The sequence below is a fragment of the Xanthomonas sp. NCPPB 2864 genome (assembly GCF_056675615.1).
Genome location: NZ_JBWWVS010000005.1, coordinates 221524 through 318220 on the forward strand (window position 1 = coordinate 221524; position 96697 = coordinate 318220).

85 protein-coding genes, 1 tRNA gene and 1 other RNA gene (1 of these 87 cut by a window edge) are annotated in these 96697 nt (G+C 66.7%); 44 read left to right on the forward strand and 43 right to left on the reverse strand.

Annotation, left to right across the window (positions count from 1 at the left end; genetic code table 11):
- Both AC1KVE_RS13575 and AC1KVE_RS13580 read left to right on the forward strand, forming a co-directional pair.
- Positions 1–384, forward strand: partial view of an energy transducer TonB gene (locus tag AC1KVE_RS13575; protein WP_181140913.1) — the 3' portion only. 279 nt of this gene lie to the left of the window's left edge; 384 of the gene's 663 nt are visible here — the last part of the coding sequence; its start codon lies beyond the left edge, outside the window; the stop codon is at positions 382–384.
- A gap of 349 nt (positions 385–733) precedes the next feature.
- Positions 734–1201, forward strand: coding sequence for an energy transducer TonB (locus AC1KVE_RS13580; protein WP_065032393.1), 468 nt, complete (start codon positions 734–736; stop codon positions 1199–1201).
- Between the two features lie 172 nt (positions 1202–1373).
- Here the strand turns inward: AC1KVE_RS13580 and aroA are convergent, their stop codons facing one another.
- The 3 genes from aroA to serC form a co-directional block, all read right to left on the reverse strand.
- On the reverse strand, positions 1374–2687 hold the full coding sequence (aroA, locus tag AC1KVE_RS13585; RefSeq protein WP_104608081.1) for a 3-phosphoshikimate 1-carboxyvinyltransferase: 1314 nt from the start codon (positions 2685–2687) through the stop codon (positions 1374–1376).
- Between the two features lie 127 nt (positions 2688–2814).
- Positions 2815–4017: a prephenate dehydratase gene (gene pheA, locus AC1KVE_RS13590; protein ID WP_054592844.1), complete on the reverse strand. Its 1203-nt coding sequence runs from the start codon at positions 4015–4017 to the stop codon at positions 2815–2817.
- A 67-nt stretch (positions 4018–4084) separates the two neighbouring features.
- Complete coding sequence (gene serC / locus AC1KVE_RS13595; RefSeq protein WP_104575045.1) at positions 4085–5170, reverse strand: phosphoserine transaminase; 1086 nt, start codon at positions 5168–5170, stop codon at positions 4085–4087.
- A gap of 178 nt (positions 5171–5348) precedes the next feature.
- Between serC and msrP the strand changes: the two genes are divergently transcribed.
- Both msrP and msrQ read left to right on the forward strand, forming a co-directional pair.
- Positions 5349–6317, forward strand: a complete 969-nt coding sequence (gene msrP / locus AC1KVE_RS13600; RefSeq protein ID WP_024940184.1) for a protein-methionine-sulfoxide reductase catalytic subunit MsrP — start codon at positions 5349–5351, stop codon at positions 6315–6317.
- A gap of 130 nt (positions 6318–6447) precedes the next feature.
- Positions 6448–7104 (forward strand): protein-methionine-sulfoxide reductase heme-binding subunit MsrQ, encoded by a 657-nt coding sequence (gene msrQ, locus AC1KVE_RS13605; RefSeq protein ID WP_481092231.1) that lies wholly within the window; start codon positions 6448–6450, stop codon positions 7102–7104.
- On the opposite strand, the gene AC1KVE_RS13610 is transcribed toward msrQ, so the two are convergent.
- On the reverse strand, positions 7046–7855 hold the full coding sequence (locus AC1KVE_RS13610) for an FHA domain-containing protein (RefSeq protein ID WP_065032371.1): 810 nt from the start codon (positions 7853–7855) through the stop codon (positions 7046–7048). The genes msrQ and AC1KVE_RS13610 overlap by 59 nt on opposite strands.
- A 173-nt stretch (positions 7856–8028) precedes the next feature.
- On the opposite strand from AC1KVE_RS13610, the gene AC1KVE_RS13615 reads away from it, so the two are divergent.
- The 3 genes from AC1KVE_RS13615 to AC1KVE_RS13625 all read left to right on the forward strand — a co-directional run bounded on the left by AC1KVE_RS13615 (position 8029) and on the right by AC1KVE_RS13625 (position 10272).
- Complete coding sequence (locus AC1KVE_RS13615) at positions 8029–8304, forward strand: polyhydroxyalkanoic acid system family protein (RefSeq protein WP_054592843.1); 276 nt, start codon at positions 8029–8031, stop codon at positions 8302–8304.
- 182 nt (positions 8305–8486) lie between these two features.
- Positions 8487–9035, forward strand: a complete 549-nt coding sequence (locus AC1KVE_RS13620) for a phasin family protein (RefSeq protein ID WP_046342310.1) — start codon at positions 8487–8489, stop codon at positions 9033–9035.
- A gap of 232 nt (positions 9036–9267) precedes the next feature.
- Entirely contained in the window at positions 9268–10272 is a 1005-nt protein-coding gene (locus AC1KVE_RS13625) for a restriction endonuclease (protein WP_481092230.1), read from the forward strand.
- Between the two features lie 41 nt (positions 10273–10313).
- Here AC1KVE_RS13625 and hutC read toward each other — a convergent pair whose 3' ends face one another.
- The gene (gene hutC / locus AC1KVE_RS13630) at positions 10314–11051 is read right to left on the reverse strand and encodes a histidine utilization repressor (RefSeq protein ID WP_481093062.1); all 738 of its coding nucleotides are present in this window, start codon (positions 11049–11051) and stop codon (positions 10314–10316) included.
- A 40-nt stretch (positions 11052–11091) separates the two neighbouring features.
- Positions 11092–12462 (reverse strand): formimidoylglutamate deiminase, encoded by a 1371-nt coding sequence (locus tag AC1KVE_RS13635; RefSeq protein WP_481092228.1) that lies wholly within the window; start codon positions 12460–12462, stop codon positions 11092–11094.
- A 60-nt stretch (positions 12463–12522) separates the two neighbouring features.
- Here AC1KVE_RS13635 and hutI point away from each other — a divergent pair, with 60 nt between their 5' ends.
- The 4 genes from hutI to hutU all read left to right on the forward strand — a co-directional run bounded on the left by hutI (position 12523) and on the right by hutU (position 18045).
- Positions 12523–13728 carry an imidazolonepropionase gene (gene hutI / locus AC1KVE_RS13640; RefSeq protein WP_046342306.1) on the forward strand — a complete coding sequence of 402 codons (1206 nt, stop codon included), beginning with the start codon at positions 12523–12525 and terminating at the stop codon, positions 13726–13728.
- Between the two features lie 13 nt (positions 13729–13741).
- The gene (hutH, locus tag AC1KVE_RS13645) at positions 13742–15283 is read left to right on the forward strand and encodes a histidine ammonia-lyase (RefSeq protein WP_167762749.1); all 1542 of its coding nucleotides are present in this window, start codon (positions 13742–13744) and stop codon (positions 15281–15283) included.
- Between the two features lie 217 nt (positions 15284–15500).
- Positions 15501–16361 (forward strand): N-formylglutamate deformylase, encoded by an 861-nt coding sequence (gene hutG / locus AC1KVE_RS13650; protein WP_054592817.1) that lies wholly within the window; start codon positions 15501–15503, stop codon positions 16359–16361.
- A 16-nt stretch (positions 16362–16377) separates the two neighbouring features.
- Positions 16378–18045 (forward strand): urocanate hydratase, encoded by a 1668-nt coding sequence (gene hutU, locus AC1KVE_RS13655; protein ID WP_481092227.1) that lies wholly within the window; start codon positions 16378–16380, stop codon positions 18043–18045.
- A gap of 151 nt (positions 18046–18196) precedes the next feature.
- On the opposite strand, the gene AC1KVE_RS13660 is transcribed toward hutU, so the two are convergent.
- Entirely contained in the window at positions 18197–19285 is a 1089-nt protein-coding gene (locus AC1KVE_RS13660; RefSeq protein WP_481092226.1) for a hypothetical protein, read from the reverse strand.
- Between the two features lie 198 nt (positions 19286–19483).
- Between AC1KVE_RS13660 and AC1KVE_RS13665 the strand changes: the two genes are divergently transcribed.
- Positions 19484–20212, forward strand: coding sequence for a hypothetical protein (locus tag AC1KVE_RS13665; protein ID WP_039514302.1), 729 nt, complete (start codon positions 19484–19486; stop codon positions 20210–20212).
- Between the two features lie 236 nt (positions 20213–20448).
- On the opposite strand, the gene AC1KVE_RS13670 is transcribed toward AC1KVE_RS13665, so the two are convergent.
- From AC1KVE_RS13670 to mtnA, 3 genes are all read right to left on the reverse strand, one after another.
- The gene (locus AC1KVE_RS13670; protein ID WP_481092225.1) at positions 20449–22926 is read right to left on the reverse strand and encodes a membrane-bound PQQ-dependent dehydrogenase, glucose/quinate/shikimate family; all 2478 of its coding nucleotides are present in this window, start codon (positions 22924–22926) and stop codon (positions 20449–20451) included.
- A 194-nt stretch (positions 22927–23120) separates the two neighbouring features.
- Positions 23121–25832, reverse strand: coding sequence for a DNA gyrase subunit A (gyrA, locus tag AC1KVE_RS13675; RefSeq protein WP_184434185.1), 2712 nt, complete (start codon positions 25830–25832; stop codon positions 23121–23123).
- A 209-nt stretch (positions 25833–26041) separates the two neighbouring features.
- On the reverse strand, positions 26042–27106 hold the full coding sequence (mtnA, locus tag AC1KVE_RS13680) for an S-methyl-5-thioribose-1-phosphate isomerase (RefSeq protein ID WP_039812638.1): 1065 nt from the start codon (positions 27104–27106) through the stop codon (positions 26042–26044).
- A 34-nt stretch (positions 27107–27140) separates the two neighbouring features.
- On the opposite strand from mtnA, the gene AC1KVE_RS13685 reads away from it, so the two are divergent.
- Positions 27141–27464, forward strand: coding sequence for a hypothetical protein (locus AC1KVE_RS13685; protein ID WP_481092224.1), 324 nt, complete (start codon positions 27141–27143; stop codon positions 27462–27464).
- Positions 27465–27741: 277 nt separating this feature from the next.
- Here the strand turns inward: AC1KVE_RS13685 and AC1KVE_RS13690 are convergent, their stop codons facing one another.
- The 3 genes from AC1KVE_RS13690 to ligA form a co-directional block, all read right to left on the reverse strand.
- Positions 27742–28428 carry a DUF3011 domain-containing protein gene (locus AC1KVE_RS13690; RefSeq protein WP_024939845.1) on the reverse strand — a complete coding sequence of 229 codons (687 nt, stop codon included), beginning with the start codon at positions 28426–28428 and terminating at the stop codon, positions 27742–27744.
- A 156-nt stretch (positions 28429–28584) separates the two neighbouring features.
- Positions 28585–29547 carry an EF-P lysine aminoacylase EpmA gene (gene epmA / locus AC1KVE_RS13695; protein ID WP_481092223.1) on the reverse strand — a complete coding sequence of 321 codons (963 nt, stop codon included), beginning with the start codon at positions 29545–29547 and terminating at the stop codon, positions 28585–28587.
- On the reverse strand, positions 29544–32045 hold the full coding sequence (gene ligA, locus AC1KVE_RS13700; RefSeq protein WP_184455585.1) for an NAD-dependent DNA ligase LigA: 2502 nt from the start codon (positions 32043–32045) through the stop codon (positions 29544–29546). The genes epmA and ligA overlap by 4 nt, the downstream gene beginning before the upstream one ends.
- Before the next feature lie 176 nt (positions 32046–32221).
- Between ligA and AC1KVE_RS13705 the strand changes: the two genes are divergently transcribed.
- Complete coding sequence (locus AC1KVE_RS13705; RefSeq protein ID WP_184455583.1) at positions 32222–33346, forward strand: pyridoxal phosphate-dependent aminotransferase; 1125 nt, start codon at positions 32222–32224, stop codon at positions 33344–33346.
- 207 nt (positions 33347–33553) lie between these two features.
- On the opposite strand, the gene AC1KVE_RS13710 is transcribed toward AC1KVE_RS13705, so the two are convergent.
- The 7 genes from AC1KVE_RS13710 to AC1KVE_RS13740 all read right to left on the reverse strand — a co-directional run bounded on the left by AC1KVE_RS13710 (position 33554) and on the right by AC1KVE_RS13740 (position 40765).
- Entirely contained in the window at positions 33554–33958 is a 405-nt protein-coding gene (locus AC1KVE_RS13710; RefSeq protein WP_184455581.1) for a hypothetical protein, read from the reverse strand.
- Positions 33959–34146: 188 nt separating this feature from the next.
- Complete coding sequence (gene zipA, locus AC1KVE_RS13715; RefSeq protein ID WP_065032401.1) at positions 34147–34878, reverse strand: cell division protein ZipA; 732 nt, start codon at positions 34876–34878, stop codon at positions 34147–34149.
- A 56-nt stretch (positions 34879–34934) separates the two neighbouring features.
- Positions 34935–38438: a chromosome segregation protein SMC gene (gene smc, locus AC1KVE_RS13720; protein ID WP_054592266.1), complete on the reverse strand. Its 3504-nt coding sequence runs from the start codon at positions 38436–38438 to the stop codon at positions 34935–34937.
- A gap of 208 nt (positions 38439–38646) precedes the next feature.
- The gene (gene rplI / locus AC1KVE_RS13725; protein ID WP_016904199.1) at positions 38647–39096 is read right to left on the reverse strand and encodes a 50S ribosomal protein L9; all 450 of its coding nucleotides are present in this window, start codon (positions 39094–39096) and stop codon (positions 38647–38649) included.
- A 234-nt stretch (positions 39097–39330) separates the two neighbouring features.
- Positions 39331–39561, reverse strand: a complete 231-nt coding sequence (rpsR, locus tag AC1KVE_RS13730; protein ID WP_005991243.1) for a 30S ribosomal protein S18 — start codon at positions 39559–39561, stop codon at positions 39331–39333.
- 11 nt (positions 39562–39572) lie between these two features.
- Positions 39573–40007 (reverse strand): 30S ribosomal protein S6, encoded by a 435-nt coding sequence (gene rpsF, locus AC1KVE_RS13735; RefSeq protein ID WP_006451585.1) that lies wholly within the window; start codon positions 40005–40007, stop codon positions 39573–39575.
- A 419-nt stretch (positions 40008–40426) separates the two neighbouring features.
- A complete protein-coding gene (locus AC1KVE_RS13740; protein WP_016904198.1) occupies positions 40427–40765 on the reverse strand; it encodes a HesB/IscA family protein in 339 nt (112 codons plus the stop codon).
- Positions 40766–40971: 206 nt separating this feature from the next.
- Between AC1KVE_RS13740 and asnS the strand changes: the two genes are divergently transcribed.
- The 13 genes from asnS (at position 40972) to AC1KVE_RS13805 (ending at position 53324) form a co-directional block, all read left to right on the forward strand.
- Complete coding sequence (asnS, locus tag AC1KVE_RS13745; RefSeq protein ID WP_039511777.1) at positions 40972–42366, forward strand: asparagine--tRNA ligase; 1395 nt, start codon at positions 40972–40974, stop codon at positions 42364–42366.
- Position 42367: 1 nt separating this feature from the next.
- The gene (locus AC1KVE_RS13750) at positions 42368–42577 is read left to right on the forward strand and encodes a hypothetical protein (protein ID WP_184455579.1); all 210 of its coding nucleotides are present in this window, start codon (positions 42368–42370) and stop codon (positions 42575–42577) included.
- Complete coding sequence (locus AC1KVE_RS13755; protein ID WP_047125582.1) at positions 42574–42879, forward strand: hypothetical protein; 306 nt, start codon at positions 42574–42576, stop codon at positions 42877–42879. Before AC1KVE_RS13750 ends, AC1KVE_RS13755 begins: the two co-directional genes overlap by 4 nt.
- Positions 42876–43202, forward strand: coding sequence for a hypothetical protein (locus tag AC1KVE_RS13760; protein WP_184455577.1), 327 nt, complete (start codon positions 42876–42878; stop codon positions 43200–43202). The genes AC1KVE_RS13755 and AC1KVE_RS13760 overlap by 4 nt, the downstream gene beginning before the upstream one ends.
- 1 nt (position 43203) lies before the next feature.
- Positions 43204–43842, forward strand: coding sequence for an FMN-binding negative transcriptional regulator (locus AC1KVE_RS13765; protein ID WP_184455575.1), 639 nt, complete (start codon positions 43204–43206; stop codon positions 43840–43842).
- 90 nt (positions 43843–43932) lie between these two features.
- Positions 43933–44595 carry a carbonate dehydratase gene (gene can / locus AC1KVE_RS13770; protein ID WP_016902447.1) on the forward strand — a complete coding sequence of 221 codons (663 nt, stop codon included), beginning with the start codon at positions 43933–43935 and terminating at the stop codon, positions 44593–44595.
- A gap of 85 nt (positions 44596–44680) precedes the next feature.
- Entirely contained in the window at positions 44681–45211 is a 531-nt protein-coding gene (locus tag AC1KVE_RS13775) for a 3-hydroxyanthranilate 3,4-dioxygenase (protein WP_184455573.1), read from the forward strand.
- 199 nt (positions 45212–45410) lie between these two features.
- Positions 45411–47552 (forward strand): FUSC family protein, encoded by a 2142-nt coding sequence (locus AC1KVE_RS13780; RefSeq protein ID WP_481092222.1) that lies wholly within the window; start codon positions 45411–45413, stop codon positions 47550–47552.
- 34 nt (positions 47553–47586) lie between these two features.
- A complete protein-coding gene (kynU, locus tag AC1KVE_RS13785) occupies positions 47587–48858 on the forward strand; it encodes a kynureninase (protein WP_184455569.1) in 1272 nt (423 codons plus the stop codon).
- 172 nt (positions 48859–49030) lie between these two features.
- Positions 49031–50398 carry an FAD-dependent oxidoreductase gene (locus AC1KVE_RS13790; protein ID WP_184455567.1) on the forward strand — a complete coding sequence of 456 codons (1368 nt, stop codon included), beginning with the start codon at positions 49031–49033 and terminating at the stop codon, positions 50396–50398.
- Between the two features lie 106 nt (positions 50399–50504).
- Positions 50505–51950: an exodeoxyribonuclease I gene (gene sbcB, locus AC1KVE_RS13795; protein ID WP_184455566.1), complete on the forward strand. Its 1446-nt coding sequence runs from the start codon at positions 50505–50507 to the stop codon at positions 51948–51950.
- Positions 51947–52633, forward strand: coding sequence for a DUF2461 domain-containing protein (locus AC1KVE_RS13800; protein ID WP_024940671.1), 687 nt, complete (start codon positions 51947–51949; stop codon positions 52631–52633). The genes sbcB and AC1KVE_RS13800 overlap by 4 nt, the downstream gene beginning before the upstream one ends.
- Positions 52634–52757: 124 nt before the next feature.
- Complete coding sequence (locus tag AC1KVE_RS13805) at positions 52758–53324, forward strand: DUF2939 domain-containing protein (RefSeq protein WP_104559161.1); 567 nt, start codon at positions 52758–52760, stop codon at positions 53322–53324.
- Between the two features lie 67 nt (positions 53325–53391).
- Here the strand turns inward: AC1KVE_RS13805 and AC1KVE_RS13810 are convergent, their stop codons facing one another.
- The 9 genes from AC1KVE_RS13810 to AC1KVE_RS13850 form a co-directional block, all read right to left on the reverse strand.
- Entirely contained in the window at positions 53392–54135 is a 744-nt protein-coding gene (locus AC1KVE_RS13810; RefSeq protein WP_184455564.1) for a spermine/spermidine synthase domain-containing protein, read from the reverse strand.
- Entirely contained in the window at positions 54132–55097 is a 966-nt protein-coding gene (locus tag AC1KVE_RS13815) for a 5'-nucleotidase (RefSeq protein WP_024940674.1), read from the reverse strand. The genes AC1KVE_RS13810 and AC1KVE_RS13815 overlap by 4 nt, the downstream gene beginning before the upstream one ends.
- 175 nt (positions 55098–55272) lie before the next feature.
- Positions 55273–56049, reverse strand: coding sequence for an NAD kinase (locus AC1KVE_RS13820; RefSeq protein ID WP_016902458.1), 777 nt, complete (start codon positions 56047–56049; stop codon positions 55273–55275).
- Positions 56050–56266: 217 nt separating this feature from the next.
- Entirely contained in the window at positions 56267–58402 is a 2136-nt protein-coding gene (rlmKL, locus tag AC1KVE_RS13825) for a bifunctional 23S rRNA (guanine(2069)-N(7))-methyltransferase RlmK/23S rRNA (guanine(2445)-N(2))-methyltransferase RlmL (protein ID WP_024940675.1), read from the reverse strand.
- Complete coding sequence (locus AC1KVE_RS13830) at positions 58399–58590, reverse strand: hypothetical protein (RefSeq protein WP_184455562.1); 192 nt, start codon at positions 58588–58590, stop codon at positions 58399–58401. The genes rlmKL and AC1KVE_RS13830 overlap by 4 nt, the downstream gene beginning before the upstream one ends.
- Complete coding sequence (locus AC1KVE_RS13835; protein ID WP_184455560.1) at positions 58569–60182, reverse strand: ABC-F family ATP-binding cassette domain-containing protein; 1614 nt, start codon at positions 60180–60182, stop codon at positions 58569–58571. The genes AC1KVE_RS13830 and AC1KVE_RS13835 overlap by 22 nt, the downstream gene beginning before the upstream one ends.
- Positions 60183–60574: 392 nt before the next feature.
- Positions 60575–61081, reverse strand: coding sequence for a GNAT family N-acetyltransferase (locus AC1KVE_RS13840; protein WP_024940677.1), 507 nt, complete (start codon positions 61079–61081; stop codon positions 60575–60577).
- A 40-nt stretch (positions 61082–61121) separates the two neighbouring features.
- Entirely contained in the window at positions 61122–61649 is a 528-nt protein-coding gene (locus AC1KVE_RS13845) for an alpha/beta hydrolase (RefSeq protein WP_024940678.1), read from the reverse strand.
- The gene (locus tag AC1KVE_RS13850) at positions 61646–62137 is read right to left on the reverse strand and encodes an MOSC domain-containing protein (protein ID WP_184455558.1); all 492 of its coding nucleotides are present in this window, start codon (positions 62135–62137) and stop codon (positions 61646–61648) included. The genes AC1KVE_RS13845 and AC1KVE_RS13850 overlap by 4 nt, the downstream gene beginning before the upstream one ends.
- 23 nt (positions 62138–62160) lie before the next feature.
- On the opposite strand from AC1KVE_RS13850, the gene AC1KVE_RS13855 reads away from it, so the two are divergent.
- Positions 62161–62736 (forward strand): N-acetylmuramoyl-L-alanine amidase, encoded by a 576-nt coding sequence (locus AC1KVE_RS13855; protein WP_115043289.1) that lies wholly within the window; start codon positions 62161–62163, stop codon positions 62734–62736.
- Between the two features lie 48 nt (positions 62737–62784).
- Here the strand turns inward: AC1KVE_RS13855 and AC1KVE_RS13860 are convergent, their stop codons facing one another.
- The 4 genes from AC1KVE_RS13860 to AC1KVE_RS13875 all read right to left on the reverse strand — a co-directional run bounded on the left by AC1KVE_RS13860 (position 62785) and on the right by AC1KVE_RS13875 (position 66310).
- Positions 62785–63738, reverse strand: coding sequence for a DUF1684 domain-containing protein (locus tag AC1KVE_RS13860; RefSeq protein ID WP_184434147.1), 954 nt, complete (start codon positions 63736–63738; stop codon positions 62785–62787).
- Between the two features lie 88 nt (positions 63739–63826).
- Entirely contained in the window at positions 63827–64699 is an 873-nt protein-coding gene (locus AC1KVE_RS13865; RefSeq protein ID WP_184455556.1) for a sulfurtransferase, read from the reverse strand.
- A complete protein-coding gene (locus AC1KVE_RS13870; RefSeq protein WP_039528018.1) occupies positions 64696–65493 on the reverse strand; it encodes a CoA pyrophosphatase in 798 nt (265 codons plus the stop codon). The genes AC1KVE_RS13865 and AC1KVE_RS13870 overlap by 4 nt, the downstream gene beginning before the upstream one ends.
- A 118-nt stretch (positions 65494–65611) precedes the next feature.
- Positions 65612–66310, reverse strand: a complete 699-nt coding sequence (locus AC1KVE_RS13875; protein ID WP_016902469.1) for an FKBP-type peptidyl-prolyl cis-trans isomerase N-terminal domain-containing protein — start codon at positions 66308–66310, stop codon at positions 65612–65614.
- A gap of 163 nt (positions 66311–66473) precedes the next feature.
- On the opposite strand from AC1KVE_RS13875, the gene AC1KVE_RS13880 reads away from it, so the two are divergent.
- Genes AC1KVE_RS13880 through nth form a run of 3 tightly spaced genes read left to right on the forward strand, consistent with a single transcriptional unit; the run spans position 66474 to position 68354 of the window.
- Entirely contained in the window at positions 66474–67256 is a 783-nt protein-coding gene (locus AC1KVE_RS13880) for an enoyl-CoA hydratase-related protein (RefSeq protein ID WP_054592283.1), read from the forward strand.
- 10 nt (positions 67257–67266) lie between these two features.
- Positions 67267–67647, forward strand: coding sequence for a hypothetical protein (locus tag AC1KVE_RS13885; protein ID WP_054592284.1), 381 nt, complete (start codon positions 67267–67269; stop codon positions 67645–67647).
- Positions 67644–68354: an endonuclease III gene (gene nth, locus AC1KVE_RS13890; RefSeq protein WP_184455554.1), complete on the forward strand. Its 711-nt coding sequence runs from the start codon at positions 67644–67646 to the stop codon at positions 68352–68354. The genes AC1KVE_RS13885 and nth overlap by 4 nt, the downstream gene beginning before the upstream one ends.
- 217 nt (positions 68355–68571) lie before the next feature.
- Here the strand turns inward: nth and AC1KVE_RS13895 are convergent, their stop codons facing one another.
- The 3 genes from AC1KVE_RS13895 to AC1KVE_RS13905 form a co-directional block, all read right to left on the reverse strand.
- Positions 68572–70140 carry a SulP family inorganic anion transporter gene (locus AC1KVE_RS13895; protein WP_046342271.1) on the reverse strand — a complete coding sequence of 523 codons (1569 nt, stop codon included), beginning with the start codon at positions 70138–70140 and terminating at the stop codon, positions 68572–68574.
- A gap of 11 nt (positions 70141–70151) precedes the next feature.
- Complete coding sequence (locus AC1KVE_RS13900; protein WP_016902474.1) at positions 70152–70832, reverse strand: carbonic anhydrase; 681 nt, start codon at positions 70830–70832, stop codon at positions 70152–70154.
- A gap of 113 nt (positions 70833–70945) precedes the next feature.
- Positions 70946–71266, reverse strand: a complete 321-nt coding sequence (locus AC1KVE_RS13905) for a hypothetical protein (RefSeq protein WP_016902475.1) — start codon at positions 71264–71266, stop codon at positions 70946–70948.
- Positions 71267–71602: 336 nt separating this feature from the next.
- On the opposite strand from AC1KVE_RS13905, the gene AC1KVE_RS13910 reads away from it, so the two are divergent.
- From AC1KVE_RS13910 to rnt, 9 genes are all read left to right on the forward strand, one after another.
- A complete protein-coding gene (locus tag AC1KVE_RS13910; protein ID WP_024940436.1) occupies positions 71603–72853 on the forward strand; it encodes an OprO/OprP family phosphate-selective porin in 1251 nt (416 codons plus the stop codon).
- 197 nt (positions 72854–73050) lie between these two features.
- A complete protein-coding gene (gene pstS / locus AC1KVE_RS13915; RefSeq protein WP_039520551.1) occupies positions 73051–74070 on the forward strand; it encodes a phosphate ABC transporter substrate-binding protein PstS in 1020 nt (339 codons plus the stop codon).
- Positions 74071–74257: 187 nt separating this feature from the next.
- On the forward strand, positions 74258–75349 hold the full coding sequence (pstS, locus tag AC1KVE_RS13920; protein ID WP_481092221.1) for a phosphate ABC transporter substrate-binding protein PstS: 1092 nt from the start codon (positions 74258–74260) through the stop codon (positions 75347–75349).
- Positions 75350–75461: 112 nt separating this feature from the next.
- Positions 75462–76436, forward strand: coding sequence for a phosphate ABC transporter permease subunit PstC (gene pstC / locus AC1KVE_RS13925; RefSeq protein ID WP_006450306.1), 975 nt, complete (start codon positions 75462–75464; stop codon positions 76434–76436).
- The gene (pstA, locus tag AC1KVE_RS13930; protein ID WP_039511726.1) at positions 76436–77299 is read left to right on the forward strand and encodes a phosphate ABC transporter permease PstA; all 864 of its coding nucleotides are present in this window, start codon (positions 76436–76438) and stop codon (positions 77297–77299) included. The genes pstC and pstA overlap by 1 nt, the downstream gene beginning before the upstream one ends.
- 22 nt (positions 77300–77321) lie before the next feature.
- Positions 77322–78152 carry a phosphate ABC transporter ATP-binding protein PstB gene (gene pstB, locus AC1KVE_RS13935; protein ID WP_016902480.1) on the forward strand — a complete coding sequence of 277 codons (831 nt, stop codon included), beginning with the start codon at positions 77322–77324 and terminating at the stop codon, positions 78150–78152.
- A 128-nt stretch (positions 78153–78280) separates the two neighbouring features.
- The gene (phoU, locus tag AC1KVE_RS13940; RefSeq protein ID WP_005994733.1) at positions 78281–78991 is read left to right on the forward strand and encodes a phosphate signaling complex protein PhoU; all 711 of its coding nucleotides are present in this window, start codon (positions 78281–78283) and stop codon (positions 78989–78991) included.
- Positions 78992–79113: 122 nt separating this feature from the next.
- Positions 79114–79512 carry an RcnB family protein gene (locus tag AC1KVE_RS13945; protein ID WP_104554850.1) on the forward strand — a complete coding sequence of 133 codons (399 nt, stop codon included), beginning with the start codon at positions 79114–79116 and terminating at the stop codon, positions 79510–79512.
- Between the two features lie 137 nt (positions 79513–79649).
- Positions 79650–80291, forward strand: a complete 642-nt coding sequence (gene rnt / locus AC1KVE_RS13950) for a ribonuclease T (protein WP_102584351.1) — start codon at positions 79650–79652, stop codon at positions 80289–80291.
- A gap of 164 nt (positions 80292–80455) precedes the next feature.
- Here the strand turns inward: rnt and AC1KVE_RS13955 are convergent, their stop codons facing one another.
- The 5 genes from AC1KVE_RS13955 to rnr form a co-directional block, all read right to left on the reverse strand.
- Positions 80456–83488 (reverse strand): diguanylate cyclase domain-containing protein, encoded by a 3033-nt coding sequence (locus AC1KVE_RS13955; protein WP_481092220.1) that lies wholly within the window; start codon positions 83486–83488, stop codon positions 80456–80458.
- Positions 83489–83745: 257 nt separating this feature from the next.
- Positions 83746–83821, reverse strand: a non-coding RNA gene (locus tag AC1KVE_RS13960) — sX9 sRNA.
- 67 nt (positions 83822–83888) lie between these two features.
- Entirely contained in the window at positions 83889–84641 is a 753-nt protein-coding gene (rlmB, locus tag AC1KVE_RS13965) for a 23S rRNA (guanosine(2251)-2'-O)-methyltransferase RlmB (RefSeq protein ID WP_024940443.1), read from the reverse strand.
- A 249-nt stretch (positions 84642–84890) separates the two neighbouring features.
- A complete protein-coding gene (locus AC1KVE_RS13970) occupies positions 84891–85364 on the reverse strand; it encodes a GFA family protein (RefSeq protein ID WP_481092219.1) in 474 nt (157 codons plus the stop codon).
- A gap of 137 nt (positions 85365–85501) precedes the next feature.
- Positions 85502–88048, reverse strand: coding sequence for a ribonuclease R (gene rnr / locus AC1KVE_RS13975; RefSeq protein WP_481092218.1), 2547 nt, complete (start codon positions 88046–88048; stop codon positions 85502–85504).
- A 121-nt stretch (positions 88049–88169) separates the two neighbouring features.
- Between rnr and AC1KVE_RS13980 the strand changes: the two genes are divergently transcribed.
- Positions 88170–88256, forward strand: a tRNA-Leu gene (locus AC1KVE_RS13980).
- Between the two features lie 230 nt (positions 88257–88486).
- Here AC1KVE_RS13980 and AC1KVE_RS13985 read toward each other — a convergent pair.
- Complete coding sequence (locus tag AC1KVE_RS13985) at positions 88487–90010, reverse strand: platelet-activating factor acetylhydrolase IB subunit (RefSeq protein WP_481092217.1); 1524 nt, start codon at positions 90008–90010, stop codon at positions 88487–88489.
- A 329-nt stretch (positions 90011–90339) separates the two neighbouring features.
- Complete coding sequence (locus AC1KVE_RS13990) at positions 90340–91458, reverse strand: acyl-CoA dehydrogenase family protein (protein WP_481092318.1); 1119 nt, start codon at positions 91456–91458, stop codon at positions 90340–90342.
- A gap of 152 nt (positions 91459–91610) precedes the next feature.
- On the opposite strand from AC1KVE_RS13990, the gene AC1KVE_RS13995 reads away from it, so the two are divergent.
- The 3 genes from AC1KVE_RS13995 (at position 91611) to metH (ending at position 96650) form a co-directional block, all read left to right on the forward strand.
- Positions 91611–92606: an ArsR/SmtB family transcription factor gene (locus tag AC1KVE_RS13995; protein WP_016904295.1), complete on the forward strand. Its 996-nt coding sequence runs from the start codon at positions 91611–91613 to the stop codon at positions 92604–92606.
- Positions 92603–93742, forward strand: a complete 1140-nt coding sequence (locus AC1KVE_RS14000) for a homocysteine S-methyltransferase family protein (protein ID WP_167762773.1) — start codon at positions 92603–92605, stop codon at positions 93740–93742. Before AC1KVE_RS13995 ends, AC1KVE_RS14000 begins: the two co-directional genes overlap by 4 nt.
- A 154-nt stretch (positions 93743–93896) precedes the next feature.
- Positions 93897–96650, forward strand: a complete 2754-nt coding sequence (gene metH / locus AC1KVE_RS14005) for a methionine synthase (RefSeq protein WP_481092216.1) — start codon at positions 93897–93899, stop codon at positions 96648–96650.
- Positions 96651–96697: the final 47 nt, after the last annotated feature.

A 96697-nucleotide genomic window follows, 5' to 3' on the forward strand; every position in this document is an offset into this window, starting at 1 on the left:
GTGGAAACCGCACCGCCAGCCCCGCCCGCGCCGACGCCCTTGCCGGAGGACGCGGTTCCCGGCGCGCCGGGCGCAGCACAGGCAAACACCGCGGCGGCTGCAGGCGGAGATCGCCCGGTGCCGATGCAGGGCCAGATGCCGCCGCCGCGCTATCCCTCGGCTGCCCTGCGTCGCGGCGATGCCGGCGATGTGGTGGTGCGGGTGGACGTGGACGCGGCGGGCAATCCGGGCGGGGTGACGCTGGTGCAACGCAGCGGCTCGCGCGATCTGGACCGCGCCGCGATGGAAGCGGTGCGTCACTGGCGCTTCCATCCGGCGCAGCGCAACGGCCAGCCGATTGCCGGCAGTCTGGATATCCCGTTCGAGTTCAAGCCGGCGCAGTAAGCCCCGCCGATACGCCGCGTCGTGCGCACCGCACACGACGGCGGCCAGACTGCCGCAATCGACGAACACCACTGCGCGTTAACCGGACAAGGCGGGGCGAACCAGCTCCCGACTCGGCTTGACCAAGCTGAATGTCTACCGCCGTTTAAACCTTCCCGAGCGCCCTGCCTTAGCTGGCCCTCAGGCAAGGCCGACCAGACTGGCCACGTCATCCCAAAGATGCGCCAGGAGGCCGGCCATGTCCTTCATCTCCAATCCTTCGTCACACCCTACCCAGGCACTGCCGCAGCGCTCCGTGCATGCGGAAGACCGCGTGGGCGACGACACGGCCGACGGCGCCTTGCCATGGCTGTGGGCGACCCTGCTGGCGTTGCTGGTGGTGGTGCCGACCTGGTGGTGGGCCCGCCATAGCGATGAATCGTTTGCGACCGACACGCGCCCCGCGCCTGCGGCCAGTCGCCAGATCCTGCCGACCTCGGAGGGTCCGCGTGCGATGACCATGATCGCGCACCAACCCGCGCGCGCGGCGATCAGCACCCAAGAAGCGATTCCGCTGCCGGGCAATGCGGTGCCGAGCTACCCGTCGGACATCGCGCAGGCCGGGATCGCAGGCAGCCGCACCGCGCGACTGCAGCTGGACGTGCAAGGCCGGGTGAGCGATGTGAGCATCGTCGATCGCAGTGGCAGCAATGATCCGCGCCTGGATGCAGCGGTGATGGACAGCTTGCGTCAGTGGCGTTTCGAGCCAGCCACCCGCGATGGCCACGCCGTCGTCAGCAGCGTGCAGGTGCCGGTGGAGTTCACCGCCGAGCACTGAGCGGGATCATCAACCAAGTCGGATCGCAGTGGCGCCGTGCTGGCTGTAATGCGGTATCCAAGCGTCGACTGACAGGCGTTACGACGCCTTTGGTCGACCGCTCCTCATCCGAAGAGCAGTCCTCAACCAGCAAGAGAACTGCCCGCCTTTCCTACTGAAGCCGTTTCACTACTCAGGCCGTTTCAAGCCCGAAACCGGCGCCCCGCGCCAGGCTGTCGAAGCCCGGGAACGAGGTTGCGACATTGGCCACGTCATTGACCCGCACGCTGCCGGTGGACAGCTGCCCGGCAATGGCAAACGCCATCGCGATGCGGTGGTCGCCGTGGCTTTCGATCACGCCGCTGCCGATGCTGCCGCCGTGAATGGTGGCGCCATCCGGGGTTTCGTCCACACGCACGCCCAGCGCGCGCAGCCCGGTGGCCATGGCTGCAAGGCGGTCGGACTCCTTGACCCGCAGTTCGGCAGCGCCGGTGACCACCGTCTGCCCGGTTGCCGCAGCGGCGGCCACGAACAGCGCCGGGAATTCGTCGATCATGTCCGGCACCAGCGCTTCGGGAATCTGCACGCCCCGCAACGGTGCATAGCGCACGCGCAGATCGGCCACCGGCTCGCCGCCATGTTCGGCATGACGTTCTTCGGCGATATTCGCGCCCATCAGCCGGAGTGCCGCCAGCAACCCGGTGCGACGTGGATTCAGGCCTACCGCACGCAGCAGCACCTCCGAACCGGGAATGATGCTGGCTGCCACGATGAAGAACGCCGCCGACGAGAAATCGGCAGGCACGGCGATATCGGTGGCGCGCAGACGCTGACCACCGCGCAACCGCGCCTTGCCGGGCGAAAAATCGATCTCCACCCCAAACGCGGACAACATGCGCTCGGTGTAATCGCGGGTGGGATGCGGCTCGCTGACCGACGTCTCGCCCTGCGCATACAGGCCTGCCAGCAACACCGCGGATTTGACCTGCGCGCTGGCGACCGGCGAGACGAAGTCGATGCCATGCAAGGTCTGGCCGCCGTGCACACGCAGCGGCGGGGTGCCGTCGTCCTCGGTGTCGATGCGCGCGCCCATCTGTGCCAGCGGGCCGGTCACGCGCCGCATCGGGCGCTTGGACAGCGACGCATCGCCGACCAACTCGCTATCGAAACGCTGCGCGGCCAGCAGGCCGGCGAGCAGACGCATGCCGGTGCCGGCGTTGCCACAGTCCAGCGCCTGGCTGGGCGGCTGCAGGCCATCCACGCCGACGCCGTGCACGATGCGCTGCGACGCCGACGGCGTGTCGATGCGCACACCGAGCTGGGCGAAAATGGCCGCGGTGGAGCGCGTGTCTTCGCCTTCGAGAAAGCCGTCGATCTGCGAGACGCCATCGGCCAGCGCGGCGAACATCACTGCGCGGTGCGAGACCGACTTGTCGCCGGGAATGGCCAGGCTGCCCTGCAATGCGCTGCCCTGCCGGGCGATCCAGTGGTGCGTGCTGCTGCTCATGCGTGTGATCCGATTGCTGCGGCATCGCCCTGTGCGGCGATGCGCGTTGAAGAGTGTCGTGGCGCTACCGTCACCTCGGCCGGTGACGGCGCGCCCGTCAGGACTGCGCTGGCGCGACGCACGGTGCTCAGGGAATGGCGACCGGGTACGAGCCCAGCACCTTGATCTGCGCCGAGTGCGCTTCCAGTTCGGCCAGCGCCTGCTTCATCGCCTCGTCTTCCACGTGGCCGGCCAGGTCGATGAAGAAGCCGTATTCCCACTTGGCCTGATGCGAGGGACGCGACTCGATGCGGTTCATGCTGATGCCATGCCGCGCGAACGGGCTGAGCACGTCGAACAACGCACCCGGCTTGTCGTGGATGAACACCAGCACCGAGGTGCGGTCATGCCCGGAGGTGGGAAAGATCTGCCGGCCGATCACCAGAAAACGCGTGGTGTTGTCGTCGTCGTCTTCGATCGACTTCATGATGACTTTCTTCAAGCCATACACATGCGCGGCGCTCTCGCCGCCGATCGCCGCGGCATCCTCGGCATTGCGGGCGCGGCGTGCGCCTTCGGCATTGCTGGAGACGGCGATCTTCTCGACCTTGGGCAGGTGCGAACGCAGCCAACCGGCGGTCTGCGCAAACGACTGCGAATGCGCGTAGATGCGCTCGATGTCTTCCAGCCGGCCGTTGCGCGAGAGCAGGTACTGGTGCACGCGCAACTCGACTTCGCCGCAGATTTTCAGGTTGGAGGTCAGGAACATATCCAGGGTGACCTGGATGGTGCCCTGGCCGGAATTTTCCACCGGCACCACGCCGAAATCGGCATTGCCGGCTTCCACTTCCTGGAACACTTCCTCGATGGTCGCCATCGGCAGGCCGACTGCCGAACGGCCGAAGTGCTTGAGCACCGCCTGCTGGCTGAAGGTGCCTTCCGGGCCGAGATAGCCAATCTTCAACGGCTCCTGCTGGGCCAGGCACGCGGACATGATTTCGCGGTACACGTGCACCAGCACTTCATCGCTGAGCGGGCCTTCGTTGCGGTCCACCACCATGCGCAGTACCTGCGCCTCGCGCTCGGGCCGGTAGTAATCCACCGCTGCGGCGAGCTTGCCCTTGGCCTTGCCGACCTGATGGGCGAAGTTGGCGCGTTCGGCGATCAACGCCTGGATGGTGCGGTCGATCTCGTCGATCTTGGCGCGCACGTCGGCCAGCACCGGCGCAGCGGTGGCCGGCTTGGTCGCGCGCTTGTCTGAGGCGTTGGCCGCGGACTTGGCGGCGGACTTGCCTGCCGGCTTGGTCTTGCCGCCGGTGGCGGCACTGGGCTTGCTGGACTTGGGAGCCATCGCTCGGCATTCCTTGAAATTGCGGCGCATGCGCCTGCGCGGCATGCGCCGCGGTCGAATGAAAGACTCAGCCGTGACGCTGCTGGAAGTCGTGCATGAAGCTCGCCAGCGCCTGCGCGCCCGCCACCGGCATCGCGTTGTACAAGGACGCGCGAATGCCGCCGACCGCCTTGTGCCCCTTCAGCGCCAGCAGCCCGGCCGCCTTGGATTCGCTGACGAACAACGCATCCAGCTGCTCGTCGGCCAGGAAGAACGGGATGTTCATGCGCGAGCGCACTGCCGGCTTGACCAGGTTGCGATAGAACCCGCCGGAGCCGTCGATCGCGCCATACACCAGCGCGGCCTTTTCGGCGTTGCGGCGGGCGAACTCGTCCACCCCGCCCTGCTCCAGCATCCACTTCACGGTGAGTCCGAGCAGATACCAGTTCCAGGTCGGCGGCGTGTTGAGCATCGAATCGCGGGCGGCATGCGAGGCGTAGTTGAAGATGTCCGCACGCGGCTGGCCGGCGCGTTCGAGCAACTCGCGCCGCACGATCAGCACCGAGATGCCGACCGGGCCCAGATTCTTCTGCGCGCCGGCATAGATCAGCCCGTAGCGCGACACATCCAGCGGCTCGGAGGCGATCGACGAACTGAAATCGGCAAACAGCGGCAGGGTACCCACCGTCGGCGTGTCGCGGAACTCGACGCCGTGGATGGTTTCGTTGGCGGTGATGTGCACGTAGGCCGAGTGCGGCGACAAGGTCCAGCTGGCCACCGGCGGAATGTCGGTGAAGCCGCCCGCCTGGCCGTCTGCGGCAATGCGCGCATCCACATAGGTGGCCGCCTGCTTGATCGCGGTCTTGCCCCAGTGGCCGGTGATCACGTAGTCGGCGGCCTGGCCGGGTGCGGCGAAATTCAGCGGCAGCAGCGCCTGGATGGTGGTGGCGCCACCGGCAGTGAACAGCACCGCGTAATCGTCGGGAATCGACAACAGGGTGCGCAGATCGGCTTCGGCCGCGGCCGCCACGGCCATGAAATCGGCGCTGCGGTGGCTGATTTCCACGATCGAGGCGCCGACGCCGTTCCACTCGACCATCTCTTCCTGCGCCTGGCGCAGGACCGATTCCGGCAATGTCGCAGGGCCGGCACTGAAATTGAACGCGCGTGTCATGGCACACCTTGGCGAGCTAGCCTTCTAGTATGCCGCAGCGCACCGGCCTTGGCAGCGTTGCAGAAAAGTTGCATGTGCATCCTTCTCACCCATGGCGACGTATGGTTTGCGTAGGCCATCGGCAGCGTCATCACCATGGTCCGGTATTCTCATCAGCAGCCACTGTCAGGAGCGAGCCATGTCCCTTCGCGATGTCTTGAAGACGCCGTCCAGCGAGATCACCGATGAGGCCGTCTACCGCGACCGACGCCGGCTGCTACAGCTGTTTGCGCTGACCCCGGCGCTGGGCGTGGCCGGCTGCGCCGAGGCCGATCCGCCGCCTCCGCCCAAGACCGTGGTGACCCCGGCGCAGGCGCGCAGCGGCTTCCGTACCGCCGAGGAACTGACCCGGCTGGAAGACGTCACCAGCTACAACAACTTCTACGAGTTCGGCACCGACAAGACCGACCCGTCCAAGGCCGCCAAGACCCTGAAGCTGTCGCCGTGGTCGGTGAAGGTCAGCGGCGAATGCGAAAAGCCCGGCAGTCTGTCGCTGGACGAGTTGCTCAAGGGCATCAGCGCGGAGGAACGCATCTACCGGCTGCGCTGCGTGGAAGGCTGGTCGATGGTGATCCCGTGGACGGGCGTGCCGCTCGGCGAGGTGCTCAAGCGCTTCGCACCGACCTCCAAGGCCAAGTACGTGGCATTCACCACGCTGGCCGATCCGCAGCAGATGCCGGGCGTGCGCTACCGCTCGATCAACTGGCCGTACCGCGAGGGCCTGCGCATCGACGAAGCGATGCATCCACTGACCCTGCTGGCCACCGGCCTGTACGGCAAGCCGCTGCCGCAGCAGAACGGCGCGCCGCTGCGGCTGGTGGTGCCGTGGAAGTACGGCTTCAAGAGCATCAAGTCGATCGTGGAAATCCGCTTCGTCGAAAAGATGCCCGAGACCGCGTGGCACGATCTGCAGCCGTCCGAGTACGGCTTCTTTTCCAACGTCAATCCGGCGGTGGATCACCCACGCTGGAGCCAGAAGACCGAGCGCCGTATCGCCGGCACCGCGAGCAAGTTGTTCGCCGAGCGCATCGCGACCAAGCCGTTCAACGGCTATGCGGACCAGGTCGCCTCGCTGTACGCGGGGATGGACCTGAAGAAGTGGTTCTAGGCAGTGATGTCCCCCGCGTAGGAGCGCACCCGGGCGCGACGGGCGTTACCAGGAATGCCCGTCGCGCCCGGGTGCGCTCCTACGATGCATGTTGATGCCCGCGCGGCATCGCTCCCTTCTTCGAGATCGCATGGCCAAGACCTCCGCATCCCTGATCGCCGCCAAGACCCTGGTGCATGTCGCCGCGCTGACCCCGATCGCCTTGCTCGGCTGGCAGTTCTGGCAGGTATGGCAAACCGGCAGCGATGCGCTGGGCGCCGATCCGGTGGCCGAAATCGAGCACCGCACCGGGCTGTGGGCGCTGCGCTTCCTGTTGATCACCCTGGCGATCACGCCGCTGCGCCACCTCACCGGCCAGGCGACGCTGATCCGCTTCCGGCGCATGCTCGGGCTGTACGCATTCTTCTACGCCAGCGTGCATCTGGCGGCCTACCTGAGCCTGGATCTGCGCGGCTTCTGGACGCAGATCTTCGAGGAGATCCTCAAGCGCCCCTACATCACGGTCGGCTTTGCGGCATGGCTGCTGCTGGTGCCGCTGGCGATCACCTCCACCCAGGGCTGGATGCGGCGGCTCAAGCGCAATTGGGGCCGCCTGCACATGCTGATCTACCCGATCGGCTTGCTGGCGGTACTGCATTTCTGGTGGCTGGTGAAATCCGACATCCGCGAACCGGCGCTATATGCCGGCATTCTGGCGGTGCTGTTGGGCTGGCGGATCTGGAAGAAACTCAGCGCGCGCCGAACCACAGCAAGGCGCTCAACGCCGCCGCCAGCAACACCGCGCTGAGCAGCAGCCACGGCCAGCGCGCCACCTTGACCGGCGCACGCGCCGGTTCGCCGGGCGCGCGTGGTGGCGGCAACGGCTCCGACTCCGGAAGGTCCCAGGTGGTGCCGTGATGGGTGCGCGGCACCTCCACGACAAAGCGATGGCGGGCATCGAACACCACCTGGTCGCCGGCCTGCAGCCAGCCGTCGCGCACCTGCACGCCGTTGATCCAGCTGCCTTCTTCCGAACCCAGGTCGCGGATCAGCACGCGGTCGCCATGGCGTTCCAGGCGCGCGTGCTGCGCGGCGAAGGCCGGGTCGTCGATGACGATGTCCGCCGCCGGGTCGCTGCCGACCAGGCGTGAGCGGTCCAGGGTGAAGCTGCGCCCGTGATGGCGTCCGCCCAGCCCGCGTAACAACAGGCAGACCTCGCTCAGGCCGGCATCGTCGTCTGCAACGTCGTTGGCCGGCGCGCTCGACGGCGCACTGCGCAGCAGCATCTCCACGCCGTCGGCGTAGATCGCATCGCCGGGGCGCAACAGCGCCATGCGCCGCACCGGACGTCCGTTGACGTGGATGCCGCGGATCCCGTTGGCCACCTGCAGCCACAGCCCGCGCTGGTCCAGGCAGAACTGCGCCAACAGCAACGCTCCCTGCGCATCGGCAACCACCCGCACACTGCCGGAGGCATGGCGGACGATCCGGTGGACGCCGGGCTTGAGGGAATGATCCGGCTGCTGCCGGTGGGTGAAATGAACTTGCAGATCGCGCACCCGCCGCAGCCTAGCAGGTTTGCCCCGCGCCGCGGCCAACAATGTGACCTGCGTCCGGCCGACGCAGGTACGGCACCGAGGTGCGTCGCTGCTCGGCCACACGCGCGCCGCACTTGGAGCCTGGCCCGCGCATGCGCACAATGCACGCTTCTTTCGTCTTTCCCATGGAACCCATGTCCAGCATCGATATCCGCCATGACCATGCCTTGCCGCCGGCCCAGGCCCGCGCAGCGATCGACGCGGCGGCGCGCAAGTTGACCGATCGCTATGGCGTCGCCTCGCATTGGGAAGGCGATACCTTGCGCATCGCGCGGGCCGGCGTGGATGGGGCGATCACCCTGCTGCCGCAGCAGGTACATGTCACCGCCGAGCTCGGCTTCCTGTTGTCGGCGATGCAGCCGATGGTGGAATCGGAGATCCGTCGCCTGCTGGCCGAAAAACTCGTCTGAGCCGCAGTGTCGCTGGTCCGGGCCTGATCGCCCGGCCATGCCCTGACCGCACCGGTGCTTCAGCGACAAGTCACCCGCGCGGCCCATTGCAGGCGGATGCTCTGGACGTGTTTCACCTGCTCGATGCAGTGCCGGGACTAGGGTGAAGGCAACGTCACTTTGGCAACCCACAGGAGCATTCCATGACGACCGGATACGATCAGAACGGCAAGCGCGACGATGCCGCGCACGGCTTCCAGGCGCAGGCAGAACAGATTTCGCGCCGGCTCGGCGAATCGGCACAGACGGTGTGGCTAGCCGGGCTCGGTGCGCTGGGAAGGGTGCAGAGCGAGGGTGGCAAGTTGTTCGATTCGCTGGTGCGCGAAGGCGCAGCCTACGAGCGCAGCGGCCAGCGCAAGGCGGCCGAAAGCGTCGATGAGCTGCGCGAAGAGGTGGAAACCCAGTTCGAACAGGCACGCGACACTGCCGTGCGCGGCTGGGACAAGCTGGGCAAGGCCTTCGACGAACGCGTCAAGGGCGTGCTGCGCACGCTCAACATTCCCGAGCAGGACGAACTGGAAAACCTGCGCCGCGAGGTGGAATCGCTCAAGGCCCAGGTGCGCGCCAATACCGCCGCGACCAAGCGCGCCAACCGCACCGCCAATCAGGCCGCGCAGGCCGCCAGCAGCGACACCACCGGCTCGACCAGCGGCAACTCCAGTCCTGGCAGCGCTGCGTTCGATGGTGAATAAGCCGGCCCGACAATGTTGCAAAGCAGCATGATTTTTTAGACAATCGGGAAGGACCCGCCAGTCCTGTAATACGAAGTCCGTTTGCTCCCCTCCCCTCACGGCTTCGGACTGGCGGGTCTTTCGCTATCTGGATCACGGTGCGTGGTATCGCCGCTCGCGATCCATTGACGAATCTGCGGCGAAAGATTCTTCTAGGCGTACCGCTTCGTCATACGTTCCATACCTTCGCTTGATGCTCATGACTTCCTGGATTGTGGCGCTTGTGGCTTCCCTGCTGCTCTGGCTGGGAGTGTGTGCGTATGTGTGGCTGGTGCGCCGCCGTGCCAACGAAACCAGCGAGGGCGTGCGTGCGTTGGCGGCGATGCACTGGCGCGACTTTTCCGCCGTGGTGCAGCGCGTGCTGCAGGAGCAACGCGGCTGGCAACCCACGCAGGTGCCGCAGGACGGCCTGCCGACGGCCGACTTCATGATGCAGACCGAACACGGCACGCGCCTGGTGGCCTGCAAGCACGGGCGCGGCTACCGCATCGGCGTGGCAGCGGTGAACGAGCTGGGTGCGATGGCGCGGCTGGCCGGCGCGGGCGGCGGCGTGATGGTGACCGAGGGCCGCATGGAACGCGAAGGCCTGGCGGCCGCCGAGAAGCAGTCCATCGAAGTGCTGGATGGTGTGCGCCTGTGGCCCTTGCTCAAACCGTATTTGCCGGGCGATGTGGAAACCGGCGTGGTCGGCATGGCGCGCCGTCGCGCAATCCGTCACAGCCTTATTGCCGGTGCAGCGCTGGCGACCCTGGCGCTGGTTGCGGTGCTGGCCTTGCAACCGGTGGCGCCGTCTACGCCCACGCAGCAGGCAACGGTGGTGGCCGCCCCACGCGCTGCCGCAGCGGTCGCTGCAACACCTGCACCGCAGAGCGCGAGCTCGCCGCAGGCCGCGTCGCCATCAGCCGCACCGCCTGCATTGACGCCACTGGCAGGCGATGCCGAACCGGATGCGGCAACCATGCAGGGCTATCAGCGCGAGGTGTCCAAGGCGCTGGCACAGACGCCCGGCCTGGTGCGCGGCATCTGGATCACCCAGGCAACGCTGGCGGTGGATCGCTCGGTTGACGATGCGGCGGCGTGGCCGTTGATCTGCCGCGAACTGCAGCGCTACCCCTACCTGCGCACCGTGCGCGTGCAACTCAATCCGCGCCCCGGCGTGGACGAAGCGGTGCGCTGGCGGCAGTGCACGACGATCTGATTCACGCATCGCCCCATGCGCCTGCGCGCGAGGTTTGAGGCTCAGCGCATTCCCGGCGCGAACCGTGCCACCAGGTCGTAGGATCCGCCCAGGAACAACTGCCGCACGTAGGTGACCGGCTGGTCGCCGCGCCAGGTGTGGCGATCGATGACCAGACAGGCCGCGCCATCGTCCACCTGCAGGCGTTCGGCTTGCGCGGGGTCCGCACTGACGGCACTGATGCGGTGCTCGGCGCGCGTCCACGGCACGTTGCGCAACAACCAGCTGCCCGGCGCCACGTCGGTGAACGGCTGCAGCAATGCCTCGGGCACGGTGGTGATGTCGATCACCCGCTGCTCCAGCGCGAACGGGCGGCCGTCTGCCAGGTGCACGCTTTCCAGCGCCAGCACCTTGCCGCTGCTGCCCAGGGCACGCTCCTGGGGCACGCGCAGGCGCGGGCTGCGCAGTCGGCGTGACAGCAGCGCGAACCGGTAGAGGTGGCCGCGCGCGGTCATCTCCACTTCGATGTCGGGGATCGACAACGCGACCTGCTCCAGATGCGGATGCGGGCGCGCCACGAACGAGCCGGTGCGGCGCCGGCGTTCGATCATGCCGGCATCGGCAAGCAGGCCGAGTACCTTGTTCACGGTCATGCGCGAACAGCCGTATTGCGCCATCAGCTCGTGCTCGGGCGGCACCCGGTGACCGGGCGGCCAGTCGCCACTGTGGATGCGGCGTTCCAGATCCTGCCGGATGCGTTGATGCAGGGTGCCGGGCGCGGCGGTGGGGGTGGCGGTCAAAACAGGTCTCCGGTCAGACCCGCATTGTGCGCGCATCCGCTCATCTGCTCAGCAGCGATCGCAGAACCCCGGCAAAACGCGTAGCAATCCGCGTGCGATCCACATGGCGCCCGTCGCGCACCACCGGTTGCCCGGCGCGCCAGACGGTGCGCACCGCACCGCCGCGCGCGGCGAACAGCCAACTGTCCAGCAGCGCGTCGTCGTTGCGGGCCAGCAGCGCCGGATGGGTCGGGTCCAGTTCGAGCAGATCGGCCGATGCGCCGACCCGGATGCCGCTGCGCGCAATGCCCAGGGCCTGCGCCGCACCCTCGCCCGCCTGCTCGAACAACCAACGCCCGCTGGAGGCGCCCGCCTGCACCAGCACATTGCGCGCCTGCAGCTGCAGACGCTGGCCGTATTCGAGCAGGCGCAGTTCTTCGGCCGCGTCGATCAACACATTCGAATCCGAGCCCACCCCAAAGCGCCCACCCGCAGCGGCAAATGCCTGCATCGGGAACAGGCCGTCGCCCAGATTCGCCTCGGTGATCGGGCACAGCCCGACCACCGCGCCGTTGTCGACGATGCCCTGCAGCTCGCTCGCGTCCACATGCGTGGCATGCACCAGGCACCAGCGCGCATCCACCGGCGCGTTGGCCAGCAGCCACTGCAGCGGGCGCTGGCCGGACCAGGCCAGGCAGGCCTGGACCTCGCGCTGCTGCTCGGCGATATGGATATGGATCGGGCCATCGGTGAGCGGCACCAACGCCGCCAACTGTTCCGGCGTGACCGCGCGCAGGCTGTGTGGCGCCAGCCCGAGCACGGCATCCGGCAATGTTTTCAGGCTGCCCTTGCAGTCGTCCAGCAACCGCGCGAAGCCGTCGATGTCGTGGATCAAACGACGCTGCGCTGTGCTGGGCGCGATGCCACCGAAATCCGCATGCGCATAGAACACCGGCAACAGCGTCAGCCCGATGCCGGTGTTGGCGGCGGCAGCAGCGATGCGCCCGGACATTTCGCCGGCCTGCGCATACGCCGCGCCGCCGGGGCTGTGGTGCAGGTAATGGAATTCGCCGACGCGGGTGAAGCCGCTTTCGAGCATCTCCACATAGGCCTGTTCGGCGATCGCCTGCAGGCTGTCCGGATCGAGCCGGTCGACGAAGCGGTACATCAACTCGCGCCAGCTCCAGAAACTGTCGCCGCTGCGCCCGCCCACTTCGGTCAGCCCGGCCATACCGCGCTGGAATGCGTGGCTATGCAGGTTGCCCAGCCCGGGCAGCAGCCGCTCGACCCGGCTGTCGCCGGCAGCGGGTGCGGTGCCGGGCTGCACCGAGGCGATGCGCCCCTGGGCCAGCGTGATCCGCACGTCGCCCGCCCAGCCATCGGGCAGGAAAGCCCGCGCTGCCCACAACGCCTGCACCTGTTGGTCTGCCACTGGACACCCTTGATTGCCGGTTCTATTGTATATACATATCAGACACCACGAGCCTGCGCCATGCATTGCGACGTCCTCTGGCACAACGCACAGCTGATGACCCTGGACGCAGCCGATGGTGGCCTGGGCATCGTGGACGATGGCGTTCTGGCCTGCCAGGACGGCCGCATCACCTACGCCGGCCCGGCCGCGCAGGCCCCGGCGCTAAAAGCGGACGTTGCGCACGATTGCCGGCGCCGCTGGATCAGCCCCGGCCTGATCGATTGCCATACCCATCTGGTGTATGCAGGCAATCGCGCCAACGAATTCGAGCAACGCCTGCGCGGTGCCAGTTATGCCGAGATTGCCGCAGCCGGCGGCGGCATCGTGGCCACGGTGCGCGCCACCCGCGCCGCCGACGACGCAGCGCTGCTGGCCGCCAGCCTGCCGCGCCTGGACGCCATGCTCGCCGAAGGCGTGACCACGCTGGAAATCAAATCCGGCTACGGGCTGACGCTGGAGGACGAAACCAAGCAGCTGCGCGTGGCACGCCAGCTCGCGGCACTGCGCAAGGTCGAAGTGGTGCCGACCTTCCTCGGTGCGCATGCGGTGCCGCCGGGCGGCGATGCGCAGACCTATATCGACGCCGTCTGCACGCAGATGATTCCGGCGATCGCCGCGCAAGGGCTTGCCGAGGCGGTGGACGTGTTCTGCGAGCATCTGGCGTTCTCGCCCGCGCAGGCCGAACAGGTCTTCCGTGCCGCGCAGGCACATGGCCTGGACATCAAGATCCATGCCGAGCAACTGAGCAATCAGCATGGCGCGCAACTGGCCGCACGCCATGGCGCGTTGTCGGCCGATCACATCGAATACCTGGATGACGCCGGCATTGCGGCGATGGCCGGCGCCGGCACCGTCGCGGTGCTGTTGCCGGGCGCGTTCTATTTCACCCGCGACACCCAGCTGCCGCCGATCGCGGCGTTGCGCGCCGCCGGCGTGCCGCTGGCCTTGGCCACCGACTGCAACCCGGGCACCTCGCCGCTGACCAGCCCGCTGCTGGCGATGAACATGGCCGCCACGCTGTTCCGCATGACCGTGGACGAATGCATCGCCGGGTTCACCCGCGAAGCCGCACGCGCACTCGGGCGCGGCGAGCGACTGGGCCGGCTGCGCGCCGGCCTGCACTGCGACCTGGCGATCTGGGACATCGATGCGCCGGCCGACCTGGTCTACCGCATGGGCTTCAACCCTCTTCATGCCCGCGTCTGGCGCGGGCATTCCTGCTGAATCCGGAGTCATCATGAGTGCTTCTATTGTCTTGCAGCCCGGCCAGGTCACGCTGGCGCAGTGGCGTGCGCTGTATCGCGGCGCCGACGTCGTGCTGGGCGACGCCTGCGCGGCCGCGGTGCTGCGCAGCGCGCAGACGGTGGAGGCCATCGTGGCGCGCGGCGAGCCGGTGTATGGCGTCAATACCGGCTTCGGCAAGCTGGCCAGCGTGCGCATCGAGCGCGAGGACCTGCAGACCCTGCAGCGCAATATCGTGCTCTCGCACGCCGCCGGCGTCGGCGAGCCCACGCCGGTGCCGGTGGTGCGGCTGATGATGGCGCTCAAGCTCACCAGCCTGGCCCAGGGTGCTTCCGGGGTACAGCCGCAGACGCTGGCATTGCTGGACGCGATGCTGCGCCTGGGCATCACGCCGGTGGTGCCGTGCCAGGGCTCGGTCGGTGCCTCCGGCGATCTGGCACCGCTGTCGCACCTGGCTGCGGTGATGATCGGCGTCGGCGAAGCCTTCGTCGGCGGGCAACGCCTGCCTGCCGCCGACGCTCTGGCGCAAGCGCAGCTGCAGCCGCGCGTGCTGGGCGCCAAGGAAGGCCTGGCGCTGCTCAACGGCACCCAGTTCTCCACCGCCTGCGCCTTGGCCGGCCTGTTCGAGATCGAAACCGTGTTGCAGGCCGCGTTGGTCACCGGCGCGCTGTCGGTGGAAGCGGCCAAGGGCTCGGACACGCCGTTCGATGCGCGCATCCATGCCTTGCGTGGCCAGCCGGGGCAGATCGCCACCGCTGCCGCGCTGCGCGCGCTGATGGCCGATTCGAGCATCCGCGAATCGCACCGGCTCGGCGATGTGCGCGTGCAGGATCCGTACTGCCTGCGCTGCCAGCCGCAGGTGATGGGCGCGGCGCTGGACATCATGCGTCAGGCCGCACGCACGCTGGAGATCGAGGCCAATGGTGTCTCGGATAACCCGCTGGTGTTCAGCGATACCGGCGAGGCGTTGTCCGGCGGCAACTTCCACGCCGAGCCGGTGGCCTTCGCAGCCGACATGCTGGCGATGGCGGTCTGCGAAATCGGCTCGATCAGCGAACGCCGCACCGCGATGCTGGTCGACCCGGCCTTGTCGGGCCTGCCGGCGTTCCTCACCCCGCGCCCGGGCCTGAATTCCGGCTTCATGATTCCGCAGGTCACCGCTGCGGCCCTGGTGTCGGAAAACAAGCAGCGTGCGTATCCGGCCAGTGTCGATTCGATCCCGACCTCGGCCAATCAGGAAGATCATGTGTCGATGGCCGCGCATGGCGCGCGGCGTCTGCTGGCGATGGCCGAGAACGCCGCGCACGTGATCGGCATCGAATTGCTGGCGGCCGTGCAAGGCTGCGACTTCCATGCGCCGCTGCGCTCCAGCGCCGCGCTGGAAGCCGCGCGCGCCCTGCTGCGCGCGCAGGTACCGACCCTGCAGGACGACCGCTATTTCCATCCCGACATGCTGGCGGCCAGTGCGTTGGTGCGTTCGGGCGCGCTCGCGCAGGCGGTCGCCATCGCCTTGCCAGGCGTGGAGCAGCACGCATGACGCGCCACCTCGCAGCCGCTGGAATGAGCTCGGCAGCGTGGTGTCCGCGCGTGCAAGGTCTCGCATCACTGCCGAGCGCGCATCTGCGCGACCACCATGCACTGCGGCCGATACGCGCGCGCGGACTGCTTGCGCGTCAGGCCGTGGTGCGCGCCGGCCGGACGCAGGCGCGACATCGTCGCGCCTTGACGATCGCACCAGCACAAGGCGCACCGCGATGAGCGCCCTGCCCTGGCTCGAGATCCACCGCGGCGATGCGCCGCTGATCCTCAGCTTCCCGCATACCGGCACCGAGCTGCCCGAGGAGATGGTCGACCAGTTCGTCTCGCCCTGGCTGGCACGCCGCGATGCCGATTGGTGGGTGCATCAGCTGTACGACTTCGCGCAATCCCTCGGCGCCACCACCGTGCGCACCGCGATCTCGCGCTCGGTGATTGACGTCAACCGCGATCCCAGCGGAGCGTCCCTGTACCCGGGCCAGAACACCACCGGCCTGTGCCCGCTGACCACCTTCGACAACCAGCCGCTGTATGCCGACGGCGCCGAACCCGACCAAGCGCAGATCGCCTGGCGCCGCACGCAGTGGTTCGACCCCTATCACGCTGCGCTCGCTGCCGAGATCGCGCGCCTGCGCACGCAGCACGCCAGCATCGTGGTCTACGACGCGCATTCGATCCGCTCGCATATTCCGCATCTGTTCGATGGCGAGCTGCCGCAGTTCAACATCGGCAGCAACGACGACCGCAGTTGCGATCCGGCCCTGGCCGATGCCGTGGAGCAGCTGTGCCGCAGCAGCGGCTCGAGCACCGTGCGCAACGGGCGCTTCAAGGGCGGCTGGATCACCCGCCATTACGCGCAGCCCGGGCATGGCGTGCATACGCTGCAGATGGAGCTGGCGTGCCGCGGCTATATGCGCGAGCCGGACACCATCACCCCGCAGAACTGGCCCACGCCCTGGCTCCCCGCGCATGCGGTCGCACTACGCGCGGTGCTGCGCCACGTGCTGCTGGCCTGCCTGCAGTTTGCCAATACCACCGCTCACTCCTCCGCCACCACGCCGCCTGCGGCGCACCGTTGATTGCAAGGAAACCGGCATGACCCGTCACGATGCAACCCGCGTCATCCGCGCCGCCACCGGCACCACGCTCACCGCAAAAAGCTGGCTCACCGAAGCGCCGCTGCGCATGCTGATGAACAACCTGGACCCGGACGTGGCCGAGCGCCCGCAGGAACTGGTGGTCTATGGCGGGATCGGCCGCGCCGCGCGCGACTGGGAATCCTTCGATGCGATCGTCGCCGCGCTGACCCGCCTGGACGACGACCAGACCCTGCTGGTGCAGTCCGGCAAGCCGGTCGGGGTGTTCCGCACGCATGCCGATGCGCCGCGCGTGCTGATCGCCAACTCCAACCTGGTGCCGCGCTGGGCAAGCTGGGAGCATTTCAACAAACTCGATCGCAAGGGTCTGGCGATGTACGGCCAGATGACCGCCGGCAGCTGGATCTACATCGGCGCGCAGGGCATCGTGCAAGGCACCTACGAAACCTTCGTGGAAATGGGCCGCCAGCATTACGGCGGCAGCCTGGCCGGCAAGTGGCTGTTCACCGGTGGCCTGGGCGGCATGGGCGGCGCGCAGCCGCTGGCCGCGGTAATGGCCGGCGCCTCGTGCCTGGCGGTGGAGTGCCGCCGTTCCAGCATCGACATGCGCCTGCGCACCGGCTATCTGGACACCTGGACCGATGACCTGGACGAAGCGCTGCGCCTGATCGAGGAATCGTGCACGGCGAAGAAGCCGCTGTCGGTCGGCCTGCTCGGCAATGTCGCAGACGTGCTGGACGAACTGCTGCTACGTGGAGTCAAACCGGACCTGCTGACCGACCAGACCTCCGCGCACGACCCGATCAACGGCTACCTGCCGCAGGGCTGGACGGTGGAGGAATGGGACGCGAAACGCGTGAGCGCACCGAAGGAGGTGGAAGCGGCCGCGCGCGACTCGATGGCCAACCACATCCGCGCCATGCTCACCTTCCACGCACTCGGCGTGCCCACCGTCGATTACGGCAACAACCTGCGCCAGATGGCGCTGGAAGCAGGCGTCGACAACGCGTTCGACTTCCCCGGCTTCGTGCCCGCCTATATCCGGCCACTGTTCTGCCGCGGTATCGGCCCGTTCCGCTGGGTCGCGCTCAGTGGCGATCCGGATGACATCGCCAAGACCGATGCCAAGGTCAAGGAGCTCATTCCCGACGATGCGCATCTGCACCGCTGGCTGGACATGGCTGCCGAAAAGATCGCCTTCCAGGGCCTGCCTGCGCGGATCTGCTGGGTCGGCCTGGGCGACCGCCATCGGCTCGGTCTGGCCTTCAATGCGATGGTGCGCAGCGGTGAATTGAAGGCGCCGGTGGTGATCGGCCGCGATCATCTGGATTCGGGCAGCGTCGCCTCGCCCAACCGCGAAACCGAAGCCATGGCCGACGGCTCGGATGCGGTCTCCGACTGGCCGCTGCTCAACGCCTTGCTCAACACCGCGTCCGGCGCGACCTGGGTGTCGCTGCATCACGGCGGCGGCGTCGGCATGGGCTTCTCGCAGCACGCCGGCATGGTCATCGTCTGCGACGGCAGCGAGGCAGCCGACAGACGCCTGGAGCGCGTGCTCTGGAACGACCCGGCCACCGGCGTGATGCGCCACGCCGATGCCGGCTACGCCATCGCCACCGACTGCGCGAAGCAAAAAGGCCTGGATTTGCCGGGCATTCTCGGCTGAGGATTCTCGGCCCCGGCTGTTTCGCCGACCGCGTGCACGCCGTATGTGGTCGGCATGCAGCACGCGGAGATCACCGGTTGTGAGCGCACCATCCGCAGCAGGCGACGACGATCCGCTGCGTTCTTCCGGCGGCTTCCAGCTCCATTACGGTCTACTTGCAGGCCGATGCAGCAGCGGCCAGCAATGCGCTGTCATCGAGCACCGGTGCCGCCCCGCTTGCGGGATAGGCGGCTGCGATCGCCTTCGCCGCGCGATCGGCGTCCGCCTGGATATACCACTGCGACGACGGCGGCAGCGAACGCCCGCGCACCGCCTGCTCGAAGCGATACTGTCCCCAGTAGATCGCCAACGGCTCTTCCAGCGCGTTGAGCGGGTTACGCAAGGTGGCCGCACCCGGACACAGCCGCACGAAGTTGGCAGCGAGCATGCGTTTGCGCGCCGAGGGCTGCCCCGCAGACAGGTAGTGACTCAATTCATGCAACACGATCGGCGCCCAGTCCATCGAGGCGGTGCCGGTACGCGCATCATGCTGTGAATACAGCAGCATGGTGCGTCCGCGCACCTTGGCCTGGGTGGTGTCCGGCTCCGGCCACCAGACGAATCTTGCCTGGAACACCGCAGGCTCCGGCACCGCAAAGAACGCCCGCATCTGCGCTGCCAACCGCGAAACAGCGGGCTTGGACAGTTCCTCGCCCAGCTCGCGTGCCTGTTGCGCGAAACGCGGTGCAACGGCGACCACGCGCCTGGCACGCGGAACGAAGCGGGCAAAATACGCGCGCAACATCGCCTGATCGTCTACCGACTGCTCGGCAATGGCGGCGTCCGCTGAGGCCTCGAATCCCGCATTCCCGAGGAAATGCCGGGAAAAAGGATCCACCTCACGGGTGGCATCTGGCGCAAACACACGGTCGAGTACCTCCAGATCGTCGTCCTTTGCCAGCCCCGAGGTGCGCCGACGGAAATCTGCGTAGGCCACAAGCGCTGCACGATCGGCCGGGTCCAGCCCGCCATGGGTTTCGAAATAGCTGCGATAGACGGGCGCCGTATAGCTGGGCAACCAGTCCGACAGGTTATCCAACAGGTTGAACAGGTCCGTGGCCTCGCTGTAATCCACCTGCACGGGCGCCGATAACGGCATGGCCGGCGCGGCCTGCACGGTGGCACACATCACGACCCAGATCAGTCCGGCTGAGCGGACGCGCCGCAGCGTTGGCGGCCAGCGATCGATCCATCTGCGCATGCAAGGCTCCGGGCTGGCGGGTGCGCTGATTCGAGCATGCCGGGATACCGCCCGCCACGTGCCTTTGGTCAGGGGGCGCGAGAGCTTTCCTGCTTCGGGTTGCAAGCGAGGAAATCGTTGCCCATCACATTCTCGACGATTGCCCTCAAGTCCGCTGCGTGCGGGCCGACAAGGTATGCAACGTTTCGAGGGATCTCCATGGGCATCTTGATCTACCTGGTGCCTGCATTCGCGCTCTGGGCGCTGATTGCCACCGTGCTGGCGTTCGTGCGTGGCCGGCAGCTGCGCGCCGAATCCGGCCAGCTCGCCAGCACCCAGGACAGCCTTGCCCGCTACCAGGCCGCGCTCTCGCAGGCGAAGGCGCGTGCGGCCGCCAGCGTGCTGGAGCTGGAATCGCTGCAGCGCAGCTACACCGTCCTCAAGCAATCGCTGGAGCAGCAGGAACAGACGGCCGCCGAACAGGCGCCGGCTGCCGACAGCCAGGTGATTCCGATGGTGATGGTGCAGCGGCTGGATATCGCCAACGAGATCGGCACGTTGTTCGCGCACGTCGCACGGGTGGCACGCAGCCTGCGCCGCTACAGCGCCTACAGCCGCGGCCACACCGCGCCGGAACCGGCCACCGCCCGTTACGACCTGCATTGGCTGGCCGATTGCCTGCACAGCTTCGACCAGATCGGCTATGCCCTGTTGCGCGGCAACGTCGCGGCGCTGATCACCGCCTGCCAGGACCTGCTGTCAATGTACGACCACTATCTGAAGGACGGGTCCGGCTACAACAGCCGCGACACCTTCCAGCGGCTGAGCAGCGATGTGCCGCTGTCGGATGCCACCGATGCCATCCGCTCGATCATCGTCAAGGCGACGCTGGCGCAGGATGTGCGCGATGCGGTGATGGAGGATGCGGTTGCGGCTAATGTTGGGTGAGTGGGGAATCGGGAATCGGGAATCGGGAATCGGGAATCGTAAGAGCGTCGGTGCGGGGTTCTGTTGGGTCAACAGGTAGATGCATGCTGTTTGACCACTTCCCGATGCAGGTTGTTTGCCGACTGCCGTGATGCGATTGCCCATGAAAAAAGCGCACCGCTTGCGGTGCGCTTTTTCGTTTCAGGCCTCGGGAATGGCCGGCTTGCCTTGGTTGGCGGCCTTGGTCCCTGCCTGCGTCATGGTGCCTGCTGCGGCAGCGCGTAGGCCACCACGGCATCGCCTGCGGGCGTTTCCATGAAGTGGTGGCCGCCGGCCATGATCACCAGATACTCGCGGCCGTTGTAGGCGTAGACCATCGGGTTGGCCTGGCCGCCGGCCGGCAGCTTGGCATGCCACAGCTCCTTGCCGGTGGACAGATCGATGGCGCGGATCAGGTCGTCGGTGGCTGCGGCAATGAAGATCAAGCCACTGGCCGTCACCACCGAACCGCCATTGTTGGGCGTGCCGATCTCGATCGGCAGACCTGAGCGGATGCCGAACGGACCATTGCCGCGTGCGCTGCCGAACGGACGGTCCCAAAGGGTCTTGCCGCTGGCCAGATCGATCGCACGGATGCCGCCATACGGCGGCTGCTTGCACAGCAGCTTGGTGAACGGCAGGCGCCAGCCGGCGTTGACGTTGATCGCGTACGGCGTGCCGGCCTGTGGATCGCCCGCACCCTCCGCGCCACCAGCATCGCCGCGCACTTCATCGCGCGGTGCCCAGCCCAGTTTGTCGGCCTTGGCGCGCGGCACCAGCAGGTTGTAGTTGGGCATGTCGTTGTAGTTGGCCACGATCACGCCGCGCTGCGGATCCACCGACACGCTGCCCCAATCCGAACCGCCGTTGTAGCCGGGATATTCAATCGAATGACGGTCGGCTTCCGGCGGCGTGTAGATGCCCTTGTAGCTGGCCTTGCGGAACTGGATACGGCACACCAGCTGATCGATCGGCGTCATCCCCCACATGTCGCGCTCGGTCAGATCCGGCTTGCGCAGCGTGTGGTAGAGCGAAAATGGCTGCGTCTTGGCACGCATCTGCGGCTCCACGCCACCGCCCGGCACTGCGCGTTCTTCCACGCCCACCAGCGGCTTGCCGGTACGCCGATCCAGCACGTACAACTCGCCCTGCTTGCTCGGCAACAACACTGCCGGCACGTTGACGCCGCCCTTGGGGAAGTCGATCAGGCTCGGCTGCGAGCCCAGGTCGTAATCCCACGCATCGATATGCGTGGTCTGGAAATTCCACACCGGCTTGCCGGTGGTGACATCCAGCGCCACCAGCGAGGTCGCGTAGCGATTCTCCTGCGGCGTGCGCGAGCTGCTCCAGTAATCGGCGGTGGAGTTGCCCATCGGCAGATACACATAGCCCAGCTGTTCGTCGGCCGCGGCGGTGGTCCACATGTTCGGCGTGCCACGCGTCCAGGTCTGGCCCGGCGGCGGTGCGCCGTTCCAGTCCGGATGGGTCATGTCCCAGGCCCAGCGCAATTGGCCGGTCACCGCATCGAAGCCCTCGATCACACCGGACGGCTCGTAACGCTTCTGCCCGTCCAGCACCTGATGGCCGGTGACCACCACCCCGCGCACGATGGCGGGCGGCGAATTGATCGACACATAGCCCGGCGGCGTCTGCCCCATGCCGACGGTGATGTCGACCTGGCCGTTGTTGCCGAAATCCGTGCACGGCTTGCCGCTACGCGCATCCAGCGCGATCAGGCGGCCATCCAGCGTGCCTTCGATGATGCGCGTGCGGCACAGCGGCGCCCCCTCCGCTGCCACTGCTGCGGCGGCGTCGTTGGCTGCCACCGGCACCTGGTAGTACGACACACCGCGGCAGGCGGCCGTATACGGAATCGCCTCGTCCTTGACCTTGGGATCGTAACGCCAACGCTCCTTGCCACTGGCGGCATCCAGCGCGATCACCTGATTGCGCGCAGTACACAGATACAGGCTGTCGCCCACCTTCAGCGGCGTGGTTTCCGCACCCCAGCGCTTACTCGGCAGGTCGCCGGTGTGGAAGACCCAGGCCTGCTTCAATTGCGCAACGTTGTCGCGGTTGATCTGCTGCAACGGCGAATAGCGCTGCCCGGCCTGGCTGCGTCCATACGCGGCCCAGTCGTCGTCGGCAGGCGCATTGCCCGGCTGCCCGTCGGCGGCGGCCGGCGCTGCAGACGCGCTGCGCTTGACCAGGCCCGCGGCCATGCCGGCGGCGTGTGCCAGCGCGCCATCGGCCTCGGTCACCCCAAACGGCACGAAGGCGAGCGCGAAGGCCACCACGAACACCGCCGCCAGAACGCCGGCCACGCTGCGCGACACCGCACGCGACACCGGGCGCTCCAGCTTCGGCAGCAGCAGCGCCAGCACGAATGCCAAGCCGACGATCAAGCCCAGCCGCGGTACCCAACGCCAGTAGTCGCTGCCCGATTCCCACCACGTCCACGGCAACGTTGCCGCCACCACTGCGGCAAACCACCACGCGCCCGCATTGCGACCGCGAAACAGCAATACGCCGGCGATCAGCAAGGCCGCGCCCGCAGGCGCGTAATACCAGGAGCCGCCCAGCGCGGCCAGCCTCACGCCGCCTGCCAGCAGCACGGCGCCCAGCACTCCAATCACGCCTCCCAACGTCGCCAGCGCCCAGTGGCCGCGACGGGAAGGACGATGCAATGTCGTCATCAGTTGTTCCTCTTCGATCTGCGGCGACGCAACGCCGCCGCACCGCCCACAACCTTCGACCCGCCGCGGTGAAAAAACCGCGTTCTTTGCGAACGCCGTCGAAAAACACTGCGTTGCAGATGTCACCGCGTGCAATAAAAAACGCCGGCTGTGCGCCGGCGTTTTTCTTCAGCTGCGTTGCTCGCCAGGTGCGATCACGCTTCGGTCGGTGGCAGGTCGCCTGCACTTGCTGCCGGTGCAACCGCTGCATCGTCCAGCACGTCCTCGGCCTCATCCAGCGAGGCATCCAGGCGTTCGACCGCCTGCAGCTTTTCGCCCTTGGACAAGCGGATCAAGGTCACGCCCTGGGTATTGCGACCCACGCGCGAGATCTCCGAACCGCGGGTGCGCACCAGCGTACCGCCATCGGAAATCAGCAGCACTTCGTCGGTGGCGCCCAGCAGCACCGCACGCACCAGCTTGCCGTTGCGCTCGGTGGTCTGGATGCCGATCACGCCCTGCGTACCGCGGCCCTTGCGCGGGTACTCGGTCAGCGGGGTGCGCTTGCCGTAGCCGTTCTCGGTGGCGGTGAGGATGTAGGCCATGTCGTCGCTCTCGGCGACGTCGATCACTTCCGCCTCGACACCGTCCATGCTCTCCACCACGTCCTCGACACCCTCGTCCTCGACATCGCCTTCGATGCCGCCGGCACGCTCGGCCACGATCAGGCTGACCACCTCTTCGCCCTTGGTCAGACGGATGCCGCGCACGCCGGTGGCGGTACGGCCCATCGAACGCACGGTGGATTCGCCAAAGCGCACGGTCTTGCCGTTGGAGGCGAACAACAACACGTCGCGATCGCCATCGGTCAAGGCCACACCGACCAGCGCATCGCCCTCATCGAGGTTGATCGCGATCTTGCCGCGTGCCAGCCGGAACGCGAATTCGCTCAGCGGGGTCTTCTTGACCGTGCCGTTGCGCGTGGCAAAGAACACATAGCGATTGTCGGCGTATTCGCGCACCGGCAGCACCGCCTGCACACGCTCGCCGGGTTCCAGCGGAATCCAGTTGATGATCGGACGGCCACGCGCATTGGAGCCGGCCTCCGGCAACTGGTACACCGGCAGCCAGAACACCTTGCCGCTGCTGGTGAAGGTCAGCAGCGTGTCGTGCGTATTGACTAGCCACAGCTGGTCGATGAAATCCTCTTCCTTGGTCGCCGCCGCCGACCGGCCACGGCCACCACGGCGCTGCGCACGATACGCGCTCACCGGCTGGCGCTTGGCATAGCCGGCATGCGAGAGCGTCACCACCACGTCTTCCGGCGAAATCAGGTCCAGGATGTCCAGATCTTCTTCGCTGTGACGGATCTCGGTGCGGCGTTCGTCGCCGTACTCCTCGCGGATGTTGATCAGCTCGTCGCGGATCACCTGCAGCAGCACGTCCGGGTTTTCCAGGATGCGGATCAGGCCCTGGATGACCTCGAGCAACTGCTTGTACTCGTCGGTCAGCTTTTCCTGCTCCAACCCGGTCAGGCGATGCAGGCGCATTTCCAGGATCTGCGAGGCCTGCACTTCACTGAGCTGATAGAAGCCGTTGGCCAGGCCCACGCCCGGGGCCAGATCTTCCGGCTTGGAGGCTTCGGCACCGGCGGCGCCCAGCAGCGCACCGACCAGACCCGGTTCCCAGGTCTTGGCCAGCATGCGCTCGCGCGCTTCCTGCGGGTTGGCCGAGGTCTTGATCAGCTCGATCATCTCGTCGATGTTGGCCAACGCGACGGTCAGGCCTTCCAGCACGTGCGCACGCGCACGCGCCTTGCGCAGTTCAAAGATGGTGCGGCGGGTGACCACTTCGCGGCGGTGGCGGATGAACGCCTGCAGCATCTGCTTGAGGTTCATCAACTGCGGGCGGCCGTCGATCAGCGCGACCATGTTGATGCCGAACACCGACTCCATCTGGGTCTGCTGATACAGGTTGTTGAGCACAACCTCGGCCGACTCGCCGCGCTTGACCTCGATGTAGATGCGCATGCCGTCCTTGTCGGACTCGTCGCGCAGCTCGCTGATGCCTTCGAGCTTCTTTTCCTTGACCAGCTCGGCGATCTTCTCGATCAGCCGCGCCTTGTTCACCTGATACGGAATCTCGGTGACGATGATCGCTTCACGGCCGTTGTCGGCCACTTCCACATCGGCCTTGGCGCGCATGCGCACGCGGCCACGGCCGGTGCGGTAACCGGCAGCGATGCCGGCGGTGCCATTGATGATGCCGGCGGTGGGGAAATCCGGGCCGGGGATGTATTCCATCAGGCCTTCGACATCCAGCTCAGGCGTGTCGATCAAGGCGATGCAGGCGTTGATCGCCTCGGTCAGATTGTGCGGCGGGATATTGGTGGCCATGCCCACCGCGATACCGGCCGAGCCGTTGACCAGCAGGCTCGGGAACCGGGTCGGCATGACCGTCGGTTCCTGTTCCTTTTCGTCGTAATTGGGCTGGAAATCGACGGTTTCCTTGTCGATGTCGGCCATCAGCTCATGCGCCAGCCGCGACATGCGCGACTCGGTGTAACGCATCGCCGCGGCGGAGTCGCCATCGACCGAACCGAAGTTACCCTGGCCGTCCACCATCATGTAGCGCAGCGAGAACGGCTGCGCCATGCGCACCAGCGTGTCGTACACCGACTGGTCGCCGTGCGGGTGGTATTTACCGATGACGTCGCCGACGATACGCGCCGACTTGAAGTAGGCCTTGTTGCTGTGTGCGCCCAGCTCGTGCATGGCGTACAGGACGCGGCGGTGCACGGGTTTGAGGCCATCACGGGCATCGGGGAGTGCGCGGCCCACGATCACGCTCATCGCGTAATCGAGATAGCTCTTGCGCATCTCGTCTTCCAGATTGACCTGGATGATTTCCTTGGCGGTTTCTGCCATTCGGGTTCCGTAAGTGAGGTGGCGGGCGAGCCGGAAAGCCGCGTCGGGGGCGCCCTGACAACAGGCTGCCGACCCCACGCTCCCGCCGATCGATTCAAGCCCCGGATTGTATCACGAAGGGGCACCACGATGCCGCCGGTTTACCGGCCAGAAACAAGCACTTGCAGGATTTTGACGGGACGATGCGGCGATAGTGCGCCGCACTGGCCTCAGCCGCCGAACGCCGCCTGCATGCGCGCCAGGTCCGGCTGCGCGATCACCCCGCGTTCGGTGACGATCGCATCGATCAGGCTGCCGGGGGTGACATCGAACACCGGATTCCAGGCATTGATGCCATCGGCCACCGTGCGCACGCCGCCGACCCCGAACAATTCGCCCGGATCGCGCTGCTCGATCTCGATCTGATCGCCACTGGCGGTGTCCATGTCCACCGTGGACGACGGTGCCACCACCATGAACTTGACGCCGTGGTGGCGCGCGGCGATCGCCAGCTGATAGGTGCCGATTTTGTTGGCGGTATCGCCGTTGGCGCAGATGCGATCGGCGCCGACGATGACCCACTGCACCAGCCCGGACTTCATCAGATGCGCGGCGGCCGAATCGGCGATCAGGGTCGCGTCGATGCCGTCCTGCTGCAGCTCCCACACGGTCAGGCGCGCGCCCTGCAGCCACGGCCGGGTCTCGCCGGCAAACACCTTGGCGATGCGCTGCTGCGCCATGCCGGCACGGATCACGCCCAGCGCGGTACCGAAGCCGGCGGTGGCCAGCGAACCGGTATTGCAATGGGTCAACACGCCGCTGCCGGTCTCGATCAACGACGCACCGAGCGCGCCCATATGCCGGTTGGCCGCCAGGTCTTCGTCGGCGATGGCCTGCGCCTCGCGCGCGATCACCTCGCGCCAGTCGGCGCCGGCAGCGCCCAGCACGCGACGCATGCGCATCAGCGCCCAGGCCAGGTTGACCGCGGTCGGACGCGCGGCATTGAGCCGCAACAGCGCCGGTTCGAGCTTCTGCAGGGCCGCACTGCCGTCATCGGCAACGATGTCGCGCGCCGCCAGCACCACGCCCCACCCGGCCGCAATGCCGATCGCCGGCGCGCCGCGCACGGCCAGCGAATGGATCGCCTCGGCCACGGCATCGCTGGTGTCGCAACGTACATGCTCGACCACGAAGGGCAGCTTGCGCTGGTCGAGCAGTTCCAGGGCATCGCCCGTCCACAGCAGCGGGCGGATATGGTCGTAGCGGGCGTAATCGATATGGGCGCTGTCGTTCATCCGGACATTGTAAGGCGCGCGGGCAGCCCAGTCAGTGGCCGCATCGCTCGGCCCGCCGGCGATGCCGCAAACCGAACTGGTCGAGTGCGCGGTGCCCGCACCGCGCCAGAACGTTGGCCTGCCGCTTCTTGGAAGCCCGTTGCGCAGCCTGCGCGAGGCGGATGAGAAGTTGGCGGGTGGCGTGTTGAACGCCTTTCAGTTGCCGGGCTTGCAATGGCAAGGCAAAGAGAAGCTGGCCGACGCACAGTGCTCCAACCAGCGCACGTCATACCCAGCTTGCACCATGCACACCGACCATCCCGACAGGTCCTTGCCCGCCTACCGTCGCGGGATCTTACGCGGCATGGATGCCGCGTAAGAGCCTACAGGGACGTACTTGCGGCGTGTCCCGCGATGGTGGGCGGGCAAGGGCCCCGCGGCCAAGCCGCAGATCGCCCGCTCCACACCCGACGCATCCGCACCCCGTTCAATCACATCTCAAGACAACTGGGAGCTTGGGCTTCAGCGTGGTCTGGATGTTCCAAGCAGAGCTGGTCAAGGGCTAGACACCCTCACCAACCTGGTCGCGTGCTGACGGGGGCCACGGCGCTGGTTACGCCACCTATGCGATGGAGAGCAGCGGCTTCGTCAGTCCATCAGTCGACGATGAACTCGGCGCGGCAGCCGTCGTTGACCCACACGCCGTCGCGGCTCCAGCCCCAGGTCTGGCCTTCCACGCATTCCTTCTTGGAGATCTGCCGGCCTACCCGCACCTGGCGCTCCACCGAGATCCCGCAGGTGCGGCGTGCGCCCTTCTTCGATTCGCAGGTCACCATGCGTGGCATGGCCACGAACCCGGAACCGTCCTCGGCAGCGACCTCGAATTCGCCATCGCAGCCGCGCGAGACCCAGATTTCGTTACGGCGCGCACCCCAGCTGCGGCCTTCCTTGCACGGCCACACCGAGCGCTGGCGCAGCAGGCGCACCGGCGCACCACGCAGCACCACCGGGCATACCACCTTGCCGCCGTTGGAATCGCAGCGCACCACGCGGCGCATCTGCGGAGCGCTCAGCGCCCGTGCGGTCGCAAACTCCGCACGGCAGCCCTGTTCGACCCAGACGCCACCGCGTTCGATGTCCCACTCGCTGCCACGGATGCAACTGGTCTCGGACAGCTGGCGTACCAGCTGGACGCCGTGCTCGGTATCCATCGCACAATGCACGCGCGCCATGTCCTTGGACTCGCAGCGCACCACGCCGGCGGCGCGATCCGCTGCACGCGCATCGGCCAGCATCAGCAGCGGCAAGCACCACAAACCGCATAAGCTGATCAGCCACTTCATGCCGACAATCCTCACCCAAACACACTCTGCGCCGCGCCCCCGTGGACGCCACGATGAGAGCATCATCGATGTGAAGATAGCAATACGGTGGCGATGACAGCGGGATGGCAACGGGCGCGCGCCCGGTGCCGCGCAGACACTGGGTACCGCCGTGGGTCAGGCGCGGGCGAAGGCGAAGGCCAGCACATCGGCAATCTGCGTGGTGCCACGCATGGCCATCAACAGCCGGTCCACACCGACCGCCACCCCCGCGCAATCGGGCAGTTGCGACAACACCGCCAGCAGCCGCTCATCCACCGGCAGCTGCGGCAATCCGCGCGCCGCACGCACCGCGTTATCGCGCATGAAACGCGCCCGCTGCTCCTGCGCATCGTTGAGCTCGTGGTACCCGTTGGCGACCTCGTAGGCGCCCAGATACAGCTCGAAGCGCTCGGCCACCGGCGGCTCGTCGGGGCGGATGCGCGCCAATGCGCACTGGCTGGCGGGCCAGTCGTGCACCACGGTCAGCGTGTCGCTGGCAAAGCCCGGCTGGAGGCGATGGGTCATCAGCAGATCCAGCCAGTCGTCGCGGGTCAGGCCATCCGGATCGATGGCGATGTCGTGTAGCGGTGCGCGCAGCGTTTCGATCGAATCGCTTAGCGGGTCGATGCCCAGCGCCTGCACGAACAGCGTGCGATAACTCAGCACCTGCACCTGCGCCTGGCGCCCGACCAGCGCAAGCGCGCAGCGCACCAACTCAACGGTCTCCTGCGCCAGGGCGCGATCGTCCCAACCCACCCGGTACCACTCGAGCATGCTGAACTCGGGATTGTGGCGGCCGCCGGCCTCGCCATTGCGGAACACCCGCCCCAGTTCGTAGCAATCGCCCACCCCGGCCGCCAGCAGCCGCTTGAGCGGATATTCCGGCGAGGTGCGCAACCAGCGCACCGGCGCGCCGGCATCGACATGGCCGCTGAAGCGCGTGCTGAAGCTCTCGATATTCGGCTCGGTGTTGCCGGCCTCCGACAGCACCGGCGTCTCCACTTCCAGCACGTCGCGCTCGGCGAAGAAAGCGCGGATCAGCGCGTTGAGCCGCGCGCGCAACCGCAACGCGTCCAGATCGACCTGCATCGCGCTCATGGTTGCTGGCCGTGCTCGCCGAGGAAGGCCAGCAAGCGCGCCTCGTCCCAGATCTCCACGCCCAACGACTGCGCCTTGTCCAGCTTGGACCCGGCCTCTTCGCCGGCCACCAGAAACGCGGTTTTCTTGGAGACGCTGCCGGCGACCTTGGCACCCAGCGCTTCCAGCCGTTGCTTGGCCGCATCGCGGGTGAGCGCGGCCAGGGTCCCGGTGATCACCACGGTCTGGCCGTCGAGCGGGCCGGTTTGCAGCGCGTCGGCGTCGGGCAGACGCGACAGCACCGTTTCCATCGCCTGCTGCGCAGCGCTTGCCAAGGCCGCATTTTCCGGCCGCTCCAGCCATTGCAGCAGCGACGCCACCACCGGCGCGGGAACGCCGGCCTGCAACAAGGCATCGGACCCGGCGCTGCGCAGCGCATCGAAGGAGGCCACCGCGGCAGCCAGCTGCTGCGCACGCACCGGCGTCACCTTGGGGATATCCATGTCCTGCAGCACGCTGGCAAAGCTCAGCGCCTCGCGCAGTTTAGGTGATGGCGGATGCGCATCGCCGATGCGCACGCCACGTTGCAGCAGGTCGTCGATGGCCTGCTGATTGCCGGGCTGGTCGAAGAAGTGCCCGAGCGAGCGCGCCACCTCGCCACCGATGTCGGGCACGCGCTTGAACAGCGGCCACGGCAGATGGCGGATCAGCTCCAGATCGCCGAACCACGCCGACAAGGCCTTGGCGGTGCTCTCGCCGACATGCTCGATGCCGAGCGCAAACAGGAAACGCTCCAGCGTGGTATCGCGCGATTGCTCGATCGCCTCGATCAGGTTTTCCGCCCATTTGGTGGCGATCTTCTTGCGGTTCCAGTCGAACGCCGGCAGCCCGGCGCGCAACAGATCCGCCTGCCAGGTGTGCGGCGCCTCGCGCTCGCCGGCCAGGTCCACACCGATGCCGACCACGGTGTTTTCCAGCTGGCCGTACGCACCGCTGGCCAGATGCTCGCGCGCCTCGCGCAGGAACGCGTGCGGGCTTTCGGCAGTGCTGATCATGCGCAATTGCAGCAGCTGGTCCACGTTGAGCAGATACAGATCGGCCACGCCCTGCACCACGCCGCTGTCGACCAGCACCTCGATGAATTTTTCGCCCAGGCCATCGACATCCATCGCGCGGCGCGAGACGAAATGCCGGAACGCTTCCTTGCGCTGCGCCGGGCAGGTCAGCTCGCCGGAGCAGCGCCACACCGCCTCGCCTTCCTCGCGCACGATCTCCGACCCGCAGACCGGGCAGTGCGTGGGCATCTGCCATGGCTGGGTGCCGGGCGGCCGTTGATCGGCAACCACGCCGGCCACTTCGGGAATCACATCGCCGGCACGCCGCACGATCACCGTATCGCCCACGCGCACATCCAGCCGCGCGATCTGGTCGGCGTTGTGCAGCGTGGCGTTGGTGACGATGACCCCGGCCACATGCACCGGCTTGAGCCGCGCCACCGGCGTGGCCGCACCGGTACGGCCGATCTGGATCTCGATCGCCTCCACCGTGGTGGACTGCTCCTGCGCCGGGAACTTGTGCGCGATCGCCCAGCGCGGCGCGCGCGAGACAAAGCCCATCTCGCGCTGCCCGGCCAGATCGTCGAGTTTGTAGACCACGCCATCGATATCGAAGGGCAAGCCGTCGCGCGCCTCACCGATGCGTTGGTAGTACGCCAACAGGCCGTCGCTACCCTGCACCACCTCGACCAGGGCGCTGACCGGGAAACCCCACGCACGCAACTGCGCCAGGATCGCCGAATGCGTCTGCGGCAACGCACCTTCACTCACTTCGCCCACGCCATACGCAAAGAAACTCAACGGGCGCTGCGCAGTGATGCGCGCATCCAGCTGACGCAGCGAGCCTGCAGCGCCATTGCGCGGATTGGCCAGCACCTTGCCGCCCTGCAGGCGCATCTGCGCGTTGTAGGTCTCGAAGGCGGCGCGCGGCATGTACACCTCGCCGCGCACCTCCAGTACCTGCGGCCAGCCTTCACCACGCAGGCGCAGCGGAATCGCCTTGACGGTGCGCAGATTGGCGCTGACATCCTCACCGGTGGCGCCGTCGCCCCGCGTTGCGCCCTGCACGAACTCGCCGTTTTCGTAGCGCAGGCTGATCGCCAGGCCATCGAGCTTGGGCTCGGCCGAGAACAGCGGCTGCTTCACCTCCAGCCGCTCGCTGATACGCCGTACGAACTCGGTCACTTCCTCGTCGCTGAAGGCATTGCCCAACGACAGCATCGGCAGGGCATGCCGCACCTCGGCAAAGCGCGACGCGGCCAGGTGGCCGACGCGCTGGGTCGGCGAATCGGCGCTGGCCAGCTCCGGGTGCGCAGCCTCCAGGGCTTCCAGTTCACGCATCAGGCCGTCGTAGTCGACGTCGGCCATCTGCGGCTCGTCGAGCACGTGATAGCGGTAGTTGGCGTCCTCGATACGATGACGCAGGGCGTCGATGCGCTGAGCGGGATCCGGGCTGACAGTCATACGATCGCTGGGCTGGCTCTGGGCCGCCCATTCTAACGGGCCGTGCCGGTGTGCAAGTGCTGCCGGACCACCGACCAAATCGCGCGACAGCGAGCCCGGCAGCGATTTCCCGATAGGCAGACAGGCACAAACCCGCTAGCGTGGCGCCCTCTTTGCCTGCTCGCCTGGAGCTCACCGTGCCGTTGCCCGTTTCGCGCCGTTCGTTTCTCAGCCTTGCCAGCGTTGGCGTGGCGATCTCCGCACTGGGACTGGCACCGGCAGCCGAGGCAGCCCGCAAGCGTGCCGCTGCGCCAACCAAGCCAGGCGTGGCGCCGGCAGCGGGCGCGGTGTTTCTCAATCTCAACGAGCATCCGCTCGGCCCCTCGCCCGCCGCAGTGGACGCGGCAACGCGCTCGCTGGCACGTGCGGGCCGCTATCAGTTCGAGATGGAGCAGGACCTGCGCAACCTGATGACCGGCGAGCTGCAACTGCCCGGCGATCATCTGGCGTTCTTTCCCGGCTCCAGGGACGCGCTGCTTCGTGCCGGCAGCCTGTTCACCTCGGCACGTGCCGGGCTGGTGGTAGCCGACCCGAGCTTCGACCCGATCATCGACAGCGCCACCGCCCGCGGCGTGCCGGTACGCAAGGTGCCGCTGCGGGCCGATGGCGCGCACGACGTCAAGGCGATGGCCAAGGCCGACCCGTCCGCCGGCCTGATCTACCTGTGCAACCCCGGCAACGCCAGCGGCGCCATCACCCCGCGCGCCGACATCGAGTGGCTGCTGGCCAACAAGCCGGCCAGCGCAGTGCTGGTGGTCGACGAGGCGTATATCCACTACAGCAACGAGCCGTCCATGGCGGACCTGGTGCGCCAGCGCCAGGACCTGATCGTGCTGCGCAGCTTCTCCAAGCTCTACGGCATGGCTGGCCTGCGCCTGGGCGCCGCGCTGGCGCCGCCGGGGCTGCAGACCAAGCTCGCCAGCCTGGGCAGCAACCCGTTGTCGGTACCGGCAATGGCCGCCGGCATCGCCAGCCTGCGCGACCCGCAGCTGGTGCAGACCCGCCGCGCGGAGAACGCCCGCGTGCGCGACGACACCATCGCCTGGCTCAAGAGCAAGGGCTACACCTGCCTGCCCACGCAGGCCAATTGCCTCCTGCTCGACGTCAAGCGCGACGCTGGCGTGTTCGCCGATTCGATGCAGAAACAGGGCGTCATCGTCGGCCGCAGCTGGCCGATCTGGCCCAAGCGCGTGCGCGTGAGCGTCGGCACCGAGGCGGAGATGCTGCGCTTTCGCGAGGCGTTTACCAAGGCCAAGCGCTGATCGCCAAGCACAGAGTGGCCATCACTTCCCCTCTCGGGAGAAGGTGCCCCGAAAGGGCGGATGAGGGTGCGCCTAAGAGATCTACCATCACCTGTAATGACAAACGCGTCGCCACGCGCCATCAGACCTGAATCACCGACTGCTGCACTGCTTCGCCTCCGTACCCTCACCTCAACCCCTCTCCCGCCGGAGAGGGGCGTTGATTTCCTATCGCGTGGGAGTTGGAAACGGCGCGGCAGCATTCGGACGCAACATGCGCCGGATCCACACGTAGCTGAGCGCAAACGTCAGCGCCATCGACACCGCAATCCACACCAGGAGCTGGCGCAGCATCGGCGGGCCCTGAAAGATGCGCGCGTAGTAGCTGGCATCCAACAGCGCGATCGCATGCGGCAGGAAGACAGTGACGATGGGCGTTGGCACTGGCGCAACCAGCAGCGCCACTGCAGCGGCAAACCCGATCGACCTCCATTGCGCGCGATGTGGGCTTGTCGACGCGCCTTTGCGCAAACGCAGCGCAATCCGCGACGCCATCCATAGCAGCGGTGCGGCCAGGATGGCCCACACCGCCAGCAACATCAGCACCGCCAGCGCGCCCTGCAAGCTCCACATCGTTCACCTCTACGCTAGGACGCGTCCTGCGGCAGGTCGCGACTTAGACCGCGTATGGACGACTCACGGTCGGGATGACTCGCGGTCAATGGCTCGCAATCACTGACTCAGCGACGCTCGATCACCAGCGGTGCGCAATCACCACCCACGCACATCACCAGCAGCGCACACTTGAAAGCAATACGCACTCACCAGCGCGGCGACTTGGTCAGCGGCGGTGCCTGGTGCTGGCGATCGTAGGCGCGCAGTTCGTCGCGGATATGCGCCACGCGCTGGCGGCCCAGCGCATTGCGGCTGTCGTCCAGCACCACGCCGTCGAGCAGTTCAGCCATGCGCTGCACGGTCGGCAGCATCTTTTCCCAGGCATCCAGCGCGGTCATCGGCGCCGGCAAGGTGAGGAAGAACGCAATCGCCGGGGTCTGCATCTCGCGGATGTTGGCCATGTCGAAGCTGCCGGGCTTGAGGATGCTGGCCATGCTGAAGATAGGCCCGCGCTCCGGATGCCCCTCCACCAAACGGTGGAAGACATTCATGTGACCGAACACCAGCCCGGTCTTCTCCGCAGCGACCACCACATCTTCGCCGCGCAGCACCTGGCCGGCCTTGGCGGCCACGAACAGCGAGACGATCTTGTCGAAATCCTGGTTGGGCCGCTTGCCGACATCGTTGCCGCCGGCCGTATCGGCATCGTCCAGGTTCAGTTCGCTTTGCTCGGCGCCTTCATTGCGCTCGAACGGGTCGCCCTCCACGCCAGGCTCGCTGGAGATCACCGGCTCGCGGCGCTCGCGCGGTTGCCCGTCGTCCTTGTCGACCCGGCGCCCTTGTGGCGATTTTTTCGGGCGACCAAACAGGAAGATGGCCGCGACCAGCAGCAGTCCAGCGATCAGGATCCCGATCCGGATCATGGCCATGTCGGACATTCAGCGTGCCTCCGCATAAGAGTGACAGGTGTCGATATTCCGACAAGCATGGCACGTCATGCCGCACCCGCCAAACGTGCGGCCTCTTCCAGGTCCACGCTGACCAGGCGACTGACGCCCGGCTCACGCATGGTCACGCCGGAGAGCTGGCGCGCAGCCTCCATCGTGGCCTTGTTGTGGCTGACGAACAGGAACTGCACCTTCTCGCTCATTTCTCGCACCATGTTGGCCAGGCGGCCGACATTGGCTTCGTCCAGCGGCGCGTCCACCTCGTCGAGCAGGCAGAACGGCGCGGGATTGAGCTGGAAGATCGCAAACACCAGCGCCACCGCGGTCATCGCCTTCTCGCCACCGGACAGCAGCGAGATGCTGGACACGCGCTTGCCCGGCGGGCGCGCCATGATGGTCACGCCGGTGTCGAGCAGGTCTTCGCCGGTAAGCTCCAGATACGCGTGGCCACCGCCGAACAGGCGCGGATACAGCGCCTGGACGCCGGAATTGACCCGGTCGAAGGTGTCCTTGAAGCGGCCGCGGGTTTCGCGGTCGATCTTGCGGATCGCCTCTTCCAGCGTCTCCAGTGCGGTGTTGAGATCCAGATTCTGTGCGTCCAGATATTCCGAACGCTGCGCCGCTTCGCCGTACTCCTGGATCGCGGCCAGGTTGACCGGTTCCAGCCGCCGCATGCGGCCGTCGATCTGGCCGACCGCCGCCTCCCACTCGGCCACGTTCGCTGCTTCCGGCAATCCATTGACGACGTCCTCGAGCACGAAGCCGGCTTTCACCACGGCGGCCTCCAGTTGCTCTGCGCTGAGCACCAGCGCCTGCTGATCGAGCTTGCGCTGCGAGATGCGCTCGCGCTGGGCCAGCGCCTGTTCGTCGCGCTGCTGGCGGGTCTGCTCGTAGCTGCGCAGCTCGCCATCGATGCTTTCGAGCATGGTGCGCGCTTCGCTCAGCACGCGCTCGGTGCGTACACGCTCGCTCAACGCGGCCTGGTGCTCGTGCTCCAGCGTTTCCACCGGTGAGTCGCCGTCGCTGAGCTGGGCGACCAGGTCCTCAAGGCGCGTATCGAGCTGGCCGCGCTGGCTGTCCATGCGTTCCAGCGTCTGGCTCAGCGAGGTGATCTGGGTACGTTGCGATTCCAGCGTCAGTGCCAATGCATGCATCGCATCGCGCACGCCACGTGCAGCATCGCGGGCCTGATCGCGCGCATCGGTGAGCTGACGGCGTTCGTTCTCCAGCGCCTCGCGAGTGCCTTGCAGGTCGCCCATCAGGGTCACCGCGTCTTCGAGCTTGGCGCGTGCCTCGCGTGCCTGCTCGCGGCTGGTGTCCAGCGTTTCCAGCAGCTGCGACAATTCGTTTTCGATGCGTTCGATGCGCGTGCGCGCGGCATCGACCTTGCCCTGCTGGCTCTGCAGCTGGCCGGCCAGCTCGGACACGCTGCGGTGCGCCATGTACAACTGGCGCTGCGCATCTTCGCGTTGCTGCTCGGCCGCCAGCAGTTGCTCGCGGAAGCTACCCAGGCGCTGCTCGAGTTCGGCCTCGCGCTCCTGCAGCGTTTCGATCTGCGCACGCAGCTCCTGGATCTCGCGCTCGCGCAGCAAGGCGCCCTGCTTGGCGGCACCGGAGCGCGACACCCGCACCCAGCCCTCGCCCAGCCGCTCGCCGCTGCGGGTGATGACCGAATCGCCTTCGGGCAGGCTGCGCTGCAGCGTGCGCGCGGCCTCCAGATCCTCGGCCGCGTGCAGGCGCGCGAGCAGGCGACGGATCGCGATCGGCCCCTGCACCTTGGCCGCCAGCGAGGTCGGCGCGAAGCTCGCGTTGTCGCTGGCACCGGACACCAGCGCGATGCGGCCCTCGCCCAATTCGCCCAGCGCATCGACCAGTTGTTCCGGCGCATCCACCAGCACGCCTTCGATCAACTGCCCCAACGCGCCTTCCACCGCGTTTTCCCAGCCGCTTTCGACCGTGATGCGCTCGCCGACACGTGCGGCAGAATCCAGCCCGCGCGACTTCAGCCACGCCACTGCGGCGCCCTGCTCCTGGCCGAGTGCGGCCTGCTGCAGGGTTTCCAGCGACGACAGCCGACCACGCGCGGCCTGCGCCTGCTTGCGCACGTCGGCCAGTTCGCCCTGGCTGGCGCGCTGTTGTTCCTGCAGCCCGCCGAGCGCGTGCTTGCGCGCTTCGACCTGCTCGGTTAGCCCGTCCAGCGAGGTCTTCTGGGTTTCGTGGCGCAGCTCGATCTGCTCGAACGCCTCGGCCAGCGCATCCAGGTCCAGCCCGGCGCGCTCGTTGACCAGCGCTTCGCGGCGGCGCTCGGCCTCCAGCGACTGGCGATCGAGATAATCGACGCGCGTGCGCTCCACTTCGCCGGCACGCGAGGCTTCGCCGGTGTCGCGGTTATGGGTTTCCCAGCGCTGCTGCCAGTCGGCCAGGCGCGCCTCGGCCTCGCGTAGCGACTCCTGGCGGAATTCGTGGTCTTCGCGCAGCTGTTCCAGTTGCGGTTCGGCAGCGTCCACCGCCTCGCGCAATACCGCCAGCCTGGCCGAATCGCCGCTGATGTGCTGGGTCAGCTCCTGCAACTGGCTCTGCGCCTCGTCACGCGCCTTGTGCAGGCGATGCGAGAGTTCGCGCTGATGCTGGATCTGCTGCTCGATGCGCGCCAGTGCGCCACCGACCTGATAGACATCGGCCTGCGCCTTGGCCACCGCTTCGGCGGCTTCCTCGCGACGCGCGCGCCCGGTTTCGATCCGCGCCTCGGCATCGCGCTGTTCGGCGATCAATTGCTGCAGCCGGGTCTCTTCTTGATTCAGTTTTTCGCGCAGGCCCTGTAACCGGCCATCCAGGCCGCGGTATTCCAGCGCCTTCCACTCGGCGTCCTTGATCCGGCGCTCTTCCTGCAGGGCCTGATACTGCTCGGCCTGGCGCGCCTGGCGCTGCAGATGCGCCAGCTGCTTGGTGATCTCTTCGCGCAGGTCGCCCAGGCGATCGAGGTTCTCGCGGGTATGCCGGATGCGCGTTTCGGTTTCCTTGCGGCGCTCCTTGTACTTGGAAATGCCGGCGGCTTCTTCCAGGTACACGCGCAGGTCTTCCGGGCGCGCCTCGATGATCTGGCTGATCATGCCCTGCTCGATGATCGAGTAGCTGCGCGGCCCCAGGCCGGTGCCCAGGAACAGGTCGGTGATGTCGCGGCGCCGGCACTTGGTGCCGTTGAGGTAGTAGGCGCTGTTGCCGTCGCGGCTGACCAGGCGCTTGACCGAGATCTCGTTGAACGAGGCGAACTCGCCGCTGATGGTGTGATCGGAATTGTCGAAGATCAGCTCCACCGTCGCCTGCGACACCGGCTTGCGCGCCGAGGAGCCGGAGAAGATCACGTCGGTCAGCGAGTCGCCACGCAGGCGGCTGGCCGAACTTTCGCCCATCACCCAGCGCACCGCGTCGATGATGTTGGACTTGCCGCAGCCGTTGGGACCGACGATGCCGGTCATGTTGGTGGGCAGGTGCAACGTGGTCGGGTCGACGAACGACTTGAAACCGGACAGTTTGATCGTGGACAGGCGCATGGGACTGAAGGTTCCGGGCACCGCACGGGCGAGGCCGGCAGGCGCTTTTTCCTGTGAAGCCGCCCCCTAAGCCCTTGATCCACAAGATCTATGGGCCGTGGAACCGGCAATGGAGCATGAGTATAGCGGCCCTGGCATCGCTGGCGTGGCCGCAGAAAGACGAAGGGCGCCTAACCAGGCGCCCTTCGGGTACAGCATGCAGCGTGGATCAGGCGTCGGATTCGACGATGACCTTGACCGAGGTTTCCACATCAGCATGCAGGTGCAGCACAACGTCGTACTCGCCGACATTGCGGAATGCGCCTTCGCCCAGGATCACTTCGCTCTTTTCCAGCGGCAGGCCGGCGGCGGTGAACGCCTCGGCGATGTCGCGCGGGCCGACCGAGCCATACAGCTTGCCTTCGGTCGACGCATGCGCGCCGATGGTGACGCTGGCGCCTTCGAACTTGCCGGCGCGGCTCTGTGCGTCGGCCAGGATGGTGTTGGCCTTGGCTTCGTAATCGGCACGCTTGGCTTCAAACGCTTCAACGTTGGCAGCGGTGGCCGGAACGGCCTTGCCCTGCGGCACGAGGAAATTGCGGCCGTAACCCGGCTTGACGCTGACCTTGTCGCCCAGGCCGCCGAGGTTGGTCACTTTCTGCAGAAGAATCAGATCCATGGTGGTGCTCCGTTATTCGTTAGCGCCGGCACTTTGGCCGACGCAACGTTTGCTGTCCGAAAAGACGGGATTCGGGAATCGGGATTTGGGAATCGCAAGAGCACGATCAACACCGCATCTCGAATGACCGGCCTCTATATTTTTAATAACCCGCACATGGATGTGCGGGCTCTTGTGAGGGACTCACATACAACCGTGCGGGCTCTTGTGAGGAACTCACATCAACGACTCGGATTAAACGTCGTGATTGTCCGTGTACGGGATCAGCGCCAGGAAACGCGAGCGCTTGACGGCCGTGGCCAGCTGACGCTGGTACTTGGACTTGGTACCGGTCACGCGGCTCGGCACGATCTTGCCGTTCTCGGTGAGGTACTGACGCAGGGTGTTGAGATCCTTGTAATCGATCTCTTTCACGCCCTCGGCGGTGAACTTGCAGAACTTGCGACGACGGAAGAACTTGGACATGACAGCGCTCCTTAGGCGGCTTCGGCGTTGTCGCCGTCGGTATCGGTGGCGGCAGGTGCAGCATCGCCCTCATCGTCATCACGACGACGACGCTCGCTACGCTCGGGCTTGTCGCCCTTCTCGTCCTTGCTCTTCATGATCAGCGACTGCTCGGTGTCCGGGCCATCGCGCTTGACGACCAGGTGACGCAGCACCGCATCGTTGAAGCGGAAGCTTTCCACCAGCTCGCTCAGCACGGCCTGGTCGACTTCAATGTTGAGCAGCACGTAGTGCGCCTTCACCAGGTTCTGGATCGGGTAGGCCAGCTGACGGCGGCCCCAGTCTTCCAGACGGTGGATGGTGCCGTTACCGCCCTCGATCAGCGACTTGTAGCGCTCGATCATGGCCGGGACCTGCTCGCTCTGATCCGGGTGGACCAGGAACACGACTTCGTAATGACGACTCATGTTGTATTACCTTTCGGATGTGGCCACGTGGGCCGGACAGCTCCCCGGTGACCCGCGCAAGGCGGCCGGTGGAGCAAGGATTCCCACCCGGAACCGGGCAGGAAGCAGGAAAGTATGGCAGTTCAAGCGCTTAGCCGCAACTGGGCCGAGCCAGCGGCTGAGCCTAAGAACGTAACATCTACGTGGTGACTGCTTAAGCCCCTCTCCCGCCGGGGCGATAAGGCACCGCTTGCGCGCTACTGGCGCGCGTGCCTTGGAACGCCCGCGCCGCAAGCGCGGGCCGGGGCGCGGGGGTTGGGGTGAGGGTCCGCGGCGAAGCCACTGGTGACGTCTAACCGCGCGAGGCTTCGCCCCGTACCCTCATCCGCCCTTCGGGCGCCTTCGCCCGGTGGGAGAAGGAATAGCGCGCACCAGCGAGCTCAGCGATGCTCGGCTTCGGTCGTGAAACTTTCCCCGCAGCCGCACTCGGCAGTCGCGTTGGGATTGCGGAAGGTAAAGGTCTCGCTCAGGCCGTGCTTGCCGAAATCGATGCAGGTGCCATCGACCAGCGGCAGGCTGACCGGGTCGACGAAGATGCGCACGCCCTCCTGCTCGAACACCGCGTCGTCGTCGCGTTTCTCGCGCGCCAGGTCGGTGACATGGCCCCAGCCCGAGCAACCTGTCTTGGTCACGCCAAAGCGCAGACCCAGCGTCCCCGGGGTCTGCTGCACGAAACGCTGCACGCGCTCCAGCGCGGCGGGGGTGAGGCTGATGGCCATGGGGGTGCTCCGGAAACGATGGTGGCAAGTATAGCGAGGCTGCAATCACCGGGGCTGCAGCCGCTGCGACGACGTGTTCCCCAGATGGGGCCATGTCCGGCCTTGGACAAGCGCGAGCATCCACAAGCGGTTCAGATGCTCGCGCCAGCGCGCCCGCAGCCAGTAAACTCGCAGACCATTCAAAGTCGCTACGGCGAGGACAAGTCATGACGGTGGTCAGCGTTGAACATGCGCTTGCGGGAAAACTCCCGGAAGGCGGCGAAGTCACGGTACGGGGGTGGGTGCGCACGCTGCGCGGATCTGCCGGACTGGCCTTCATCAACGTGACCGATGGCTCCTGCTTCGCTCCGATCCAGGTGGTGGCCAACGACACCCTGCCCAACTTCGACGAGATCAAGCGCCTGACCAGCGGCTGCTCGCTGATCGCCAAGGGCGTGCTGGTGAAGTCGCAGGGCAAGGGCCAGTCGTTCGAGATCCAGGCCAGCGGCGTGGAGATCGTCGGCTGGGTCGAAGACCCGCTGACCTACCCGATCCAGCCCAAGCCGATGTCGCCGGAGTTCCTGCGCGAAGTGGCGCACCTGCGCCCGCGCACCAACCTATTCGGCGCGGTCACCCGCATCCGCAACTGCCTGGCGCAGGCGGTGCACCGCTTCTTCCACCAGAACGGCTTCAACTGGATCAGCACCCCGATCATCACCACCTCCGACGCCGAAGGCGCCGGGCAGATGTTCCGCGTCTCCACGCTGGACATGGTCAACCTGCCACGCGATGCCAGCGGCGCGGTGGATTTCAGCCGCGACTTCTTCGGCAAGGAAACCTTCCTGACCGTGTCCGGCCAGCTCAACGTGGAGGCCTACTGCCTGGCGCTGAGCAAGGTCTACACCTTCGGCCCGACCTTCCGCGCCGAGAACAGCCATACCACGCGCCATCTGGCCGAATTCTGGATGATCGAGCCGGAAATCGCCTTTGCCGATCTGGCCGAAGACGCGCGCCTGGCTGAGCAGTTCCTCAAGTACCTGTTCCGCGCGGTGCTCGATGAGCGTGGCGACGATCTGGCATTCCTGGCCGAGCGCGTGGACAAGAACGCGATCGCCAAACTGGAAGCCTTCATCAATGCCCCGTTCGAGCAGATCGACTACACCGAGGCGGTGAAGCTGCTGCAGAACTCGGGCAAGAAGTTCGACTTCCCGGTCGAATGGGGTCTGGACCTGCAGACCGAGCACGAGCGCTGGCTGACCGAGGAACATATCGGCCGCCCGGTGGTGGTGACCAACTACCCCGAGCACATCAAGGCCTTCTACATGCGCCTGAACGACGACGGCAAGACCGTCGCGGCGATGGACGTGCTGGCGCCGGGCATCGGCGAGATCATCGGCGGCAGCCAGCGCGAAGAGCGCCTGGATGTGCTGGATGCACGCATGGCGCAGTTCGGCCTGGACCAGGAGCACTACAGCTGGTACCGCGATTTCCGTCGCTACGGCTCGGTGCCGCATGCCGGCTTCGGCCTGGGCTTCGAGCGCCTGGTGGTTTACGTGTGCGGGTTGAGCAACATCCGCGACGCCATCCCCTACCCGCGCGCGCCGGGCAGCGCCGAGTTCTGATGTGAGCCTGCTGGCCGCCGCCACGCTGCAGTTGCTGGCCTTCGCGGCGGCGTTGCTGGCAGCCGCACATCCGGGTGCCAGCGCGTGGTGGCAGGGTGACACGGCACGCAGGGCGATCATCCGCGCCGTGCGTCCGTTATGGTGGACCATCACTGCGCTGGTGATCGGCGCAGCACTTCCCCAACTCGCACTGATGCTGGCGGGCACATGACCCTGTTCTTCGCACTGTGTTTTGTCGGTGTGGCCGTTGCCGGCCTCACCGCCTTGCTGATCTTCTGGCCGCTGACGCTGGTGCACCTGCGCGACCGACATCCCGAGGCGCTGGCCAGCTTCGGCGAGCCGGCCTTCATCAGTCCTGCGGCGCTGCGCTGGTTGCTGGCGCGGCGCTACCGCAGCCATCGCGACAGTGCGCTGTCCGGCCTGGCCACGCCGGCCTGGCTGTCGCTGCTGACCATCTTTTTCGGCCTGGGCATGGCAGCCCTGCTCGGCCTGCTTTCCAAGGTAATGCCATGAATACTCCGCAAGACACCGCAGATGACGACCACGATTCGTGGTGGCTGGCCACGATCGGCCGCACGCTGATCTGGGCGCGCCTGCGCGTCAAGCAGGCCGGTACCGCCGAAGTCCTGGACAGCGACGGCAAGATCCTGCCCTACGACAGCGAAGACAGCGCCCGCGCGGCCTTGTTCGATGCCGAATTCGTCGCGCTCGACGGGCTGGACGAAGAAGACGCGCTGATGCGTGGCTTCTCGCTCGATGAGGTCTCGCCGCCGCGTGGCGACGACGATGCGGACCTACGCGAACGCATGGTGCTGACCCTGGGCGGTCGCGCCTGACATGTACGCCCCACGCGCGTTCGCGCAGACCGATCTGGCCTTGCTGGACTGGCTGATCGCGCGCGACCCGTTCGTCACCCTGATCAGCCACGGCGAGGACGGACAGCCGGCGATCTCGCATCTGCCGGTGCTGTACCGACGCGATGCGCAATCCGTGGTCATCGAAGGCCACTGGGCGCGCCCCAATCCGCAGGCACGCAGCCCCGGCGACGCGGTACTGGTGGTGCAGGGCCCGCATGCCTATGTGTCGCCCAGCTGGTATCCGGACAAGGAAGCGGCCGCACGCGTGCCGACCTGGAACTACGCCGTGGCGCATCTGCATGGACGCTGCGAGCAGGTGAGCGATGAGGCGGCGCTGGGCGAGCTGATCGGCCGCATGAGCACCCACTTCGAACAACGCGTCGGCAGCGACTGGCTGTTCGAGATGCAGCGCGACAGCCACCGCCGCCAGTTACGCGGCCTGGTCGGCTTCCGCTTCGTTCCCAGCCGCATCGAGCTGACCTTCAAGCTCAGCCAGAACCATCCGGCCGCTAATGTGGCGGCCGTGAGCGATGCATTGCAGCAACAGGCATCGGCCGACTCCCGCGAGGTGGCGTCGCTGATGCGCGATGCCCTGCTTGCACGCGACCGCGCGGTCTGAGCGGCGCGGCACACCACCGATTTCTGCAACACCGCTTCTCGCTCATCTGTCGATCACACACTGCCCTCCTTCCTCTGGAATACTGCGCGCATGAACGAGCTCAACCATTTGCTTGAAAACAACCGTGCCTGGTCCGAGCGCATCCGCCGCGAGGACCCGGAATTCTTCTCCAAGCTGTCCACCCAGCAGACGCCCGAGTACCTGTGGATCGGCTGCTCGGACTCGCGCGTGCCGGCCAACCAGATCATCGACATGGCCCCGGGCGAGGTGTTCGTCCACCGCAACATCGCCAATGTGGTGGTGCATACCGACCTGAACTGCCTGTCGGTGATCCAGTTCGCCGTCGACGTGCTCAAGGTCAAGCACATCCTGGTGGTCGGCCATTACGGCTGCGGCGGCGTGTTCGCCAGCCTGACCCAGAAGCGCATGGGCCTGGTCGACAACTGGATCCGTCACGTCACCGATGTGGCCGACAAGCACGAGGCCTGCCTGCACGACGCGGGCGACCTGCCGGTGCAGCACGCGCGCCTGTGCGAGCTCAACGTGCTCGAGCAGGTGGTCAATGTGTGCCGCACCACCATCGTGCGCGACGCCTGGGACCGCGGCCAGGCACTGCAGGTGCATGGCTGGGTCTACAGCCTGCGCGACGGACGTGCGCACGACCTGGGCATGTCGATCGACCGCCCGGAACTGCTGCAGGAACGCTACGACGCCGCACTGGCGCGCATCCAGGCCGATCACGCCGAACGCTGAGCCGCACCCGCACGCCATCCAGCCGCGGCGCCCATCGGCGCCGTCGGTTGGCTATGCTGGACGTCTTCTTTGCCGAGGAACGTCGATGCTGGTCCCGCCGATCAACCTGCAAGCCTGGATCGAGCAACACCGCCACCTGCTCAAGCCGCCGGTGGGCAACAAATGCATCCAGCAGGACGGCTTCATCATCATGATCGTCGGTGGGCCGAACGCGCGCACCGACTATCACTACGACGAAGGCGCGGAGTGGTTCTTCCAGCTCGAAGGCGAGATGGTGCTGAAGGTGCAGGACGAAGGCGTGGCACGCGACATCCCGATCCGCGCCGGCGAGATCTTCCTGCTGCCGCCGAAGGTGCCACATTCGCCGCAACGCGCGGCCGGCTCGATCGGCCTGGTGATCGAACGCGAGCGCTTGCCCAACGAGCAGGACGGCCTGCAGTGGTATTGCCCGCAGTGCAATCACAAACTGTACGAGGCGATGTTTCCGCTGCAGGACATCGAAACCGATTTTCCGCCGGTGTTCGATCATTTCTACCGTTCGCTCGCGCTGCGCACCTGCAGCCAGTGCGGGCATCTGCACCCTGCGCCGGAGCGCTATGCCACTGTCGAGGCATGAGTGGGCGATGGCCGAGGCAATTCCAGGCACGCGTCGCACAGGTCTTCGAGCGCATTCGCTCGGCGGTGGCCATCGGCGCGCCGCCGCGCCCTCGCAATGCCGCGCAACGCAATGACGATGCAGCTGCGCGCAGCGCACCGTGTGTCGAGCGTGTGCACGCGCCGCAGCCGCGCCGTGCGTCCGCATTGAACCCCATGCCATGCTGCGCACGCTGATCGACCTCAAGCCGCGCGACGTGCCATTGCGCGTTGCGTTGCGTAACACCGCCGCGGTGGTGCTGCCGCTGGCGGTCGGCGTGGCCACCGGGCATGTCGCCGCCGGTCTGGCCGTGTGTACCGGCGCGCTCAACACCATGTTCACCGACCAGCCCGGCCCGTATCGCGCGCGCCTGCAACGCATGCTGATGGCCGCGCTGGCAGCGGGCCTGGCTGCGTTGCTCGGCATCTGGGTCGGCCACAACACCCCGGCATTGGTGATCGCCGGGTTGCTGCTCGGCCTTGGCGGCGGCTTGCTGGTGGCACTGGGCCCGGTGGCAGCGCGGGTGGGGCTGACCAGCATGATCCTGCTGGTGGTCAGCGCCGACATGCGCCTGCCGGTGCAGCAGGCCGCGGGCGTGGCGGCATTGATCTTCGCCGGCGGCCTGCTCCAGGTAGTGCTGGCACTGGCGGCCTGGCCATTGCAACGCTATCGCCCGGAGCGCTTCGCGCTGGCCGACCTGATGCGTCAACTGGCCGGCATCGCACGCCAGCGTCCGGAAGCCAGCGCCCCGCCACCGGCCACCCAGGAAGTGCTCGATGCGATGGTGATGCTGCATGGCGAGCATCGCTCGCGCGCGATCGCCGTGCAGAGCTTCCGCATCATCGCCGAGCTGTGCGAGCGCGTACGGCTCGAGCTGCTGTCGCTGGCCGATGTCGATACCCGCCTGACCGACTCGCAGGCGCGCCCGGCGATCGAGCGCGTGCTCGAACGCAGCGCCATCGTGCTGGAACAGCTCGCGCATGCGATGACGGTGGGCGAAGACCCGCTCGCCGCCAATGCCTCGATGACCGGCTTCGACGATCTGGTCGCCGCACTGGCGCAGTTCCAGCACGACAACGCCGATACCCGCGAGCGCCGGCTGGTGCGCGTGGCGGTGGCGCGCGCGCAAGGCCTGGGCGGCCAGCTGCGCGCCCTGATCCGCAACGCGCATTGGGCCAGCAGCCGTGGCGAGATCCAGGCGCAGCTGGCCGAAGCGCGCCTGCCGGCGGCGCTGCGGCCCGCAGCGACCTGGGCCACGCTGCGCGCGAACCTGGATCTGTCCTCGGTGGCGTTCCGGCATGCCTTGCGTTGCGGCGTGTGCCTGGCGCTGGCGATCGCCTTCCAGCGCTGGCAGCAGATCCCGCACGGCTTCTGGATTCCGATGACCACCGCCATCGTGCTCAAGCCGGATTTCGGCGGCACTTTCAGCTTCGGCGCCTTGCGCGTGGCCGGCACCTTCGTCGGCCTGCTGGTGGCGACCTTGCTGGCGCACCTGGCGATGGACGGCGCCAGCGTCCGCCTGGCGTTGCTGGCGCTGTTCTGCCTGGGCTTCCGCCTGCTGACGCAGGTGAACTACGGCATCGGCGTGGCGTTTCTGACCGGCATGCTGGTGCTGCTGCTGTCGTTCGAAGGCGTGGCACCGGGCGAGGCCATCGGTGCGCGTCTGCAGGCCACGGTCGCCGGCAGTGCCTGGGCGTTGATCGCCTACGCGGTGTGGCCCACGCGCGAGCGCCGGCATATCCGCGCGTCACTGGCACAGTTGCTGAGCGCCTATCGCGATCATCTGCGCAATCTGCTGCTCGGCAGGATGGACGATCTGGGCGACACCCGCGCTGCCGCACGCGTGGCGCGCACCAACGCGCAGGCCTCGATCGAACGCCTGCGCGGCGAGCCACGCAGCCGACGCAATCTGCACGAGCTCAAACTCGCCGAATCGTTGCTGGCCAACGGCAACCGGCTGATCCGCGCCACCCTGTCGCTGGAGGCGGTGCTGCGCGACGGCCATCCCCTGCCTGCGCTGGAAGCGCTGCCCGCCTTCGCGCAACAGGCCGACCAGGCATTGTCCGAGCTGATCGCCTGCCTGGTCGACGGCGGCATTCCCGCCGCGGCCACCTTGCGCAGCGCCGAGCGCCAGCTGTCCGATGCATTGGCCGCCCTGCCCGACGGCTCGCCCGCCACCGCCGCACTGGCCGACACCATCGACCGCATCACCGACAGTATCGGCACCTTGACGCATCTACTGCGCCCTGCCCGGCCAGCCTCGACCAGCGCTGCAGCCGAGCCAGCGGCCGCGCATGACGGCGCACACGGTGCCGGCGGGTAAACTGCGTCACTGACCTGCGTTGCGAGCCGTGATCATGACCGACCTGCTGTCCCGCGCCCATGCCGTTGCGGTGGACGCCGCCGACCCGCTGCGCCACCTGCGCGATGACTTCGTGTTCCCGCAGCATGCCGGCCAGGACCAGACCTATTTCGTCGGCAATTCGCTGGGCCTGCAGCCTCGCGGCGCGCGCGCGATGGTGGCCGAGGTGCTCGACCAGTGGGGCGCGCTCGCGGTGGAAGGCCACTTCACCGGTCCCACCCAGTGGCTGACCTATCACCAGCTGGTGCGCGATGGCCTGTCGCGCGTGGTCGGCGCACAGCCCGGCGAAGTGGTCGCGATGAACACGCTGAGCGTCAACCTGCATCTGATGATGGCCAGCTTCTACCGGCCCACACCCGAGCGGGGCGCCATCCTGATCGAAGCCGGCGCGTTTCCGTCCGACCGCCATGCGGTGGAATCGCAACTGCGCCTGCATGGGCTGGATCCGGCCACGCAGCTGATCGAAGTGGAAGCCGACCAACCCAATGGCACGGTATCGATGGCGGCGATCGCCGATGCCATCGCACGGCACGGTCCGCGGCTGGCGCTGGTGCTGTGGCCCGGCATCCAGTACCGCACCGGCCAGGCCTTCGAGCTGGGCGAAATCGCGCGGCTGGCACACGCGCAGGGCGCGATGGTGGGTTTCGACCTGGCGCATGCGGTCGGCAATATCGCGTTGACGCTGCACGACGACGGCGCGGATTTCGCGGTGTGGTGCCACTACAAATATCTCAACGCCGGCCCCGGCGCGGTGGGTGGCTGTTTCGTGCACGCACGCCATGCCAACAGCGACCTGCCGCGCATGGCCGGTTGGTGGGGACACGAGCAGCAGAGCCGCTTCCGCATGGAGCCGCAGTTCGTGCCCTCGCCTGGCGCCGAAGGCTGGCAGCTGAGCAATCCGCCGGTGCTGGCGCTGGCGCCACTGCGTGCGTCGCTGGAGCTGTTCGATCAGGCCGGCATGCCGGCGCTGCGCGCCAAGTCCGAACAACTCACCGGGCACCTGGAACAGCTGATCCACGCCCGCGTGCCGCAGGTGCTGCAGATCGTCACCCCGGCCGCGCCGGCGCAACGCGGCTGCCAGTTGTCGTTGCGGGTGGCCGGTGGCCGCGCGCAGGGGCGCTCGCTGTTCGAGTACCTGCAGTCGGTCGGCGTGCTCGGCGACTGGCGCGAGCCGGACGTGATCCGCATCGCACCGGTGCCGCTGTACAACCGCTTCAGCGATCTGCATCGGTTGGTCGAACAGGTGGAAACCTGGGCCAGCGCCTGAGCACACGCGGCACAGACTGTGCCATCGACCAGATCGGTGCGTGGGCCGGAACCGGCACACGCGCACGTACACTCCGAACCCGCACCTGGCTGATCGCGGCAGGTGCCGTTGCCAGCCATCCACGTTCTCCCCCTTCGCCGGCACTTGCGTCCGGCCGCTGCCGGATACCGCATTGAGCGCAGTCTCTCCCCGTTCCCTGACCTTGATCGGCGCTGGCCTGGCCGGTTGCCTGCTGGCCATCCTGTTGTCGCGTCGCGGCTGGCAGGTCACCGTCTACGAGCGCCGCGGCGATCCGCGCATCAAGGGCTACGAGTCCGGCCGCTCGATCAACCTGGCGCTGGCCGAGCGCGGCCGCCATGCGCTGCGTCAGGCCGGTGCCGAAGACGCAGTGATGGCCAAGGCGGTGATGATGCGCGGGCGCATGGTGCATCCGTTGATCGGCGAACCGCAGCTGCAACGCTATGGACGCGACGACAGCGAGGTGATCTGGTCGATCCACCGCGCCGCATTGAATGTCGCACTGCTCGATCTGGCCGAACAGGCTGGCGCGCGCGTGCATTTCTATCGCCGCCTGCACACGGTGGACTTCGATGCCGGCTATGCGCGCTTCATCGACGACCGCGACGACCAGCCGCACGAAATCCACTTCCAGAGCCTGATTGGCAGCGATGGTGCCGGCTCGGCGTTGCGCGCGGCGATGCAGCGCAAGTCGCCGCTGGGTGAGCGCACCGAATTCCTCGATCACTCCTACAAGGAGCTGGAAATTCCGCCATTGCCCGGTGGCGGTTTCCGCATCGAAGGCAATGCGCTGCATATCTGGCCGCGCGGGCGCTACATGTGCATCGCGCTGCCCAACGACGGCGGCACCTTCACCGTCACGCTATTCCTGCCCAACGCCGGCGACCCCAGCTTTGCCACCACGCGTACCGGCGACGAAGCGCTGGCCCTGTTTGCGCGTGATTTTCCCGATGCCCTGCCGCTGATCCCGCAGCTCAAGGAGCATTGGGAAGAACATCCGCCCGGCCTGCTCGGCACCCTCACCCTGGACCGCTGGCATCTGGGCGGCCGCGCACTGCTGATCGGCGACGCCGCGCACGCGATGGTGCCGTTCCACGGCCAGGGCATGAACTGCGCCTTCGAAGATTGCGTGGCGCTGGCAGAGCAGCTGGATGCGCACGAGGATCTGGAGACCGCGTTTGCCGCGTTCCAGGCCGCACGCCGTGACGACGCCGCAGCGATCCAGCAGATGGCGCTGGAGAATTACCTGGAGATGCGCGACCGCGTCGACGATCCCGATTTCCTGCTGCAACGCGCGCTCGAACAGCAATTGCAGGCGCGCTGGCCCACCCGTTTCGTGCCGCATTACACGATGGTGACCTTCCTGCGCACGCGCTACTCGATCGCCCTGGCGCGCAGCGAGATCCAGCGCCAGATCCTGGTCGAGGCCACGCGCGGGCACAGCGACCTGTCGCGCATCGACTGGGCCGCGCTGGAAGCGGTCGTGCATGCGCGCCTGCAGCCGCTGGAAGGCGCGCACTGATCCACCCGCGCAGGCCGGCGTCAGCAGGTGTAGGTGCGGATAAGAGATACTAGGCAGCACTGGCGGCGCCCTGCGCAGTGCGCCACGGACCTGGATTTCATACGGCATGCCTGACAGCTTTCTCTTCTACGACCTGGAAACCTTCGGCCAGGATCCACGCCGCACGCGCATCGCACAGTTCGCCGCGGTGCGTACCGATGCGCAACTGCGCGTGATCGAAGAGCCGATCAGTTTCTACGTGCAACCGGCCGACGATCTGCTGCCCTCGCCGTACGCGACCATGGTCACCGGTATCACCCCGCAACACGCACTGCGCGAAGGCGTGAGCGAGGCCGAAGCGTTCGCGCGCATCTCCGACCAGATGAGCCGGCCGCAGACCTGCACGCTGGGCTACAACTCGATCCGCTTCGACGACGAGTTCGTGCGCTGCGGGCTGTTCCGCAATTTCTACGACCCGTACGAGCGCGAGTGGCGCGGCGGCAATTCGCGCTGGGACCTGCTCGACGTGTTGCGGCTGGTGCATGCGCTGCGCCCTGACGGCATCGTCTGGCCGCAGCGCGAAGACGGCGCCACCTCGTTCAAGCTCGAACACCTGGCCGATGCCAACGCAGTGCGCGAAGGCGACGCGCACGAGGCGCTGTCGGACGTGTACGCCACCATCGGCATGGCGCGCAGGTTCCAGCAGCATCAACCCAAGTTGTGGGACTACGCGCTGCGCCTGCGCGACAAGCGCTTTGCGGCGACGCTGCTGGACGTCATCGCGATGCAACCGGTGCTGCATATCTCGCAGCGCTATCCCGCCTCGCGCATGTGCGCCGCCGCGGTGCTGCCGTTGACGCGCCATCCGCGCATCGACAGCCGCGTGATCGTGTTCGATCTGGATGGCGACCCTGAAGTGCTGTTGCGCCTGAGCCCGGACGAGATCGCCGACCGGCTGTATATCCGCGCCGCCGACCTGCCCGAGGGCGAGCAGCGCATTCCGCTCAAGGAAGTGCACTTGAACAAGTCGCCGGCGCTGGTGGCCTGGCAGCATCTGCGCGCAGCGGATTTCCAGCGCCTGGGCATCGACCACGACGCGGTGCTGGCCAAGGCTGCACGCCTGCGCGAGCTCGGCCCTGAGCTGGCCGAAAAAGTGCGCCAGGTGTACGGCAACGAACGCGCTGCGGCGCCGGCGGTCAACGATGCCGATGCCTCGCTCTACGACGGCTTCCTGGCCGAAGGCGACAAGCGCCTGCTGGCGCAGGTGCGCGCCAGTGCGCCGGCCGAACTGGGCGCGCTGGAGTCGCGCTTCCGCGACCCGCGCCTGGTCGAGTTGCTGTTCCGCTACCGCGCGCGCAACTGGCCGCAGACGCTGTCGTTCGAAGAGCAGGAACGCTGGAATGTCTATCGCCGTCAACGCCTGCTCGACGACCGTGGCCTGGGCGAGGTCACGCTTGATCAGTTCCATGCGCAGATCGCGGATTTACGGCTTGCTCACCCAGACGATGCTACCAAGCAGTCCCTGCTCGATCAGCTCGCCGCCTGGGGTTTGGACCTCCAACGCACGCTATGACCACCTATTTTTCCGACGCCAGTTTCAAGTTCCTGCGCGCACTGGCGCGCCACAACGACAAGACCTGGTTCAACGATCACCGGCATCAGTACGAGGCGCATGTGCGCCAGCCGTTCCTGCAGCTCATCACCGACCTGCAGCCGGCCCTGGCCGAGGTCAGCGAGCACTATCGCGCCGATCCCAAGACCCAGGGCGGCTCGCTGTTTCGCATCTACCGCGATGCGCGTTTTTCCAACGACAAATCGCCGTACAAGAACTGGCAGGGCGCGCGCCTGTTCCATGAGCGCCGCCGCCAGGTGCCGGCGCCGTCGTTCTATATCCATCTGCAGCCGGGCGAGAGCTTCGTCGGTGCCGGGCTGTGGCATCCGGAGCCGGACACCCAGCGCAAGCTGCGCCAGTTCATTTTCGACAATCCCGCCAACTGGAAAGCGGCCGCCTACGAACCCAGACTGCGCCGCAAGTTCGCGCTGGACGACAGCGAGAAACTGGTGCGCGCGCCGCGCGGTTTTCCCAACGAGTTCGAGTTCATCGACGATCTCAAGCATCGCAACTGGGCGTACCTGCGTCATCTCGACGATGCCGTCATGACCGGCCCGCGCCTGCGCCAGACCATCGAGGCCGACCTGGTGGTGCTGGCGCCGTTCGTCGATTACCTGTGCGCCGCGCTGGATCTGGAATTTTGATGGATCGCGCGGCGCCGACGGCCATCGACGCGGCGCCGGCGACCGGCACACCGAAGCGATCTCTCGCTGCGCGGCGCTGTGCATCGCTGCGTCTTGCACCAACCACCGCGATGGACTGCACACCATGAACAAACGCTGGTTGCTATTGCCCGTACTGGCCGTGCTGCTGCTTGTCAGCTATGTGGTTGCAGGCCCGTACCTGGCCATTCGCGGCATCAGCCAGGCCGTCGCCAATCGCGACGCCGCGCAGCTGGAACGCCATGTGGATTTCCCCAGCCTGCGGGTCAACCTCAAGGCGCAGCTGGACGATTACCTGGTTCGCCAGGCCGGCAGCCGCATGCAATCGAGCCTGCTCGGCGGGTTCGCCCTGCAGCTCGCCAGCGGTATCAGCGGTGCCGGCGTGGACACGCTGGTGACCCCGCTGGGCATCGGCGCGCTGCTGCAAGGCCATAGCGTGTGGAATCGCGTCACCGGCGACACCGTCAGCCCGGACACCTATGCGGCGCCGGCGCCGGCGCGTCCGCTGCAAGGCGCCGAGCAGCGCTTCGAATCCACCCGCCGCTTCACCGCCACCACCCGCACCGCGACCGGAGCGCCGGTGGTGTTCGTGCTGACGCGGCAAGGGCTGCGCTGGCGGCTGACCGATATCCAGCTGCCGCTGGCAGATGCGGAAACTCCGCTGCCCCCATGACCGCGCGCTTGCGAGCGATATTGGGATTTTCTCCTGCGCAGGCTGACGCCGCGCGCCGGACAGCGGCTCACGAAAACCGCCAGGCCCGCTCCATCCACGCTGCCTGCAGCCGCAGCATCGACGGCCGCAGTTGCCGGCGCGCCGGCCACGGCAACGTCGCCAGCGCCTGCTCCGCAGTGCCTGGCGTGCGTTTGCCGTTCCAGGCGTACAGCAACTGGTTGCGCGGATCCGGCTCGGGCAACAGCAGCACCCGCCCATCGAATACCTCGCGCAGCGTGGCCAGATGCCCGGCCAGCGGCACCTGGAACAGGTTCAGCGCCAGCACACCGCCTGGCGTCAGCGCAGCGCGGCAATCGGCGTAGAACTCGGGCGTGCACAACGCCGGTGGGATGCCATCGGCATCGTAGGCATCCAGCAGCAACAGGTCGTAACGCCCGGTACGCGTGCCGATCCACTGCGCACCGTCGCCGTGCGTGACCTCAAGCCGCGCATCGTCGCGCGGCACGCCAAACGCATCGCGCAACGCCAGCACCTGCGCATCGGCGTCCACCGCCTCGATGCGCGTGCTGCGCAGATAGCGGTGGCAGAACTTGGCCTGCGCGCCGCCGCCGAAGCCGATCAGGCCGATGCGTTCGGGCCGCGGCTGCAGCCATAGCGCCGCCAGCATGCCGCGCGTATACGGCAGCATCAGCCGGTACGGCGCCCAGCGCGACATGCGGGTCTGCACGGTGTCGTCGGCGAAGTACAACTCCAGCTGGCGCCAGCTGGAGCGCAGCGCGGCGCGTCCGGCCGGCTTCGGTGCCTCGCTCACCTGCCCGGCGGATCGTTGGCCACGCCATGCGGTACGTGGCCGGCCGCCACGTGCTGGTGCTGGCGCGCACTGTCGATGTTGTGCTGCGAATCGTCGAAGAAGATGTCCGCGCCAAACGCCTCCAGGAACGGCCCCTTGTGCCGCCCACCGAGGAACAGCGCCTCGTCCAGACGCACGCCCCACTCGCGCAGGGTGCGGATCACCCGTTCGTGCGCCGGCGCCGAGCGCGCGGTGACCAGCGCGGTGCGGATCGGCGAGGCCTCGCCCGGCGGGAATGCCGCCTGCAGCGTATGCAGCGCCGACAGGAAATTGCGGAACGGCCCCACCGACAACGGCTCGCGCGCTCGTTCGCGCTCGTGGCGCCCGAATGCCTCCACGCCCTGCTCGCGCGAGATGCGTTCGCTCTCGTCGCCGAAGATCACCGCATCGCCGTCGAAGGCGATGCGCAGTTGGGTCGACAGGCGGCTTTCGTCGTTGTCCACGATCGCCGCGGCGGCCTCGGCGCGTTCGCCCGGCGCGCGCGGCATGATGGTCGCCGCCGCAATGCCATGGGTCAGCGCACGCCGTACCGACTCCGGGTTGGCCGACAGGAACAGGTCGGTGCCGAACGGCTTCACGTACGGCCAGGTCGGCTGACCCGAGGTAAAGGTCGCCCGCACGATGCCCAGGTTGTAGTGCTGGATCGAATTGAAGATGCGCAGCCCGGTGTCGGCGGAATTGCGCGACAGCAGGATCACTTCCACACGCGGGGTTTCTTCGGGCACATCGTGGTTGAGCGCCAGCAGCTTGCGCACCACCGGAAAGGCCACGCCCGGCTCCAGGATGTCGTCCTCATGCTCGCGCTGGAACGCCGAATACGCCTCCACGCCATCGGCCTCGAACAGCGCGTGGCCTTCTTCGAGATCGAACAGCGCGCGCGAGGTCACTGCGACGGTCAGGAGTCTTGGGGAGTTATCAGCCATAGGGGTGCCGGGAATGGGGAATCGGGATCGGGGAATGGGTTGGAGCAACAACGAATGTTCTGGGATTTGAGATGGTTACTTGCACTGCATCGTACCTTGGGCACGCGCAGGCTCGGCTGCACGTCGCGCTGCTGCCGTTGCAAATCCCGAATCCCCACTCCCCAATCCCCGCTCCTCAAACCGCAAACTGTTCGCTGAAGATGCGTTCTTCCAGATTGTGTTCGGGATCGAACAGCAGCGTCACCTGGCGCTGGGTGGATTCGCGGATGGTCACTTCGACCACGTCGCGGATCTCGTGCGAGTCGGCGGTGACGCTGACCGGGCGCTTGTACGGGTCCAGCACGCGGAAGCACACTTCGGTGTCGGCCTTGAGGATGGCGCCACGCCAGCGGCGCGGGCGATACGGGGCGATCGGGGTCAGTGCCAGCGTGTGCGAGCCCAGCGGCAGGATCGGCCCGTGCGCGGAATAGTTGTAGGCGGTGCTGCCGGCTGGCGTGGCGACCATGACACCGTCGCCGATCAGCTCGGCGATGCGGGTCTGGCCATTGAGATCCACGCTCAGGTGCGCGGCCTGGCGGGTCTGGCGCAGCAGCGAGACCTCGTTGTAGGCCAGCGACACCGTGCTGGCACCGGACTCGGTCTGCACCTGCATTTCCAGCGGGCGCAGGTGCGCCGGTTCGGCACGTTGCAGACGCGCGAGCAGGTCGTCCTCGTCGTCGCGGTACTGGTTCATCAGAAACCCGACCGAGCCCAGCTTCATGCCGAACACCGGCTTGCTGGCAGCGCCGTGCCGGTGCAGGGTCTGCAGCATGAAGCCGTCCCCGCCCAGGGCGCAGACGATGTCGGCGGTGTCCAGCGCATGATCGCCATAGCGCTGCACAAGACGCGCGCGCGCGGTCACCGCCGGCTCGGCGTGACTGGCGAGAAAGGCAATCCGGGGTGGTGCGGTCATCGTTGACTCCAGAGCATGCGAATCAGCATACCGCAGCGCTGTGGTGGGCTTGTTGGCTAGCCGCCCCGCCCTCGCCTGCGCGGACGCGCCTGCGCCTGCGCGATCGGGATCGGGATCGGGCGCCACCGGTGACACGGCGCACGTCAGCGCAACGGGCGCGGCAATCCCGCGCGCGCCCTGCGCGCGCTGCCCGGCCAGGCGTCACCGGGCCACTTCCTCAGGCGGTCAATCGCCAGGCGCGATGGATGCGCGCATGCCGCTCGAAATCCGGGTCGATGGTGCGCGGGCTGATTTCTTCGCACTGCGCAAACTCGGCCACCAGTTCCTCGTCGAGCTTGAAGCGGCGGAAGTTGTTGGAGAAATACAGCACCCCACCCGGCGCCAGGCGCGCCACTGCCGCGCGTAACAGCCGCACATGCTCGCGCTGGATGTCGAAGTCTTCGGCGCGTGCGGAGTTGGAGAAGGTCGGCGGGTCGCAGAAGATCACGTCGAAATGCGCGCGCTCGGCTTCCAGCCAGGCCAGCGCGTCGGCCTGCACCAGCTTGTGCTTGCTGCCGGCCTGCCCGTTCAGGGCCAGGTTGTCGGCGCACCACTGCAGATAGGTGCCGGACAGGTCCACGCTGGTGGTCGAGCTCGCGCCGGCCACCGCCGCTTCCACGCTGGCCACGCCGGTGTAGCAGAACAGGTTGAGGAAGCGCCGCCCCTTCGATTGCATGGCCATGGTGCCGCGCAACGGGCGATGATCCAGGAACAGGCCGGTATCCAGGTAATCGAACAAATTCACCCGCAGCAGCGCGCCATGCTCGCGCACGTTGATGAACTCGTTGCGCTGCTCGAAGCGGCCGTACTTGCTGCCGCCCTTGCCGCGCTCGCGTGATTTGAGCGCCACGCGTTCGCCCGGCACCTCGAACACCTCGCGTGCGGCGGCCAGCAGTTCGCCCAGACGGCGGCGCACGTCGGCTTCCGGAATCGTCGCCGGCGCCGCGTATTCCTGCACATGCAGAAACACGCGGCGATCGCCATCGGCTTGCTGGTACACGTCGATGGCGGCCGAGTATTCCGGCAGATCGGCGTCGTAGACGCGGAAGCATTCGATGCCTTCGCGTGCGCGCCACTTCTTGAACTTCTGCAGGTTCTTGCGCAGGCGGTTGGCGACCATCTGCGCGCCCTCGCTGAGCGCGGTCGGCGCCGCCAGCGGGGTGCGCCGCGGCACCGCGATCGGGTCGCAGACGATCAACGCGCACTCGATCGCGCCATTGAACAGCTGGTATTTCTTGCCCGCGCGCAGGCCGGTGGCATACGCCAGCTCGGCGTTGCCGCACAGCAGGCTGGCCCGCCATTGCGGCACGGCGCGCTGCAGGGTATCGCCCAGGCGGCGATACAGCGCCGCATCGGCGGCCAGACGTTCGTCGTAAGGCGGATTGCACACCACCACGCCGGTGGCCTGCGGCGGGGTCTGCAGGTCGCCCACCTCGCGCACGCCGAACCAGATCGCCTCGGCCACGCCAGCCACTTGCGCATTTTCTTTCGCGGCGCGGATCGCATGCGGGTCCATGTCGCTGCCGTGGATCACCTGCCGGAGCGCGGCGCGGCCGAGACTGTCGCGCTCGCGCGCTTCGCCCACCAGTTGCTGCCAGCCCTCGCGGTCGAAGCCGCGCCAGCGGCTGGGGAGATCGCTGCCATAGCGCTGCAGGCCGGGCGCCACGTCGGCGGCCATCAGCGCGCCTTCGATCAGCAGGGTGCCGCTGCCGCACATCGGATCCAGCAGGCCGCCGCCATCGGCGTAGGCGCGCGGCCAACCGGCGCGCAGCAACACCGCCGCAGCCAGATTCTCCTTGAGCGGCGCATCGTTCTGCGCCATGCGCCAACCGCGCCGGTGCAGCGGGCCGCCGCCCAGATCCACCGAAATGGTGGCGCGGCCCTTGCGCAGCGACAGGTTCAACCGCAGATCCGGGCTGTCCACGTCCACCGACGGACGTTCCAGGCCCTGCCGACGCATGGTGTCGACCACCGCGTCCTTGATCCGCTGCGCCGCGTAACGGGCGTGCGTGATCGCGGTACCGGAGACATGCGCGTCCACCGACAGCGTGTGGCCGACGGACAGGTGCTCGTCCCACGGCAATTCGGCCACCCCGGCATACAGCGCGTCCTCGTCCGGGCAATCGAATTCGCTCAGCGGCCACAACACGCGGCTGGCCAGGCGCGACCACAGCACGGCGCGCTGCGCGTCGCGCAGGTCGCCTTCGACGTTGACGCCGGAGATGGTGGCGGTGGCCTTGCTGGCCCCGAGCGACAGCAGCTCGTCGGCAAGCAGGTATTCCAGGCCCTTGGCACAGGATGCGAAGAATTTCACGTAGGCAGGTATCGATGGAGACGCTGGCCGTGGGGGCGAGCGTGGGAGCAGGACGCTGGGCCGGCGCCCGGGTGGGCAAAGCCGTGGCCGCCGCGGGCGGGGCGCAAATGGTCGGCCATCGGAGCCGGCTTTACCAGCCCGCCGGCCGGATCGCCCGCCGCGCGGTTCACCACGGCGCCAGCCGCCACTGCGGCTGCGCAGTCTCCAGGCGCTGCTGCAGGCCCAGCCGCTGCAGGAAGGCGGCATCGTGCGAGGCGACGATCAGCGCCCCCTGGTAGCTGCGCAGCAGCGCCTCGATCGCTTCCACCGCGGCCAGGTCCAGGTGGTTGGTCGGCTCGTCCAGCAACAGCAGTTGCGCCGGCTGCGCCCGGTACAGCGCACATGCCAGCGCCGCCTTGAGCCGTTGGCCGCCGCTGAGCTGGCCGGTGGGCAGGTCGGCACGCTGCTGGTCCAGCCCCAGCAGCGCCAGGCGCAGCCGCTGCGCGTGGGCTGGCGCGTCCGGAGCTGCATCCTGCAGCTGCGCAGCGGCCGAGCGCGCCGGATCCAGCAGCCCCAGGTGCTGATCCAGGTACGCCACCGGCACATGCACCTGGCAACGCCCCGCGCTGGGTTGCAGGCGCCCGGCCAGCAGCTGCAGCAACGACGACTTGCCGCTGCCATTAGGGCCGACCAGGCCGATCCGCGGCTGCCCATGTAGCAGCAGGTCCACCCGCCGCCCGCCCAGCCGTCCGTCGGCCAACTCCACCTGCTGCAGCGTGGCCAGCTGCCGCGATGCACCGGCGGGCGATGTCGGCGCCAGGAGCGCGATCGTGGGGTCGTCCTGCACCAGCGCTGCGGCCTGCACCACCGCCTCGCTCAGCCGCGCCTGTTCGGCCTGGCGTTGCTGTTGCAGCCGCCCCGCGCTGAGCTCGCTGCGCTGCTTCTGCGCGCCGAGCAGGATCGCGGCCTGGTTGGCCTGCCCTGCGGCACGCGCGCCGCGTGCCTGGCGTTGCTGTTGACGCTGCTGCTGTTCGCGCAGCGCCTGCTCACCGCGTGAACGCGCCTGTTTGCGCTGGGCCAGCAATTCGCTGGCGGCCTGCTGTTCGATGGCGCGCTGCTGCGCATAGAACGTGTAATTGCCGCCGTAGCTGCGCAGCCCCTGCGCGGACAATTCAACGATGCGCTGCATCGCATCGAGCAGGTCGCGGTCGTGGCTGATCACCAGCAAGCCACCGCTCCACGCCAGTAACTGATCCATCAGCCGCTGCCGTTGCGGGCCATCCAGGTGATTGCTGGGCTCGTCCAGAATCAACAGGTCCGGCCGGGTCAGAAACGCACCGGCCAGTGCCACGCGCGTCGCTTCGCCGCCGCTGAGCTGCGCGGCCGGTGCACGCGGATCGCGCCCACCCAGACCTTGTCGTTCGAGTTCTGCGGCAAATTGCGCATGGGCGGTCCAGCGCTCGCCGACCAGTTCAAAATCGGCGGGCGCAACGCTGCCGGCGGCGATACGGTCCAGCGCATCCAGCAGCGGCGCGACACCGGCCAGTTCGGCAATGCTCTGCCCCGGCGCCACGCGCACGCGCTGCGGCAGGTAATGCACGCTGCCGTTGCGCACGTAACGCCCTGCGCTGGGCAGCACCTCGCCGGCCAGCAGGCGCGCAAGCACGCTCTTGCCCACGCCATTGCGCCCGACCAGGCCGGTGGCGCGTTGGTCGATGTGGATGGACAGATCGGAAAATAGCGGGCTGCCATCGGGCAGCACATACGCAACGCTTTCCAGCGTCAGCGACGGACAGGTCATACGGGTCTCCATTGCATGCCAGCACACGCACCGATCCAGCCGGACCGGCAGCGGGTAAGGCCGTCATCACGACGGCGGCATCAATGGCGCATTGGACCAATCCTCAGACAGTGGGCAATGCGGCAAAGTGTAGGTCAGCCTGCGAGCCAGGCCAAATCGCAGGCGTGGCCGCGGTCAAGCCCAGCATGGCGAGCACCGGCGTTCATGACGGTTCACGCTCCTGCAGGCCAGCACCTCGCCGACCTCCAGGCGCCCCCGGAAACCGCGGCGAGCGCTCGCCGGTACGCAATTGCCGGGATCCGGCGTCCCTGCGTCCTCAATCCCGCGAAAACCGTCCCCTGCCGACCCAGTGCCTGGCGTGGATCACGCCAAGCGGTCGCTAGCAGCTGGACTCAACCCAGCCCGAAAGCCGGGTGATAGGCGACATCGGCCAGCGGCAGCAGACGGTCGCCGAACGCCAGCGCCTGCAGCTCGGACGCCGGCACGCCGGGCAACACCAGCCCCGGTTCCACCGCAAAGCCCAGACGCCGGAAAAACGCCGGTTCGCCCAATGCCAGGCAACCGGCGGCGCCACGCTCGCGCAAGCTGCCCAGCGCCGCCTGCACCAGGCGCGTGCCCAGTCCCTGGCGCTGATGCCCCGGCCCGATCGCCAGCGGCCCCAACGCATACCAGCCAGGCGAATCGTCCGACAGCGACACCGGCGATACCGCCAGGTGCCCGACCACATACCCGTCGTGGTCGGCCACCAGCGACAGCGCCAGCGCGCCGTCGTTGCGCAAGGCGGCGATCACGTGCTGCTCGTCGTGGCGGCTATGTTCGTCGCGCATGAACGCGACCATCGTCAGCAGTTCGATCGCCGCAGCATCGCCATCGCTGGCTTCGCGAATCAGCACGTTCATCGCAGGCCCCGCAGCCCGCTCGTCTTCAGACCATTGCGCATCACAGGCTCTGCAACAGTTCGGCGAAGGCACGCGCCGACGCATCCACATGCGACGCCAGCCGGTGTTCGTCGTCGACCAGCAGCAAGCGCGCATGCCGCGCCTGCGCCCAGGCGATCACCTCGCCGGCCGGAATCAATTCATCGCGCCAGGCATGCACGATGGAAATCGGCACGCGCGCCGCATCCAGTGCCGGCAACGGCCCCATCCGGGTCGGCGGCACCATCAGGAACAGCCCGCGCGTGGGCACCTGCAACGACACCTGCGCGGCGATGTACGAGCCCAGGCTGGAGCCGACCAGCACCAGCGGGCCCTTGTCGGCCGCCGCCCGCGCGATCTCCAGCAGGCGTTGCAGCCGGCCCTGCACGTCGCCAAGCGAACTGACCTCGCGGCGTGCGTCCAGATCGGTGTAGTCCGGGCGCTCGTGGGTCCAGCCCAGCTGCCCGGCGACATCGGCCAGGGCGGTGACCTTCAGCGCATCTGGGCCGCTTTCGAAGCCGTGCGACAGGATGCAGTGACCGCGGCTCATAGCGCCTGCACCGTATCGCCGATGCGCAGCACGCCGCCACGCAGGATGCGCGCGCACAAGCCGCCATGGCCGCGCATGGCGTTATAGCCACCCGCGCCAAGTGCGTCTTCCATGCGCGAGCACGGATCGCAGGGGTCGGTGCCTTCCAGCTCGACATCGCCGATGCGGAAGCGCCGCCCCTTCAAGGCGATCAGCGGGATGCCGGACACCACCAGGTTACGGCGCAAGGTGGCCGGCGCAATTGCTGTATAACCGGCCAGCGCTGCGATCACTGGCAGATGCTCGGCCTGGATCAGGGTCACGCCGCGCTTGCCGCTGCCGCCCTTGTAGCGGTCGCCGACCAGGCCGATGCCGGTGGTGGCCTGCGCCGCGTCCACCTCGATCATGTCCACGTCGCGCGCCGGGCGCACGCCGATCCAGGTCACCTGGCCGGTCTGCGGCAGGGTTGCCATCAATTTGCCCAAAGGGCTGTCGGGATTCAAAGCCATCGTCGAATGCTAGCATCCGCCCCATGTCCGATGCCGTCCTGCCGTCGCCACCGATCACCTATGCGCCGTTGTCCTACGAATCGCGGCTGGCGCGACGCGCGCTCACGCAGATCGACATGGTGGTCATCCATTGCACCGAATTGCCCGACATGGCGATGGCGCGCGAATACGGCGAACGCGTGCTCTACGACAGCGGCACCGGCAACAGCGGGCATTACTACATCGACCGCAACGGCAGCATCCAGCAATACGTTGCGCTGGAGCGCGTCGCCCACCACGTGCGCGGCCACAACCCGCATACGCTGGGCATCGAACTGGTCAACAGCGGCCGTTATCCGCACTGGCTGGACTCGCGCCATCAGTGCATGAACGAACCGTACCCGCAGGTGCAGATCAACGCGCTGATCACGCTGCTGCAATGGCTGCAACAACAGTTGCCGTCGGTACGCCGGATTGCCGGCCACCAGGCACTGGACACCACCCAGGAAGCGGCCAGCGACGACCCGTCGCGCAAGATCCAGCGCAAGCTCGATCCCGGCCCGCTGTTTCCGTGGCCGCAGATCGAAGCGGCGGTCAGCTGGTCGCATGCACCGCGCTAGCAGCGGTGCCCCCATCGAAACAGCATTCTGCCTTCGCTGGTACAGCGCTCAACGCTCGGCTGCGCGGTAGGTCTTCTCGCCCGCATTCACCGCAAGATCCAGGCGATTTTCCGGCGATGCGATCGGGCAGACCACATGCGGCGTCAACGCGCAGGGCGGATTTTCGGCCAGATTGAAGTCGAGCACGAGCCGGCCATCGTGTGGCGGCGCGGTGTAGAGATAACGCGCGCCGCCATAACTTTCCTTGCCGCTGGTGCGATCGGCGAACAGGAAGAACAGGCCCTCCCCGTCGTCGCTGACGATCGGCTGCAAGCGGTACTCCTGGCCATTGCGCGAGAACACCGCCTCGCCCGGTATCTCGACGGTAAGCGGCGTGCCGATCGACGTCAGCAGCGTGGTCGTGCGCGGGGTGGGATACGCCTGCCAGCGCGCCTGGATGCGCCAGTGCGGATCGGTCGGAAAATATTCCAGCCCGGCGAAATGGCTCAGCAGCGGCGCTGCCGGGTCGCGGAAACGCCAGCCGAACAAGCTGCCGGTCTGCACCAGATAGAACTGCCGCCCTTCCACATCGAGGCGATCGCCCCGCTGCCCTGCGCGCTCCGGCTCCAGGCGGACGCGATCGACGCGCTCCCCGTTCAAGTACACCGGTACATGTGCGGCGGCGTCGAAGTGCACGCGGCCGTCGCCATCCAGCGTCAGCTGCCCCAGCTGCGCAGGACCGGCCGGCAATACCAGATCGCTGCGCGGATCGCTGCCCACCTGGTAACGGCCTGCGCGCACACGCCCGGAGCCGGTGTAGCTCAGCCAACCGTCGGGCGCGCGCAAGCGCTGCAAGCGCTCGGCGCGTGCACGTTCGAGTTCGACCTGATACACCGCATGGCGGTCGCTCTGTCCACGACCGGCGATGCGCGCACCGTTGGCGTCGGCGGTCGATCCCGCCGAACAGGCCGCCATCGACAGCATCGCGACGCACAGCGCGCCGACCTGCAACTGCAACCGCATGAGTCACCCAGCACTGCGAGAAACTGCGCTCCGCGCAGCGAACCTGCGTCCCCACAGGTCACCGTTCCTGCCGCCATTGTGCCTGCAATCAGGGGCCGGTCGCGACCGGGCGTGTCGCATCCTGCAACCAACCGCTCCAGGAGCCGGCGTAAACGCGCGCGCCCGACAAGCCGGCCACTTCCAGCGCCAGCAGCAGATGGCAGGCGGTCACGCCCGAACCGCACATCACCACTGCCTGCTCGGGGCGATACGCGCCCAGCAGCGCAGACAACTCGCTGCGTAGTTCCTCGGCCGGCTTGAAACGCCCATCGCGCAGGCTCACACCCAGCGGACGACTCACCGCACCGGGCACATGCCCGGCCACCGGATCGACCGGCTCCACCTCGCCGCGAAACCGCTCGGCGGCGCGTGCATCCAGCAACCAGCCCGGCGCCTGATCCAGCCGCGCCAGGATCTGCCCGGCCTCGACCACGGCATCGTCATCGAAGCTGCCCGGGTATGCCGCGCCATCGTGCAGTGCAGGCGGCTCGGTGCTTTCCGGCAACCCCGCCGCGCGCCAGGCGGCCAGCCCGCCATCGAGCACCGCCACGCGGCGATGCCCCAGCAACCGCAGCATCCACCATGCCCGCGCCGCGGCCATGCTGCCGTCGGCGGCGTCATAGATCACCACCTGGCTGTCCGGGTCGATCCCCCACTCGCCCAGCCGCCTGGCGAATGCCGCGCTTTGCGGGAGCGGATGCCGCCCTTGCGCAGGCTGCGACAGATCGGCCAGATCCTCGTCGAGATCGGCGTAGTACGCGCCTGGCAGATGCCCCTGTGCATAGGCCTTGCGCGCTGCATCCGGGTCCGGCGCAGTCGGTGGCGCAGCGCGCGCGTCCAGCAGTCGCAACTGCGGATGCGGCAACGCCGCGGCCAGCGTGGCGCTGTCGACCAGCGTGGTCCAGTGGAGTTCCGCACTCATGCAACCTGCTCCAGACGACGACGAAGATTGAGGAGAATGGCCGCGGTGGCGCCCCAGATGCGGTGGCCCGGCCAGTCGTATTCCAGCACGCGGCGTGGCCTGCCGCGAAACTCCAGCTCCACGCTGCGCAGATTGTCCGGGTCCATCAGATAGGCCAACGGCACCTCGAACACCTCGGCCACTTCATCCGGCTGCGGCACCGCCACGAACGCCGGGTCGATCACCGCCACCACCGGGATGACGCGAAACCCGCTCACGGTCAGAAACGGATCCAGATATCCCAGCGCATGCACCTGGCCGGCGCCGAGCGCGATTTCCTCGCAGCTCTCGCGCAAGGCCGCAGCGGCCGCATCCGCATCCGACGGCTCGACCCGGCCACCGGGAAAACTGACCTGTCCGGCATGGTGACGCAGGCTGTCGGTGCGCCGGGTCAGCAGCACCATGGTGCCCTGCGCGCGCGGCACCAGACCGCAAAGCACTGCGGCCTCGGCAGACGCGCCGCCTTCGGTCAGGTCGATCAATTCGGCATGATTCCAGCCCGGCCCGTCGGGCGCGGTGTCCAGCGCATACAGCGCACGCTGCAGCTGCGCGCATTCGGGCAGCCGCGCGGCCAACGCGCGCGCGGGCAGAACCGTGTGCAGATACTCCTGACGTTCGCCGTCGCTCATGCTCATCCAGCGTGCAATTTCATCCAGGCTGCGCAGGCAGCCGACACAGTGCGCCTGCGCGTCCAACGAACATACACCGATACACGGGCTGGGCAGGCCACTGCGGTTCGAATCCGTGTCGCTCATCGCTGGCTCCCACCGCACCGCATCCTCACGCCGTCCGTCCATCCTGTCGCGCATCCGGTGGACCCAAACGACAACGCCGGCCTGGTGGCCGGCGTTGTCACAGCAACAGCAAACGCAATTACTTGACGCTGACCAGCTTGATCTCGAACTGCACGGCCACGTTCGGCGGGAACGGGGTACGCGGGTCGGCACCGTAGGCCTTCTCCGGCGGCAGGGTCACTTCCCACTTCGAGCCGGCCGGCATCTGCAGCAGCGTGTCGCGCATGGCCTGCATTTCGACTTCGCTGACCTTGATGGCCGGGATCTGCTGCGCCGGACGGGCCTTCTCGCGGTCGCCGAACGGGAACGGACCGGCCACTTCCAGCTGCACGGTGCTGGCCTGGGTCGGCTTGGCGCCCTTGCCGGCTTCGATCACGCGGTACTGCACGCCGCTCGGCAGCGTCTGCACGCCAGCGGTGCCCTTGTTCTTGGCCAGGAACTGGTCGCTCTTGGTCTTGTTGGCAGCAGCGGCCTTGTCGTATTCGGCCTTGGCCTGCTGGGCACGGCCTTGCTCACGCTTCTGGAACGCTTCGACAGCCGGCTTCAGCTGGTCGGCGGTGATCGCCGGCTGCTTCTTGGCATAGGCGTCCTGCAGACCCTTTACCACCGAGTTGATGTCGAGCTGCTCGCCGCGGCCGGTGAGCTCGGCAAGGTTGTTGCCGTAGTCATAGCCGAAGTAGTAGCTCAACTTGCCCTTCTCGGACGTCGTGTCCTGGGCCAGTGCATTGCCCGTCAGGGCCAGGGCCGCCACAGCGACCGCGATAGAACGCAACTTCATCAAACAATTCTCCAGGGTGGTGGCACAGGACGGGTCTGCCGCCTGAGATGACGCGCTAGGATAGCGGCCGCGATAGCGAACCGCTACTTATCACGAAAGCTATGACCAGCAAGGCTTTCGGAAGTTCCGCATTTACTAATTTTTTACGTTCGTAAGGATTTCCATGTCCAATCACGTCATTCTGATCGCCGACCACGCCAGTGTACGGACGATCACGGTCAATCGACCGGACAAACTGAACGCCTTGAACCAGGAAACGCTGCAGGCGCTGGATCACGCCTTCGCCGAGGCAGCGAGCGCGGACGACATCCGCGTGGTGATACTGACCGGTGCCGGCCCCAAGGCGTTTGTCGCCGGCGCGGACATCGCCGAAATGCGCGATCTGTCGGCGATGCAGGGCCGCGAGTTCTCGCTGCTCGGCCAGCAGCTGATGCGCCGGATCGAGCGCATGCCCAAGCCGGTGATCGCCATGGTCAATGGCTTTGCACTCGGCGGCGGGCTGGAGCTGGCGATGGCCTGTCATCTGCGCATCGCCGCATCCAGCGCGCGTCTTGGGCAGCCGGAAATCAATCTTGGCCTGATCCCCGGCTTCGGCGGCACGCAACGGCTGTTGCGTCTGACCGGGCGAGCGGCAGCGCTGGAACTGTGCCTGCTCGGCCTGCCGATCGATGCTGCGCGCGCGTTCCAGTTGGGTCTGGTCAATCGCGTAGTCGAGCCGGAGGCATTGCAGGACGAAACCCTCGCCCTGGCACAACGCCTGGCCGCCGCCGCACCGCTCGCGCTGCGCGGCATCCTGGATGCGGTGGTGTTCGGTGGCGAATGCGCCATCGAAGAAGGCCTGCAGCTGGAAACCGCGCAATTTGCACTGTTGTTCGCCAGCGACGACATGCGCGAAGGCACCGGCGCCTTTCTCGAAAAACGCCCCGCACACTTTCTCAACCGCTGATCGGCCTGCCATGACGTTCGACCCCACATCGGCACCACGTCCACTGGCCCAGCAGCTGTTCGACTGCGTCCACGCCGACGATCTCGATCGTGCCTTGGCACTGGGCCTGATGGAGTACCGGCCCGATCCACGCGACGACCTGCTGGATCCGGCCTGCCCGCAACTGAGCGCGGTGCTGCTGGCCGCACAACAACGGCTACGCGATGCCTGGGCAGCACGCGACCGCTACCGTGCACGCGCCGCGCGCCTGCAACGTCGCGCTGCCGAACGCGATGCACGCCGAACGCCGGCAGCGGCGCCCAGCCAACCGGCGGCCGCCGCATTACCGCCGCTGGCTGCGGCCATCCTGGCGCGCGCCAAGGCCAAGGCCGCTGGTGGAGCACAGCCATGAACGCGATCCACGTCACCGCGCCGGCACGGCGCGGCAGCAACATGCGCAAGCCCGAAATACAGGAGATGTTCGCGCGCCTGCGCGAGCTCAATCCGCACCCGACCACCGAGCTGGAATACACCACGCCGTTCGAGTTGCTGATCGCGGTGCTGCTGTCGGCACAAGCCACCGATGTCGGCGTCAACAAGGCCACCCGCAAGCTGTACCCGGTGGCCAATACCCCGCGCGACATTCTCGATCTGGGCGAAGAAGGCCTGAAGCGCTACATCGCCACGATTGGCCTGTTCAACGCCAAGGCCAAGAACGCCATTGCCACCTGCAGGATCCTGCTGGAGCAATACGGCGGCGAGGTGCCGCACGATCGCGCTGCACTGGAGGCCTTACCCGGCGTCGGCCGCAAGACCGCCAACGTCGTGCTCAACACCGCGTTCGGCGAGCCCACCATGGCGGTGGATACGCATATCTTCCGCGTCGCCAACCGCACCGGTCTTGCACCGGGCAAGGACGTGCGCGTGGTCGAGGACAAGCTGATCAAGGTCATTCCGGCCGAATTCCTGCACGACGCACACCACTGGCTCATCCTGCATGGCCGCTACGTCTGCAAGGCACGCAAACCCGATTGCCCAGGTTGCGTGATCCACGACCTATGCCGCTACCGCGACAAGACCCCCGCACCCGCCGAAAGGCCGATAACAGCAAAAGGCTAACGCGCGTCTCAACAACCAACCAATCCGCAAACCGACGGCCAAGCAATCACGCCGGCAAGGCCAGCGTGCGCTTTTACGAATCCCAAATCCCGACTCCCCAATCCCCAATCCCCGCCCAAAAAAAAATCGCGACCGGGATGATGCGTCTTGCGGCGCCATGCATCACCCGGTCACGATAGATGTCACCCGGCGCGAGCGCCGGGCGTCTGCAGCAGGTCTACGCCGCCTTGGCTTGCTCCACGCGCTGTTCGACCAGCGCGCTTTCCACCGTCGGCTGACCTTCCACGCGTCGATCCAGCTCGTTCCAGTCCACCACCAGCTCGCAGCCGCGCGAGGCCGCATTCCGGCTCCAGTCGCGCAGCAACTCGATGCAGGCGTGGTCGACGTGATGCAGCTTGGCCACGTCCAGGTGCAATGCGGTGTTCGGCGGCACGCTTTCCAGCGTACGCGCCATCGCCGGCACCTTCAGGAACGTCGCCGAGCCCTGCAGGGTCAGATGCATCTCGTCCTTCTTGTGCTCGTGCTCACGCACGTCCACCTTCAGGCGCGAAGAATGCAGGGCCAGACGGAACAACGACAGGCCGAAGCCGATCAGCACGCCGGTCAGCAGGTCGGTCGCCACGATCGCGAAGGTGGTCGCCAGGTAGATCGCCGCGGTGCCACGGCCATAGGTCGCCAGCTCCTTGACCTGCCCGATCTTGATCATCTTCACGCCCGTGTAGACCAGGATGCCGGCCAGACACGCCACCGGCGTCATCCGCAACAGCCACGGCAGCAGCATTGCGAACACCAGCAACCAGCCGCCATGCAGCACCGTGGACATGCGCGTGGCCGCACCGGCCTGCACATTGGCCGCGCTACGCACGATCACGCCGGTCATCGGCAATGCGCCCAGGAAGCCGCACAGCATATTGCCCACGCCCTGCGCCGCCAGCTCACGGTCGTACTGCGTACGCGCGCCCTGATGCATGCGATCCACCGCCGCCGCCGACAGCAAGGTCTCTGCGCTGGCGATGAAGGCAAAGGTCACCGCCGACACCAGCAAGGTCGCATTGAACACGCCGAAGATGTCCGCGACGCTGGGGATGCTGATCGCCGAGAACAGATTGGTCGGCACGTCGACCTTGTTGACGTTCAGGCCCTGCAACTGCACCGTCGCCGTGACCACCACCACCGCGATCAACGCACCCGGCAAAAAGCGCAGACGCTGCGGGCGCAGCTTGTCCCATGCCAGGATGATGCCGATGGTGGCCAGACCCACGAACAACGCGGTACGGCCGGTCCCCTCGGTGATCGCCTGCCACACTACGGCCGGCAATGCAGCGAAGTTCTCCAGGCCGCGCGCCTTGGGAGCGGCGTCCATCAGCACGTGTGCCTGCGAGGCCACGATCAGGATGCCGATACCCGACAACATGCCGGCCACCACGGCCGGCGACGTCATCCGGAACCACACGCCTGCGCGGCACAGGCCGGCAATCAACTGAATCGCACCGGCCAGCAGAATCACCGGACCGAGGGCGGCAACGCCATGCTCGCGAACCAGCTCGAACACCAACACAGCCAGGCCGGCGGCCGGTCCGCTCACCTGCAGAGGAGAGCCCGCCAGGAAGCCGACGACCAGCCCACCGATGATGCCGGTGATCAGACCTGCGGCCGGCGGCATGCCGGAAGCGATCGCAATGCCCATACACAACGGGAGCGCGACGAGGAAGACCACGACAGACGACAACAAATCACGTCCGAACAGTCCCTGGCGGAAATATCCGCCGATACCTGATGTGTTCATGATGTGCTCCGTCAGGCGAGTTCAGCGCGCACGACTTGCTGCAGTCGCGGACGTGGGGTGGCTTCGGGGGTGTTGTCCGCCAACAACGGACGGAAGCCACCCTTCTCGGCATCGAAGGCGCGGATCTCGCCATGGGCGATGTCATAGATCCAGCCATGGATGCGCAAGGTGCCGGCCGCCAGACGCGCGGCGACCACCGGCTGCGTACGCAGATGGTCCAGCTGCGAGACCACGTTCTCTTCGGTCATGCAGCTCAGCGCTTCCTGGCTGTGCGGATCGTGTCCGTGATGGGCAGTGACGTGACGCGCTGCATCGGTGTGCTTGAGCCAGGCCGCCACGGACGGCACGTCTTCCAGCGATTCCGGCTTGAGCACCGCCTTCATTGCGCCACAGTCGGTATGACCGCAGATCACGATGTGCCGCACGCCCAGTACGGCGATGGCGTATTCGATCGCCGCAACCACGCCGCTGACGTGCTGGGAGTAAGGCGGCACCACATTACCGATATTGCGATAGACGAACAGTTCGCCCGGCTGTGCGGAGAAGATCAGCTCCGGCATGACACGCGAATCGGCGCAGGTGATGAACAACGTATGCGGACTCTGGCCACCGGCCAGTTCCTGAAAGCGCGCACTCTGGCGCGGATACACTTCCTTACGGAAATGACGAAAACCTTCTAGCAAACTTTCCATGGGAGATACCTCTAGGCAACGGATGGCTCTCCGCGGCGCGAACCGCGAAGTGCAAAGACGAACAAGTCAAATGAATCCGGTGCGCTGCACCGGTTGACGCGACTAACGGAGGATCAGGCGCGCACTGCGTTGGGAGGACGCAGTTGCGGGATCAGGTCGCGTTTTTGAGTTGCCGGCGCGTAATGCGCGTACCAAGAGGGGAAATAACGTGCGACCACCGGCCATGCCTGGGAGAGCAAGGGGATATCGTCTGCAGAATGGGTATCGACCTGGGTCTGTGCGTCCCCGTCGCCCTGCAGATCATCGGCTGCATCACGTTCTTCGCCAGCGTCCGCCATTACCGCCACGCCGTCGCCCACAAGCGCATCGTGGATGCGGCTGTGCGCATCGGCCGCCGACCACGCAGTGAGCGCGAGCAGGCAGACCAACAGCAACTGGAGGAATCGAGGAAACATGGCCTCGAAACTAACAATTTAGAACGCGCCTGTGCAAGTGGTGCGACGCACAAAGCGCTTGATACGCCGCAGTTCCACTTAGTTGGTTCAGGTCGCAATAAGCTTGAGCTCGCTGAAACGGTGAACTGCGCCACTGTCACATCTGTCATACGACGCGGCCTGTTCAGACTCATGACACACACTGACAAAAAACAAACACGCGTAAATCTTTGTCTTTGTTGACAAAAATCAGATTGCAACGCGATCTGAAGTTGTCACATTAACGCAACTTTCACGCCATAGCCTGCGCTCACTTTCTCAGGTCGCAAGGCACATATGAAACTTTCTCCCACCCTGCTTGGCTCCGCCCTGCTGCTGGCGCTGGCCGCACCCGCCGCGCACGCCGAAATCGCCATCGACGTGATCGGCGGCTCGGAGATGTCGCTCGAAGGCCTGGTCCAGGCCGACGGCAACTGGTTCCACAACGACGTGCAGGACCTCAATGGCCCGATCGGTGCCAATGGCGACAATTCCGAATTCAGCATCCGCCGTGCCGAGCTGGTGCTCAAGGGCAAGGGCCCGGGCAATTTCGAATGGGTGGCCGGTTACGACCCCAGCGTGCTGAAGGAAGTCACCATCCGCGGCACCACCATCCGCAGCACCGGGCGTTTCCTCGACAACAACATCAAGTACAAGTTCGCCGGCAACGCCAACAACTACCTGCAGGTCGGCCAGTTCAAGCAGCCCAACAGCCTGGAAGAGCTGTCCAGCACCAAGAACAACGACTTCGTCTCCAAGGCCGCAGTGACCAACACCTACGGCATCTCGCGCCGGCTGGGCGTGGCCTACGGCATGGGCGACAACGACTGGAGCATCACCGCCAGTGCGTTCGGCCGCGAACTGACTCGCAACCAGGCACACGGCAGCGGCTACGGCGCGCGCGGCACCTGGGCGCCGATCAACGAGAGCGGCAACGTGCTGCACTTCGGCCTGAGCTACCTGGGTTACGACACCGACGACGACACCCTGCGCCTGCGCGCACGCCCGGACGCCGACCTGACCACGGTGCGCCTGATCGACAGCGGCGCCATCACCAACGTGGACCGCGTGGGTGTGGCCGGCGCCGAGGCAATGTGGATCACCGGCCCGTTCAAGCTGCAGAGCGAGTTCTTCCAGGAAAACGCCAAGCGCATCGGCAACAACGCCAACGATTACAAGAGTGACGGCTGGTACGTCAGCGGCGTCTGGAACATCACCGGCGAGACCTGGGGCTACAAGGCCGGCGTGCCGACCACCCCGCTGCCGAACGCACCGGCCTCGGGGATGTGGCAGCTGGCGGTACGCTACGACACCCTGGACCTCAACGACGGCCACCTGGTCTCCAACGGCACCACCCCGTTCGTGGACGGCGTGCTGGGCGGCAAGATGGACGTGTGGACGATCGGTGCCAACTGGTACTGGCGCTCCAACTTCAAGTTCGCACTCGACTACGCGAAGGTGGAAAGCACCCGTTACAACAGCGCCACGCGTGGCCTGGTCGACGACAACCCGTCGATCATCGAGGCACGCGCGCAGTTCTATTGGTAAGTGCGCGCTGGATCGGCCGCCGTGCTGCGCTCCCGTGAGCGCGCCACGGCGGCAACCATCCTGATCCGACCCGGCAACGCGCCCCGCCGCAACGCCGTCATCTGCATGTCATCTCCCGGACACCGCGCAGTCATGCCCCTGCCCTGCAATGGCACGACCGCGGGACGTCCTCATCCCTTCGCTACAGGAGCTGTTCCGTGATCCACTCTTTGAAGACCCGTCTGGCCGTCGGCGTGCTCACCGCCTCGCTGGCCTTGTGCGCCCAGGCCGCCGATGTCACCGGCGCCGGTGCGTCGTTCATCTACCCGGTGATGTCCAAGTGGTCGGCCGACTACAACGCGGCCACCAAGAAGCAGGTCAACTACCAATCGATCGGTTCGGGCGGCGGCATCGCCCAGATCAAGGCAGCCAGCGTGGATTTCGGCTCGTCCGATGCGCCGCTCAAGCCGGAAGAACTGGCCGCGGCCGGCCTGGCACAATTTCCGTCGGTGATCGGCGGTGTGGTGCCGGTGGTCAACGTGCCCGGCGTGGCGGCAGGCGCGCTGAAGCTGGACGGCAAGACCCTGGGCGACATCTTCCTGGGCAAGGTCAGCACCTGGAACGACCCGGCGATCGCCGCGCTCAACCCGGGCGTCAAGCTGCCCGACGGCAAGATCACCGTGGTGCATCGCTCCGACGGTTCGGGCACCAGCTTCAACTTCACCAACTACCTGTCCAAGGTCAACCCGGACTGGAAGGGCAAGGTCGGCGAAGGCACCGCGGTGCAGTGGCCGACCGGCATCGGCGGCAAGGGCAACGAGGGCGTGGCTGCGTACGTGAAGCAGATCAAGGGCGGCATCGGCTACGTCGAGCTGTCGTATGCGCTGCAGAACAAGATGGCCTACACCGCGATGAAGAACGCCGCCGGCAAGTTCGTGCAGCCTTCTGACGAGACCTTTGCCGCCGCCGCCAACAGCGCCGACTGGGGCAACAGCAAGGACTTCTACCTGGTGATGACCAACGCCTCCGGCGACAACGCCTGGCCGATCACCGCCACCAACTTCATCCTGGTGCAGAAGAAGCCCAAGAACGCGGCCGGCCTCAAGAACACGCTGGAGTTCTTCCGCTGGGTCTACAGCAAGGGCGATGCGCAGGCAAAGCAGTTGGACTACGTGCCGCTGCCGGACAGCCTGGTGACCCAGATCGAAGGCTACTGGGCCAAGAACCTGCCCAAGTAACGCCAGCCACAGCGACAGGAACGACGCCGTCTCTCTCCCCGGCGTCGGCACCGGGACGCGGCCCCCACGGGGTCGCGTCTTTTTTGTGATGCCTTCTCCAAAAGGCACTGTCATGCACGTGTAACAAAAACATCATTTCATAGCGTGGTCTGCCGGGTCCCCCGGCCAACCCAGCCTCGGAGCTTCCATGAAACTGCAGTCGGCCAGCCTGACCGCCATGTCCCTCACCATCGCCCTCGCCCTGGCCGCCTGCTCGCCCGGCAAGGATGCGCAGTCCGGCGACACCGCCAAGGGTGCCACCGCCGCAGGTGCCACCGCTGGCGACAGCAAGAGCGCCGAGATCTCCGGCGCCGGTGCGTCCTTCATCTATCCGCTGGTCTCCAAGTGGTCGGCCGACTACAACGCCGCCACCGGCAACAAGGTGAACTACCAGTCGATCGGCTCCGGCGGCGGTATCGCGCAGATCAAGGCCGGCACGGTGGACTTCGGTTCGACCGACAAGCCGCTGGACAGCGCCGAACTGCAGCAGGCCGGCCTGGGCCAGTTCCCGTCGGCGATCGGCGGCGTGGTGCCGGTGGTGAACCTGGAAGGCATCGCGCCGGGCAAGCTGCGCCTGACCGGCGCGCTGCTGGGCGACATCTTCCTGGGCAAGGTCACGATGTGGAACGACGCGGCGATCGTCGCGGCCAATCCGGGCGTGACGCTGCCGGCGACCAAGATCAACCTGGTGCATCGCTCCGACGGTTCGGGCACCACCTTCAACTTCTCCAACTACCTGTCCAAGGTCAGCCCGGAGTGGAAGAGCAAGGTCGGCGAAGGCACCTCGGTGCAGTGGCCGGGTGGCGTCGGCGGCAAGGGCAATGAAGGCGTGGCCTCGTACGTGCAGCAGATCAAGGGTTCGATCGGTTATGTCGAACTGGCCTACGCACTGCAGAACAAGATGCCCTACGCCTCGCTGCAGAATGCGGCCGGCCAGTGGGTGGAGCCGAATGCAGAAAGCTTTGCCGCCGCTGCCGCCAGCGCCGACTGGGCCAACGCCAAGGATTTCAACCTGGTGATCACCAACGCACCGGGCGAGAAGGCCTGGCCGATCACCGCGACCAACTTCATGCTGATGCACAAGCAGCCCAAGGATGCGGCGCGCAGCAAGGCGACGCTGGACTTCTTCAAGTGGGCGCTGGACAACGGCCAGGCCCAGGCCAGCGAACTGCATTACGTGCCGCTGCCGCCGGAACTGGTCAAGCAGATCCAGGCCTACTGGGCCAGCGAGTTCAAGTGATGCCCTGCACCCGCTGTCATGGCGGGTTGCGCTGCGGTGAGGTGCCTGCGGGCGCCTCGCCGTTCCTGCTGTCTCACGCTCCCGCCAGTGCGCGGGTGACGAGTCCAATCGAATGAATGCCACCGCCATTCCCGAAGCGATGACCGCCCCGCGCGGCCGCGACCTGCGCGATGCACGTGCCGATCGCCTGTTCAAGCTTGCGCTGGCCGCCACGGTCGTCTTCGTCCTGTTGGCGCTCGGCAGCGCCGCGCTGTCGATGCTGTGGGGCGGGCGCCATGCCTTGCAGATGCAGGGCCTGAGCTTTTTCTATTCCGCCGACTGGAATCCGGTGGAAAACAAATACGGCGCGCTGGCGCCGATCTACGGCACCCTGGTCACCGCCTTGATTGCGATGGTGATTGCGGTGCCGGTGAGTTTCGGTATCGCGTTCTTCCTCACCGAGGTGGCGCCGCGCTGGTTGCGCGGCCCGGTCGGCACCGCCATCGAACTGCTGGCCGGCATCCCGTCGATCATCTATGGCATGTGGGGCCTGTTCGTGCTGGTGCCGGTAATGACCGAGCACGTGACGCCCTGGCTCAACGATCACCTGGGCACGCTGCCGTTGATCGGCCCGTTGTTCCAGGGCCCGCCGTTGGGAATCGGGTTGCTGACCGCAGGCTTCGTGCTGGCGATCATGGTGATTCCGTTTATCTCCTCGGTGATGCGCGAGGTGTTCCTGACCGTGCCGACGCGCCTGAAGGAATCGGCGTATGCGCTGGGGTCGACCAAATGGGAAGTCAGCTGGGACATCGTGCTGCCCTATACCCGCTCTGCGGTGATCGGCGGCGTGTTCCTGGGCCTGGGCCGTGCGCTGGGCGAAACCATGGCAGTGGCGTTCGTGGTCGGCAACACGGTGCGGCTGTCGCCGTCGCTGCTGGAGCCCGGCACCACCATCGCCGCGCTGATCGCCAATGACTTCGGCGAGGCAACCGAAACCTATCGCTCGGCATTGCTGCTGCTGGGCTTTGTCTTGTTCATCGTGACCTTCATCGTGCTGGCGATTGCGCGCTTCATGCTGATGCAGCTGTCGCGTCGGGAGGGCAACTGATGTCATCGGTCTCGCAATCGCTGTACAACCGCCGCCGCGTGACCAACGCGATCGCACTGTTGCTGTCCTGCGTCACCGCGGTGTTCGGCCTGTTCTTCCTGGCCTGGATCCTGTGGACCTTGCTGTCCAAGGGCGTGCCGGGCATCGACGTCAACCTGTTTACCAAGATGACACCGCCGCCGATGCAGGAAGGCGGTCTGCTCAATGCCTTCTTCGGCAGTGCGGTGATGTGCGGCCTGGCGCTGGCGATCGGCACGCCACTGGGCATTGCCGCCGGCACCTGGCTGGCCGAATACGGCAATGCACGCAAGGCCGGGTTGGTGGTGCGCTTCGTCAACGACATCTTGTTGTCGGCACCGTCGATCGTGCTGGGGTTGTTCGTCTACACGCTGTACGTGATGCAGACCGGCGGGCGCTTCTCCGCGTTTGCCGGCGCGCTGTCGCTGGCCTTCATCGTGCTGCCGGTGGTGGTGCGCACCACCGACGAAATGCTGCGCCTGGTGCCGGCGCAGATGCGCGAAGCGGCGTTGTCGCTGGGCATCCCGCAATGGAAGGTCACCGTGCAGGTGCTGTATCGCGCCGCCTCGGCCGGCATCCTCACCGGCATCCTGCTGGCCCTGGCCCGCATCAGCGGCGAGACCGCGCCGTTGCTGTTCACCGCCTTCGGCAATCAGTACTGGAACAGCAACGTGTTCCAGCCGATGGCCAGCGTGCCGGTGATCATGAATCAGTTCGCCGGCAGCCCCTACGAGACCTGGCAGACCCTGGCATGGTCCGGCGCGCTGGTGCTGACCGTGTTCGTGCTGCTGGTGAGCCTGGGCGCGCGCGCCCTGCTACTGCGCAACAAGATTTCCAATGACTGACCTCTCCCTCCGGACACCCGACATGAACGATCTCCAAAACGCCATGCCGATGCATCGCATCGCCGTTCCTGCCGCCAAGGGAGCACCGGCCGCGCAGGCGCCGGTGAAAGTGGCCGCACGCAATCTGGACTTCTATTACGACAAGTACCACGCGCTCAAGGGCATCAACATCGAGATTCCGGAAAAGCGCGTCACCGCGCTGATCGGGCCGTCGGGTTGTGGCAAGTCCACCCTGCTGCGCATCTTCAACCGCATCTATGCGCTGTATCCGAAGATGGAAGCGCGCGGCGAAGTGCTGCTGGACAACGAAAACATCCTGTCGCCGAAATACCCGATGAACCGGCTGCGCAGCAAGGTCGGCATGGTGTTCCAGAAGCCGGTGCCGTTTCCGATGACGATCTTCGAAAACGTCGCCTACGGCATCCGCCACCACGAAAAACTGTCCAAGGCCGACATGCAGAACCGGGTCGAGCAGGCGCTGCGCCAGGGCGCGCTGTGGGACGAGGTCAAGGACAAGCTGGGGCAAAGCGCGCTGGGCCTGTCCGGCGGCCAGCAGCAGCGGCTGTGCATCGCACGCGCGGTGGCGCTGCGCCCGGACGTGCTGCTGCTGGACGAACCGACCTCGGCGCTGGATCCGATTTCCACCAGCCGTATCGAGCAACTGGTGGAAGAGCTCAAACGCGAATACACCATCGTGATCGTGACCCACAACATGCAGCAGGCGGCGCGCGTCTCCGACTACACCGCCTTCATGTACCTGGGCGACCTGATCGAGCATGACCGCACCGAAACGATTTTCTCCCAGCCGTCCAAGCAGCAGACCGAGGACTACATCACCGGCCGTTTCGGTTGATGTAAGGCGGGCCATCGCAACGCCGCATTGACGCAGCTCCGCCGCACTGCCCGGCACGACATTTGCATCATCTGCGATGTCGCCAGGGGTACGGCGGACATCCACCACCGCCACGAATCGAGATCACGATGAACCAGCACCTCAACGACCATATCGTCAAAAGCTACGACGAGGAGCAGCACCGTCTTGTCGCCGAGATCGTGCGCATGGGCGACACGGCGGTGGCGCAGCTGGAAGCCGCACTGGATGTGGTGGAGCGTCGCGACGACAACGCCGCGCATCGCATCGTGGTCAACGACGAGGCGATCGATGCGCTGGAGCATGCGATCAGCCACGACGTGATGCGGCTGGCGTTGCGTGGGCCGATGGCACGTGACCTGCGCGAGATCCTGGCCGGCCTGCGCATTCCGGCCGATATCGAACGCATCGGCGATTACGCGGCCAATGTCGCCAAGCGCTCGATCGCGCTCAATTCCGCACCGCCGCTGCCGCAGACGGTGGGCCTGCGTGCGCTCGGCCAGATGGCCGCCGATGCCGTGCGCGAAGCGGTGCAGGCATACCGCAACAAGGATGCCGATGCGGCCATCCGCGTACGCGATGAAGATGCACGCCTGGATGCGCAATACACCGCGCTGTTCCGCGAACTGCTGACCTACATGATGGAAGACCCGCGCAACATCACTCCCTGCACGCACCTGCTGTTCATGGCCAAGAACCTGGAGCGCATCGGCGACCACGCCACCAACATCGCCGAGAACGTGTGGTTCCTGGTCCACGGCGAACAGCCGCTGCCGCCGCGCCTGAAGCGCGACGACACCAGCACCACCGGCGTCATCTGATCGCAACAAGTGCCGGCGGCATCTGCCGGCACAGGCCGCAACGCCTTATTTCATTACGTATTCAGCTCCAAATGCCTACGGTGAACTCGCACAGGCTGTTCCTGTGACGCAGGAGTAGGCAGATGAAACGCATCATCGGATCCCTCATGGTTGTATCGCTGCTCACGTCCGGCGCAGCGTTCGCCGCGCCGCAGCAGCATGACGACCGCGACCGCAGCGCGCAGCACCACGACGCGCATGGCCCGGACCGCCGCGACGATCATCGCGACGACAGACACGATGACAAGCGTGACCACCGCCCCAGCGCGCACAACGACGACCACCGCAACGATCGTCGCGGCCCCCCGTATCGGCGTGGCGAGCGCCTGGCACCGGACCATCGCGGCATACGTGTAACCGACTACCGCAAGCATCACTTGAACACGCCGCAGCGCGGGCACGAGTGGCGCCGCGTGGACAACAACTACGTGCTGATTGCGGTGGCCACCGGGCTGATCGCAAGCGTGGTCGCCGCCCGCTGACGCCAGCGGTGTAGCACAGCTTCCGGGCCCGATCCGTGGCAACACGGGTCGGGCTTTTGTTTGCCGAATCGCGGCTCAGTACACGCGGGCAGGCCGCCAGCTGCCACGATCGGGCCGGCCGTGCGACCTGCTAGGCTATGCCGATGAACGAACCGGTCGACCTGCAGCCTGCCCCCTCCTTCCTGCCCATGTCGCGGCGCTTCCGCGGCTATCTGCCCGTGGTGGTGGATGTGGAAACGGGAGGATTCGACTGGAACAAGCACGCCCTGCTGGAAATTGCCTGCGTGCCGATCGAAATGGATGCCGACGGGCGGTTCTTCCCCGGCGACACCGCCAGTGCCCATCTGGTGCCCGCGCCAGGACTGGAGATCGACCCGAAGTCGCTGGAGATCACCGGCATCGTGCTCGACCACCCGTTCCGCTTCGCCAAGCAGGAAAAGGACGCGTTGGACCATGTGTTCGCGCCGGTGCGTGCGGCAGTGAAGAAATACGGCTGCCAGCGCGCGATCCTGGTCGGCCATAACGCACATTTCGACCTGAACTTCCTCAACGCCGCGGTTGCGCGCGTGGGCCACAAACGCAACCCGTTCCATCCGTTCAGCGTGTTCGACACCGTGACCCTGGCCGGCGTGGCGTACGGGCAGACCGTGCTGGCGCGCGCGGCACAAGCCGCAGGGCTGGAATGGAATGCCGCCGATGCGCATAGCGCGGTCTACGACACCGAGCAGACCGCGCGACTGTTCTGCACGATCGCCAATGCCTGGCCGGGGCCTGTTTGAGCGGGGATTGGGCATTGGGGATTCGCAAAGGCACGCTGCCTGACGCGTCCCTTCTGCTGAGCCACGATGCGCCGCACGCAATGGCACAGCCAGTCGGTGGGTTCTAAAGCAGACCAACACACTGCACTTGCCAATCCCCAATCCCGATTCCCCAATCCCAGCACCTAACCCACACCGATGCGATCGCGCCCCGCGCTCTTGGCCTGGTACAGCGCCTGATCGGCGCGCTGCATCAGCGATGAGCCGGTGTCGTCGTCGCGCAACTGGGCCACGCCGGCACTGAAGGTCACCTGCAGGCCTTCCACGCCGCCCCAGCCGTGGCGCGCGTGGAACAGCGCGCGGATGCGCTGGCACAGCGCCTGTGCATCCTCCAGCGTCGTGTCGGCCAGCAGCAGGGCGAACTCTTCGCCGCCCAGGCGCGCCGGCAGGTCAGACGCGCGCGCGGCGGCGGTCAGCAGCACACCGACTTCATGCAATACCGCATCGCCACTGGCGTGCGAATAGTGGTCGTTGATGCGCTTGAAATGATCGATATCCAGAATCGCCAGCACCAACGGCCGCCCGCTGCGGCGTGCGCGGCTGATGTCGCGCGCCAGCGCCTCGTCGAAATGCCTGCGGTTGGGCAGCCCGGTCAGGGCGTCCTCGTGCGCCTGGCGCTCGAACACATCCGACTTGATGCGCAGCCGTGTCAGCAGCTCGCTCTTTTCCTGGTTGGCCTGCAGCAAACGCTGCGCCTGCAGTTGCAGATCTTCGGTGCGTTTGCGCACCAGTTCGGCCAGGCGTGCGTTATGGCTCTTATAGCGGCGTAGCAGGAACCGATACACCAGCGCCAGCAATAAAATCGCACCCAGCACCGCGGCCAGGCGCACGTCCTGGCGCTGCCACCACAGCGGCAGCACCTCGAACGCCCACACCGCCTCGTGCGGACTCCAGGCACCGCCCGGGTGACGGGCCGCCACATGCAGACGGTAGCGCCCCGGCGGCAGGCCGATGAATTCCACGCTGCGTTGCCGGCCACGCTCGGTCCAGTCGCTGTCCAGGCCTTCCAGGCGCGTGCGGTACTCGATCCGCTCCGGCAGCAGAAAGCTCATGCCGACGTAGGACACGTTCAGGCGATGCCCGCCCGGCAGGCGCGCCTGCTGCCGCCATGTCAGCGGACGTGCGTCCTGCTGCACGCTCTCGATCACCGCCGGCGGCGCGCGCCGCTCGCGAAAGCGCTGCAGGCGCGCCGGGTCGACCGTGCTCACGCCGCCAGCGGTGACCACCCAGATCGAGCCGTCGGCACGCGCGATCATGCTCGGCCCGGAGCTGCCGTTGGCCTGCGCGTTGCCCATGCCGTCGATCTCGCCATAGCGTTCGATGACCAGCCGGGCGCGTCCATCGGCAACCGCGTTGAGCTGCGTGAGTTGCGTGCGCAACACGCCGCGATTGCTGCTGATCCAGGCATTGCCGAACCGGTCGCCGACCAGCTGGAACACCGTATCGACCGGCATGCCCTGCTCCAGCCCCACGCGTGCGAGCCTGCCGTTGCGCACCCGGTACAGGCCGCGATCGGTCGAGATCCAGACAGCGTCACCGATGCGCTGAAAACCGAACACGCTCCGCGCGCCGCCCAGCGCTTCAAGATTCAATTGCTGCAGTTTTCCGGCGCGCAGTACCGCCGCGCCGTCGACCGAGCCGATCCACAGCGCACCATCGATGCTGGCCAGCGCGGTCACCACGCCATCGGGCAGGCCGTCGACCGCCAGGGGCACCCGCTTGCCGTTCACCAGCTTCACCACGCCGCGCTGCGTGGCCAGCCACACCACGCCGGATTCTTCGATCACGATGGCGCGGATATGCCCGCTGGGAATGCCCTCGGCGTCGCCGTAATGCCGCAGCAGGCGTCCGTCGTGCAGCACGAAGACGCCATCGGCATAGGTGCCCACCCACAGATCGCCGTGCCGATCCAGCGCCAGGCTGAGCACCGAAAGCTTGCGCCCGGATGGCGTGGCCACCGCCACCGGCACGATGCGCCCGTCCGGCAGCATGCGATCCAGGCCGGCGGTGCTGGCGATCCACAGGCTGCCGTCGCGGTCTTCCAGCACCGCGCGGGCGTAGTCGCCGCTCAGCCCATCGCGTTGGCTGTAACTGCTGAACAACGTCTCGCGCAGCCGAAACAGCCCGCCGTTGGCGCCGACCCAGATGCTGCCTTCGGCATCCTCGCGCAGGCTGACGATGCGCCCGGTCGGCAGGCTGCGACCAGCCGGCAGGTGCTCCACTCCATGACTGCCGATGCGCAGCAGCCCCTGATTTTCGCTGCCCAGCCACAGGTCGCCATGGTGGTCCTGCAGCATCGCGGTGAAATGGCCCTGCCCGGGCACCCGCCGTACCAGCTCGGCAGTCTCGCCCCGCAGCCGATACAGCTGCTCGCCGGCGACGACCCACAGCGTGCCGTCCGGCGCGCGGTATGGCCACGCCAGCCCGGGTGGCAGGCCGAACGCGGCCGGGGCGCGATGCATGCGTCCGTCCGGTTCGCGATAGATCAGGCCGTCCAGCGTGCCGATCAGCAGCCGGCCTTGGTCGTCGAATGCCATGCGCGGAAAGCTGCTCTGCAGCGGCACGCCATCGCGCGGCGGAAAATACTCGAAGCGCCCATCCGGCCACAGGCAGCCCAGCCCGTGGCCCTCGAACAGCAACCACATGCGACCGCGCGCATCCATGGTCATTGCATGGATCAGCGCCTGCGGCCACGGTCCCTGCCGCTGCCAGTGCCGCCACTGCCCGTCGCTGCCGTGACGCACCAGATTGCCGCGCGCATCGCTGAGCCACAGCGCCCCGTCGTGGTCGACGTACAAGGCGCCGACGCCGTTGTCGGGCAGGCCGGGACGCGTGCTGCGGTCGATGATGCCGAATTCCAGGCCGTTGTAACGCACCAGGCCTTCCCAGGTGGCGAACCACAGGTAGCCGTCGCGGGTCTGGGCGATATCGCGCAAGGAGTTGTGCGGCAGGCCGTTACGCGAGCTCCAGCTGTCGATCGCGTAGTCGCGCAGTGGCGCCGTGCCGGCCGGTGCAGCCAGTGCCGCGAGCGAGCACAGCGCCAGCAGCATGCAGACAATGGCACCGAGCCAGCGCTGCGGCCGCTTGTCTCCCCGTGCCGACGCCTTGGCATCGCATCCGTTCTCGCCCGTCGACCAGGCCCCCGCCCCATCTCTCATCAGACATAACACGCCGTTCGCTGCCGATATGGTAGGCAAAAACGGGCGCGCGCGCCGGTCAATCGTCGCACGCCTTGGTTAACGTCATGCGCGGCGGGCCACCTGCGCGCTTGGCACTGCAGCGGCAAGCGCACCGGCGCCATGGTTTGCGCAGATCGGCTGCTGCATGTGTGCGCGGATCAAACCGCGCCGCACGCGCGATCTCGCCATGCCGATCGACCTGCGCTCGCCATTGGCACGCACGTGCGATGCAGAGTGGTTGGCGACACAGAGCGAACAGCCGCCAGCTGGATGCGGACGACGTGCAGCAAGCGCAGTGCACGGGTGGTGCGTGCCGAGTCGGGGCATCGGCCGCGCCCGCGCCCACCTGGCGGTGAGCGCAGTCGTTTCGGTGGCCGCCTCAGGCGCCCAGGCGCTGGCGTACCGCTTCGAACAGGGTCACACCGGCGGCCACTGACACGTTGAGGCTTTCGATATCGCCCGGCATCGGGATCTTGACCAGACCATCGCAATGCTCGCGGGTGAGACGACGCAGGCCGTCGGCCTCGCCGCCGAGCACCAGCCCGACGTTGCCGCGCAGGTCCACGCTGTACAGCGACGCCTCGGCTTCACCGGCCAGGCCATACAGCCACACGCCCTGCTTCTGCAGATCGCGCAGGCAACGCGCCAGATTGGTCACCGCGACCACCGGAATACGGTCGGCCGCACCGGCCGAGGTCTTGCGCACGGTCGCGTTGACCGTGGCCGACTTGTCCTTGGGAATGACCACTGCAGTGACGCCGGCCGCGGCCGCGCTGCGCAGGCATGCACCGAGATTGTGCGGGTCCTGCACGCCATCGAGGATCAGCAGCAAGGCACGTCCCTCGGCGGCGGTCACCAGCGCTTCGAGTTCGTTTTCGGCCCACAGCCGCGCTGCGGCATAGCGGGCGACCACGCCCTGGTGGCGCACCTGCCCACCGACGCCATCGAGTGCCTGGGTATTGACCCGGCGCACGTCGATGCCCTTGCGGCGGGCCTGCTCTTCGATTTCGATCAGGCGCGGATTCTTGCTGCCGGCCTCGATCAAGACCTCGCGCACGTTGTCGGCGTCGTTCTCGACGGACGAGGCGACGGCGTTGACGCCGACGATCCACTGATTCTGCTTGCTGCTCATTGCGCCGGATACGAAGAGATAAAGGGGAATGGTAGGGCCTGCGGCCTGCCACGTCACGGCCGGAGCGCAGACGGCGCTAGCGACAAGGAGATCGCGGTGCTCCTGGGCCACGGCCAGAACTTCAGCACGCTGTACGGCCGATTGCGGGGATCGAAGATGGCGCTCGCGCCGTTGTGATGGTGCCGGCACCTGCACGCACCCCGCTGTCGCGCGCCCCTGCGGTAGGCACTCACGCCTGCGGGCGCGGACTCACACTGGCCACTGCGCGGTATCGTGATCCGGGTGCTGCCTTGACACCACATCGGCCAGAAACGCCAATGCGGCGACATCGTCCTCGGTGGTGCGCGCCGGTAGATCGGCCAATGCATCGACGAACGGCAGCTTGCGCTCCACCCCGTACTGGATTGCCGGAGGCAGCTGCTCGGGCGTATCGAACGCACCGGCAGCAATCGCCAGGCCGTCGGGCGCTTCATAGGTCAGCGGCGTTCCACATTCGGCGCAGAAGCCACGCAACATTATCGATGAAGAGGCGAAGCGCTTCGGCTCGCCGCGTGTCCAGCTGAACTCGACACCGCGCACCGAAACCAACGGCGCGTAGTAGGCACCGAAGGCCTTTTGACACATGCGGCAATGGCAGATCGAGGCGTCCGTCAGCCTGCCGCGCACGTGGAAACGCACGGCACCGCACTGGCAGCCACCGCTGTGCTCGATTGCTGCGTCCATCGTCGCCTCAAGCCTTGAAAGTGGGCACCCAGCGCGCGTTGCGAGCGTCTGCCCGCAACGACCTGCCGCTCATATCCGGCGGTCCGTATACATCGCGAGCCGCCGCCGGACGGCGGCTCGCGGTCCTGCAGACGCGCTTAGTACTGCTTTTTCTTGCGCTTGGCCGGCTGAGCGCTCGGCGGCGGCGGCGGTTCGGGCGAATCGCCGCGATCCTCGGCCAGGCGGAAGTCGATCTTGCGCTCCTCCATGCTGGCCTTCAGCACCAACACCCGCACCGGATCGCCCAGACGGAACGTGCGGCCACGACGCTCGCCACTGAGCGTCTTGCGGATCGGATCGAACTGGTAATAGTCCTGCGGCAGCTGGGTGACATGCACCAGACCATTGACCTTGGACTGGGTCAACTCCACGAACAGGCCGAACCCGGTCACGCCGCTGATCACGCCATCGAACTGGCCGCCGACATGCTTTTCCATCCACGCGGCACGATAACGCTCGTCGACTTCGCGTTCGGCTTCGTCGGCACGCCGACCACGCTCGGAACACTGCAGCGACAAGGCCGCCATCTGACGCGGGGTATAGATGTATTTTTCCGGGCTGGCGCCGGTCAGGGCGTGCTTGATCGCGCGGTGCACCAGCAAGTCCGGGTAACGCCGGATCGGCGAGGTGAAGTGCGCATACGCCTCAAGCGCCAGACCGAAGTGACCGTTGTTGTCCGGCGAATACACCGCCAGGCTCTGGCTGCGCAGCAGCACCGATTCCAGCAGCGCCGCGTCGGGGCGCGCGCGCACCTTCTTCAGCAACTTGGTGTAGTCGCCGGGGCGCACCTTGCTCCATGCCGGCAGGCTCAGCTGGAATTCCTTGAGGAACTCCAGCAGGTCTTCGTACTTGCTCTCCGGCGGCCGCTCGTGCACGCGGTACGGCGCCGGCACATGCATGCTCAGCAGGTAACGCGCGGCCTCGACGTTGGCGGCGATCATGCATTCTTCGATCAGCTTGTGCGCATCGTTGCGCACCAGCATGCCGGCCTGGGTGACTTCGCCGGTGTTGTCGAGCACGAAGCGCACTTCGGAGGTTTCGAACTCGATCGCGCCACGCTGCGTGCGCGCCTTGGACAGCACGTTGTACAGCTGGTGCAGGCGCTGCACCTGCGGCAGCAACGGGCCGATGAAGGCCTTGGTGTCGGCGTCGTCTTCGCCCACCGCCTTCCAGACCTGGTTATAGGTCAGGCGCGCATGCGAGTTCATCACCGCTTCGTAGAAACGCGAACCGGTGACTTCGCCGTCGCGCCCCACCTGCATGTCGCAGACGAAGCACATGCGGTCGACCTTGGGCATCAGCGAGCAGATGCCGTTGGACAGCGTCTCCGGCAGCATCGGCACCACGAACCCCGGGAAATACACCGAGGTGGCACGCTTTTGTGCTTCGTCGTCCAGCGGTGTGCCCGGACGCACATAGTTGGACACGTCGGCGATCGCCACCACCAGACGGAAACCGTCGACATTGGGCTCGCAATACACCGCGTCGTCGAAATCCTTGGCGTCTTCGCCGTCGATGGTGACCAGCGGCATCTGCCGCAGATCCACGCGCCCGCCGATCATCTGCGGCTCAACCACCAACGGCACTGCCGCGGCCTCGTCCAGCACTTCCTGCGGAAATTCGTGCGGCAGCTCATGGCCGTGGATGGCCATCTCCACCACCAGCGACGGGGTGAGCTTGTCGCCGAGCACCGCGATGATCTTGCCGATCGCCGGGCGCCGCGCGTCCGGCGGCGCGATCAGTTCGCACACCACCAACTGCCCTTCGCGCGCCTCGCCGATACCGTCAGGTGCGATCTGCACGTTGCGTTGCACGCGCTTATCGTCCGGGTCGACATAGGCCACGCCATGCTCGTAGAAGAAGCGTCCGAGCATGCGCGACATACGGCGTTCGAGCACGCGGGCGATCGCACCTTCGCGACGGCCGCGGCGGTCGATGCCGGTGACGTTGGCCAGCGCACGATCGCCGTGCATGACCTTGCGCATTTCATAAGGCGGCAGGAACAGGTCATCGCCACCTTCGTCCGGCTTGAGGAAACCGAAACCTTCCGGATTGGCGATTACCACGCCGGCGATCAGGCTGGTCTGCTGCACCGGCGCGTAGCCGCCGCGACGGTTCTGCACCAGCTGCGCTTCGCGCACCATCGCCGCCAGGCGCTTGCCCAGCGCGTCGATGCGGTCGCTGAGATTGAGTTGTTCGGCGATTTCCTCGGCGGTCTGCGGGCCATCGCAGGCGTCGAGCAACTGCAGGATGGCCTCGCGGCTGGCGATCGGCTCGGCGTAGCGCAGTGCTTCGCGATCGGCATGCGGGTCCTTGAACTCCGCCGCCGGCGCGGGCGCTTCGGTCGGCGCCTGCTGGAAGCGTTCCGGCGCCGGCGCCGGCGGACCGCTCTTGCGCGGATGCGGTGCGCGTGGTGCCGGCGGCGTGGGCAGCGCGGGCGCTACCGGCAGCTCGGGCGAGGCGTTGGCGGCCTTGTCGGCAGCGCGTTTGTTGGCGGACTTGGTCGACGCACCGGCGGCGGCGCGGACCAGGAAGTCCGGCATCCAGCCCGGCAACTTCTGTTTTTCGGCGGTGGTGGACTCGCCCGGGCTGGTGGACTTGCGGCGACTGGGCCGATCGGAATCTGGGGTGTTTTTCTTTGTCATTGCTTACATGGTACCCCTTGCGGCCGCGCCATGGGCGGCACGCCTCGCCTGGCCGGTCGCAATTGCCTGCCACCAGGCATTGACAAGCCCGCCGGGAGTCTGCAAAATTCGCGGCTCACCTGCCCAGGTGGCGGAATTGGTAGACGCACTAGCTTCAGGTGCTAGCGGGGGCAACTTCGTGGAGGTTCGAGTCCTCTTCTGGGCACCAGTTTAAAAAGACCTCCGAGCGATCGGGGGTCTTCTGGTTCCTGGGGTCCGAAAAGTTCTGCTGGTAGCCGTGCGCCTGCGTTGCCGGCCGATGGCAGCCCGCTATTGATCGGCGGCCGGCGCTTCATTCCGCTCACGCCATGACGCGGCAACCGTGCAACCGGATAGCCTGCTACACGACAGCAGCGCCCTCTTCGACGCCGCTGCCCTGACTCCGCAGCGCAGGACGGCCTATGGCGTTGCCGTGATGCCTGCCTCGCGCAGCGCCGTGGCCCAGATCGCGTACCCGGTCTCACTGGGATGGGTGCCGTCGGGCATCAGCGCCTCGGGCAAGGTCCCGTCCGGCTGCAGCATCCGAGGGCCGATGTCGACCAGACGCACGGACCGATCCTTGCCATAACGCGCGGCCAGCAGCCGATTGGTCTCGGCAATGGGCGCGCGCTGCGCATCCCCGGCATCGCGGCCGCGCGGCATGATCGCCATCAGGATCAGCTGACTCCTGGGCAAACGGCGACGCACCTCGCTCACCACCGCCTCCACGCCCTGGGCGGTCTCGGCCGGCGTGGAGGCGCGCGCTTGCGCGGTGCCGGTGAGGTTGTTGGTGCCGATATGCAGCACCACCCAGCGCGGATCCAGGCCGTCGAGCTCACCCTGGCGGATCCGCCACAGCACGTTCTGGGTGCGGTCCCAGCCAAAGCCCAGATTCAGCACCGGACGCCTGCCGTACAACCAGCTCCAGGACTCGGGGCCACTGACACGCGTGGCCTGCGGTGTGCCGGCCCAGAAGTGCGTGATCGAATCGCCGATCATCACCACCTCGGGCTTGGGCGTGCGCGCTGCGGCCAGCGCCGCATGGTGACGCGCATACCAGTCGTAGGAGTCCTGCTCCAGCCGGTCGACCGGAATCAGCGAGGTCGCAAAATCGCGGCCCAGCGCGGCAACCGGCTTGACCGGCGGCTCGCCCAGCAGGCGCGCCAGGGTCGGCTCGATCGCCTCGGCCAGCATGCGCTGGCCTTGCGTGTCCGGATGCAGGGCAGCGGCCGGCGGACGGAAGCGGGTGTCGTAAAACAGCTCGGTGCGCAGCTTGCCGTCGCGCTGGAAGATCGACCCCACATCCAGATAGGTCACGCGTGGATTGTCGCCATAGCGCACCGCCAGGCCCTGGTTGATCTGCGCATCGCGGCGCGACTTCTCGCCGGAGATGCCGCTGGGCAGCACACCCACCAGCAAGATCTGGGTGCGCGGCAACTTCTGTTCGATCGCCGCCACCACCGCATCGATACCGAGCTGGGCCTGCTCAGCGGTCTGACCGAGGTGGCCGGTGTTGTTGGTACCGATCAATACCAGCGCGACCTTGGGCTGCAGGCCATCGACCTCGCCATTGGCCAGCCGCCACAGCACGTGTTCGGTGCCATCGCCGCTGAAGCCCAGGTTGAGCGCGCCACGGCTGCCGTAGAAGGTCTGCCAAGTCGGCTGAAAATCCTCGTCCGGCGCCTTGGCTTTTTCGTAGTTCTGGGTGATCGAATCGCCGATCAACAACAGCGGCGTGTCAGCGTGCTGTTTCACCTGCTCCAGCACCTGCGCATGCCGCTGCGCCCACCAGGCTTCCTGCAGGCGGTCGGTGGGCACGATCGAGGGCGGCGGCGTTTGCGCAGTTGCCGCAGCGCAGACCAGCAACAGCCCCCAACACACCAGCACCGCAACGAGGACAGACAACGAAGGGCGGGAAAACACAGCGTGCAAGGACCGGGGCATGCGCGCACCAGAGGCCAAAGAAGCTGCGATTGTGATCTGCGCGCGCCGCGCGCGACAAGGTCGGGCGCAACCACGCGCGATGTAAGGCTGTAACGTTGCTTACGGTGTGCCGGCGCCAGGCCAATGACACGGCGCAGCTGCGACATCTGAGCGCCCACGTTTGCGTAGGAGCGCGCTTGCGTGCGATGGGGCGTTATCGAGAACGCCGTTTCGCGCGCAAGCGCGCTCCTACACAGGGTGAGGCAATCGCCCGCGCCAAGGTGCCGGATCGACTGCTGCGCAGCTCGGGCCGATGGTGTCGACCGCGGCGTACTGCCGGATCAGGCCCTTCAGCGCAAGCCGGTCTCGCCACGCGCGATCACCAAGCGCTGGATTTCCGAGGTGCCCTCGTAGATTTCGGTGATCTTGGCGTCGCGGAAGTAACGCTCCAGCGGCATTTCCTTCGAATAGCCCATGCCGCCGTGGATCTGCACCGCCTGATGGGTGATCCACATCGCCGCCTCCGAGGCGGTGAGCTTGGCCACGGCCGCTTCGGTGCCGAACTTATGGCCCTGCCCCTTCAACCAGGCCGCGCGCAACGTCAGCAGCAGCGCTGCATCCAGCTTGCACTTCATGTCGGCGATCTTGGCCTGGGTCATCTGGAAGGTGCCGATGGCCGCGCCGAAGGCCTTGCGCTCCTTGACGTAGGCCAGGGTCGCCTCATAAGCGGCACGCGCGATGCCGACCGCCTGCGAAGCGATGCCGATGCGCCCGGCGTCGAGCACGCTCATCGCGGTCTTGAAGCCCTCGCCTTCCACGCCCAGCACTTCGTCGGGCTGGGCGATGTAATCGGCAAATTCGATCTCGCAGGTGGCCGAGGCACGGATGCCGAGCTTGGGCTCGGTCTTGCCGCGATGGAAGCCGGCGCGATCGGCGTCGACCATGAAAGCAGTGATGCCGCGCGAGCCCTTGTCCGGCTCGGTCACCGCAAACAACACGATGTACTTGGCGACCGGGCCGGAGGTGATCCAGCTCTTCTTACCGTTGATCACAAAGCTGCCATCGGCCTGCTTGACCGCGCGGCAGCGCATCGCCGAGGCATCCGAACCGGACTGCGGCTCAGTCAGTGCGAACGCGCCGATCTGCGCGCCTTCGGCGATCGCGCGCACGTACAGCTGTTTCTGCGCCTCGCTGCCGTTCTTCAGGATGCCGGTGCAAAACAGCGAGTTGTTGACCGACACGATGGTGGAATGCGCGCCGTCGGCGGCAGCGATCTCGATCATTGCCAGCGCATAGCTGATCGGGTCCATGCCGGCGCCACCGTACTCGGCCGGCACCTCGATGCCCATCAGGCCGTTCTCGCCGAGCAGGCGGATGTTCTCCAGCGGAAACTCGCCGCTGCGATCGAACTGCTCCGCGCTGGGGGCGATCTTTTCCTGGGCGATGCGGCGCGCCACATCCTGGATCATCAATTGTTCTTCGGTAAAGCTGAAATCCACGTCGCACCCCTCCAGGCCTAGGCTGAGCGTCCATTGTAGCCCCAACCATTCGCATGCGTATGTAGTTGACCCCACACCCTGCCCGGCCGAAAATATCTCCATATCGCGATATAGAGATATTCATGGATCTGGAAGACTGGTCGGCGCGCCTGAAGGTATTTGCCGACGCCACCCGCGTCCGCCTGCTGACCTTGCTGGAGCAGGAAGAACTCACCGTGGCCGAGCTGTCGGCGATCACCCGCCTGGCCCAGCCGCGCGTGTCCACGCACCTGGCCAAGCTCAAGGAAGCCGGGCTGGTGCGCGACCGCCGCGCCGGCGTGTCGGCTTACTACCGTTTCGACGAAGTGTCGCTGGACCCGGCGCAGCGCGCCCTGTGGCTGGCACTGAGCACCGGCAGCGACGACCCGCTGCTGCGTCAGGACGCCGAGCGCGTGGCCGCAGTGCTGGCCAACCGCGCCGCCGACCAGAACTGGGCCGATTCGGTGGCCGGCGACATGGAACGACACTACTCCCCGGGGCGCACCTGGGAGGCGCTGGCGCGCACCGCCCTGCCCCTGCTGGAAACCGGCGACGTGCTCGACATCGCTTCCGGCGACGGCGTGCTGGCCGAGCTGGTGGCACCACATGCCACCCGCTACATCTGCATCGACACCAGCGCACGCGTGGTCGCCGCCGCCAGCGAGCGCCTGCGCAAGCTGCGCAATGTGGAAGTGCGCGAGGGTGACATGCATGCGCTGCCGTTTCCCGATGCCAGCTTCGACCTGGTGGTGCTGATGCATGCGCTCACCTACGCAGCCAAGCCGGCGCAGGCAGTGGCCGAATCCGCGCGCGTGCTGCGCCCCGGCGGCCGCCTGTTGCTGTGCAGCCTGGCCAAGCACGAACACCGTGCCGCGGTGCATGCCTATGGCCACGTCAATCTCGGCTTTGCTGCCAAGGAACTGCGCAGGTTCGCCGAGAAAGCCGGTCTGGACGTGTCCAGCCTGGAGACGGTGACGCGCGAGAAGCGCCCGCCGCATTTCGAGGTGATTTCATTGATTGCGGTGAAGCCGGGAATTGGGAGTCGGGAATCGGGAATCGTTGAAAGCAAAGGCGCTGCTTCGCGGAGAGCTGAATCATGACGCAGGTATCCAATCCCCAAGCTCCAATCCCGTTTGCACTGCCCTGGCTGCATCCGGAGCGCGCCGCCAGGCTCACTGCCGCGCTCGCCGAACGCATCCTCATCATCGACGGCGCGATGGGCACGATGATCCAGCGCCACGATCTGCAGGAGCGCGACTACCGCGGCAGCCGCTTTGCCGACGGTTACGACAGCGCGCAGGTACACGTGCATGGCCCGGGCTGCGATCACGCACACGCGCCGGAAGGCCACGACCTGAAAGGCAACAACGACCTGCTGTTGCTGTCGCGCCCGGAGATCATCGCCGGCATCCATCGCGCCTATCTGGACGCCGGTGCCGACCTGCTGGAAACCAATACCTTCAACGCCACCTCGGTGAGCCAGGCCGACTATCACCTGGAACATCTGGTCTACGAATTGAACAAGGCCGGCGCGCAGGTCGCGCGCGCCTGCTGCGACGAAGTCGAGGCGCTGACCCCGCATAAACCGCGCTTCGTGATCGGCGTGCTCGGCCCCACCAGCCGCACCGCCTCGATCAGCCCGGACGTCAACGACCCCGGCTACCGCAACACCAGCTTCGATGCCTTGCGCGACACCTATCGTGAGGCCATCGACGGTTTGATCGACGGCGGTGCCGACACGCTGATGGTGGAAACCATCTTCGACACGCTCAACGCCAAGGCCGCGCTGTATGCCATCGAGGAAGTGTTCGAAGCGCGCGGCGGGCGCCTGCCGGTGATGATCTCCGGCACCATCACCGATGCCTCCGGACGCACCTTGTCCGGCCAGACAGCCGAGGCGTTCTATGCCTCGGTCGCGCACGGACGGCCGCTGTCGGTGGGCCTGAACTGCGCGCTCGGTGCCAAGGACCTGCGCCCGCACGTGGAAACGCTGGCGCAGATTGCCGACGCCTATGTCAGCGCGCATCCCAATGCCGGCCTGCCGAATGCCTTCGGCGAGTACGACGAAACCCCGGAAGAAATGGCCGAAACCTTGCGCGAATTTGCGCAGGCCGGCCTGCTCAATCTGGTCGGCGGCTGCTGCGGCACCTCGCCGGATCACATCCGTGCGATCGCCCAAGCGGTCGCCGACCTGCCGCCGCGGCAATTGCCTGGCGCGCAGGAGCTGGCAGCGTGATGCAGAGCGATGACACTCATCCGTCCTTCGGGCACCTCCATCCGCATGCGGGGGAAGCAGGCGTGCAGCGCCGGATGAGTGCAGACGACTGCGTCCCGTCACTTCCTTTTCCGATCCGGGCTAGCAACGCGGCCGCCCTTCTTCAGAGCATCGCATGAGCACTCCCCGCCACACCCGCCTATCCGGCCTGGAACCGCTGGTCATCACCCCGGACCTGTTGTTCGTCAACGTGGGCGAGCGCACCAACGTTACCGGCAGCGCGCAGTTCCGCAAGCTGATCAAGGAAGAGCGCTACGAAGAGGCGGTGGAGGTGGCGCGCCAGCAGGTCGCCAACGGTGCGCAGATCCTCGACGTCAACATGGACGAGGGCCTGATCGATTCGGAAAAGGCGATGACGCGTTTTCTCAACCTGATCATGTCCGAACCGGATATCGCGCGCATTCCGGTGATGGTGGATTCGTCCAAGTGGAGCGTGATCGAAGCCGGCCTGAAGTGCCTGCAAGGCAAGAGCGTGGTCAATTCGATCTCGCTCAAGGAAGGCGAGGCGCTGTTCATCGAACAGGCGCGCAAGGTGCTGCGCTATGGCGCTGCCGCGGTGGTGATGGCCTTCGACGAAGTGGGCCAGGCCGATACCTGCGCGCGCAAGGTCGAGATCTGCACGCGCGCCTACAAGGTGCTGACCGAGCAGGTGGGCTTTCCGCCGGAAGACATCATCTTCGACCCGAACATCTTTGCCGTGGCCACCGGCATCGAGGAGCACGACAACTACGCGGTGGACTTCATCGAAGCCACCCGGCAGATCAAACGCACGCTGCCGCACTGCCATGTCTCCGGCGGCGTTTCCAACGTGTCGTTCTCGTTCCGCGGCAACGAGATGGTGCGCCAGGCGATCCACTCGGTGTTCCTGTTCCATGCGATCAAGGCCGGCATGGACATGGGCATCGTCAACGCCGGCGGCATGCCGATCTACGACGAGCTGGACCCGGAACTGCGCGAACGCGTGGAGGATGTGATCCTCAATCGCCGCAAGGACGGCACCGAACGCTTGTTGGAAATTGCAGAGCGCTACAAGGGCAGCAAGGGCGCGGCGAAAGTCGAAGACCTGGCCTGGCGCGAGAAGCCGGTGCGTGCGCGGCTGGCGCATGCGCTGGTGCACGGCATCGACGCATTCGTGGAAATCGATACCGAGGAAGCGCGCCAGCAGTCCACCCGCCCGCTGGACGTGATCGAAGGCCCGCTGATGGATGGCATGAACGTGGTCGGCGACCTGTTCGGCGCCGGCAAGATGTTCCTGCCGCAGGTGGTCAAGTCCGCGCGTGTGATGAAGAAGGCGGTGGCGTACCTGCTGCCCTTCATCGAAGCGGAAAAGCTGCGGACCGGCGATGTCGGCAAGTCCAACGGCAAGATCATCATGGCCACCGTCAAGGGCGACGTGCACGACATCGGCAAGAACATCGTCGGCGTGGTGCTGGCATGCAACAACTTCGACGTGGTGGATCTGGGCGTGATGGTGTCGGCGCAGGTGATACTGGACCGTGCACGCGCAGAGAATGCGGACCTGATCGGCTTGTCCGGCCTGATCACGCCGTCGCTGGAAGAGATGTCGCATGTCGCGCGCGAGATGCAGCGGCAAGGCTTCGAGATTCCGCTGTTGATCGGCGGCGCCACCACCTCGCGCGCGCACACTGCCTTGAAGATCCACCCGCATTACGCCGCCCCCACCGTGTGGGTGAAGGACGCCTCGCGCGCGGTGGGCGTTGCGCAATCGCTGATCTCGCGCGACCTGCGCCAGGCCTTCGTCGCCGCCAACGATGCCGACTACGCAGAGATCCGCGCCCGCCACCACAATCGCGGCGACGCCAAACGCCTGGTGTCGCTGGAAAAGGCACGCGCACAGCGTTTCGACGGTGATTGGGACGTCTACACACCGCCGGCTCCGCGTCAGCCGGGCCTGCACGTGTTCGACGACTATCCGCTGCAGGAGTTGATCGAGCTGATCGACTGGACCCCGTTCTTCCAGGCCTGGGAGCTGGCCGGCAAGTTCCCGGCGATCCTCAGCGACGAGGTGGTCGGCACCCAGGCCAGCGAGTTGTACCGCGATGCACGCAAGATGCTGCGCACCATCGTCGCCGAAAAATGGCTGACCGCGAAGGCGGTGTTCGGGCTGTGGCCGGCAAACAGTGTGGGCGATGACGTGGAAGTGGTGCTGACAGACCACCGGGATTCGGCAAACGGGATTGGAGATTCGCAGCAGCCCGGCCAATCCCAAATCCCGAATGCCCAATCCCGGCAGCTCTTGCACTTCTTACGCCAACAAGTCGACAAACCCATCGACCGCCCCGACTTCTGCCTGGCCGATTTCATCGCGCCCAAGAGCAGCGGCAAGCAGGACTGGATCGGCGCGTTTGCGGTCACCGCCGGCATCGGCATCGAGCCGCATGTGGCGCGGTTCGAAGCCGCACACGACGACTACAACGCGATTCTGCTCAAGGCCCTGGCCGACCGTCTGGCCGAGGCGCTGGCCGAGCGCCTGCATCAACGCGTGCGTACCGAATTCTGGGGCTATGTGGAGGATGAGACGCTGGACAACGAGGCGCTGATCGCCGAGCGCTATCGTGGCATTCGCCCGGCTCCGGGGTATCCCGCCTGCCCCGAGCACAGCGAAAAGCGCACCCTGTTCGACCTGCTCGATGCCGAGCGTCATACCACGATGACGCTGACCGAAAGTTTCGCGATGCTGCCCACCGCAGCGGTCTCCGGCTACTACTTCAGCCATCCCAAGAGCCAGTACTTCGTGGTCGGGCGCCTGGGCAAGGAACAGGTGGCCGACTACGCCAAACGCAAGGGCATCACCGTGGCACTGGCCGAACGTTGGCTGGCATCGAATCTGGATTACGACCCGGAATAAGCACAGCCGCAGACCACAGACATCGCAGGAGCGCACCCGGGCGCGAT

Bases quoted from the DNA above. Each gene is read 5' to 3' on its own strand.
- AC1KVE_RS13885 (WP_054592284.1), top strand. From the start codon at position 67,267: ATGACGTTCGACCCCACATCGGCACCACGTCCACTGGCCCAGCAGCTG.
- hutH (WP_167762749.1), top strand. From the start codon at position 13,742: ATGAGTGCTTCTATTGTCTTGCAGCCCGGCCAGGTCACGCTGGCGCAG.
- AC1KVE_RS13820 (WP_016902458.1), bottom strand. From the start codon at position 56,049: ATGACCGCACCACCCCGGATTGCCTTTCTCGCCAGTCACGCCGAGCCG.
- phoU (WP_005994733.1), top strand. From the start codon at position 78,281: ATGAACCAGCACCTCAACGACCATATCGTCAAAAGCTACGACGAGGAG.
- rpsR (WP_005991243.1), bottom strand. From the start codon at position 39,561: ATGTCCAAGTTCTTCCGTCGTCGCAAGTTCTGCAAGTTCACCGCCGAG.
- rnt (WP_102584351.1), top strand. From the start codon at position 79,650: ATGCCGATGAACGAACCGGTCGACCTGCAGCCTGCCCCCTCCTTCCTG.
- AC1KVE_RS13755 (WP_047125582.1), top strand. From the start codon at position 42,574: ATGACCCTGTTCTTCGCACTGTGTTTTGTCGGTGTGGCCGTTGCCGGC.
- AC1KVE_RS13815 (WP_024940674.1), bottom strand. From the start codon at position 55,097: ATGGCTGATAACTCCCCAAGACTCCTGACCGTCGCAGTGACCTCGCGC.
- AC1KVE_RS13855 (WP_115043289.1), top strand. From the start codon at position 62,161: ATGTCCGATGCCGTCCTGCCGTCGCCACCGATCACCTATGCGCCGTTG.
- gyrA (WP_184434185.1), bottom strand. From the start codon at position 25,832: ATGGCAGAAACCGCCAAGGAAATCATCCAGGTCAATCTGGAAGACGAG.
- AC1KVE_RS13690 (WP_024939845.1), bottom strand. From the start codon at position 28,428: ATGAAGTGGCTGATCAGCTTATGCGGTTTGTGGTGCTTGCCGCTGCTG.
- AC1KVE_RS13845 (WP_024940678.1), bottom strand. From the start codon at position 61,649: ATGAGCCGCGGTCACTGCATCCTGTCGCACGGCTTCGAAAGCGGCCCA.
- AC1KVE_RS13670 (WP_481092225.1), bottom strand. From the start codon at position 22,926: ATGACGACATTGCATCGTCCTTCCCGTCGCGGCCACTGGGCGCTGGCG.
- AC1KVE_RS13875 (WP_016902469.1), bottom strand. From the start codon at position 66,310: ATGAAGTTGCGTTCTATCGCGGTCGCTGTGGCGGCCCTGGCCCTGACG.
- aroA (WP_104608081.1), bottom strand. From the start codon at position 2,687: ATGAGCAGCAGCACGCACCACTGGATCGCCCGGCAGGGCAGCGCATTG.
- hutG (WP_054592817.1), top strand. From the start codon at position 15,501: ATGAGCGCCCTGCCCTGGCTCGAGATCCACCGCGGCGATGCGCCGCTG.
- pheA (WP_054592844.1), bottom strand. From the start codon at position 4,017: ATGGCTCCCAAGTCCAGCAAGCCCAGTGCCGCCACCGGCGGCAAGACC.
- AC1KVE_RS13860 (WP_184434147.1), bottom strand. From the start codon at position 63,738: ATGCGGTTGCAGTTGCAGGTCGGCGCGCTGTGCGTCGCGATGCTGTCG.
- AC1KVE_RS13870 (WP_039528018.1), bottom strand. From the start codon at position 65,493: ATGAGCGACACGGATTCGAACCGCAGTGGCCTGCCCAGCCCGTGTATC.
- nth (WP_184455554.1), top strand. From the start codon at position 67,644: ATGAACGCGATCCACGTCACCGCGCCGGCACGGCGCGGCAGCAACATG.
- AC1KVE_RS13710 (WP_184455581.1), bottom strand. From the start codon at position 33,958: ATGTGGAGCTTGCAGGGCGCGCTGGCGGTGCTGATGTTGCTGGCGGTG.
- AC1KVE_RS13995 (WP_016904295.1), top strand. From the start codon at position 91,611: ATGGATCTGGAAGACTGGTCGGCGCGCCTGAAGGTATTTGCCGACGCC.
- AC1KVE_RS13990 (WP_481092318.1), bottom strand. From the start codon at position 91,458: ATGATCCAGGATGTGGCGCGCCGCATCGCCCAGGAAAAGATCGCCCCC.
- AC1KVE_RS13835 (WP_184455560.1), bottom strand. From the start codon at position 60,182: ATGACCTGTCCGTCGCTGACGCTGGAAAGCGTTGCGTATGTGCTGCCC.
- pstS (WP_481092221.1), top strand. From the start codon at position 74,258: ATGAAACTGCAGTCGGCCAGCCTGACCGCCATGTCCCTCACCATCGCC.
- metH (WP_481092216.1), top strand. From the start codon at position 93,897: ATGAGCACTCCCCGCCACACCCGCCTATCCGGCCTGGAACCGCTGGTC.
- kynU (WP_184455569.1), top strand. From the start codon at position 47,587: ATGACCGACCTGCTGTCCCGCGCCCATGCCGTTGCGGTGGACGCCGCC.
- AC1KVE_RS13970 (WP_481092219.1), bottom strand. From the start codon at position 85,364: ATGGACGCAGCAATCGAGCACAGCGGTGGCTGCCAGTGCGGTGCCGTG.
- smc (WP_054592266.1), bottom strand. From the start codon at position 38,438: ATGCGCCTGTCCACGATCAAACTGTCCGGTTTCAAGTCGTTCGTCGAC.
- epmA (WP_481092223.1), bottom strand. From the start codon at position 29,547: ATGAGCGCGATGCAGGTCGATCTGGACGCGTTGCGGTTGCGCGCGCGG.
- AC1KVE_RS13985 (WP_481092217.1), bottom strand. From the start codon at position 90,010: ATGCCCCGGTCCTTGCACGCTGTGTTTTCCCGCCCTTCGTTGTCTGTC.
- rpsF (WP_006451585.1), bottom strand. From the start codon at position 40,007: ATGAGTCGTCATTACGAAGTCGTGTTCCTGGTCCACCCGGATCAGAGC.
- AC1KVE_RS13800 (WP_024940671.1), top strand. From the start codon at position 51,947: ATGACCACCTATTTTTCCGACGCCAGTTTCAAGTTCCTGCGCGCACTG.
- hutI (WP_046342306.1), top strand. From the start codon at position 12,523: ATGCATTGCGACGTCCTCTGGCACAACGCACAGCTGATGACCCTGGAC.
- hutU (WP_481092227.1), top strand. From the start codon at position 16,378: ATGACCCGTCACGATGCAACCCGCGTCATCCGCGCCGCCACCGGCACC.
- msrQ (WP_481092231.1), top strand. From the start codon at position 6,448: ATGGCCAAGACCTCCGCATCCCTGATCGCCGCCAAGACCCTGGTGCAT.
- pstC (WP_006450306.1), top strand. From the start codon at position 75,462: ATGAATGCCACCGCCATTCCCGAAGCGATGACCGCCCCGCGCGGCCGC.
- AC1KVE_RS13955 (WP_481092220.1), bottom strand. From the start codon at position 83,488: ATGAGAGATGGGGCGGGGGCCTGGTCGACGGGCGAGAACGGATGCGAT.
- zipA (WP_065032401.1), bottom strand. From the start codon at position 34,878: ATGTCCGACATGGCCATGATCCGGATCGGGATCCTGATCGCTGGACTG.
- AC1KVE_RS14000 (WP_167762773.1), top strand. From the start codon at position 92,603: ATGACGCAGGTATCCAATCCCCAAGCTCCAATCCCGTTTGCACTGCCC.
- AC1KVE_RS13780 (WP_481092222.1), top strand. From the start codon at position 45,411: ATGCTGCGCACGCTGATCGACCTCAAGCCGCGCGACGTGCCATTGCGC.
- AC1KVE_RS13910 (WP_024940436.1), top strand. From the start codon at position 71,603: ATGAAACTTTCTCCCACCCTGCTTGGCTCCGCCCTGCTGCTGGCGCTG.
- AC1KVE_RS13865 (WP_184455556.1), bottom strand. From the start codon at position 64,699: ATGAGTGCGGAACTCCACTGGACCACGCTGGTCGACAGCGCCACGCTG.
- pstA (WP_039511726.1), top strand. From the start codon at position 76,436: ATGTCATCGGTCTCGCAATCGCTGTACAACCGCCGCCGCGTGACCAAC.
- AC1KVE_RS13775 (WP_184455573.1), top strand. From the start codon at position 44,681: ATGCTGGTCCCGCCGATCAACCTGCAAGCCTGGATCGAGCAACACCGC.
- AC1KVE_RS13900 (WP_016902474.1), bottom strand. From the start codon at position 70,832: ATGGAAAGTTTGCTAGAAGGTTTTCGTCATTTCCGTAAGGAAGTGTAT.
- AC1KVE_RS13760 (WP_184455577.1), top strand. From the start codon at position 42,876: ATGAATACTCCGCAAGACACCGCAGATGACGACCACGATTCGTGGTGG.
- can (WP_016902447.1), top strand. From the start codon at position 43,933: ATGAACGAGCTCAACCATTTGCTTGAAAACAACCGTGCCTGGTCCGAG.
- AC1KVE_RS13620 (WP_046342310.1), top strand. From the start codon at position 8,487: ATGACGACCGGATACGATCAGAACGGCAAGCGCGACGATGCCGCGCAC.
- AC1KVE_RS13850 (WP_184455558.1), bottom strand. From the start codon at position 62,137: ATGGCTTTGAATCCCGACAGCCCTTTGGGCAAATTGATGGCAACCCTG.
- asnS (WP_039511777.1), top strand. From the start codon at position 40,972: ATGACGGTGGTCAGCGTTGAACATGCGCTTGCGGGAAAACTCCCGGAA.
- rlmB (WP_024940443.1), bottom strand. From the start codon at position 84,641: ATGAGCAGCAAGCAGAATCAGTGGATCGTCGGCGTCAACGCCGTCGCC.
- mtnA (WP_039812638.1), bottom strand. From the start codon at position 27,106: ATGAACGACAGCGCCCATATCGATTACGCCCGCTACGACCATATCCGC.
- AC1KVE_RS13625 (WP_481092230.1), top strand. From the start codon at position 9,268: ATGCTCATGACTTCCTGGATTGTGGCGCTTGTGGCTTCCCTGCTGCTC.
- AC1KVE_RS13740 (WP_016904198.1), bottom strand. From the start codon at position 40,765: ATGGCCATCAGCCTCACCCCCGCCGCGCTGGAGCGCGTGCAGCGTTTC.
- rnr (WP_481092218.1), bottom strand. From the start codon at position 88,048: ATGACAAAGAAAAACACCCCAGATTCCGATCGGCCCAGTCGCCGCAAG.
- AC1KVE_RS13895 (WP_046342271.1), bottom strand. From the start codon at position 70,140: ATGAACACATCAGGTATCGGCGGATATTTCCGCCAGGGACTGTTCGGA.
- AC1KVE_RS13945 (WP_104554850.1), top strand. From the start codon at position 79,114: ATGAAACGCATCATCGGATCCCTCATGGTTGTATCGCTGCTCACGTCC.
- msrP (WP_024940184.1), top strand. From the start codon at position 5,349: ATGTCCCTTCGCGATGTCTTGAAGACGCCGTCCAGCGAGATCACCGAT.
- AC1KVE_RS13880 (WP_054592283.1), top strand. From the start codon at position 66,474: ATGTCCAATCACGTCATTCTGATCGCCGACCACGCCAGTGTACGGACG.
- AC1KVE_RS13765 (WP_184455575.1), top strand. From the start codon at position 43,204: ATGTACGCCCCACGCGCGTTCGCGCAGACCGATCTGGCCTTGCTGGAC.
- serC (WP_104575045.1), bottom strand. From the start codon at position 5,170: ATGACACGCGCGTTCAATTTCAGTGCCGGCCCTGCGACATTGCCGGAA.
- AC1KVE_RS13660 (WP_481092226.1), bottom strand. From the start codon at position 19,285: ATGCGCAGATGGATCGATCGCTGGCCGCCAACGCTGCGGCGCGTCCGC.
- AC1KVE_RS13840 (WP_024940677.1), bottom strand. From the start codon at position 61,081: ATGAACGTGCTGATTCGCGAAGCCAGCGATGGCGATGCTGCGGCGATC.
- AC1KVE_RS13805 (WP_104559161.1), top strand. From the start codon at position 52,758: ATGAACAAACGCTGGTTGCTATTGCCCGTACTGGCCGTGCTGCTGCTT.
- AC1KVE_RS13665 (WP_039514302.1), top strand. From the start codon at position 19,484: ATGGGCATCTTGATCTACCTGGTGCCTGCATTCGCGCTCTGGGCGCTG.
- AC1KVE_RS13615 (WP_054592843.1), top strand. From the start codon at position 8,029: ATGTCCAGCATCGATATCCGCCATGACCATGCCTTGCCGCCGGCCCAG.
- ligA (WP_184455585.1), bottom strand. From the start codon at position 32,045: ATGACTGTCAGCCCGGATCCCGCTCAGCGCATCGACGCCCTGCGTCAT.
- sbcB (WP_184455566.1), top strand. From the start codon at position 50,505: ATGCCTGACAGCTTTCTCTTCTACGACCTGGAAACCTTCGGCCAGGAT.
- pstB (WP_016902480.1), top strand. From the start codon at position 77,322: ATGAACGATCTCCAAAACGCCATGCCGATGCATCGCATCGCCGTTCCT.
- rplI (WP_016904199.1), bottom strand. From the start codon at position 39,096: ATGGATCTGATTCTTCTGCAGAAAGTGACCAACCTCGGCGGCCTGGGC.